This window comes from Actinoplanes italicus, assembly GCF_003001815.1.
Lineage (GTDB): Bacteria > Actinomycetota > Actinomycetes > Mycobacteriales > Micromonosporaceae > Actinoplanes > Actinoplanes italicus.
Genome location: NZ_PVMZ01000008.1, coordinates 288,026 through 401,220, shown reverse-complemented (window position 1 = coordinate 401,220; position 113,195 = coordinate 288,026). Strand labels below are relative to the sequence as shown.

The following is a 113,195-nucleotide window of genomic DNA, read 5'->3' as shown; positions in this document are numbered from 1 at the left end:
CCTTTTGTCCCGTGTCGTCCTGACAGGACATAACTTAGGACTGAGTGGAGGTGTTTTCCAGTGGATCGTGTCGGTATGCGCAGAATGCGATAACAGGATGGCGTCCTGTTACGGACAGTTTCTGAATGGAAACCCAGTGCAATGAGAATCGTTCATTCGCTTACCCGGAATTCTATTTCCGCTATCGCCGAAGCATCCCTGAGCTGTGTGGACGAAGTGTGAAGCCGCTGCGGCGGTGATGAGAACTAAGCTCCCGGTATGTCCCAGGGAACCCAGTTGACCCACGTTGACGAGACCGGTGCCGCGCGCATGGTCGACGTTTCCGCCAAGGCGGTGAGCGACCGCCGGGCCATCGCCGCGGGCAGGGTCCGGACCACCGCCGAGGTGATCGATCTGTTGCTGCGCGACGGCCTGCCCAAGGGCGACGCGCTCGCGGTGGCCCGCCTCGCCGGGATCATGGGGGCCAAGAAGACCCCCGACCTGATCCCGCTGTGCCACCCGATCGGGCTGCACGGGGTCAAGGTGGAGCTGAGCACCACTCGCGACACCGTCGAGATCACCGCCATCACCAAGACCGCCGACCGCACGGGGGTCGAGATGGAAGCCCTCACCGCGGTCGCGACGGCCGGTCTCGCCATGATCGACATGATCAAGGCCGTCGACCCCGCGGCGAGCCTGGAAGCCGTCCGGGTGCTGCGAAAAGAAGGCGGCAAGACCGGAGATTGGGTACGCCCGGAGGACCGGCCGTGACCATCCGGGCCCGAGTGATCGTCGCCTCCAACCGGGCCGCGGCCGGCGTCTACGCCGACACCAGCGGGCCCCGCCTCGTCGCCGGGCTCCGCGAACTCGGATGCGACGTGGACGAGAACCCCGTGGTCGTACCCGATGGGGACCCTGTCGCCGAAGCCCTGCGCACCGCGATCGCCGATGGTGTCGACGTCGTCCTGACCAGCGGCGGAACCGGAGTCACCCCGACCGACCGCACGCCCGAGGCGACTCGCGGCCTGCTCGACTTCGAGATCCCCGGCATCGCCGAGGCGATCCGCGCCCACAGCCGAGATCGGGTGCCCGCAGCGGCCCTCTCCCGCGGGCTCGCCGGAGTGGCCGGGCGCACCCTGATCGTCAACCTGCCCGGATCCACCGGCGGTGCCAAGGACGGGCTGGCCGTACTCGGTCCGCTCCTCGTACACACCGTGGACCAGATCCGGGGTGGCGACCACTGAGCGCTAGGCTTTCCCAGTGACCGAGTCGACCCCTGTGGACTGGGAACTGGCGCGCACGCTCGCCTATGAGGCGGGCCGGGCGGCAGCTCGCGGCGCGGAGACGATCCCGCTGGCCGAGGCCGACGGCCGGACCCTCGCCGAACCCCTGCGCACCCTCACCGACCTGCCCGCCTTCCCGACGTCGAGCATCGACGGCTGGGCGGTGCGCGGCGCCGGTCCGTGGCGTCCGGTCGGCCGGGTTCTGGCCGGAGGCACACCACCGCCGCTCACCGCGGACGGCGACTGTGTCGAGATCGCCACCGGCGCGATGGTTCCGGAGCACGCCACCGCCCTGATCCGGATCGAGGACTCGGTCACCGGTGCCGACGGCCGGGTCTCCGGAGAGCCGCGGACCCTCCCCGACTGGCGGCTTCCCGGTGAGGAGGCGGACCTCGGCGAGGAGCTCTTTCCCGCCGGTACGGCCGTCGACCCGGCGATCATCGGCGTTGCCGCGACCTGCGGCTACGAGACTCTCGCGGTCCGCTCACGCCCGAGTGCCGCCATGCTCGTCTTCGGCGACGAGCTGCTCACCGCCGGGCCGCCCGGCGCCGGCCGGGTCCGGGACTCGCTCGGTCCGCAGGTGCCCGGCTGGCTGCGCCGATACGGCGCCCGGGTGGAATCGGTGACCGGGCCGGTCAAGGACACCCTCACCGCACACCTCGACGCGATCCGGTCCGCGCTCGACACCGCCGACCTGGTCTGCACCACCGGCGGCACCATGCACGGACCGGTCGACCACCTGCATCCGGCGCTGGCCGAGCTCGGTGCGTCGTACCTGGTCAACACCGTCGCCGTACGCCCCGGCTTCCCGATGCTGCTCGCCCGGGTGCCCGGCCCCGACGGACGCGACCGGTTCCTCGCCGGGCTCCCCGGCAACCCGCAGTCCGCGGTGATCGCCCTGGTCACGCTGGTCGCGCCGCTGCTCGCGGGACTGAACGGCCGGGCTCTGCCGCCGCTGCCGTCGGTCACCGCCGGGAGTGACGTCGCGGGGCGTGGCGGCTTCACCCACCTGGCGCTGGCCACTCTCGACGTCGCCGGGCACACCGCGACCCCGGCCGGGCACGTCGGATCCGCCATGCTCCGGGGCCTCGCCAACTCGCACGGTTTCGTCGTCGTCCGTCCCGGCACGCAGGCCGCGGCCGGTGACACGGTTCCCTTCCTGCCCCTTCCGTTGCTGCCCGGAGAGCGCCCATGACCACCACCACCGGTGTGGTGACCCTGACCGCCGTGGTCGACGAGCCGCTCGACCTGGCCGCACACGAGGCCGCGGTCGCCGACCGCCGGGCCGGTGCTGTCGTCTCCTTCCAGGGCGTAGTCCGCGACCACGACCACGGCCGCGGTGTCACCCTGCTGGAGTACGAAGGCCATCCCACCGCCGCGGCGATCCTGCGCGAGGTGGCCGAGGAGATCGCCGCCGACCCGGCCGTCTACGCGGTGGCGATCTCGCACCGCATCGGCACCCTCGGCATCGGTGATGTCGCGCTGGTCGCATCGGTCAGCACGGCGCACCGCGCGGCCGCGTTCGCGGCCTGTGGGCGGCTGGTCGACGAGGCCAAGGCCCGGCTGCCGATCTGGAAGCGTCAGGTCTTCAAGGACGGCACCGAGGAATGGGTCAACTGCCCCTGACCGTCGGCGGTGACATCGGTCCGTCTCGGCAGACAGAACGTTCTGCCCACGGCGGTCACATCGGTCAGCCGCCGCGAGGCAGGGGGATCGCCGCCCGACGGGTCGTTGTGGGTCGCCGGGTCGGCAGGGTCGGTGTGCCGTGCCGCCATGGCAGCGCGTTGACCAGCACGATCAGGGCGAAAGCCGGCACGTTCCAACGCAGCGACCAGACCGGGGTGCTGATCAGGACCAGGTAACCGGCGACGGCCGCGGCCAGATAGCCGGTGCCGGTGAACCGGGCCGAGCGGGGCAGCCGGACACTCGACCGGCTGCGTACGCCGGTGTCGGCCAGGATGAGCACGGCGGGGAGGAGCCAGAGGCTCTCCGCGGCGGTGGTCACCGGGCCGGCGACGGCGGTGGTGAGGCCGATCAGCGTGAACGCGGCCACCTCGTCGCCGTCGGCGTGTGCCGAGCGGGCCCGGATCAGCCCGACGGCCACCAGCAGGACGCCGAACGAGAGCCACACGAGGACGGGCGGCGCCGGGAAGCCGTACAGCCGGGCCATCACACCGGCCAGGGACTGGTTGTCGTGGTCGCTCACCGGGGCCGGACGGTCGAGTTCCCACATCGTCGTCCCGTACCACGCCAGGGTTTCCGCCGGTGCCAGGAGCAGCGCCGTGAGGGTGACCACCGTCGCGGTCGCCAGGGCGGTGACCGCCACGCGGCGCTGCCTGGTGATGAACAGATGGACGATGAACAGGATCGCGGCCGGGCTGAGGGCGGTCGCCAGTCCGGTCCCGACGCCTGCCCAGGTCCCCGCGTACCAGGCCCGGCGCAACGATCCGGGAGCCGTCGGGTCGACCTCCGAGCGTGACTGCCCGGGAACGCGGCGGGCGCCGGACCGGCCGGAGCCGAGCACGGCGGCCAGTGACCGGTGGCGGGTCCGGGACGTGCGGCGCAGCGCGACCAGATCGGCCGCGAGAAGGGCGAAGATCAGCAGCTCCGGGCGGCCGAACCCGATCGCGGCGCGGACCGGTTCGGCCATCAGGGCCAGGGCGGTGGCGGTCACGACGAACGGGCTGTGGCGGCGCCCGTAGCGGCGGGCGACCGGCCCGGTGACGATCCGGATGGTGAGCACCAGGGCGGTCAGACCGGCCAGGGCCAGCAGCCAGCCGGCGGCGCGCAACGGCAGCAGGGTCAGGGGCGCGAGCATCAGCGCCAGGGCGGGGGGCAGGGCGGCGCCCGCTTCGTTGTCCGGGGAGCGGTACGCGTAGAGGCCGTCACCGGCCAGCCAGCCCCGGATCGCCTCATGTTCGACGGCTAACGTGCTCAAGCCGTACCGCTGCAGATAAAGGGTGATGATCGCGACCGTGAGAAGGACGCCGACGGCGACCAACCCGGTCCGCACGCGCGCAGCGCTGTGCTCGTTCTCCTCGTTCGCCGGCATGGCGCGACCCCCGTCTCGTCCCCGGGCACGGCACGTTCTGCCGGTCGACCCGCCCTTTCGCGCGAGGGGCGAAGCGGTCGGAAACGGCGGCAGGTCGTAGCCGAGCGGAAGCGAGCTTAGAAGGCGCAGACCGACCGCGCGGCCCCTCGTCCGCTTTAACGCAAAGGCCGCAAGAAGGTTGTTAGCCGGGCAATCTGCGCGCTGCCACAGCAGACGCGGCGGCGATCTTGGCTTCCCTTCGGGCGGTACGCAACGCGCGCCGAACCGAGCGCTGGCTCCGGTCCACCGCGTGCGTTGTCCGATAGCGAATACCCGGGCGCCCCTCGGTGTCGACGGCCGCCAGAAGCAGCCCGCCGAGCAGCCCGAGATTGCGCAGCATCTGATCCCGGTCGCGGCCGCCGGTCGCCGTGTGCGGGATCAGCCCGGCGGCCAGAACCGCCGCTGCGGGCCGCGTGAACCGGCCGGTGGCCAGCGCCAGCCCGGCCAGCACGTCGGCCGCGGCCTTGACGCGGACCAGGGTGACCGGATCGGTGGGAAGGCGTGGGTCGGTCCGCTCGAGCAGCGGGGTGACCCGGTCGGTGAGCGGGCGGACCGCCTGGACGCGGGACTCCGGCCGCGTCAGGGTCCGGATGCCGTCGACGACGAAGATCGATGCCAGCATGGCGCGCGCGGCGCTGCGAACGGGCCTCATGGATCCGGTTATACCCGCACACGCGGTCTTACACCGGCTGTGTCCTGAGGTAGCGGCCGAAGTGCGGGACGGTGAACGCGACAGTTCCCCGTTCCCCGGAGTAAATGAGACCTTTTTTGATCAGTGCATCGCGGGCCGGGGACAGGCTCGCCGGCTTCCGGCCGAGTGAGATGGCGATCTCCGAGGTCGGCACCGCGGCGTCCATGTCGTTGCCCGGATCGTCGGAGAGCGCCGCCATGGCCCGCATGTACTCCCGCTCGGCGGGGGTGGCACGTTCGAACCGGGAACCGAAGAACCCGACTGCCAGCTCGCCCTCGGCCTCAGGGGCGGCAACCCGGACATCATCGGCGGTGATCGGCGACTGCGGCGCGTGGTCCCAGGTCGCCTTGCCGTACGCCTGCACGAAGTAGGGGTAGCCACCGGACTTCTCGTAGAGCAGGTCGAGCGCTTCCTGGTCGTAGTCCACGTCCTCCCGCTCGGCCGGCACTCCGAGCGCCAGATCGGCGGCGTCCCGGTCCAGGCGGTCGATGCGGGCATAGCGGAAGAGCCGTTCCGAGTACGACTTGGCGGCCGACAGCACGGCCGGCAGATGTGGCAGCCCGGCGCCCACCACGATGAGCGGCGCTCCCAGCTGCGACAGCTCGTGACAGGCCGCGCAGAGCGCCGACACGTCGGTCGCGCTCAGGTCCTGCATCTCGTCGATGAAGAGCGCGATGCCGGTGCCCACGTCGGTGGCGAGCGAGGCGGCGTCGGTGAAGAGCTCGACCAGGTCGATCTCGATGTCGCCCGAGTCGGCCCGGCCACGGGCCGCCGGCACGTCGATGCCCGGTGCCCAGCGGTCGCGCAACTTGGCGTTACCGTCGTTGGCCCGCAGCGCGAACGCCTTGAGCACACCGAGCACCTCGTCCACCCGATCCGGGTCGCGGTGGTGCGGGGCCAGCTCGCGGATCGCCATGTGCAGCGCGCCGGAGACCGGGCGGCGCAGCGACTGATCCGGCCGGGCCTCGATCTTGCCGGTGCCCCACAGCCGGCCGATCGCGGCCGAGCGCAGGGTGTTGAGCAGCACTGTCTTGCCGACACCGCGCAGGCCGGTCAGTACCAGGCTGCGCTCGGGCCGGCCGCGGGCCACCCGCTCCAGGACGATGTCGAAGGCGTCCAGCTCACGGCCGCGTCCGGCGAGCTCGGGTGGACGCTGACCGGCGCCGGGAGCGTACGGGTTCCGCACCGGATCCATGACGTAGCACCGTATCGGGCTATCTAGCGTCAGCGCTAGAGTCGGCTCGATATCATCCTCTAAGTTGGTCTAGCATTCGCGCTAGAAAAGGCTAGACGGGCTGATACTCGCGCAGGCACAAGACGAAATCGACGTCGTCGTACTCAGTGTCGTAGTAGTACCACTTGGTGTACTTCGGAACGGTTCCACACTTTCGCACCGCGTCCCGCTCACCGGTGGTCTTGCCGTCGATGCGCTTCAAGATCTCGTACGTGTTGCCCGTGCACTCCACGATCCGTAGCTTGGGCTCGGTGTTCGTACCCTCGTTGCGGACGCACTGACCCTTCGCTGCGAACCGGGCGTCCGCACTGGTCTGCGGCCGTGGGACTCGAGGCGCCGGAGTGGTGGCGGCCACCGTCGGCGTCGGTTCCTCCTTGTCGCCGAGGGTGAACCAGGCCGCCGTCGCCACGCCGCCGCCGATCAGCACGCTCAGCGCGGCCACCGTGGCACCCATCGCGAACCCACGCCGGGCCGGCTGCTTCTGCCACCCCGCCTCCGGCTCCTGCCGCCCGGCGTCCGGTCTCTTCCACTCGGCCGGCGGCGCGAACGCCTGCTGCTGCGGGATCTCGTGCCCGTGCCAGGGATCGGACGGCTCCGAATACGGCTGCTCGGGGCTTCCGCCCGGCCATGGCTGACCAGGGTACGGCCCGTTCTGCGACATCGGGGGTCCCTCCAGAAGCGGCTTAGGCTGCCTGCCACCGTAGCGTGCGGCGGACAATCGGATACCTTTCACCTTCGTGTCGTCACAACTGGTGATCTTGTCGATGCTCTTCGGCGCGGCGGCCGGAGCGTTCCTGCCCCGGATCGGCCATCGCCTGACTGTCCCATTCGGATCGCCGGCCCGTGCCGAGTGCGGCCGGTGCGGCCGCCCCTTCCCCGCCGGGGTATCCGGATGGATTCACACCGGACCGGCCTGCTGCACCGATGGACATCTGCCGCCGGTGACACTCGCGCTGGTCGCCGGACTGCTGGCCGCGGTGCTCGGCCCCGTGCCGCAACTGCCGGTCCACCTGCTCGCGGCGATCCCCGGACTCCTTCTCGCGATGATCGACCTCGGGTGCCTGCGACTGCCCGACCGGCTGGTCGGTGTCCTCGCTCTGGCCGGAGGCATCCCGCTCGCCCTGCTCGCGCCGGACCGGATCGTTCCGGCCCTGACAGCCGGGCTGCTGGTCGGCACCGCCTATCTGGCGATCGCCCTGCTACCCGGGCGCGGACTCGGCCTCGGCGACGTGAAACTGGGCGCGGCACTGGCGTTCCTGCTCGGGTTCGCGGGCTGGCCGGCGGTGGCCGTGGGTCTCGGCACCGCCCACCTTCTCAACGGCGCGATCGCCACCTGGTTGCTGGTGACTCGCCGGGCACGCCCGATCCCGTTCGGGCCCGCGCTGCTGCTCGGTGCCTGCCTGGGACTCACAGCAGTCTGAGCTGCCTGTCCTTCGGTCGTGCCGGGGTGGCCTCGCCCAGTTTCTCGAACAGTCCGGAATCGATCACATCGAGGAACGGCGTCGGTGTCTGCTCGCGTTCGCTGCCGTGCCGGAACCGCTTCGCCGCATGGCTCACGTAGAGCCGGTCCTGCGCACGCGTCAGCCCCACGAAGAACAGCCGGCGCTCCTCCGCGGTCTCCTCCTCCGACGGCGTCGAACCCGGCCAGCGCAGCGGCAGCAGCCCGTCCTCGCAACCGGCCAGGAACACCACCGGGAACTCCAGGCCCTTCGCGGCATGCAGGGTGAGCAGGTTGACCGCCTCGGCCCGCGGATCCAGCGCGTCCACCTCGGCTCCGGTCGCCAGCTGCTGGAGGAACAACGGCAGGTCGTCGCCGAGCCGGTCGGCCAGGGGCGTCAGCAGGTCGGCGGCGAGCCGGACATCCTCGGGGGCGAGCTGATCGCCGTCGAGGGTCGGCGCCGCGCACCGCTGGACCAGCATCCGGGCAGCGGCCTTCACCCGGGCGGTCAGCGAACCGCCGGTGCCCCCCGCGTGCCGTAGCTCCCGGGCGATCTCGGGTACGCCGGCGCGGTCCCGCAGCCGGTTGTGTGAACGCTTCTGCACGGGGATACCGGCGCGGGACAGCGCGTCGAGGATCGGACCGGACTGCGCGTCGGTGCGGTACAGCACCGCGATGTCCGAGAACGACAGGTTCCCGACGGCGGCGGCGCGGGAGTCGACGCGGCCCGAGTCGAGCGAACGGTGCGACAGACCGCCGACCAGCTCGTCGATCGTGCGGACCACGAAGTCGGCCTCGTCGGCGACACCGCGTGCCGAGTAGCGGCCCACCAGAGACGCCTCCGGGTCCAGCCGTGCCGGGTCCAGCCGACGGCCACTGACCAGCGTCGACGGTGCGATCGCCTGCACGGCGGCGGCCAGGATCGGTGCCGACGACCGGTAGTTGCGGGTCAGCCGTACCAGCCGGGCGTCCACGAAGTCGGAGTTGAAGCGCAGGAAGTACTGCACGTCGGCGCCACGGAACGAGTAGATCGCCTGGTCCGGGTCACCGATCGCGCACAGGTTGCCGTTCGGCGGGCTGAGCTGGCGCAGCAGTTCGTACTGCAACTCGTCGACGTCCTGGTACTCGTCCACGAAGATCCACTGCCAGCGCCTGCGGTACTTCTCCACCAGCGCCGGGTCGTCGCGCAGCAGCGCCACCGGCACGCTGATCAGATCGTCGAGGTCCACCAGGTCCTGCTGGCGCAGCAGTTTCCGGTACGCCGCGTCGTCGTCGCCGGCCTGTTCCCTGGCCTGTGCCTGCTCTTGCTCGTCGGCGATCCGCCAGCCCGAACCGAGCCCGGCGGCCTTCGCGTTCTCCTTCAGCACGGTCAGGCCCAGCGAGTGGAACGTGCCCACCGTGATGTCCTCGGCCACGTCCCCGAGCAGCGCCTCGAGGCGCTCCTTCAGCTCGGCGGCGGCCCGCCGGGTGAAGGTGATCGCCAGACATCGCTCCGGGAAGACACCGAGTTCGGCGCAGAGGTACGCGATCCGGTGCGTCAGTGTCCGGGTCTTGCCGGTGCCCGGGCCCGCCACGATCAGCAGCGGCCCGCCCGGCGCCGACGCGGCCACCCGCTGCATCGCGTCCAGCCGGTCCAGCAGGCCGGTGCCGACCTCCTCCATGCCGGCGAGCATCGGCTCGAACGGCTCATGAGGGCTCGGTGGCGGTGCCAGCGGTGGCGGTGCCGGCTTCTCCTTGGCCGGCTTGGCCTTCGGTTTCGCCGGCGCGGCGGCCGGTTCGGCCTTCGGTTTCGTCGCGGCCGGGAAGTCGAACAGCGTCTCCACCTGCGGGGCGCTGTTGCGGTTACGCAGCTCACCCGGGTCGAAGAGGGTGATCACGCCGTATTCACCGTCGTACCCGGGCACCCGTCGCACGTCACCGCGCCGCAGCCGGGTGATCGCCTCCCGCAGTTCGTCGCCACCCGCCTTGCCGATCTCGTCGACCGGCACCTTACGCAGGATGTCCAGCTCGGCGCCGAGAGTGGCGACCAGGTGGTTGAGCTGCGACTCGACCGTCTTCGACTTCGGCCCGACGCCGTGGATCTCGCCGATGATCTCGTGCAGCTGGATCAGGTGCTCGACGTGGTCGTCCCTGTGGAAGCCGAGCGGGCGGTCGGCGAGGTCCTCGACCCGGCTCAGTACGCCGACGGTCAGCGGGCGCCCGCACTCGGGGCAGCGGCCGTTCGCGGCGCGGGTCTTCGCGGGTTCCCAGTTCACGCCGCAGGCGCGGTGGCCGTCGGCGTGATACTTGCCCTCCTCGGGGAAGAACTCGAGCGTCCCGGCCAGGCCGGCACCGTCCTTCACCGCGAAGTAGTCCGGAACGCCGGTGAACAGCGTCGCCTCGCGGGCCAGGGCGGCCGGGGAGTGCGCGTCCGAGTTCGAGACCAGGCGGTACCGGTCGAGGCTCGAGACCCGCCAGTTCATCTCCGGATCCGAGGAGAGGCCGGTCTCCACCGCGGTCACGTGATCGGCGAGGTCGGCGTAGCAGTCGGCGATCGCGTCGAAGCCCGACTTGGAGCCCAGCGCGGAGAACCACGGCGTCCAGATGTGCGCCGGAACCAGATAGCCGCCGGCCTCCAGGGTGATCTCCAGGAGGTTCCGCGAGTCGAGCCCCAGGATCGGGCGGCCGTCCGCGGTCAGGTTGCCGATCCGGGACAGCGCTGTGTTGATCTTCTCCACGGAGGCGAAGTCGGGGGCGTACAGCAGGTGGTGGACCTTGCGGGTCTTGTCGTCGCGTTTGTAGATCGTCGAGATCTCCACGCTGAGCATGAACCGGGCCGGTGTCGTGCCACGCAGCGAACCCGGCAGGCGCTTGGTGACCGGGCTCTCGTCGGCGAGCCGGAACAGACCGGGCTCGGCCGGCTCGAGGCTCTCCTTGAGGTGCTCGAACCATGCCGGATGAGTGAAGTCACCGGTGCCGAGCAGGGCGATGCCCTTGCGCCGCGCCCACCATGCGAGGTTGGGCAGCGTCAGATCACGGCTGCACGCCCGCGAGTAGCGAGAATGAATGTGCAGGTCCGCGACATATGTATTCGTGCTGACCTCCACACTCCGCATCCTGTCACGGCCGTCGGTCTCGCCAAGCTTCGCCACGCTCAAACACACTTACCGATCTTGATGGGTTATGCCACACGCAATTCGATGACCGTGACCTGCGGGGGCGCGCCCACCCGGACCGGCGGACCCCAGAATCCCGCGCCGTTGGTCACGTAAACCGGCACGCCGTCCACCTCCCCGAAGCCGGAGACTACCGGCTGCTGGAGTTTCACGAGCATGTTGAACGGGGCCATCTGACCGCCGTGCGTGTGACCCGACACCTGAAGGTCCACCCCGTACGGCGCCGCCTCCCGCGCCGCGACCGGCTGGTGGGCCATCAGGACGACCGGACGGTTGGTGTCCCGGTCGCCGAGCGCACGGGCGAAGTCCGGGGCGTCGCCCTGCTGCTCGCCGGTCAGGTCGTTCACCCCGGCCAGGTCGAGTCCGTTGATCTCGACCCGCTCGTTGCGCAGCGGCCGGATCCCCAGCCGGGCCACCTCGTCGATCCACTCCTCGGCACCGGAGTAGTACTCGTGGTTGCCGGTCACGAAGAACGCACCGTGCCGGGACTCGATGCCGGCCAGCGGCGCGGCGAATCGTCCCAGCTCGGCCACGCTGCCGTCGACCAGGTCACCGACGACGCAGACCAGGTCGGCGTTCACCGAGTTGATGACCCGGACGATCCGGCGGGCATGGTCGACCCCGGTCAGCGGCCCGATGTGGATGTCGGACACGACCGCCAGCCGGGTGCCGTCCATCGCCCGTGGCAGCTTGGCGATCGGAATCCGGACCCGGTCGATCTGCGGCGCGCCGGTGGCCGTCTTCACGCCGTAGCCGGTGATGCCGGCGGCGGTCAGGCCCGCGAAGATCGCGGTGCCCCGGGCGATCAGCAGGCGGCGCTCGATGCCGCGCTTCTCCGAGTCTGCGCTCGCACCGTCGGCGCCCCCGTCGGACGCGCCCGGCGTTCCGCCAGCCGCCCCCGTGACCGGTGGGACCGACCCGCCGAGGCCGGTGTCCGCCGCCCTGCTGACGCCACCGGCGGCAGGCTGGGCAAGAGCACCGTCCTTACCTGCGCGGACGATGCTCGCGGGCGCGGCCGCAGCCGTGACGGCCGTGGCGGTGCCCGCTTCACGGACGGCAGGGCTGCCATCGGTCGGGACATCCTTGGCGGTTCCCGGCCCGCGGACGGCAGGGCTGCCATCGGTCGGGACATCCTTGGCGGTTCCCGGCTCGCGGACGGCAGGGCTGCCATCGGTCGGGACATCGTTGGCGGTACGGGAGGAGCCGGCCCACAGGCGCAACGTCAGCAGCCGTGGGATCTCCAGCACCAGGAGCGTGACGAGCAGGTAGAACATCAGGGCGACCCACAGATAGCCCGGCCACGACAGCCACTGGAAGTAGCCGGCGCGAACCCCGATGAGGGTCGCCGGGACCAGAGCGAACAGCACCACGGCCAGCACCGTCCCGGCCCGCCGCCCCAGCCCGGGCCGCAGTGGGTCACGGACCAGCCGCTTCCAGAGGTAGAAGTGGATCAGGCCGATGGTCAGCAGGACCACCGCGAAGAACACCAACAAACGAACCCTCCCCAGCCGTTCACTCCCGTGGGCGAGCCCTCACCCTGCCTGACCAAGTGTCCCCGACCGCCCGAACCCGCCACCGCAGACGGCCCACCTCCTCCTCAGCGCCGTCTCAGCATCCCTGTGCCTCCGCCGCGCCGCCGCACGATCGGACTGCTTCCCGCGCCCTACCAACCTCGCCGCCCCCCAACGCGTGGTGAGTTGCGGTGCTCCGGTGGGCGTACGCCGCCGCGTAGCGGTGCTGGTGCCACGCCTGTGGTGCGTCGGTGGGCGTAGGCCCCGCATAGGGGCATTGGTGGCCAACACGTGTGGTGAGCTGTGGTGCTCGGGTGGGCGTAGGTCGCCGCGTAGCGGTGCTGGTGCCACGCGTGTGGTGAGTTGTGGTGCTCCGGTGGGCGTAGATCACCACACCTTGGTGTTGTTCCGCCCGTGTGGTGATCCGTGGCGTGCCGGTGGGCGCAGGTCACCACGCAGCCAACCAGTGAGGTGGCCGACGCGGCGGTGTGCTGGCTGGTCCGCTGGAATGGCGGTCGGTCGGCGTGGCACCTGCCGGGGTGATTTCCCATCGCGGGGCGGCCGCGTCACCGGGGCGGCAGGCTGACGGGCGATCTGGCAGCCTGGCGGGATGGAGCGGTTTCTGAGCCGGACCGCGGCTTCTGAGGCGGTCGGTGAACAGGGCTGGCGTTTCGTGCTCGGGACGTTGCGGACGTTCGTGGCGGTGGGTTCGCTCGCGGAGGCCGCCGCGGTTGCCGCCTGGGCGGTCGAGGCTTGTGGTGCCGATGCCGACGAGCATCTGCGTCTGGACCTGCGTCCGAAACTGGTCAGCCTCACCCTCAGGCCGCAAGCCTTCGGCGGTGTAACTGCCCGCGATGCAGAACTGGCCCACTCGATCACCGCCGCACTCCAAGCCGTCGGAAGGGAAACGACGCCGGGACCCGGTCTCGGGCGGGCGGCGACGCCGGGACCCGGTCTCGGCCGGGCGGCTACGTCGGGACCCGGTCTTGGCCGGGCGGCGACGTCGGGACCCGATTTCGGCCAGGAGACGACGCCGGGAACCGAGCTGATCGCGCGATCGGTGCAGGAGTGGGAGATCGCGATCGACGCCCTGGATATCGCCTCGGTGCGGCCGTTCTGGAAGGCGGTGCTCGGATACACCGATGAGCCCGGTAAGCACGGACCCGAGGACCGGCTGATCGACCCTCTGCGTCAGGGACCGGCCGTCTGGTTCCAGCGGATGTCGGAGCCTCGGCCGCAGCGTAACCGCGTCCATTTCGACATCAGCGTCCCGCACGACGAGGTGCCGGGGCGTCTGGCCGCGGCGCTCGCCGCCGGCGGCCGGCTTGTCTCCGAAGAACGGGCACCGTCCTTCCGGGTCCTGGCCGACAGTGAGGGCAATGAGGTCTGCATAACGACCTGGCAGGGCCGGGACGCCTGAGATCTCCGGACCCCCACGACGCCGCGTCATGACAGCGACTCAGCGGACCGGCCGCCGAGAAGGTGGCGGGTCACAACAGCCGTTCGGCAGGTCAGTCTGCCGGGCCGCTGGCGGATCACGGCAGCGGCTCGGTGGACCGGCCGCCGAGAAGGTGGCGGGTCACGGCAGCGGCGCGGCGGACCGGCCGCCGAGAACATGGCGGGTCACGACGGGGAGTCGGCGGGCCAGTCACCCCTGAGGTGACGGGCCAGCAGGGCGGCATGCGACAGCGGGCTCGACGTGTCCGCCGGATCGCCGTTGGTCGTGTAGTCGAGCAGGACCACGCCGCGGCCGGCCAGGGCGCGGAGGCGGCCGACCTCGTCGGCCAGCCGGTGCTCCAGCACCCACCGGTAGGCCGGCAGGTAGATCGTGTGCCGGGCGGTCGGATAGTCGAGCAGCGTCTCGCCGTGCAGACCGGCCCGATGACCGCGGACCGGGCCGAGCCGGCGGACCGTGCGTTTGAGCCCGGTCATCGAGGTCACCGCCAGTTTCGCCGGGTCGACGTCGGTCTGCTCGAACACCTTCAGTGCCTGCCAGATCCCCTCGACCGATGCGGCGACGACACCGGGGGTCAACGGCACCGGGATGCCACCGTGCGGAAAGAACGGGCTGAACCGCACCCATGGCTCGGGGCCACGCGAGGTCACGTCGATGACGGTGGCATCCGGAAATGCGGCCCGGACCGACTCCGGTTTCCTGCGGCGACTCGCGACATGAACCTGCATGCCGGAGATGCTGCCGCAGGGGTACGACAAAACCGGCGCTCAGCCCCCGGCGAAGGGCGGCAGGATGTCGACGGTCACACCGTCCGCCAGAGCCGCCGACCGGTCGTGGCAGGTCAGGCCGTCGACCAGGAAGCTGGCCGCTTTCAGGACGACGGCCAGCCGCTCGCCGTGCCGGTCGGTCAGCACCTGGATCAGACCGTCCAGCGTGGCGGCGTCGATCTCCTCGCTGGACGTGCCGCCGGCGGCCGCGCGGGCACCTGCGAAGTAGCGCACCGTGAGCACGGATCAGCCTCCGATCGCGGACATGGGGCGTACGGGCTGAAGGAACTTGGGGTCGTCGATGCCGTGACCTGCCCGCTTGCCCCACATGGCGACCCGCCACGCCTCGGCGATCTCCGCGTCGGATGCGCCACCGCGGAGCAGTTTGCGCAGGTCGCTCTCCTCGGTCGCGAAGAGGCAGTTGCGCACCTGGCCGTCGGCGGTGAGCCGGGTTCGGTCGCAGTCGCCGCAGAACGGTCGGGTCACACTCGCGATGACGCCCACCCGGGCCGGCTCGCCGGCGGCGTCGACATGGCCGGGGACCAGCCAGGTCTCGGCCGGCGCTGTTCCACGTGAAACATTGTCCGGCTCCAGGCCGAACGGCTCCAGCGCGGCCAGGATCTCCTCGGCCGTGACCATCTCGTGGCGATCCCACTGGTGCTGGGCGTCGAGCGGCATCTGCTCGATGAACCGGAGCTGGTAACCGTGCTCCAGCGCGAACCGCAGGAGCGCCGGCGCCTCGTCGTCGTTGACCCCGCGCATCAGGACCGTATTGATCTTCACGGGGGTGAGACCGGCGGCGGCCGCGGCCCGTAGGCCGGCCAGCACGTCGGAATGCCGGTCGCGCAGGGTGAGCGTGTGGAACCGGACCGGGTCGAGCGTGTCGAGCGACACGTTCACACGGTCGAGGCCGGCCTCACGCAGCGGCACCGCGATCCGGTCGAGGCCGATGCCGTTGGTGGTGACCGACAGTTTCGGGCGTGGCTCCAGGCGGGCGGCCTCGGTGATGATGCTCACCAGGCCCCGCCGGATCAGCGGCTCGCCGCCGGTGAACCGCACCTCGGTGACACCGAGGTGCTCCACCGCGAGCCGGACGAGCCGTTTCACCTCGTCATCGGTGAGTTGCTGAGGCTGCGGCATCCACGCCAGGCCCTCGGCCGGCATGCAATACGTGCAGCGCAGATTGCACCGGTCCGTGAGGGAGACACGGAGATCGGTGGCGATGCGACCGAATCGGTCGGCGAGCACGGTCACGCGCGCCGCCTCGGCGGCTCGGCTGATCTCCGGGAGATGCGCACAGATCGAATCTAGCCGCTCGTCACGCTCACTGCCTCTAGGCATATCGACCTGTGGACAACGTGGCGATCGCGTCACGTACCCCGGATCGGTACATCCCGCCGAAGGCAGCGGTGTGGACCAGTAACAGGTGCAGCTTGTGCAGCGGCACTCGCTCCCGCCAGCCGTCGGTCAGGGGCCACTGCTCCTGATAGGCGGCGAGGACCGTGTCCAGGTGCGGCACGCCGCCGAACAGCGCGAGCGTCGCCAGATCGGTCTCCCGATGGCCACCGTGCGCCGCCGGATCGACCAGCCAGGCACGGCCGTCGGCGGCCCACAGCACATTCCCCGGCCACAGGTCGCCGTGGATGCGTGCGGGCGGTTCGCTTCCACCGTACCGATGAATGGTTTGGATGATCTTCTCGATCGATGCGATGTCGGACGCCTCGAGGGCGCCACGATCAACGGAGGTCTTGAGGTACGGAAGAAGGCGCCGTTCCGCGAACCAGGAGTTCCAGGAGTCGCCGGGCGTGTTGTCGAGCGGTAGCGGGCCGATGTGGCCGGGTCGTGTGCCGCCGAAGGAGTCGGCTCCGGTCCGATGCAGCCGAGCCAGGCCGCGCCCGAATTCCTCGGCGGCCCGAGGGGAGGGTTCGCCCGGTTCCACCCACTCCATGGCGAGCAGTTCCGGGAGCGCGACCAGAACCTCGGGCACCGGAACGGCCCCGGCCTCACGCAGCCAGTTCAGTCCGGCCGCTTCGGCGGCGAACATCCCGTCCGGAGCCGGTCCGGAGGGCCAGCTCTTCGCGAAGATCGAGGAGCCGTCGTCGAGGGTCAGCCGGCTCGCCGAACAGACTCCGGAGTGCACCGGAGTCTCGCGAATCCGCTGATGTGTCAGGAATGTCGGGAGATGCTGGGGGTGCGTGCGCAGGTACGCCATGTCCACCCGGTTATCTTGCGCTTCCCGTGACGTACGTCTCCATTCCGAGGCAAGATGGCGATATGACCCCTGTCGTAGTGCGCTCGTACCGGCCGAGTGATCACTCCGCGAGCCGGCGGTTGTGGACGGAACTCACCCGTCAGCACAACGAGATGTACGGCGAGCACAGGGACGACGGCGGCGCGGGCTTCGAGGAGTACCTCACCCGTCTCGACCTGTCCGGACTGTGGGTCGCCGACCATGCCGACGACGGGGTGATCGGGATGGTCGGGCTGATCATGCGCGGGCGGGCCGGAGAGGTCGACCCGGTCGTCGTGACCATCACGCACCGGCACAAGGGCGTCGGGCGCAAGCTGCTTCAGCACGTCGCGGCCGAGGCCAAGCGCCGCAACATGTCCGCGCTGACCATCTCGCCGGAGTCGCGCAACATCGAGGCGATCCGCAGCCTGCACGCCGCCGGGTATGACGTGGTCTCGTCCATCGAGCTCACCATGGATCTGGAGCGGCATACCCATCCCTGGCACCACGGCCTCGAACTGCACGAGTTGCCGTTCCGGTCGTAGAGCTCGTCTACCAGGGGATTCACTTTCCCGTCCTGTGGACGACCCGGCGTGTCGTCCACAGGCTCCGGTCACGGCACGCGGCGAGGATCGCGGGCCGGTCACGCTGCCCGGCATGAAAGCCGAATTCGCCATCCGGAACTTCTCCGAACTCATCGCCGCCGTTCCGTTCCTGCTGGGTTACCACCCGCACTCCGCCGTCACGGTGGTCGGCATGCGTGACCAGGTGATCGACTTCGGTGCCTGCTTCGACCTGCCGCCGCCTGATCTGGGCGAGGCGGCCACGCGGGCAGAGTTCGGCGACGTGGCCGCCACGATCCACCGCCAGGCGCCGGAAACCGTCGTGATCATCGGGTACGGCCCGTCCGGCCTGATCACTCCGGCGGTGTTGCGGACGGCTGAGGCCCTGCTGGCACTCGGCATGCATATCGACGACGTGCTGCGGGTCCACGAGGGGCGATGGTGGTCGTACGCGTGCGACAAGCGCGACTGCTGCCCGCCCGAGGGCACGCCCTGCCTGCCCCCGGACAGCGTGATCGCGACCGAGGCCACCTACCGCGGTGAGGTGGCCCTGCCCAGCCGCGCCGATCTGATCGCCCTGGTGGCGCCGGTGGATGGTGCGGCTCGGCAGGCGATGACGGCGGCCACCGACCGGGCACGCAGCCGATTCGCCGATCTCGTGACCGAGTCGGTGGACTCGAAACGGCTCAGGCGGGAAGGCCGTCTCGCCGTGCGCGAGGCCGAGAAGCGGTATCGCTCCGGCGGCACGCTGACCGACGACGAGACGGCCTGGCTGGGTGTGCTGCTGGCCGACCCGAAGCTGGAGGACTACGCCGTCGACCGGGCAGGCCCGCAGGAGTGGCGGATCCGGCTCTGGACCGAGGTCCTGCGCCGGGTCGAGCCGGTCCACGTGCCCGCGCCGGCCTGCCTGCTCGGGTACACCGCCTGGATGCTGGGCCGCGGCGCGCTGGCCCGGGTGGCCGTTGACCGGGCCCTGGCAGCCGAGCCCGGTCACGAGCTGTCCGACCTGCTGCACCGGGTGATCGGGTTCGCGATCTCACCCGAGCTGGTGCGGCGACTGCGGCGATGACCGGTGGATCAGGGCCGCTCGGTCTCCTGCCGGACGGTCTCCGCACCGAGATCAGCCGGCGCGGCCGACGACCGCAGCGCCGGAGAGGGCGTGGGAGTGTCGGCGACCTGGTGCAGGCCCGGCACCCGGTCCTCGATCACGAACGAGGCCCGGGTGTGCGCCGGCGCCCCGGCGGTCGTCACGTACGGCAGCACCACGAAGTCGGCGGTCAGCGCCTCCCCGGTGATCCGTGTCCGGACGTAACCGCGCTGGTTGTTGTAAAAGCGCAGGTGCGGGTTCCAGGCCGCCCAGCTGTGGTTGCCGCTCGCCACGTCGGCGCCGTCACCACCCGAGGTGATCGACGAGCAGACCAGCTCCGTGCCGACGGTCCGCGAGGCCGGGTCGTTCCAGTCCAGCTTCAGCTCGTCGGCCCAGTGCGCGTGCACGTCGCCGGTGAGCACGACCGGGTTGCGGACCCCGGCGTCCACCCAGCCACGGGTGATCCGGTCCCGCGACCCCTGGTACCCGTCCCACGAGTCCATGCTGAGCACCTTCTGCGGACCGGAGTTGTTGTCCCGCTGCCCGAAGAAGACCTGCTGGCCGAGGATGTCCCAGCGGGCGGTCGAACGGCGGAAACCGTCGAGCAGCCACGCCTCCTGCTCGGCGCCCGTGATGCTGCGGGCCGGGTCGGACGCGGCCGGACAGTCCTTGTAACCGTCGCCGCAACCCTGGTCGTCGCGGTACTGCCGGGTGTCGAGCATGTGGAACGTGGCGAGCCTGCCCCAGTGCAGCCGCCGGTACAGCTGCATGTCGATGCCGCGCGGGATCGAGGTGCGCCGCAACGGCATGTTCTCGTAGTACGCCTGGAACGCGGCGGCACGGCGGACCAGGAAGTTCGGATCGGCCTGCTCGGGCACCTCGTCGGCCCAGTTGTTCTCGGTCTCGTGGTCGTCCCACACCACCGCCCAGGGCGCGGCCGCGTGGGCGGCCTGCAGGTCCGGGTCGGTCTTGTACTGGGCGTGCCGCTGCCGGTAATTCGCCAGCGTCACGGTCTCGGGGCCCTGGTGGTCGCGCGGGTTGCCACCCGGGATGTTGTAGGTGTCCGGCGCGTATTCGTACTGGTAGTCGCCCAGGTGCAGGATCAGGTCCGGTTCGTCCTCGGCCAGCCGGCGGTACGCGGTGAAGTATCCGTGCTCGTACTGGGAGCAGGAGACGAACGACATGGCCAGGGTGAGATCACGGGCCCATCGCGGTGGCGCGGTGCGGGTGCGGCCCACCGGCGAGACGTACCGCTCGGTGCGGAACCGGTAGAAGAACTCCCGGCCCGGTGCCAGGCCGTCGAGTTCGACGTGCACGCTGTGCCCCCGGTCCGGGCGAGCCTGCACGACACCGCGGCGAACGACCTTGCGGAAACGTTCGTCGGCGGCGAGTTCCCAGATCACCGGCACGGTGCGGTACGGCATGCCGCCGAGCCCGTCGTCGGCGAGCGGCGCGACGGCGAGACGGGTCCAGAGCACTACGCCGTCAGGAGACGGGTCACCGGAGGCGACGCCGAGGGTGAACGGGTCGGCTCGCAGCGGGCCGCGGTACGGCGTGGCGGCGGCGGTCAGCGGAATCACGGTGGCGGCACCGGCCGCCGAGGTCAGCAGAATGCGACGCGATATCGGCATGCGTCGAAGCGTTGGAGATGCGGGTGAACAACAGCTGGTCAGACGGTGACGCGATGCGCTCCGGCATAGATGTTCATCTTCGGTTCGCGGAGGAATCCGACAAGCGTCATTCCGGATTCCTCCGCCAGCTCGACAGCGAGCGTGCTGGGTGCGGATACCGCCGCCAGCATCGGCAGCCCGGCCATCCAGGCCTTCTGGGTCAGTTCGAAACTGGCCCGCCCGGAGACCAGCAGCACGTGCCCGGCCAGCGGCAGTCTGCCCTCGCGCAGCGCCCAGCCGAGCACCTTGTCGACCGCGTTGTGCCGGCCCACGTCCTCGCGCAGCACCAGCAGATCACCGTCGGCGGTGAAGAGCCCGGCCGCGTGCAGGCCGCCGGTGCGGTCGAAGGCGCGCTGGGCGGCACGCAGCCGCGCCGGCATCGCGGCCAGCGTGCGGGCCGGGATCTCCAGCGGGTCGGTGGAGACGTCGAAGCGCGACCTGGTCCGTACCGCGTCGATGCTGGCCTTGCCGCAGACCCCGCACGAGCTGGTGGTGTAGAAGTTGCGGGTCGGGTCGGTGACCGGCGGTGGCACGTTCGGGTCGAGGACCACGTCCACCACGTTGTACGTGTTCGGGGTGTCGGTCCCGGCGCACAGCTGGGCCGTCGTCACGTCCGATGCGACTCCGATCACACCTTCGCTGAGCAGGAACCCCATCGCGAGGTCGATGTCGTGACCCGGTGTGCGCATGGTCACGGCGAGCGGCTTCTTCCGGACCCGGATCTCCAGCGGCTCCTCTGCTGCCAGGTGATCCTGACGGCTCCGGATGCCGGGCGACGAGCTCACATCGATGCTGACCACCGTGCGACGCGTCGTGGAGCGACTCATAACGGGAGCTTACGGGGTCCCCCGAAGGCGTCGAACCGAGCGCGTGGTCACACCCGCCACCCACTCGGGATACGGTACTCACGTGGGGGGATTCGCTGCGGTGGTCTTGGCCGGTGGTGCGGCACGGCGGATGGGTGGTGCCGACAAGCCGACCCTTACGGTGGCCGGGCAGTCGATGCTCACCCGGGTGCTGGCGGCGGTGCACGACGCCGACCCGCGCGTCGTGGTCGGGCGGATACCCTCCGACTTCCCGGTTCCGGTGCACGTCACCCGTGAGGAACCCGCTGGTGGCGGGCCTGTCGCGGCCGCTTCGGCGGGGCTCGCCCTGGTGCCCGAGCGGGTCACCTACACCGCGCTGCTGGCCGCCGATCTGCCGCTGCTGACCGGCGAGGCGATCGACGTGCTGCGCCTGACCCTCGAGTCGGCCCCCATGGACGGCGCCGTCTACCGGGACACCGACGGGCACCTGCAGCTGCTCTGCGGGGTGTGGCGCACGGCCGGGCTGCGGACCGCGCTCGCACGCGTCGCCGAGACCCGCGGCGGTCTGCACGGCGCGCCGGTCCGGGCGCTGCTGGAGCATTCCCGGGTGGCCGAGGTCTCCTGGCGCCGGCCGGGGCCGCCGCCGTGGTTCGACTGCGACACCGACGACGATCTGCGCACCGCTGAGGAGTGGGCCCGATGAGCGAGATGGACGACTGGGTCGCCGAGGTCGCCGCCGAGCTCGAGCTCGACGTCACCGACGTGCCGGTCAAGCAGGTCCTCGACGTGGCCCGCGATGTGGCGCACAACGTCCTGCGGCCGGGGGCGCCGGTTTCGGCGTACCTTCTCGGCCTGGCCGTGGCGGCCGGTGCCGATCCCGCCGAGGCGGCCGCGAAGATCAGCGCACTGGCCCTCCGTAAGGCCGCTTAGAGCGTTCCACGCTGGACGGATGAGGCCAGGTGTGGGACGGGCGTTCGCGGCCCGCCGTCGCTCGATAGGGTGACGGGAACGGAGGTGCGATCATGACGGCAGAAGGCGCCGCTAGCGAGACGTTCGAAGGCGGTTTGCTCGACGAGCCGACCACGGCCGATCTACGGGCCAAGGTCACCCAGGCGTGGCGTGAGTTCGCCGGTTCGCTGGGCGGCCTGCTGCCGACCCTGGAGCCGGACTCGCACGTCGACCTCACCCTCGATCCCACCGCCTCCGGCACCGGCACCGCGGTCTACTCGGTCAGCATCCGGGTCCTGCCGGACGGTGTCATCGAGGCACTGGCCGTCGGCAACGCGGCGCTCCCGCAGGAGTTCCGGATGGATCGGACCGCCGTCGCCGACATGGTGGCGCTGGGCTGGTCGCCGCCGGGCGTGTTGCCCGGCTCGGGGGACTCGTTCGGCCTACGCTCCTCGCACGACAAGGCGAGCCAGTTCGCCGCCGTCGTCACCCGCACCCTGCGAGACGTCTACGGCGCACCGCACCCGGCCTTCCTGGTCTACCTGGTGCACGACGAGAACGACGAGCCGATCGAGGCCAGCCCGCTCGGCACCGCCCGCCACGAGCCGAGCATCGAGGTGGCGCTGGACGCCCTCGACGAGGCCGGCGCCCTGGAGGCGGCCCTGGCCGGCATCACCGAGGACGTGGTGCCGCTGGAGGAGCGGGTCCGCACGGTCGTGGCCACCATGTCCAAGACGAGCGTCGACCAGCTGCAGGTCGACGCGGACGGCGACATCGGCATCCGGGCCGGTTCCGCGATGGTCTTCGTTCGGGTGCGTGACAACCCGCCCCTGGTCGACGTCTTCTCCCCGATCCTGACCGAGGTCGAGCCGACCGAGCAGCTTTACGTGAAGCTCTCCGAGCTGACCAACCGGATGCCGATCGGCCGGCTTTACTGCGCTCAGGACACGGTCTGGGCGTCGATCCCGGTCTTCGGCCGCAACTTCCAGGCCGTCCACCTGATGCTCGCGATGCAGGTGATGACGGGTCTCGCCGACGAGCTGGACGATCGGCTGCACGGAGAGTTCGGCGGCAAGCGCTTCTTCGGCGAGGGCGACAAGCCGTCCGCGCCGAAGGCCGAGGAGGACGAGGGCCACCGCCCGGGGATGTACCTCTAGTCCGACGGTGCCGGGATCGCGGTCGGTGTCTCCACCAGCCGCGACAGCACGACCATGCTCCGCGTCGAGGTGACGAACGGCTCCGCCCGGAGCCGTTCCAGCGCCTGTTCCAGATGCCCGATGTCGGCCGCACGCAGGTGCACGAGCGCGTCCGCCTGTCCGGACACCGTGTAGGCGCCGACCACTTCGGGATGCCGCCGGGTGGCCACGGTGATCTGTGCCGGTGTGGTGCGCCCGGTGCAGAAGAGCTCGACGAACGCCTCGGTGGTCCAGCCGATCGCGGACGGCTCGATGACGGCTGTGAATCCCTTGATCACACCACTGGATCGAAGTCGGTCGACACGTCGTTTCACGGCCGGGGCGGACAGCGACACCTTGGCGCCGATCTCGGCATACGAAGCGCGGGCATCAGCGACGAGTAACGCAACGATTCGCTGGTCCACGGCGTCCATGTGCAACGATTCGCCTCCGAGGAGCAAGATTTAGAGCTGTTTGCTGCAACCCACCCTACTTACTCTTGAACCTCGTGAGCTACATGGAGCGGTTGCCGCGTAACAGGACATATCTGATGTGTCCGCCCGAGCATTTCACGGTCGAGTACGCCATCAACCCCTGGATGGACACCACTGTCGCGGTCGACGCCGGCCTCGCCCTGAAGCAGTGGGAGCAGCTCCGTACCACCCTGACCGGTCTCGGTCACGTCGTGCACGTCCTCGACCCCGAGCCGGGCCTGCCAGACATGGTCTACTCCGCGAACGGCGCCTTCTCCGTCGACGGCAAGGTCTACGGCGCCCGGTTCCGCTATCCGCAGCGTGCTGCCGAGGCGGTCGCCCACCAGGCCTTCTACCTGGCGGCGGAGAGCTGGAACTTCATCGCTCCGGAGCAGGTCAACGAGGGTGAGGGCGATTTCGCCTACCTGCCGAACGCCTACGGCGGCATCGTCCTGGCCGGCTACGGCTTCCGCACCGACCCGGCCGCGCACGCCGAGGCGCAGGAGGTGCTGGGCCGCCCGGTGATCTCGCTGCGACTGGTCGACCCGGCCTTCTATCACCTGGACACCGCGCTGGCCGCCCTCGACGACCGGCACGTCACCTACTACCCCGGCGCGTTCTCCGAGGCCTCACAGCGGGTGCTCGCCCAGCTCTTCCCGGACGCGGTGATCGCCGACCGGGAGGACGCCGAAGCCTTCGGCCTGAACCTGGTCAGCGACGGTCGGCACGTGATCCTCAACACTGAGGCCGTGGCCATGGGGCACAAGGTGCGCGATGCCGGATACCTCCCGGTTCACGTCGACCTCTCCGAGCTCAAGCGCGGCGGTGGCAGCGTCAAGTGTGCCGTCGCCGAATTGCGTGCCTGAAGCTCACCGACCACACGAGCATCGCTCGAACCCGTGCGCAAAGATGGATCGCATGACCGACGACACCCGCACCACTGAGCACAAGGAAGACGGCTCCGTCATCGTCGTGGGCCCCGACGGCCGCCCGATGGGCACGGTCGAGTCGGACGGCTCGCTCACCCCGGAGGAGCCGGGCAACCTCATCGAGCAGCCCGCGAAGGTCATGCGCATCGGCAGCATGATCAAGCAGCTGCTCGAGGAGGTGCGGGCCGCCCCGCTCGACGAGGCCAGCCGCGGCCGCCTGCGGGAGATCCACCAGCGTTCGATCACCGAGCTCGAGGACGGCCTCGCCCCCGAGCTCCGCGAGGAGCTGGAGCGCCTGTCGCTGCCGTTCGAGGGCGAGACCCCGCCGAGTGAGTCCGAGCTGCGCATCGCCCAGGCTCAGCTCGTCGGCTGGCTGGAGGGCCTCTTCCACGGCATCCAGGCTGCGCTCGTGGCCCAGCAGATGGCCGCCCGCCTGCAGCTCGAGCAGATGCGTGGCGGCGTGCCGGGCCGGCCGGCCCTGCCGATGGGCGGCATCATCCCGGGTAAGCAGGGCCCTGCCGACGGCCTCGGAAATACAGGTCAATACCTCTGATCTCGTACGGCTACGCAGCTCCGCCGGACTACGCCGTCCCGGAGCTCCGAAGCGACGCGGGCGAAACTCACGGCCCCAGCGCCACCGCCGGGGCTGAGGCGGTCCAAGAAGCTACCCCTCCAGCGTGGTGACCTACGGCGCGAATCAGTCCACAGGTCACCACGCACCCCGCGCACCCGAATCGCGTGGTGATTTGCGGCGCGGATCGGCGCGGATCGGACCGTAGGTCACCACGTTGAAGGGCGCGCGGCGGTGCCGGTGACGGATGGGACGGTACGTCAGCCGTACCGGATCAGAGGTTGAAGAGGGACGCCAGGTAATCGGCGACGCCGTCGGCATCGTTGGTGCCGGTCATGTCGTCGGCGATCGCGCGCAGCGCGGGATGAGCGTTGCCGACCGCGACCCCGCGCCCCGCCCAGGTCAGCAGCGGGATGTCGTTGGGCATGTCGCCGAAGGCCACCACCTGATCGGCGGTGACGCCCTCGCGCTCGCAGAACCACGCCAGCCCGGCAGCCTTGGTCACGCCGGCCGCGGAGATCTCCACCAGGGCGGACGACGACGACCGGGTGGCCTCGGCACGGTCACCGAGGGTGCGGCTGACCAGCTCCAGGAAGTCGTCGGGGTCGGCCGTCGACGAGCGGGCCAGCAGCTTGACGGCCGGCACCAAGGTCAGCTCCTCGGGTGCGGCGATGACCCGGACCCGTCGGTCGTGCTCCCAGCGGATCGTCCACGTGTCCTCGTGCAGGAAGGCCCGCCCGTCCTCGACCTCGACGGCCAGCGACACGTCCGGCACGGCGTCGCGCAGCCGCTTGGTCACCTCGAGCAGCAGATCGACCGGCAGCGGCTGGGCCCGTAGCACCTCGTCGGCGTGCGGGTCGTAGATCACCGCGCCGTTGGCGCAGATCGCCGGGAGGGGAGCCGGCAACTGCTCGAAGAGCTGGTCGAGCCAGCGCAGGGGTCGGCCGGTGACGATCACCACCGGAACCGGAACCCGGGCCAGCACATCGAGGGTGCGTGGACTGAGCCTGCGCTCGCTGTTGATCAGCGTGCCGTCGATGTCGGAGGCGACCAGCCGGAAATCTGCCATCACCTGGACAATAGCCGGTCCAGATAGACCGCCACCCCGTCCTGATCATTGGTGAGCGTCACATCGTCCGCGACCGCCAGCAGCGACGGGTGCGCATTGGCGACGGCGACCCGGCCCCAGCCTGCCCAGGCGAACATCGGCAGGTCGTTGGGCATGTCACCGAAGACCAGGACGTCCGACGGGTCGACGCCGACAGCCTCCGCGACCACCGACAGTCCGGTGCCCTTGTCCACGCCGGCCGGGCAGATCTCCACGTAGTCGAGACCGGCCTGGGTGACGGTCGCCAGGTCGGGTGGCACCACCCGCTGGGCGAAGGCGAGCAGCTCGTCGACGTTCAGCGAGAAGGATCGGGCGAACGCCTTGATCACTTCGCCACCGAGGCACTCGGCCCGGCTGCGAGACTCGACGGTGACCGGGTAGCGCCAGGTGGGGTCGTAGTCGCCCCAGAGCGGGGAGTCGTCGTGCTCCAGCGCCTCGAACATCACCGACAGCGGTCCGGCGACCGACTCCAGCGCGCCGAGCGCCTCGCCCAGGGCCTTGCCGGGAATCCGGGCCTGCCGCAGATAGCCGGTGTTCTCGAGGTCGAGCACCCAGCCGCCCTGCGCCAGCACCAGGAAGTCGGCGACGCGGATGTCGTTGCGGGTGAGTGAGGTGAGACGTGGACCGCGGCCGGTGGCGGCCACGATTCGGATACCGGCGGCGCGGACCCGGTCGAGAACCTCATGGGTGTACGAGGAGACCGTGTCGTCGCTGCGAACCAGAGTGCCGTCCAGATCCGTGGCGATCAGCTTGGGGAGCCCAGGCTTCATCGAAACCTCCGTGGGTCGCAAGACCCCCGTGGAGGACGGAAGGAGAACGGTACACCCGATCGGCTACCAGCATCTATGACAACTGGTAGCCGATCGCTTGCGTCTTGGTCAACGAACGGGTTCGAGGACGTCCCGCCCGCCGAGGAACGGCTGGAGCGCCTTGGGCACCCGCACCGAACCGTCCGGCTGCTGGTGGTTCTCCAGGATCGGGATGAGCCATCGGGTGGTCGCGAGCGTCCCGTTCAGCGTCGCCGCGGTCTGCGGCTTGCCGTTCTCGTCGCGGTAGCGGATGTTGAGCCGCCGCGCCTGGAAGGTGGTCGTGTTCGAGGTCGAGGTGACCTCGCGGTACCGGTTCTGCGACGGCACCCACGCCTCGCAGTCGAACTTGCGGACCGCGCTGGATCCGAGGTCGCCGGCCGCCACGTCGATCACCCGGTACGGGATTTCGACCTTGGCCAGCATCTCCTCCTCCATCGCGAGCAGGCGCCGGTGCTCTTCGGCCGCGTCCTCGGGGCGGCAGAAGGAGAACATCTCGACCTTGTCGAACTGGTGAACGCGCAGGATGCCGCGGACGTCCTTGCCGTGCGAGCCGGCCTCGCGCCGGTAGCACGACGACCAGCCGGCGTAGCGGCGCGGACCGTCGAGGTCGAGGATCTCGTTCGAGTGGTACGCCGCGAGCGCGACCTCCGAGGTGCCGACCAGATACAGGTCGTCGGCCTCGAGCCGGTAGACCTCGCTGGCGTGCGCGCCCAGGTAGCCGGTGCCCTCCATCGACTCGGGCCGGACCAGGGTCGGCGTGATCGACGGGATGAAGCCGTGCTCGACGGCCTGCTGGATGGCGAGCTGGAGCATGCCGAGCTGGAGCAGGGCACCCACACCGGTCAGGAAGTAGAACCGCGACCCGGACACCTTGGCGCCACGCTCGGTGTCGATCGCGCGCAGCGCCTCACCGATCTCCAGGTGGTCCTTCGGGTTGTCGATCCGCGGGATGTCACCGACCTCACGCAGTACGACGAAGTCGTCCTCACCGCCGGGCGGCGCGCCCTCGACCACGTTCGACACGGCCAGGTGGGCGCGCTTGAGCGCCTGCTCGGCCTCGCCGGCGGCGGCCTCGGCGGCCTTGACTTCAACGGCGAGGTCTTTGGTACGCGCGAGCAGCGCGGCCCGCTCGTCGCCGGAAGCTCTCGCGACCTCCTTGCCGATGGACTTCTGCTCCGCCCGGACCGTCTCGAACCGCTGGGTGGCGGCCCGGCGCTCCTCGTCGGCACGCAGCAGGGCGTCCACGAGCTCGGTGGACTCACCGCGCAGCCGCTGGCTCGCGCGGATCAGGTCGGGGTCTTCACGAAGCAGACGCAGGTCAATCACGGTTGTCGAGCCTACCGGCGTCCCGGTCCGATCATCACCCGGATATCCCCCGGTGTCACGATCGGTGTGGCTGGTCCAGCTCGCCGGGGAATCGGGCGAACGGCGCGGCCGGTGTGATGCTCAGATCGAGTGGGTCGTCGTGGTCGTTCTGTACCGTTTCGACAGATTTCTGCGGCGTTCCGGTGGCCCGCGGGCCGAGCCAGAGCGTGATCAGTGCGGCGACCACCGCGGCGAGCGCGCACCACAGGCCACGCCCGTGCGCCATCCGCATCGAGTCCAGCTCGGCCGTGTAGTACTGCGGGATCATGACACTCGTCGTGTTCAGATGCTGAACCAGCGCCATGATCAGGGCAAGTAGGACACCCCCGAGGGCGAAACCGGCCAACCGGGCGTACGGCCTGCCGGGCGCCGGACCGAAAAGGGTCAGCACGATCGTCACCGCCACCAGCGACAGTCCGCCCAGATAGCCGCCGCCGACCCCGCCGAGGTCGAGCAGCCTGGTGAGCAGAATCGTCTCCACGCCCAGGCCGTCGGCGTCGAACATCAGCCCGTCGATGGTGGTCGTCTGCCACTCGGAGATCAGCGACCCGAACGCCGCGACCGCACCCAGCCCTGCGACCAGCACCGGTAGCCGCCGGTCGCGCGCCAGGCCGCGGAGGAACCGCTGGCGGGCCGATTCGGTACCGGCACCGTCGTCGTCACCGAAGGTGATCACCGACTCGGGATGTGGGTCGTCCTGCGCCATGGGAACCATGATGACCCCTCGCCCGGTCTGCGAACCATCGAGCGAGATATCGGATAGCGTTCTGGACATGCCTATTCGTTCTTCTTCTGCCCGCTGGGAAGGGAACCTCACCGAGGGTTCCGGCACTGTCAAGACCGGCAAGGGTGGCCTCCAGGGCGCCTACTCCTTCAAGTCGCGCTTCGAGGAGGGCGAGGGGACCAACCCCGAGGAACTCATCGCGGCCGCGCACGCCGGCTGCTTCTCGATGGCCTTCTCGAAGGGCCTCGCCGACGCGGGCTTCACGCCCACCTCGGTGGAGACGGTCGCGAAGGTGCATCTCGACAAGACCGACGCCGGCTTCGGCGTCAGCCGTATCGACCTGGAGACCGTCGGCGACGTCCCCGGCATCGACGACGCGAAATTCCAGGAGCTCGCCGTCGGCGCCAAGGAGAACTGCCCGATCTCGCGCCTGCTCAGCCCGGGCGCCGAGATCAGCCTGGTCGCCAAGCTCGTCTGATCCGTCACCGATCCCGGCGCGGCCTTCCTCGGGCCGTGCCGGTGATCCGGGCACAATGGGCTGGTGCCGGTCGATATGAGTCCAGAGCGTTTCGAGGAACTGGTGGGCGAGGCCCTCGACGAGGTGCCCGTCGAGCTGCTGTCGCTGATGAACAATGTGGTGTTCCTGGTCGAGGACGCGCCGGCCGACGGCGGTGACGACCTGCTGGGCCTCTATGAGGGCACCGCGCTGACCGACCGGGGCTGGGATTACGCCGGGACGCTGCCCGACCGGATCACCATCTACCGCCTGCCCACGCTCAAGTTCTGCGAGACCGAGGAGGACGTGGTCGAAGAGGTCGCGATCACCGTCGTGCACGAGATCGCCCACCACTTCGGCATCGACGACCAGCGTCTGCACGAGCTGGGCTGGGGCTGACCCCTGCCGGAGCTGCCTACCCCCGGGTCATGCGCGGCATTCCCGGCGATCTGCTCGACGATTGATCAGGCGCCGTCCCGGAGCCGCGAGAGCCAGGCCGCCGAGTCGGCGAAGTCGCCGTCGGACAGCCCGCGCGGCGGCGCCACCGGCGGCTCCGGCTGCAGACGGTGCTTCGGATAGCTGCCCAGGAACCGGACCTCGGCGCAGATCCGGCGCAGGCCCTGCAGCGCCTCTCCGAGACGGGCCTCCGCGACGTGTCCGGTGCAGTCCAGGAAGAAGAAATACGTCCCGAGCTGCTCCCCGGTCGGGCGGGACTCGATCCGGGACAGGTTGATCCCGCGTACGGCCAGCTCGGTGAGCACCGAGAGCAGCGCGCCGACCTGGTCGTGCCGGATCGACACGGCCAGCGAGGTGACGTCGTCGCCGGTCGGCGGGGCCGGCGCTCCCGGACGGGTGAGCAGCGCGAACCGGGTCACCGCCTCGGCCCGGTCGGCCACCTTCTCGGCCAGCACGGTCAGGTTGTTGCGGCCCACCCCGATCGGGGCGCAGAGAGCGGCGTCGTGCTCCCCGGCGGCGGCGCTGATCGCCGCAGCCGCGTTGGAGAGCACGTCCACCACGACCGCGTCCGGAGCGTTCGCCTGGAGCCAGTGCCGGCACTGGGCGGAGGCCTGCGGGTGCGCGGCGATCGAGCGGATCGCGGCCAGCGGGGTCAGCTGCCGGGCCGCCAGCACGAACTCGACCGGCAGGAGCACCTCCCGCGTGATCATCAGCGGGCTGCCGGTGATCAGCTCGTCGAGCGTGACCGGGACCGCGCCACCGACCGAGTTCTCCAGGGGGACGAGGGCGGCGTCGGCCTCACCGGCGCGCACCGCCTCGATCGCTTCGGGCACGCTGCGCGCCGGGGTGCGAACCCCGTGCTCAGCGGCCGGAATCGTGCGCAGGGCCGCTTCGGTGAAGGTGCCCTCGGGGCCGAGGTAGGTGAAGCGTGTGGGCGGCGTACCGGGCATTTCGTGAGTCTAGCCCCGGCCCGGGCGTCACCTGCGACCGGAAGCCCGTCAATAACCGCAGGCCAGCGCGCGGATGCCGGCCGGTGCCTGTGTCTTGACGGTCGGGTTGCACACGTCGGTGCCGACCGTGACGAGCGTGAGCGTGGTTCCGGTGCCGGTGGTGACGACCGACAGCGGCTCCGCCCCGGTCATCCCGATGACGGTGAAGCTCCAGGTGCCCCCGCAGAACGGCCCGTCCAGCACGTTGACGTTCTGGTCCGGGACGGCCGGGCTCTTCTTGGCGAGCGTGACCACCTGGGCGCCGGTCGGTTGTCCGGTGCAGCGTGGCGCGTACGACGGCGCGGGTGTCGGTGAGGTGGTCGTGGTGCTCGTCGCCGTCGGGGTGGCCGGCGTCCGCGTCGGATAGGTGTAGGTCGGCACCCCGGGCGGTGTCGCCGCGGTCGGCGTCATCAGCGGTGGTGTCGTCACCACGACCGGGGGTGGTGCCAGTCCGCTGGCGGGCAGGGTGCCGCCGCTGGCATGCGGGATCGTGGGCCCGGTGGGCAGCGCCTCTGGCGGAGAGCCGCACGCGGCACTCAGCAGCAGGACACCCACGGCCAGTGGGAGGGAGCGTGTGCGGGGGGACACGCGCTCATGGTAGGAGCCGGAGCGTCAGCTGGCGATCCGATGGCCCGCAGCGGTGAGCGTGTTGACCGCCTCGGTCAGCCGGACGGTGGGAACGAGTAGGTAATCAGTGTCGTACGTCGAGAAGGTCACGATGTTGACGCGGGCCTCGGCGAGCGGACCGACCAGCGAGGCGAGCACCCCGGTCATGGCCAGGTTGAGGTCGTCGGCCACGCGCAGACATCGCCAGGCGGTGTCGGCGACCGCGTCCGGGGGCACCCGGTCGTTCGGGCAGATGACCGAGAGCTCGTCGACACCCCAGGTCACCGAGATGACGGTCTTGTCGTCCGGACCTGCGGTCAGCGAGGCGGGGAGAGCGGAACCGGCGGGAAGCCGACACACCGCGTATTCACCCGGTAACAGGTCTAGATCGAGCATGTTCGCAGACTACGTTGCGGTTTTGTGACAACCAATGGTTGCGAAGTGCGGTAAACGACACACCGTAGCGAACAAATGGGACGTCAGTAGCGTACCGGGGACAGGAAGGTCAGAGTCCCGCCGATCCGGTCTCCGGCCATCAACGGTGTCGAGATCGCATCGACCGTGAGCGGTGGTTCACCCTTGCCCGGCACGACCCGGATCAGGCCGCGGGCCAGCCGCTCGCTGCGGAGCGCCAGCAGCGGCGGGATGTTCTCCGCCTCAGGCTCCTCCAAGCGGCCGCCGCCCGCGGTGAAATCGATGAGATGCAGCGCGGTGCTGAGCCGCAGGCCGAGCGCGTCGGCCGGCTTGCCCAGGCCGAGCAGCTCACTGCAGGACGGCGACACCGCGAGTATCGAGCCGTCGACGTCGATCACCAGGCAAGGCTCGTCGGCGGTCGCGACCGTCATCGACCAGCGCTCGACGCTGGTGATGAACTCGGCCTCCGACGGTGTCCGGGCCTGGGGGACGAATGCTCCCGAGAGGGAGAGCTCAACATGCGCCACCGGCTCCTCCTCGCTCCACTCCACACCGACGGCCGACGCTCCCGCGCCGGCCGTCGACGGCGTCGCAAGGAACGTTACCGGCGGCTGAGCCGCTTGTCAGCGGGCGCCTGTCCGCTGCCGTACGAAGAGTAGTCGTGACCCGGCCGATAGGGTGCGTTCGACCAGGTGCCCGGGTGGTGGGCGACGGCGGACAGCTTGTTCGCGGTGGACGGGGAGATCTTCGCCCCACCCGCGATCAGCAGGCGGTCGAGCTCCTTGTCGGTGGAGACGAGACAGTCCTTGGGCAGACCGTGGACGCTGATCACGCCCGAGCCCACGAAGGTCAGCACGGCGGTCACCGGGACGTTGAGCCCGACGACGGCGGTGAGGGCCTTGGCGGCACGACGGGCGTCACGGCGCGCCTCGTTCACGTACTCCGGGCGTTTTCCGTTGATCTGCACCACGTCACCGGCGATCAGAACGCGGGAGCGACCGTGGTCGACGACCGTGACGGCGTAGATGCCGCCGGGGCCGATCGCCAGGAAGCCGGCGCGCTCGTCGGCCGGGTTGGGCTCGTAGAGGGCATGCGAGACATCGGTCCGAGGCCAGTCCACGATGTGCCAGTTCGGTCCGAGGCGGTCGAGGCGGGTGAGTGCGCGTGCTCCGGCGGCCTCGAGGCGACGGGCACCTCGCTCGGCGCGACGGCGGCGCGCCCACTCGGCCGGGGTCGGCATCCGCTGAGTGTCCTCGAGGAGGGACGGATGCCTTCGATCGGCGGGTGTGAGCGTTTGGGACGGCATGGGCAGCGCGGGGCGGGCGGGGAAGACAGTCACTGCGACCTCCGGCAAAAGGTCAGTCGGGCTCTCTTTTCCAACTACCGTACGTGCTCGTGTCCCTACGGAACAGGGCGACGGGCGGGAAAGAAAGAGGAATGAGTATGGATGAATGCCGCATTCACGACAACATCTTCTTTCGGATGGTGCATCTGCACCTTTCCAAGCTATCCCTCGCCCACAGCTGATGCATGGCCGTCCCAAGATCTAGTCACAACGTCACGGCCCGATAGCGCTCGGTACGGACTAACGTCAGGCCTGTGTACGTCGACAGTGAAGTCAGCCGCCTCCGTACCGTACTGCTGCATCGTCCGTCAGCGGAACTCGCACGACTGACCCCTCGCAACAACGACTCCCTGCTCTTCGACGGGATCCCCTGGGTGAGCCGGGCCCAGGAGGAGCACGACGCGTTCGCCGAGGCCCTGCGTGGCCGCGGGGTCGAGGTGCTCTATCTCGGCGACCTGCTCGCCGAGACGCTGACCCTGCCCGAGGCCCGTGCGGAGCTGACCGCCGGCGTCCTGGCCGCCCGGCGGCTCGGCGACTCGCTGCGGGCCACGGTCGCCGGCTACCTGGCCGATCAGGACGCCGAACGCCTGGCCGAGGTGCTCGTGGCGGGCCTGGCCCATGACGAGATCAAGCCGGGAGGCGGCGGTCTGGTCTACGAGATGATGGACCGGCACGACTTCGTCATCGATCCCCTGCCCAACCTGCTGTTCACCCGTGACTCCTCGGTGTGGGTGGGTGATCGGGTGGCGGTCACCAGCCTCGCGATGCCGGCCCGGCGCCGGGAGACCACACTCACCCACGCCGTCTACCGGCATCACCCGCGTTTCGCCGGGACCGAGTTGCTCTTCGACCCCTCGCTCGAGCACGTCGAGGGCGGAGACGTACTGGTGCTGGCACCGCGGGTGCTGGCCATCGGGGTCGGCGAGCGGACCACCCCGGCCGGTGCCGAGCGCCTCGCCCAGCGGGTCATCGCCGCCGGTCTCGCGCACACCGTGCTGGCCGTGCCGATCGCCCAGGAACGCGCCACCATGCACCTGGACACCGTCTGCACCATGGTGGACGTCGACGCCGTGGTGATGTATCCCAACCTGGCGGACAGCCTGCGGGCGTGGACGGTCACCGGCGGTCCCGGCGGCGAGCTGAGGATCGGGTCGCCGCGGCCGTTCCTGGAGGCGGCGGCCGAGGCGATGGGCATCGACCGGCTGCGGGTCATCGACACCGGGCTCGATCCGGTCACCGCCGAACGTGAACAGTGGGACGACGGCAACAACACCCTCGCCATCGCACCCCGGCTCTGCGTCGCCTACGAACGCAACGTCGAGACCAACGCCCAGCTCGAACGAGCCGGCATCGAGGTGGTCCGAATCAGCGGCTCCGAGTTGGGCTCCGGCCGAGGCGGGCCCCGATGCATGAGTTGCCCCATCCAGCGAGACCCGCTTCGCTAAAGATCAAGATCCGGCGTTCGTACGATCAGCGCAGCGTGAGCTGGCGGCCGATCAGGCCCTGCTTCGCGCGCCGAGCGGCGGCGTCGAGTGGCTCGTCGACGGCCAGGATGTCGGTGTAGCGCTTGGCGAAGTCGGCCAGCGGGGCCTCGAACTCGGTGCCCTCCGGCTCGCCCGGCACGTCCCACACGGGGACGAGAAGGCCGTGCGCCCGGAACATGCCGGCGAACTTGGTGCCCTCGCCGAGCAGCAGGTCACCTGAGGCGGAGAGCCGGGCCAGGGCGTCGAGCGCCTTGTCCTCCGGCTCGCTCAGCACCCAGCGGACGTGGCTCTTGTCAGGCGCGACCCGGCACCAGTACGCCGCCTTGGCCGCGGCCAGCCGCACGGTCGGGTAGATCGACGCGTTGGCCCGCTCCAGCGACGCCTTCACGGTGTTGTCCTGCATCTGGTCGGCGTCCAGCCAGAACTCGAAACCCTCGTGCATGGTGATCTCGAGCGGCTGGTCGACCAGGATGTCCTGCAGCCGCAGGCCCTCACCGGGCAACGACGGCACCGACACGGTGGTGCCGGGCTCGGTCTGCAGGGCGCTCAGAGCGGCGGCGGCCAGGTCACGGGAGACGTCACCGGACTGGACGTGCCGCTGCAGACCGATGAAGACCGCCCCGTCGCGGCGGGACATGGCCGGCCACGCCATCGGCAGCACCGTGGAGAGGGTGACCGGGCGGTCGCCGTACTCTTCGATGATCTCCGGCTTCAGGGTCAGCGGCGCCGAGGCGGCCGGCACCAGCTCGCGCAGGGCGACCCACTCCGGTTCGTCGGCCAGGCCCTCGAACGGGCGGGCCACGAAGATGTCACGCACCTTCGTCTTCGGTGCGGTCTCGCGGGACTTGCGACGCTTGCTCACGGGGAACCAGCCTAAGCGGTCACTCCCGCGAACCGGTGACGTGGGCCACCCAAGCGTGTCGCCCGTCCGTGTCTCAGGCGCGAGGCAGGCGGACTTCGGCGACCGTGCCGCCACCCTCCCGGGGGCGCAGCGACACCCAGCCGTTCTGCCGTTCGACCAGCCGCCGGACCAGATAGAGGCCGAGCCCGGCACCGGCCCGGTGGTGTCCGGAATCGGCCTGCCAGTATCGGTCGAAGGCGTGTTCCACATGCTCCGGGGCGATGCCCGCACCCAGGTCGGAGACCCGGAAGCGGAGCGTGTCGTCGTCGGCCCCGGCGCACACCTCGACCGTCGTCTCCGGCTCCGAGTACTTCTCCGCATTGGTGACCAGCTCGGTGAGGATCGTCGCGATCGAATTCCGATTGCCGTACGCCTTCGGCAGATCCGCCGGCAAGTCGGCCAGCAGCAGCCGTCCCCGGAGATCGCCGGGTATCTCCGCAGCCGCCGCACGCAGCGCCTCGACCAGGTCGAACGGCCCGGTCGGGAAGGCTCCGACGGAACCGTCCTCCTCGCTGGCGGCGGAGAGCAGCCGGTCCACGAGGCGGGCCAGCTCCCCGGCCCGGGTGCCGATCACCCGGACCGCCTCGCGGCGGCCGGGCTCGTCGACGCTGTCCCAGTGGTTGGTGAGCGTGTCGGCGTACCCCTTGATCACGGTGACCGGGGTGCGCAGCTCGTGGCTGGTGACCGCCACCCAGAGGTCGCGGTCCGCCTCGCGGCGGGCCTCCTCGGGCGCGGGCTCGCCGTGTGCGGGAAGCCCGGCGCCGGCCGCGTAGAGCCGGCCGACCAGGCGGGCCAGCAGGTCCAGCACGGCGCGGTGCTCGGGGCCGGGCTCACCGGCCGCCGTGTCGAACCAGACGCGCAGGGAACCGGCCGTCCTGCTGCCCTGCGGGCATGGGGCGCCGAGCATGTACGGCAGCTCGCCGTCGTCGAGAAGGCCGGTCAGTTCGTCGTCGGCCGGTTGCTCCACCCGGCGGCCGAGCGCCGGCGTGCACACCCCGGTGACCGCGATGATCCGGGCGTGGTCCTCCGCGAACTCGGCGAAGAGGGCGCCGCGGGCACCGAGCGCCTCCTCGGCGAGCCGGACCAGCTGCTGGAGCACTGACAGCCCGGCGTCGCCGGAGTTGACGCGATGGAGGACCGCGACCTGACCGCGGGTCAGGGCCGCATAATCGGGGCGGTCCGGCATGCCTGCGAGTTTGCCTCGCTCATCGGGATTTGTGCAGATGAACCTAAGCGAATCCTGATGTCGAACGGCACCCAGTGGCGCACGTCACAGCCGACCGAGCCGGTCCAGCACGAAGCGTGGCCGGTCGGTGATCACTCCGTCCACACGATGCTCCAGCACCAGATCCAGGTCCTCGGACTCGTTGACCGTCCAGACGTACACCCGATGTCCTGCCGCCTTGATCGCCGGCAACAGTGCGGGACGTGCCCGGATCAGCTCGACACCCGGCCCGGCGGTGCGGGCGCCGAACGGCAGCCGCCCACGGCCGGCACCGGGCGGCACGAGCTCCATCAGATAGACCGTCGGCAGGCTCGGCGCCTGTGCCCGGACGCGGCGCAACGCGAGCGCGGCGAACGACATCACGGTGATCTGTACGTCGTCGTCCGGTTTCGGATCGGCCAGGCCGAAGTGGCGGAGCATCCGGATCAGTCGTCGCTCCACCTCGGCGCCGTATCGGGACGGGTGTTTCGTCTCGATCAGCAGCCGGACCGGACGCCCGTAGGACCGGACCGCGTCCAGCAGCCGCTCCAGAGTGAGCAGCCGGGACAGGTCGGGGAGTTCGGCGTCGGCCGGGTAACCGGGATGCCACGAGCCGAAGTTCAGCGCGTCCAGCTCGGCCAGCGTCTTCGAGCTGACCCGCCCCCGGCCGTTGCTGGTGCGGTCCAGCTTGCTGTCGTGCACGCAGACGAGATGGCCGTCCCGGGTCAGCCGGATGTCGCACTCCAGCCCGTCCGCGCCCTCTTCGAGCGCGCGGAGGTAGGCGCCGAGCGTGTGCTCGGGCAGTGCGTCGGCGCCTCCGCGGTGCGCGAAGACGAGGGGGCGGTACCCGGAGCTCACAGCACGCGGGCCGGCTGCCCGTTGTCGGTGACGACGTCTTTGCCGGCGGCGGCCCACGACTGCATGCCGCCGTCGAGGTTGCGCACGTTGTCCCACCCGTTGTTCATCAGGTAGGCCACGACCTGGCCGGAGCGGCCGCCGGCGCGGCACACCACGATCACCTCGTCGTCGGTCGGCACCTCCGCCATCCGGGCCGGCACCTCCATCATCGGCAGGTGGTGGGCGCCGGGCGCGTGGCCGGCCTCCCACTCGTCGGGCTCGCGCACGTCGAGCAGGTAGGCGCCGGGGGCGACTTGATCAGCGGTCACGCTGGGAACCTGAGGTCCGAACACACAGACAAGCCTAAAGGGGTCTGCTTGCGGTCCGTTCCAGGGGCGGGGGTCGGGGTGGCCGGAGGGGCTACTTCTCGTTCGCGACCACCTCGGGGTGGTCGAGGACGAACTGGGCCAGCGTGTCCTTCTTCGTCGCCTGGAACATCTGCAGGCTGATCTCGTTGAACTCCTCGCGCCCGCTGCCGTTGCTGGAGAACGTTCCGCTGTTGGTCCGCAGCAGCACCATGTCGTTGGCCGCGACGTCCTTGAGCCCCAGCGCGAAGTCGGCGAGCTCGATGTCGCCGATGTCCAGGGTGAAGGCGCTGCCGGCGGACTTCATCAACGAGCTGAGCTTGAGCGGGTTGGTCATCACCCCGCTGTCCGACGCCTTCTTGGCCATCGACTTGAGCAGCTGCTGCTGGTGGCGCTGCCGGTCGTAGTCACCGTTCTTGAGCCCGTAGCGCTGGCGGGCGTAGTCGAGCGCCTCCCAGCCCTCCATCTGCCGGCAGCCCACCTTGTGCACCACCGGCTTCGAGGGCCGGTTCGTCGCCGAGGGGCCGGTGAGATAGACCGGCTTGCCGTCGATCAGGCCCAGGTGCTTCGAGGTGACCTGCTGGTCGACGCACATGTTCACGCCGCCGAGCTCGTCGATCACGCCCTTGAAGCCGTTGAAGTTGATGATCGCGGCACCGTCGAAGCTGATCCCGGTCATGTTCTTCAGCGTCTTGGCGAGCAGCTGTGCACCGCCGGCCATTCCCGCGCCGTTCTGGGCGCCGTGGAAGAACGCCTCCGTCGCCTTGGCCTTACCACCGCTGTATCGGCTCTTCGGGAAGGCCGGCACCTCGACCTCGGTGTCCCGGGGGACCGAGATGAGGTACGCCTGATCATGGCTCGCCGGGATGTGCAGGATGATGATGGTGTCGGCGTGCAGCTGGTCGTCTTCCCAGCTGGCGCGCTTGTCGACACCCATCAGCAGCAGGTCGATCGGACCCTCGATGGTGGCGCCGCCACCCTCCTCGACGGTCTTCTTGGCGTCGCCGGTGAGGTCTTTGACCTCGATCGTCGCGGTCGTCCGGCTGATCAGCATCTTGCCGCCGACCAGTCCGCCCACGCTCGCGACGAGCAACACCGCTCCGGCCGTGGCGCTCAGCCTGGCCCAGAGCGGTGCGCGTCGTCTGCGGGGCTTCTCGGGTGGTGCCGGTGGCACGACGGGTGGCGACTGCCGGTACGCCGTGGCGGTCATGCAGCACTCCATCGGGAGGGATCGGGGGCTGCATCACCTTACGGACACTTACTACGTCAGCTGAAGATCTTTCTGGTTTCAGAATGAAGTCACAGCCTGCTGACAGGGATCGTTACTTCTTCGACGGGTTGGCTTTCAGCCATTCGTCCATTTTGTCGGCGGCCACCGCCTCGTAGAGAGCGATCGCCTTCTCCCGGTCACTGACCACCACCGACTGGCCGTTGATCGTCTCGCTGCCCTTGTTGGGGCTGGTGATGAAGGTGAGGTTCTCCCCGCGCAGGTTCCGGAACTGCAGGGCCATGTCCTTCATCGAGAACGTCTCGTCGACCGTGACGGCCTCGGTCACCGCGTTCAGGAAGTTGTTGAGCTTCACCGGGTTGGTCAGCGTGCCGCTGCTCGACGCCTTGTTCATCAGTGCCTTCAAGAAGTCCTGCTGGTGCTGCATGCGGGCGAAGTCGCCGCGGGGGAACTGGTAGCGCTGCCGGATCCAGTCGAGGGCCGTCGCACCATCCATGTGCATGGTGCCCTTCTTGAACTGGCGGAACGGCTTGTGGATCGACTTGGCGTCCTGCTCGACCTTGAGGTCGACACCGCCCAGTGCGTCGGTGACCTCCTTGAAGCCGCCGAAGTCGATCGTCATGACGTGGTCGACGCGGACATCGGTCAGGCACTCGACGGTGCGGATCGCCCGCGGGATGCCGCCGAAGGCGAACGCCGCGTTGATCTTCGCCCGGCTGGATGAGCTGCACGGCGCGTTGTCCTCGGTCGGGATGCTCACCCACAGGTCACGCGGGATCGAGATGAGCTGGGCCGACTGGTGGTCCGCCGGCACGTGCATGAGGATCAGGGTGTCGGCGCGCCACTTGCCCGCCTTGTCCTGGACCGCGTCCGGGTCACGGGAGTCGGTGCCGATCAGCAGGATGTTGAAGGCGCCCTCGACGGGCTTGGCCGGCCGGTCCGCCGTGATGCCGGTGAAGGCGTTGGTGCGCTTGAGGTTGTCGTCGAGGCCGGAGAAGTATCCCCACGCCACGACGCCGAGCACCAGGGCGATGACCAGGACGACCGCGCCCGCCACGATCGCGATGCGACCCCAGCGGGGCCGCGGCCCGCGCTTGCCGTTGTAGGCGCGGCCGGTGCCGCCGGGCGGACGGGGGCCACGAGGGCCGGAAGCCTGAGCGTCGTCACCACCGCGCGGGGACCAGTCCCGATCGGGACGTCCCGGCCCGGGCACGGACGCTCGTCCGGAGGAGTTGCCGCTGGGAGAGGTGGTGGCAGACATGACACCAGATTACGTAGTGCCGGGCGTTGATCCGTGGTCTCGACGCGCTTCGGCACGAAGGTAGGAGGAGAGTGACGGCACGGACACGGGCCGACGTCGGCGACTACGCCGGCCCGTGCTCTGCACCGGAAAAGATCAGTGCGCCCCGTGGCCGGTCACGGACCGGACCTCGAGCTCCGCGTACTTCTCCGGGTCGGTCTCCTTGGAGAGGACCGTGCCGAGCCAGCCGAAGAAGAAGCCGAGCGGGATCGAGATGATGCCCGGGTTCGACAGCGGGAAGAAGTGCCAGTCCTGGTCCGGGAACATCGCGGTGGCCGAGCCGGAGACGACCGGCGAGAAGAACACCAGGACCACGGCGGAGATGAGACCGCCGTAGATGGACCAGAGCGCGCCGGAGGTGTTGAACCGGCGCCAGAACAGGCTGTAGAGGATCGCCGGCAGGTTCGCCGAAGCCGCCACCGCGAACGCGAGCGCCACCAGGAAGGCGACGTTCAGGCTCTGCGCGAAGATCGACAGGGCGATCGCGACCGCGCCGATGAGCAGGGCGGAGATCCGGGCGACCCGGACCTCGTCCCGCTCGGACGCGTTGCCTCGCTTGATCACGCTGGCGTAGAAGTCGTGCGCGAGGCTCGACGACGAGGCCAGGGTGAGACCGGCGACCACGGCCAGGATGGTGGCGAAGGCGACGGCCGCGATGACGGCCAGCATGATCGCGCCACCGGTGTCGCCACCCAGGTAGTCGATGCCGAGCTGCTGGGCGAGCTGCGGCGCGGCGGTGTTGCCGGCCTTGTCCTGCGCGGTGATGTTCGCGCCGCCCACCAGGGCCGCCGCGCCGAAGCCCAGAGCCAGGGTGAACAGGTAGAACGTGCCGATGATGGCGATCGCCCAGAGGACGCTCTTACGCGCGATCCGGCTGGTCGGCACGGTGTAGAAGCGGGTCAGGATGTGCGGCAGGCCGGCGGTGCCGAGGACCAGGGCGAGGCCGAGCGAGAGCAGGTCCATCTTGCTGTAGAACGTCTTGGCCGCGTCGCCCGCGGTCTCGACGCCGTAGCGCAGACCCGGTTCCAGGAAGGCGCTCCCCTTGCCGGACTGTTCGGCGGCGTCACCGAGCAGGGCCGACAGGTTGAACTTGTAGTGCGCCAGCACCAGCAGCACCATGATCAGGGCGCCGCCCATCAGCATGAACGCCTTGACGATCTGGACGTACGTGGTGCCCTTCATGCCGCCGACGGTCACATAGGTGATCATCAGGGCGCCGACCAGGATGATCGTGGCGACCTTTGCGGTGTCCCCGTCCATGCCCAGGAACGTGGCGCCCGGCTTGATGCCGAGCAGCAGCGAGACCAGGGCGCCGGCGCCGACCATCTGGGCGATCAGGTAGAAGATCGACACCACGATGGTGGAGACGCTGGCGGCGGTACGGACCGGGCGCTGCCGCATCCGGAACGCCAGCACGTCGGCCATCGTGAACCGGCCGGAGTTGCGCAGGAACTCGGCGACCAGCAGCAGCGCCACCAGCCACGCGACCAGGAAGCCGATCGAGTAGAGGAAGCCGTCGTAGCCGTACAGGGCGATCAGGCCGGCGATGCCGAGGAACGACGCCGCGGACATGTAGTCGCCGCCGATCGCCATGCCGTTCTGGAAACCGGAGAACTGGCGGCCGCCGGCGTAGAAGTCGGTGGCCGTCTTGGTCTGCCGGCTGGCCCAGATCGTGATGCCGAGCGTGATGGCCACGAAGACGAGGAACAGCGTGATGGTCAGCGAGCGGGAGCTGGCGGCCGCCTCGGCCGCGAGGATCTGCGGGGCCATCAGGCCTTGCCCCCGTCGGTCGCGGTGGCGGCGGGCTCGGCGGACGGGCCGTTCTCCAGCTCGTTGTAGATCTCATCGGCCAGCGGGTCGAGCTTCGTCGCGGCGTACCGCGAGTAGTGCCAGGCGATGAAGAACGTCGAGACGAACTGCAGGACACCGAAGATCAGCGCCACGTTGATGTTGCCGACCACCTTGATGGCCATGAAGTCCCGCGCGTACGCGGAGAGCAGCACGTACAGCGAGTACCAGACGATGAACGCGACTGTCGTGGGGAAGATGTATCTGCGCAGCCTGTGGCGCAGTTGAGCGAACTCCTCGGAGCGCTGCACTTCGAGGTATCTCTCGGCGGATGCCGGCACGGGATTCACCACCTTCGTGGGGAGTGACTTTCCGGCACCGTACGAGGCAGTGAGCCGTGTCACTGGCCGCCGGTCGTGGTCTGCGCTGAGTGGCGGTCTGAATGCGCTGAGCGGCAGTCAGGCAAGTTCGGTGTACCTGCCCCGGTAGTGGATCAGAGGCGACCCGGCGGGACCGGTCCGTACGGTCTCGATCACTCCCTCGAGTAGCAGCGCCCACCCGCACGGGCGGCTGCCGTCGAGCCGGCACCCGGCCCACGCGCCGGCCCGGGCGGGCACCGGGCCGTACCCGGTCTCCTCCCAGTCGCCGGTCGCGAACAGTCCGCCCGGCGCCGGGAACAGGCCGGCGAAGCGGTCGGCGAGTTGCCGGTCGGCCGGCGTCAGCGGGGTGACCGCGAACCGGCCGGCGGCCGAGGCGGCGTCCCAGAAGTCGCTCTCCTCGTCGATCAGGCCGAGCACCCGGCCGGGGTCCCCGTCGGCGACCACCGCCGAGGAGACGGTCAGTCCGGCCGGACCGGGAGCGGTCCACAGCGTGACGGTCGCGGCGAGCCGCCCCCGCAAGCGTCGGACCTGGGATTTCTCGGTCTCCGGAATGGCGAACGGATCGGTGGAGTGAATGCGCCCACCCGGCTCTTCGGACTGCATCGGGTCATTCTCCCGTTTACAGATTGCGCACGTGGCTACCCGTTCCAATTGATCAACAACTATTTTCGAGTGATGAGTCAGGAGATGCTGCGCCCGGGCGACGTCGTGCACGTCGGTCCGGCGGCAAGCGTCCAGTTCTCCGGCGACCGGGCTCTGACCTTCCGGATCATCCGGATCGACCCGAGAGCCACCTACGACGGATGGATCTGGATCGACGGTTACGTGCTCGGCCCGGCCGGCAACGCTCTGCAGCGCCGGCGCATCTTCGTCCGCGAGGAGGGCCTGCGGCCCAGCCCGGCGAACCGGATCCCGGCACCCCGCGAGCCTCAGGTGGACCGCTCGGAACGGGACGGCCTGCGCCGGCTGCGTTAACGCGGCGTGACCGCGGCCAGCAGCTCCGGCATCCGGCGGTCCAGCATGCGACCGGCCAGGTGGGCACCGAGCAGGTAGGCGCACGCGCCGTAGGCGAGCCCGGCCGGCAACCCGAACCACGGCCACGTCCACGCCACGATCAGCATCGGCACCCCACCGAGCAACGCCCCGAACAGCGCGCCCAGTCCCGGCAGTGCCTTGCTGAACCCGCCACCCGAGGACAGCGAGAACGGCCCGCTGGTGTCCGGCAGCGCGTAGGCGGCCCGCACCGAGATCGGCAACACCAGCGCCAGCCCCACGCCGTAGGTGGCGAGCAGGGTGCCGAGCTGGGCCGCGACAGCCTCCGGCCGATCCGCCACGAGACCCGTCACCACCGCCACGAGCAGCAGCAACGGCACGGTGAACAGGGCGTGCGCGGCGGCCCGGGAGTGCACCTCGAGCCTCCCCGGCACCCCGGTCGCCAGATTGGTGGCGTACGCGCTCCCCTCGTACCCGAATTGGTTGGCCAGGCCGATCGGAGCGATGGCGCCGACGATGAACGCCAGCCCGGTGGCCTGTCCGCCACCCCCGGCGAAGGCGGTGGAGAGCGGCAGGAACACGCCGGCCATGCCCAGGGTGACCAGCGCGGCCCGCCGTCGTGTCTCGCGCCACCAGTAGCGGATCTCCCGGGCGGTCAGCGCGCCGAACCGGCTCCGCGGTGACCAGCGGAACAGCAGCTGATCCACCGGGCGGCGGCTGTCGGACGTCACGGCCCGTCCACCGGCGCCCGCGGTGCCGGCCATCGCCTGCTCCAGCGTGCGGCTCCACCACCAGACCAGCAGACCGACGGCGGAGAGAACGATCAGGAGCTTCAGCGGTACGGCCCACGCGCGTCCCGCCGCGACGTCGAGGCCCATCGTGTACGGGGCGCCGAACGGCGTCCACCCGGTGACCGCGGCGATCGCCTCGACCGAGTCCCAGTCCGCCCGGTTCAGCACGCCGAGCAGGGTCAGCTCCAGCGGGCCGATCGACGCCGCCACGACCGCGAGCAGGATGGTGGCCAGGTCACGGGCCCGGCGCGAGCGCAGCGCGGTGGCGAAGGCGCTGATCACCGCCCGGCTCATCACCACGCTGAGCAGCAGCCCCGAGACGACGCCGGCCAGTCCCGCGAGCGCCGCGCCGAGGCCGCCCAGGTGGGCGACCGACGTCACCATCCCGAGCGTGGCCGCGAGGGTCGCCAGTGCCGGGAGCCCGACCAGTGCGGCCGTGCCCATCCCGATGATCAGTGTGCGGCGCCGCAGCGGCAGCAGCGCGAACTGTGCCGGGTCGAGCGTGCTGTCCACCCCGAAGAACAGCAGCGGCAGGAACACCCAGCCGAGCATCAGGACGGCGCCGCCGAACGGGAACAGGACCCCGGCCATCACCGGCCGGTCGAGGAGTCCGGGCAGGGCGAAGAGGGCGTGCCCGAGGACGGCCAGGAAACAGGCGGCCACCGCACCGAGGACGAACATCACGATCCTGGTCGTACGGCCACGCAGACTGTTGGCGGTGATCCGCAACTTGAGGCGGACGAACGTGCGGACTCCGACCGCGACCGGCGCGGCGGTGGGGGTCAGAGCCACGCGAGTTCCGACCCGGTGGCCACCCGGCCCCCGACCACCTGCACGAACACGTCCGAAAGGGTGCGGTCGCCGCGGACCTCGTCCAGCGTGCCGGTCATCCGCAGGACCCCGTCGGACATGATCGCCACGTGGGAGCAGAGCCGCTCCACCACCTCCAGCACATGGCTGGAGAAGACGACGGTGCCGCCGCCGGACACGTACCGCTGGAGGATGTCGCGGATCAGCGCCGCCGACACCGGGTCGACCGCCTCGAAGGGCTCGTCGAGGACCAGCAGGCGGGGCGCGTGCAGCAGGGCGCAGGCCAGGCCGATCTTCTTCTTCATGCCGGCCGAGTAGTCGACCACCAGGGTCCGGTTGCCGCTGCCGAGCTCCAGCACGTCGAGCAGATCACGGGAGCGCTGGTCCACGGTCTCGGCGGGCATGCCGCGCAGCAGGCCGTGGTAGGCGAGCAGCTCCGGGCCGCTCAGCCGGTCGAACATGCGCACGCCGTCGGGGAGGACGCCGACCAGTGCCTTCGCCTCGGCCGGCGAGCGCCAGACGTCGTACCCCAGAAGGAAGGCGTCACCATGATCGGGCCGCAACAGACCCACCGCCATGGACAGCGTGGTGGTCTTGCCGGCCCCGTTGGGACCGAGCAGGCCGAAGAACGAACCCGCCGGGACGTCCAGGCTCACCCCGGAGACCGCGAGGCGGGTGTCGAAGTGCTTGACGAGCCCGCGAAGCGCCATCGCCGCCGTGTCGCTCATGAAAAGAACGTATCGGGCTCACGGGCGGTCCGGGAACATCCGGACCGCCCGGATCAAGCTCAGCCGACCCGCTCGATCACAGCACGCCTGATCAGGAACTTCCCGGGCTCACGCACCTCTTCGAAAGCGGCGTTGTTGAGCAGGACACAGCTGCCGGACACGCTCGTCACCTTGACCGTGATGCTCTTGTTGTTGTCCAGGTTCCGGACCCGCAGCGTCGTGCCGATCGGGTGGGTCCCGCTGGACGCGGCGGGGGCGCCGCCCTCACCGGAGAGCGTGACGGTCGAACCGGCGCAGACGACCTGACCGGCGCCGCCCCCGTTGTTGCCGTTGTTTCCGGCGGCGGGCGGCTGCGTGGCCTGCTGCGCCGGAGGCTTGGTGGCGGGCGGCTTGGTGGCCTGCTGGGCCGGGGGAGCCGGCGGAGCCGCAACGGCGCCACCGCATCCGGCCTGCTTCTTCTGCACGTTGATCAGGTCGATCACGGCCTGCCGGTTGGCGATCACGGCCTCGGTCTGCGAGTTCGGGTTGGCCCGTTGGGCGGCGATGAACTGCTGGTTGTTGCGGATCGCCTGGTCCATCCCGTCGCAGGCGGTGGAAGCGCTGCTCAGGCCGGTGCCGACGGCGATACCGCCGCCGACCACGGCAGCCACCACGAGCCCGATCACGATCTTGCGGTTGCTCCCGGTCCGGCCCGGGCGGCGGTAAGTGCGTCTCATGCCGATGAATACGAGAGTGGGTTCACCGGCGGACGGGAAGGGAACCTTAAAGATCCTTAAATCAGCCGCATCGCGTCGCCGCGCGTTCAGCCCCGAAGTGATTCAGGGGCGTGCAGCCGCAGCATCGTGGCGCCCACGTCGGGTGGCACCCGGCGCCCGCTGAGCAGCGAGACCCCGACCATGACCAGGAAAGCCAGCGGCACCGTCCACGCGGCCGGCTGGTTCACGACCTCGGCGACCCAGCCGGTCAGCGGTGGTCCGAGCACGGTCACCAGAACGGCCGCCATCGCCGCGCCCCCACCGGCGACCAGCCCGGCGATCGCACCCACGTCGGTCAGCCGCCGCCACCAGATGCCGAGCACCAGCAGCGGGCAGAAACTCGACGCCGCCACCGCGAACGCCAGCCCCACCACCCGGGAGACGTCCATGTCGGACACATACAGGGCGAGCAGGGTCGGCACCGACGCGGCCAGCAGGGTGGCCACCCGGAAATCCCGGATCGAACCGTTTCGCCCCGGTCGCAGCACGTCTGTGAAGATCACCCCGGCCACACTGGTCAGCAGGCCGGACGAGGTGGAGAGGAAGGCTGCCAGCGCGCCCGCCGTGACCAGGGCGCCGAGCAACCGGCCGAGATGCCCGTCGCCGAGAGCCGCCTCGGGCAGAAGCAGGACCACGGCGTCGCTGCTGCCGGTCATCAGCAGCTGCGGTGTGTAGATGCGGCCGAGCACCCCGTACATCGTCGGCAGCAGATAGAACAGACCCACCATGGCCAGGACGACGAGGGTGGTACGGCGTGCCGAGGCGCCGTCCGGGTTCGTGTAGAACCGGACGAGCACGTGCGGAAGCCCCATCGTGCCCAGGAACGTCGCCAGGATCAGCGAATACGTCGCGAACAGGCTGGTCTCACCGTCCGGCAGCAACCAGTCCGCGCCGAACTCAGCGTCCACAGTGCTCACCTGCGGCACCGGGTCGCCGGCCTCGAAACGCAGGGTCTCCCCGGCCTCGACCCGCCTCGTGCCGTCCAGCACCGCGTCCTGCTCGACGACCACCGTGGTCGCGGCATGGAAGACCGCACCCGCGGGCGGCGTCACCTGAGGGCGGCCGTCGGACTGCCACTGCAGGATCAGGAAGATCATCGGTACGGCCAGCGCTGTCAGCTTCAGCCAGTACTGGAACGCCTGCACGAACGTGATGGCCCGCATCCCGCCGAACGCCACGTTCGCCGTCACCACCACCGCCACGACCAGGGCGCCCCAGGCGTACGAGCCACCGGTCAGCGTGGCGAACGTCAGGCCCGCGCCCTGCAGCTGCGGCAACATGTAGAGACAGCCGATGAACAGCACGAACGCGGTCGCCAGCCGGCGCAGGGCGGTCGAGCGCAGCCGTACCTCACAGAAGTCGGGCAGAGTGAACGCCCCGGACCGGCGCAGCGGGGCCGCCACGAACAGCAGCAACGCGAGATAGCCGGCCGCGAACCCGACCGGGTACCAGAGCACGTCCACGCCGTAGCGCAGGACCAGGCCGGCCACACCCAGGAAGGACGCCGCGGACAGGTACTCGCCGCTGATCGCGGCCGCGTTCCAGGACGGGCTCACCGACCGGGACGCGACCAGGAAGTCCGACGTGGTCCGGGCGAAGCGCAGGCCGTACGCCCCGATCGCCACGGTCAGCAGCACGACCAGGATCAGGCCGGGCGCCAGGTACGGGTTCACTTCTCCGGCCTGCGGATCAGGGCCGCGAAGTCCTGCTCGTTGCGTTCCGCCCAGCGCACGTAGGCCGCGCCGACCAGCACCAGGAACGGGAACGACAGCAGCCCGAGCAGCACCCACGGCAGGTGCATTCCGAAGACCTTCACCTCGCCGACGGCCGGTGCCACGGCGAACAGCAGCGGCAGGGTGCCGAGCCCGGCCGCCACCACCAGGGCCAGCCGCAACGCGAGGGCCAGCTGGGCGCGGACCAGACCCTTGACCAGCGCCTCACCGACCGGGGTCTGTTCGGCCAGGTCGGCGCTGCCATGATCGGCCGCCACCCGCCGGGCCGCGGCGTCGGCCAGCACGACCCGGACGCGCGGGCGCGGGGGCGATTCGTCGACGGCCATGTCCGGCAGTCTGTCCGCCCCCGCACGAATGTCAATACCGGTCGAGCATCTGGGCGCACACGCTCGGGCTGCCCGGCGGGTATTTCGCGATCAGGTCCCGGGCCGTCTGCCGGGCCGAGTTCCAGCCGCGCCAGTCGTCGGCCGGCATGTCGTCACCGATCGCCGCCAGCAGGCAGTTGCGGCGTTCCGGGTCGTCGAGGCCGGCGATCGCGGGCACCGCGTCCGGCGAGAGGTCGGCCAGGTAGAGCACGTCGATCTCGTTGGTGCGCTCGAATCGCTGGACGTGGTTCTCCGCGATCAGTCCGTCCGGGTTCGCGCCGGTCAGGGTCAGCAGCGCCAGGACGCCGGCGCCGATCGCCGCCCGGGGCAGCCAGGCCGCCCGGATCCGGATGCCGGCGATCAGCACCATCACCAGCACCAGACCGAACCAGGCCTCACAGCACGCGACCAACAGCCGTAGCCGGGTCAGGCCGTACGTCTCGGTGTAGACGTTCATCCGGTGCAGCGCCGACGCGACGATCACCAGGGTGAGGGCGGCCAGCGCGCCGAGCACCACCCGCAGCAGGATCCGGTCGGCACGTTCGGTCCGCGGCGCCCACCGGGCCACCCCGGCCAGCACCATCAGGGTCAGCCCGGTGACCGCGCACAGCTGCCAGAAGCCGCTGCGGGCGTATTCGGCGTAGGTCAGGCCGTCGGTCGTGACCACGTGCCGCTCGCCTCCGAAGAGGACGGTCAGCTGGATCGCGACGAACGCGGCGAACAGCAGCACCAGCAGACCGAGCGGGATCGCCCACTCCAGACGGCTGACCTTGCGGCCCTCGGTCAGGTCCAGCTTGCCGGGGCTCGGAGGTGCGGCACGCAGGTACGCGAACGCCGTCAGCAGCGGCGCGGTGACCGCCGAGACGAACACCCAGGTGAAGATGGTGAACCCGTCCAGGTCGGGAATCGCCGCCTCGAAGACCCGGGCGAACGCGGCGTCGGCCGAGACGAACAGCGCGCCGAAGACGACGAGCAGCGCGATCGACACCGCCACGGTGGCCACGATCCGGATCGGGGCACCGGTCCGGCCCCGGCCACGCAGCCGCACGGCGCCGCGCGCCAGCCACGCGCCGCCCCGGCCCGCGGCGATCGGCACCAGGAGGTACGTGAGCAGGATCGAGCGCAGCGACCTGCCCGAGGACAGCGCCAGTGCGGTGGTCAGCGTCGCGGTCAGCAGGCAGAGCACGAACAGCCAGCCGGCCGCCCGGAAGGTGCCGACCGCGAGCAGTGCCACGGTGGCGGCACCCCAGAGGAAGCGGTCCCGGGTGCCGGTGTCGGCACGGCGTTCGACCGCCGCCGACACCGCCTCGGGGGTGCGGATCATCCGCGCCGCCACCAGGGCGGCCGTCCCGGCCAGCGCGGTGACGAACCAGCCGATCCCGGTCCGGTCCAGCGGAACGCTGAGAGCCGCGATCACGGTGGCGGCCAGCACGGCGACGACCGTGGCGGGTGAGGCCGGCCGTCCCGGACCGGGCCAGTGGCGGCTCCACGGGTTGATCGCGGGCCACGGGCCGTTCAGAGGTCCCACCTGCCCGTTGACCGGTTGATTCGTGACGATGGACATGTCGGAGATCCCCTCAAGCCGCTTGGAGCGGAAGTCGTACCTGGATGTGGCATCCACGCCGGTCGTCGGGTTCGACCACCGCGATGGACCCCCGGTGCAGCTGCACCACCCACCGGGCGATCGCCAGGCCCAGCCCGGTTCCGCCGCCGGTGGCGCGCTCGCCCCGGGTGAAGCGTTCGAAGACCCGTTCCCGCTCGGCGGCCGGGATGCCGTCACCCTGGTCCACGACGGCCAGCACCACGTGATCGTCGTGGCGCTCGGCCCGGACCGTGACGAGGCCGCCGCGCGGACTGTGCCGGGCCGCGTTGTCCAGCAGGTTCGCGAAGACCTGATGCAGGCGCTCCCGGTCGCCGGTCACCACCAGCTGCGGTGCAGAGACCTCGAACCGCACGTCATGACCGGTCCCGCCGGCGTTCACTCCCGCCTCCCGGACGACCCGGTCCAGGAAGGCGGGCACGTCGATCGGCTCCCGGCGCATCGGGACCACCCCGGCGTCCAGACGGGACAGATCGAGCAGGTCGGTGACCAGGCGGCTGAGCCGCTCGGTCTGGGCCAGGGCGGTCTCCATCGTCTCCGGTTCGGCCGAGGCCACCCCGTCGACGATGTTCTCCAGCAGCCCCCGCAACGCGGTGATCGGTGTACGCAGCTCGTGCGAGACGTTGGCGATCAGCTCGCGCCGCTGCCGGTCGGAGGCGGCCAGATCGGCCGCCATCTGGTTGAACGCCGTCGCCAGCTCGCCCACCTCGTCCTGCGAGCGGGTCCGGATCCGGCGGGTGTAGTCGCCGCGGGCCATCTCGCGGGCCGCGACCGTCATCTCGCGCAGCGGGACGGTCGCGCCGTGCGCCATCACCTGCAGCGTGACCAGGCCGAGCGCCGCGGCGATCGCGATCCACAGCACGTCGACCCGGTAGAAGTCGATCCGCCACAGGAACACCAGCAGGCCCACTCCACCGGCGAACCCGAGCGCCAGCGACAGCTTCGCCTTGATCGACCGGACCGGGTCGAGCGGCCGCGGCAGCCAGGCGAGAAGCGGCGCCACCAGGTTGTGGATCCGGATCATGATCGTGGTGATCACCGCTCCACCTCGAGCGCGTATCCGACGCCGTGCACGGTCCGGATCAGGCCGGCGCCGAGCTTGCGCCGCAGACCCTTGATGTGGCTGTCCACCGTCCGCGTGCCGGAGGTGTCGGCCCAGCCCCACACGTCGGCCAGCAGCCGCTCCCGGGGCAGTACCGTGCGCGGCCGTGCGGCCAGGTGCACCAGCAGGTCGAACTCGGTCGGGGTCAGGTGCACCTCGACACCGCCGCGCAACACCCGGCGCTCCGCCTGGTTGATCTCCAGGTCACCGATCCGCAGACCGGGCGTGGGCGCCGGGGCCGCAGCCTTGTCGGCGCGCCGCAGGAGGGCGTGCACCCGGGCCGCGAGCACCCGCATGGAGAACGGCTTGACCATGTAGTCGTCCGCTCCGACCGCGAGCCCGATCAGCTGGTCCGTCTCGTCGTCGCGGGCGGTCAGCATGAGCACCGGCACCGGCCGCTCGCCCTGGATCCGCCGGCACACCTCGAGACCGTCGAAGCCGGGCAGCATGATGTCGAGGATCATCAGGTCCGGAGGGCTCTGCCGCACCGCGGCCACCGCGCTCGGGCCGTCACCCACCACCTGCACCAGGAAGCCCTCGGCACGGAGCCGCGCGGCCACCGCGTCGGCGATGGCCCGCTCGTCCTCCACGACGAGGATCCGCCGCTCGATACTCTCCACGCTCCCGGCACCTTTCCGTACGACCCTGGTCGCCGGTCGGTGCGCCCCCGTGGCTCACCGGCCGGTGGCCAGGAGCTTATTGACCGCCTGCGCAGAGCCGGCGGTGGAGATGTGAACAACCTGTGGAGATGATCCTGTGGCCGGGGCCCGGGCGTGGCCAGGGAGGATCCCGGGTTTGGCAGGAACCGGGGATAACCCACACCTGCCTGTGGATAACTCTGTGGAGAAGCCTGTGGGGCTGTGGATAAACGTGTGGATTCAGCGGGTCCAGTCGTGCTTCGCGGCCCGGATCAGGCGATCCTTCAGCTCCCGCGTGTGCCGCCGGCTCACCGGGAGCTCCGCGCCGTCGACCGCCACCACATAGCCCGAGTTGGTCAGCCGCAGCTCGGTGACCAGGCGTAACTGCACCAGATAGGAACGGTGGATGCGTACGAAGCCGGCATTGGCCCACCGCTCGGCCAGGGTCGCGAGCGAAACGCGTACGAGATGGGAATTCTCCCCGGTGTGCAGCCGGGCGTAATCGCCCTGCGCCTCCACCCACCGCACCGACGACCGTGGCAGCATGCGCGTCGTGCCGGCCAGCTCCACCGGAATCGCCGGCTCGTCGGCCGGCAGAGGTGGTGCCGGAGCCGCACGCAGCCCGGACACCCGGCGCAGCGACTCGGCCAGCCGTTCGGCACGCACCGGCTTGCGTACGTAATCGGTCACACCCAGGTCGAAGGCGTCCACCGCGCCGTCGTCGTAGGCGGTCACGAAGACGATCGCGGGCGGCTGCGCGAACCGCCGCAGAATCCGGGCCAGCTCCATGCCGTCCAGGCCGGGCATCCTGATGTCCAGGAAGACCGCGTCCACCTCGGTGTCGCGCAGCACCCGCAACGCCTCGGTCGCGTCGCCGGCCCGGTGCACGTGCGCGACCCGGTCGTCGGCGTTCAGCAGGTAGGCGAGTTCGTCCAGAGCCGGGGGCTCGTCGTCGACGGCCAGCACGACCAGGCTCGTCATGCCCGCACCTGTGGATGGAATTTCGGCACCCGCATGCTCACTTTCGTACCCGAGCCCGGCGACGTCTCCACCACCAGGCCGTTGTGGTCGCCGAAGACCGAACGCAGTCGTTCGTCCACGTTCACCAGTCCGACGTGCTGGCCGTCCTCGGAGTCCGAACCGTCCCGCGTGAACACCGCCGGATCCATGCCGACCCCGTCGTCCTCGACCGTGATGTGGCACTCCGCCCCGGCGTCACGTGCCTCGATGCTCACCATACCGACGCCCGGTTTACGTGACAGGCCGTGCCGGACCGCGTTCTCCACCAGCGGCTGCAGGCACAGGAACGGCAGGCCCACCGGCAGCACCTCGGGCGCTATCCGCAGCTTGACCTGCAGCCGGTCACCGAAGCGGGCCCGTTCGATGGTCAGATAGCGGTCGATCGACCGCAGCTCCTCGGCGAGGGTGGTGAACTCACCGTGCGCCCGGAACGAGTAGCGGGTGAACTCGGCGAACTCCAGGATCAGCTCACGCGCCCGCTCCGGGTCGGTACGTACGAACGAGGCGATCGCGGTCAGCGCGTTGTAGATGAAGTGCGGGCTGATCTGCGCCCGCAACGCCCGGACCTCGGCCCGGGCCAGCCGCTCCCGCGACGAGTCCAGCTCGGCCAGGGCCAGCTGCGACCCGGCCCAGCGCGCCGACTCCAGCGTCGCCTGCACCAGACCCGGCGCCGGTTGTCCGTCGGCCACCGCGACGAGCGCGGCCGTCGCCTGACCCGACGGGCCGGTCAGCGGTGCGACCACGGCACCACGCACCACACAATCGACACGATCACAGGCCAGATCAGATTCATTGAGTACGACCGAACGCCGCGTCCCTGCCGCACGCCGGGCCGCCGCCACCAGCTCGTCCTCGTGGTGGGCGCCGCGTCCGTCGTACGCCAGGCATTTGTCCCCGTCGACGATCGCCAGCCCGACCGCACCGACCAGCACCCGCAGATGCCGGACCGCCTTGCCGGCCGTCGCCGGTGACAGCCCCGCCCGCAGTGGTTCGGCCGCGAGTGCCGCCGTGTGCAGAACGTCGTAGGTGGCCCGCTGCATAGCCGTCGCGATCCCGCGCCGGGCCCGCAACCGCAACACCGCCACCACCGCCGCGGCCAAGGCGGCGAGCACGGCGACCACCGCCACCGCACTGCCGACCTGTCCGTTCATGGCGCGACTCTAATAAGCGCCCTTGCGTTTGAGAACGACCCAGATGGTCCGCCACAGGATGCTCAGGTCGTACGTCAGGGACCAGTTGTCGACGTAGTAGAGGTCGAGCCGGACCGCCTCGTCCCAGGAGAGCTCGGAACGGCCGCTCACCTGCCACAGGCCGGTCATGCCGGGACGCACCAGAAGGCGGCGGCGCACGTCGCCCAGGTAGTCGCCGTCGTCCGCGGGCAGCGGACGCGGGCCCACCAGGGACATCTCGCCCCTCAGCACGTTGATCAGCTGAGGCAGCTCGTCCATCGAGGTGGCCCGCAGCTTCGATCCGAACGAGAAGATCCGCGGATCCTGCTTCATCTTGAAGAGCATGCCGTCGGTCTCGTTGAGCTCCGCCAGAGTGGCCTTGCGCTCCTCGGCGTCCACGTACATCGTCCGGAACTTCCACACCCGGAACGTGCGCCCGTCGTGGCCGACCCGGGTCTGCCGGAAGAACACCGGACCGGGGTCGGACAGCCGGATGCCGAGCGCGATGAACGCCAGGATCGGACTGATCACCAGCAGGCCGAGACCCGCCGCGACTCGGTCCATCAGGTTCTTGACCAGCCAGCCGGGCCCGGAGAGGGTCGGCTCCTCGACGTGCAGCAACGGCAGGCCCTCGATCGGGCGGATGTGCACGCGCGGACCGGCGATGTCGGTGAGCTGCGGCGCGACCACCAGGTCCACGCCCGTGCCCTCCAACTGCCAGGCCAGGCGGCGCAGCTCACCGGGCTCGGCGCTGGCCGAGCCGCAGACCGCGATCGTGTCCGCGCCCACCTCACGGACCAGGGAGAGCACGTCCCGGCCGGCGTAGACCGGGACCGGCGTCTCGATGCCGCGCGCGGCCGAGAAGCCGTCGGTGAGGTGGATGGCGACCGGGATGAGGCCGGCGGCCGGGCTGCGGGTGACAGCGGTGTAGACCTCGAGCGCTTCCGGCAGGGTGCCGACCAGCACCATCCGGTGCGCGCCGTGCCCGGTGCGGCGCCGGGCCACGTGCAGGATCTGCCGGGCGATCACCCGGCCCGTCACGATGAGGAACAGTGCGCTCACCGAGACGGTCGCGACGGTTCCACGGGACAGGTCGGCCTTGGTGGCGAACGCGAGGAGGGAGACCGCGGCGACCACGGTGACCGAGGTGCGGACGACCCGCTTGAACTCCTCGCTGCCCAGACCGAGATAACGGCGGTCGTACGTGCCGTTGGTCCAGAGCAGCACCAGCCAGCCGAGCGGCAGGACGATGTAGGCGAAGAAGTTGAAGAGTTCCGTACCGTCCAGGAACAGCCAGGACTGGTTGAGGCCGGCGCGTGCCTTCTCCAGGGAGCTGGCGATCCAGCTCGCGCCGATCGTGGAGAGCAGGTCGAGCACGACCAGGAGGAACGTGTACGGCCGGTGCCAGCGGGAACGCCTGCGGCTCTGTCGGCCCCACGCGTTGCGCGGCACCCCGTTGCTCGGTGGCTGCTCCTGCCACTCGAAGCTGTCGTACCGCACGGGTCCGCTCCGGCTGCTGTCGGTTGTTGGGCGATGCAGGCTAGTAGTCACTCCGCCTACGTCCTCCCGCATCCGGAAAAAGATTACGCACCGCCACGGCCTCGGGGTGGTCGGCGGGTCCGCCGATACCCGTTCGCGTCATAACGGTTGCCAGGGACCGGGCCACTATACCGATGGATCGGCCGGAGAGAAGGTGACGTCACGGCGACAATCGTGATGTATACGCACCGTCATCACTTGGTAGCGCCTCACCGGACCAGCTTGGACAGCCGGCGATCCGCCAGCGGTTTTCCTCCGGTTTGGCAGGTCGCGCAGTACTGCAGGCTCTTGTCCGCGAACGACACCTCGCGAACCGTGTCACCACACACCGGACACGGCATTCCGGTCCTGGCGTGCACCCGCATCCCGGCGCGTTTCTCGCCCTTGAGCTCGGCCGCCTTCTGTCCGACCGACCGTTCGACCGCGTCGGTCTCGATCGCCCGCATCGCCTCGTAGAGGGTCGCGATCTGTTCGTCGCTCAGTTTTCCGGTTAGCGCGAAAGGGGACAGTTTCGCCGCGTGCAGGATCTCGTCGGAATACGCGTTACCGATCCCGGCGAGCACCTCCTGGTCGACGAGGACCCCTTTGATCTGTCCTTTCCGGCCGCGGATCCGGGTGGCGAACTCCTCCAGCGACACGGCGAGCGCGTCCGGGCCGAGCCGGGCCACGCCGGGCACCTCGGACGGATCGCGCACCAGATAGGCGGCGAGCGACTTCTGCGTACCGGCCTCGGTCAGATCGAATCCGGAACCGTCGTCCAGCCGCACCCGGATCGCGATCGGGCCACTGCCCGGTTTCAGCGGGGCCGGGGACTTGAACGAGTCCCGGTAGTGCAGCCAGCCCGCCCGGGCCAGGTGCACGATCAGATGCAGGTCGTCACCGATGCCGGCGTCGAGGAACTTGCCGTGCCGGCCGGCACTCGTGACAGGCAGGCCGGCCAGCGCCGACGGCTGCGGATCGTAGGTCTTCAACGCGCTGAAGGAGGCGACTTCGAAGCGTTCCACGGTACGGCCGACCGCACGCTCACGCAGATAGGCCGCGAGCGCCTCGACCTCAGGGAGTTCGGGCACCTCCTCACGGTAGCGTTTGGCGACCATTAGGCTCCGCCCCATGAAGGTGGTGGTGGCGCACAATCGGTATCGCGAGGCGATCCCGTCCGGCGAGAACGTGATCGTCGATACGGAGATCGGCCAGCTGCGGGAGGCCGGCGTCGAGGTGGTCCCGTTCCAGCGCAGCTCCGACTCGATCGCATCGATGTCGGCGGGACGGAAGGCGCTGCTGCCGATCTCACCGGTGTACGGGGCCGACGCCCAGCGCGATCTGTCGGCGCTGCTGCGGGCGGAACGCCCCGACGTGCTGCACCTGCACAACCCGTACCCGCTGCTCTCGCCCTGGGTCATCCGCACCGCGCACGCGCACGGTGTCCCGGTGGTGCAGACCGTCCACAACTATCGGCAGGTCTGCTCGTCCGGGCTCTACTTCCGCGACGGCCACAACTGTCACGACTGCCGGGGCAAGCTGCTCGGCTGGCCGGCGATCCGCAACCGCTGCTACCGGGGATCCGCCGCCCAGAGCGCAATCATGGCGACCACGCTCGCGGTGCACCGGCCCACGTGGCGTTCGGTGGACCGCTACATCGCCCTCACCGACAAGATCGCGGCGCATCTCGTCGACTACGGTGTCCCGGCCGACCGCATCGTGATCAAACCGAACGGGTTGCCCGACCCCGGTGCTCCGGCGCCGCTCGGAGACGGATTCCTGTACGGCGCCCGGCTCTCCCCGGAGAAGGGTCTCGGCCTGCTGCTCGATGCCTGGCGCCAGCATCCGGACGGCAGCCTCGGCACGCTGCGCATCGCCGGGGACGGCGAGTTGCGGCCGCTCGCCGAGCAGGCAGCGGCCGAACGATCCGACGTGCTCTACCTCGGGCCGCTGGACCGGGCCGGGATGGTCGCCGCCCGGCAGGCCTCAGCCGTGGTGATCGCCGTCCCGACCTGGGAGGACGTGCTGCCCACAGTGATCCTCGAAGCGATGTCCAGCGGTCGGGCCGTTCTGGGGACCGCGGTCGGCGGCATCCCCTACATGGTCGGCACGGGTGCCGAGGCGGCCGGATGGCTCGCCGCGCCCGATCCGGTCGCGCTGGCCGCCGCGCTGCCCGCCGCCCGGGTCGGCGCCGCCGCTGCGGCGGTCGCTGCCCGAGCCCGCTACCAGCAGCACTTCCATCCGGACGTCCTCACACCCCGCCTTATCTCCATCTACACGGAGATGTCCCGCCAGCCAATCGCCTGACAGCCGCTCCCAGCAGACCTTGCGGGGTTGCGGCTGCCACGGCAGCGCAACCTTCCAAGATCGCCCACCAGCACCCGCCTGCCGGCACCCGCCTGCCGGCACCCGCCTGCCGGCACCCGCCTGCCGGCGCCGACCCACCAGCACCCACCCACCAGCACCCGTCTGCCGGCACCCGTCTGCCGGCGCCGACCCACCAGCACCCGCCTGCCGGCGCCGACCCACCAGCACCCACCCACCAGCACCCGTCTGCCGGTACCCGTCTGCCGGCACCCGCCTGCCAGCACCCGCCTGCCAGCACCCGCCTGCCGGCGGATCTTGTGGGGTTTCGGCTGTTCGAATGGTGCAACGTCCCAAGATCGCCGATTGACGCCCGCTTCGCGGCGACGCCCGCTTCGCGGCGACGCCCGCTTCGCGGCGACGCCTGCGTCCGGCGCCGCCCGCGTTCGGCGGTACTCGCCTGCCGGCCGATCTTGTGAGGTTTGGGCTGCGATGACGGCGCAACCTGACAAGGTTGCCGACCGACGTCCGCCTTCCGGCGGATCTTGTGGGGTTATGGCTGTTCGAATGGAGCAACGTCCCAAGATCGCCGATTGACGCCCGCTTCGCGGCGATGCCTGCCTTCCGGCGATGCCTGCTTCGTGAGGCGCCCGCTTCGTGGAGACGCCCGTGTTCCGGCGATGCCCGTGTTCCGGCGACGTCCGTCTGCTGGCGGCATTCGCCTGCCGGCCGATCTTGTGAGGTTTGGGCTGCGATGACGGCGCAACCTGACAAGGTCGCCGACCGACGCCCGCCTTCCGGCGGATCTTGTGGGGTTTTGGCTGCCCGGATGGCGCGACCTCGCAAGATCTTCGGCTGGGGTGCTGCCTCTGGCAGATCTTGTGAGGTTGCGCCGCCTCGCGGCAGCCGGAACCTCACAAGATCTGTGGAGGGGTGGGTGTTGCGGTAGGCCGATTCTCGCGGGAGCTGACGGCGGGGTGGGTGTTCGGCTGCCTGGGCCTTGTAAGGGGCTGAGGGCAGGGGTGGGTGTTGCGGGTTAGGGGGAACGGAGTGAGGACTGAGGTGGGTGTGGGGGAACGGAGTGAGGGCTGAGGGGAGGGGTGGGTGTGGGGGAACGGAGTGAGGGCTGAGGGGAGGGGTGGGTGTTGCGGGTTAGGGAGAACGGAGTGAGGCTCGGCCGGCGAAGGCGATCGACGCTGCCAGGAAACCGCCGTTGATCAGGGTGAAGAGGCCTACGAACCAGACTGCCCACTGGGGTGCAACGGTCAGGAGCACGCCCGCCACGGCGATCACGGCGCCGTAGTCGCGGACCAGCTTGACGGCGCGGACCGGCAGGGAAGTGTTGGTGACCATGCTCGCCGCCTGGGTGCCGGTCTGCATCACCGAGGTGACCAGGTTGACCATCCAGGTGCCGGCGAAGGCGGCCAGCAGCCACGCGGGGGTCTCCGGTTCCTGCGCCGCGGCGGTCGCGGCCAGGGCGGCCACCAGGGAGCACTGCACCGCCACGTCACAGAGCACGTCGAGGCGACCGCCCGCGGTGCTGCTCTGACCGGTGACCCGGGCGAGCTGGCCGTCGGAGCAGTCGAACGCGTACGCCAGCTGCCAACCGACGAGCGCGAGCAGGCCGATCGGGGCGGCCCACAGGCTGCCCTCGGCGACGGGGCCCGCGGTGGCGATCACGATGAACGAGACCAGGCAGCCGAGCCCCAGGTTGAGGACGCTCAACACGGTCGGGGACAGGCGGCGCTTGTGCGCGCCGACCGCGATTCGTGCTCCGATCCGCTGGCTGATGGCTTCGCTGAACAGGCCACCGCCACGATTGGCCGCGTAGTAATCGGCGGCGGTAGGCGTACCCGAGAAGGGTCTGCCGGAAGGCCCGGCGGCGGTGGGCGTACCGGAGAAGGGTCCGCCGGAAGGCCCGGAAGACCCGGCGGCGGGCGTACCGGAGAAAGGTCCGCCGGAAGGCCCCGAAGACCCGGCGGCGGGCGTACCGGAGAAAGGTCCGCCAGGAGGCCCCGAAGACCCGGCGGCGGTGGGCGTACCGGAGAAAGGTCTGCCAGGAGGCACGGAAGACCCGGCTGCGGCCGTGGGCGTACCCGCGGAAGGTTTGCCGTAAGGCCCGGAAGAGCCGGCGGCGGCCGACGGTGCGGGACCGGGCGGAGGCATCGTGCCGGGGTTGTCGATGCGGGTGGGATTGACCGGGGGGACCGATCCGGAACTCGCGGCGGGCGGGCGGCCGCCCTCGCCGGGAGGGCGGCCGGTTTCAGAGGGACGCGATGACATCGTTGTATTCGGCCAGCTTCTGCCGGGTCTGCTCCGGCGTCATGGCGAGGTGTTCCAGGATGGTGTAGCGGTCCGGCCGGGTCCGCGGCGCGAACTCGATGACCTGCACGAATTGGTCGGCGTCCAGGCCCACGTCGGACGGAGTACGTGGGAGCTGGTGCCGTGCCAGGCAGTCGGACATCTGCTTGAGCCGACGCTCGTCGCCGCGCAGGAACGTGCAGAACAGCGCGCCCATGCCGGCCAGTTCGCCGTGCGAGGCCGTGGCGGGGTAGAGCGAGTCGATGGCGTGCATGATCTCGTGACAGCCGCCGCTGGAGGGCCGGCTGCTGCCGCAGACCGCCATCGCCAGGCCGCTGGAGATCAGCGCCTCGGCGAGGACCGTGACGAACGCGTCGTCGGACATGTCGCCGGGCATCGTCAGCACCGCCTCGGCGCCCATCCGGGCGAGGGAGGCGGCCAGGCCGTCGACGGGTTCGCCGCGCACCTGGCGGGCCAGCTCCCAGTCGGCGAGCGCGCTGATGTTGCTGATCACGTCACCGATGCCGGCGCGGTTGACCAGCTCCGGTCCGTTCTCCACGAAGTCGAGGTCGACGACGACGCCGAACGGGATGTGCACCCCGTACGACCCCTTGATCCCGTCGTTGATCAGGCTGGCCACCGGGGAGGCGATGCCGTCGTTGGCGAGGCTCGTCGCGACCGAGACCATCGGCAGGCCCCAGCGGCTGGCGGCGTACTTGGCGGTGTCGACCGTCTTGCCGCCGCCGATGCCGACGACCGCGTCGAAGTGGCCCGAGCGCAGTTTGTTCGACAGCTCCAGCGCCGCGTCGAGAGTGCCGCCGCCGGTCACGAAGATCTCGGCCGAGGTGAGCGACGGGCGGAGCAGGTCGACGACTTTCTCGCCGAGGCCCGGCCCGACCACCACGGCCACCTCACCACCGGAGGAGATCCGGCCGTCGGCGAGGATCTTGCCGAGGTCGGCGACCGCGCCCCGCCGCACTTCGATGTGCAGCGGGGTCTGGACGCTACGGGCTAGTAGCGGCATGCGATGTCCCGAGCCTTCGCCAGGTCCTCGTGGTTGTCGACCTCGACCCACGGCACGTCGCCGATCTGCGCGGCCCGGACCTCGTTACCGCGGTCTGCGTACAGCTGGAAACCGTCCTCGTAGAACTGGTTCGGGTCCTTCTCGAAGGTCGCCTTGAGCGCGTCGGCCAGCTTGCCGGCCGCGGACGACTCGATGATGTTGGCGCCGATGTACTCGCCGTACGCGGCGGCCGGGTCCATCAGTTTCGTGATTTTGGTCAGCTGGCCATCTTCATTGAAGACGGTCTTCATCTCCTCGTCAGCCAGCTTCTTAACAGTGTCCACGGCGAGGAGAATGCTCGGGCCGCGTGCGGCCAGCAGGGTGTGCTCCACGCTGACCGGGTGGACGGTGTCGCCGTTCACCATGAGCGCGCCCTGGGCGAAGTGGTCCCGGGCGAGCCACAGGGAGTAGGCGTTGTTCCACTCCTCGGCCTTGTCGTTGTGCACCAGGGAGATCTTCACGCCGTACTTCTGCTCGAAGCCCTCGACGCGCTCCTCCACCGCGCCGGCGCAGTAGCCGACGACGATGGTCACCTCGGACAGGCCCGCGGCCGCGAGGTTGCGGAGCGAGATGTCCATGATCGTGGTCTCCCCGTCCACGGGGACCAGCGCCTTCGGGAGCGTGTCCGTGTACGGGCGCAGCCTGCGCCCGGCGCCGGCTGCGAGTACCAATCCGATCATGGGGTGTTTCCTTCCACTTCACGTGAGGGGTGCCCAGCGAGGATAACGGCATGTGTCCCATCCGTAGGACTCGCGAGGGGCACACGGAAAATGGTATAGACCCGGCTTCTAAGCTGTCGGGTATGACCGCTGAGCAGCTGATCTCCTTCGCCCGTGGCGCTCCGTCGCTGGACATCGTCGACGTGGAGGGCCTGAAGGCCGCCGCCGCCCGTGCCTTCGACGCCGACCCGGCGGGCGTGACCGCGTACGGCACCTCCGTCGGCTACCTCCCGCTGCGGAAGTGGATCGCCGACAAGCACAACGTCTCCCCCGACCAGGTCATCGTGACGAACGGCTCGCTGCAGGCGGACGCGTTCCTCTTCGGCCACCTGGTCAAGCCCGGTGACGACGTGGTCGTGGAGAAGCCGACCTACGACCGGACACTGCTCAACCTGCAGAACCTGGGCGCCAAGGTGCACCAGGTCACCGTCCAGCCGGACGGTATCGACGTCGACGAGCTGCGCGCGCTGCTCGAGTCGGGGGTTCGCCCGAAGCTGGCGCACATCATCCCGAACTACCAGAACCCGGCCGGTGTGACGCTCTCCGACGAGAAGCGGCGCGTACTGCTCGCCCTGGCCGAGCAGTACGAGTTCATCATCTTCGAGGACGACCCGTACGTCGACATCCGGTTCCGTGGCGAGCCGCTGCCCTCGATGCTGTCGCTCGACACCAACAGCCTGGTCGTGCACGCCTCCAGCTTCACCAAGACGGTCTGCCCGGGCGTCCGGGTCGGTTACCTGGTCGGTCCGGCCGCGCTGATCGACGCGATCGCGAAGAAGGCCACCAACCTGTACATCTCCCCCGGCATGGTGTCGGAGGCGATCGTGCACCAGTTCTGTGTCTCGGGTGACATCGAGAAGTCGGTCCGGAAGGTCAGCGAGGCGCTGGGCGAGCGGGCCCGCGTGCTGGCCGAGTCGATCCGCAAGCACATCCCGGGCGCCACGTTCACCGAGCCGGACGGCGGCTACTTCCTCTGGGTCGATCTGCCCTCGGACGTCGACGTGGACAAGCTGTTCCTGGCCGCCATGAAGAAGGGTGTCGCGGTCGTCAAGGGCAGCGACTTCCTGCTCGAGGGCGGTAACAGCTCGCTGCGCCTGGCCTACTCGGCGGTCACCGTCGACCAGATCGACGAGGGCGTGCGCAGGCTCGCCGAGGCGATCGAAGAGGTACGCGGCTGAAGTGTTCCGCGCCGGGCGGGCTTTTGTTCGCCCGGCGCGGGTACCCTCGGCTGGTTTGTCGTCCCCGGGGGAGGTTGGCATGACGGAACGTTCGTGGACGCGTGGCCGGCCCCTCGGCAAGATGTGGGCCGACCGGGTGCGCGGCCTGCTCAACAACGGTGACCACCCGAACCAGACGGGCGAAGGCGACATCCCGTCCTCGGTGGTGGACTGCGGTGTCTACGTCGACGGTCGGCGCCTGCCCGGTGAGTTCAGCCCGGACGCCGCCCTCGCCGAGGCGTGCGGGCGCGACGGCGCCTTCGTGTGGCTCGGCTTGCACCAGCCGGGTGCGGCGGAGATGGCCGCGATCGCCCAGCTCTACGGCCTGCACGAGCTGGCCGTCGAGGACGCGGTCAAGGCCGAGCAGCGGCCCAAGCTGGAGCAGTTCAACGACGTGCACTTCCTGGTGCTGCGCACCGCCCGGTACGTGCCGCACCAGGAGCTGACCGAGAGCTCTCAGGTGGTCGAGACCGGCCAGATGATGATCTTCGTGGGCGAGCGGTTCGTCATCACCGTCCGGCACGGCGACGCCTCCGAGATGTCGCCGGTCCGCGCCGACCTGGAGAAACAACGTGCGGCGCTGCTCCAGCAGGGCCCGTGGGCGGTGGCCTACGCGGTGACCGACCGGGTGGTCGACCACTACCTCGAGGTGGCCGACGACTTCGAAGCCGACCTCGACCTCATCGAGGAGGGTGTCTTCTCCCGCGTGCGCATCGCGCCGATACAGCAGGTCTACCAGCTCAAACGAGAGCTTGTGGAGTTCCGCCGCGCGGTGGTCCCGCTGCAGCGTCCACTCGCCGCGATCACGTCGAGCCAGGGCGTGGTGCCCAAGGAGATCCGTCGTTACTTCCGAGACGTTCAAGACCATTTGACGCGTACGGTCGAACAGGTCTCCTCCTACGACGACCTCCTCAACTCGATCCTGCAGGCACGGCTCGCGCAGGTCACCGTCGACCAGAACAACGACATGCGCAAGATCGCGTCCTGGGCGGCCATCGCCACGGTCTGGACCGCGTTCGCCGGTGTCTACGGGATGAACTTCGACTACATGCCGGAGACCGACTGGAAGTACGGCTACCCGGCTCTGGTCGCTCTCCTGTCGCTGATCACCGTGGTGCTCTACCGTGCGTTCCGCCGCAACGGCTGGCTCTAGCCCGCCCCCACGGGATCGAGTGTGACCTCTAGAGTGTCGGGGTGCCGTCGCGTCAGGATGAGCTGCACTCCTACCAGTACTCGGTGCAGCGTGTGGTCGCGGCGCTGGTGTCACACGACCCGGACCCGCATCGATCGCCGCTGCGCCGGGCCGGCGTCACCGCCCTCGTCGGCCTGCTGGTCGCCGCGCTCGTGGTCGGTGGCTTCGCGGTCTACGGGATCTTCACGGGTCACACCATGGCCGAGGCGAACGACGCGACGTCGGTGCTGGTGGAGAAAAAGACCGGAGCGCGGTACGTCTATCTGAAGTCCGACGGCAAGGTGCACCCCGTCCTGAACTACACGTCGGGTCTGCTGCTGGCCGACGGGGACGCGCCCACGCTGAAGACCGTGGCGGGCGAGAAACTGGCCAGGATGCCGCTGGGTGAGCCGCTCGGCATCCCCGACGCGCCGGACTCGCTGCCCGCGGCCGGTGACCTGCTCAACGCGGCCTGGGCGGTGTGCACCGACACCTCCGGCGGCCGGCCGCGCAGCACCCTCGTGATCGGGGCCACCCCGGCCGGTGGCGGCGCGCCGGGCGGTGGCCTGCTCGTGCGGGACGCGATCGGGCGTACACACCTGGTCCTCGACGGCAGACGGCACCTGTTGCCCGCCGCCCGCGTCGACGCCGTGCAGCGCGCCCTCGGGTGGTACGGCACCCGGCCGTGGCTTGTCTCGACCGCCTGGGTCGACTCGGTGCAGGCCGGTCCCGACCTGACCGCGCCGGTCGTTCCCGGCCTGCGGAAGGCGTCGGTGATCCCCGGTCGCAAGGTCGGCCAGGTGCTCACCGGTGACGGCAAGACGTTCGGTGTGGTCCTCGCCGACGGGATCGCCGCGCTCACCGAGGTGCAGGCCAAGCTGCTGGCCGCCACGTCGACGACCGCGACGCCGATCAACATCGGTGCCGAGTTCATCCGGCTGCCCGAGTCCAAGGCGCGGCTCAGCGCCACCGCGGAGGGCCTGCCCGCCACGGTGCCGACACTGGCCGCCGCTCCGACGAGCGCCTGCGTGACCCTGCCGGGCGACACCGTCACGGTGAACGCCACCATCCCGGCCGGGATCGCGCCGACCGGTGCGGCACGGGTCGACCTGGTGCACGTGGACCGTGGCCGGGGCGCGGTGGTGGAGACCGTCGCGTCACCGGACGCGCCGGCCGGCAGCGGCACGGTGACGCTGGTCACCGACGCCGGGCGGTATTACCCGCTGGCGAGCCGCGACCTGCTGAGCCGGTTCGGGTACGGCAAGGTGCGCCCCACCCGCGTCCCGGCTCAGCTGATCGCGTATCTGCCCGCCGGACCGGCCCTGGATCCGATCCGGGCCGGGCGGCGGTAGTGATTACCGGGGTTCCTGCTTGCTCTGCTCGGTGACGATGCCGTTCGACGTGGTGTAGGCGGTCGGCTCCGTCGGCTCGAAGGCCGCGTCGTCGGCGCCGGTCCGCGTGGTGGGCTCGTACTCGTCCCACTGCGCTTCACGACGACGGCGGGCCACGTAGGCGGCGCCCACCCCGACAGCGGTACCGAGCAGCGCGTACCCGAACAGCCGGCCGGTCCGGCTCTTCTTGCGCCCGACCGCCTTCTCGGCCTTCTTCTGCAGCTTGCGGGCCTGCTTCTGCTCGGCCTTGAGCTGCCGCTTGCTCACCTTCTTGGTGGTCTTGCCGGCGTGCCGGACGGTCTCCGACGCGGCGGTCAGCGCGGCGAGCGCGCTGTCCCAGCTCTGCGAAGCGGCGTCCTTGGCCGCAGTCGCTGCCGGCTGGACCCGATCCTTAGCGGCGTTGATCTTGGGTGCGACGGTCGCGCTGGTCTCGTTTGCCGCGATCGAGGCCGCGCGCTTGAAGTGGTCGACGCTCTGCCCGAGCTCATTGCGCATCTGCGCTTTCCGGCTCCGTCGGCGAATCGTTGCGAACACCAGTGCCCACCTCCTGTGGTTTCTCCCAGGCCATGTTGCCTTCTCGGGTACCCCCGCGCGGCCGGATCCCCGACATGGGGGAGGATCCGAATTGCACGAGAACAGCCCATCACCATGACGGGAGTACCCGTGGCCGAGAATCTTTACGCCACCCTGCACACCAACCATGGCATCATCCGGCTCCAGCTTTTCCCGGATCACGCCCCGCAGACGGTCCGCAACTTCGTGGAACTCGCCGAGGGCACCAAGGAGTACAAGGACCCGCGGACCGGCCAGACCGGCAAGGGTCCGTACTACGACGGCACCATCTCGCACCGGGTCATCGCCGGCTTCATGGTCCAGCTGGGTGACCCGACCGGCACCGGTCGCGGTGGCCCGGGCTACCAGTTCGGTGACGAGTTCCACCCGGAGCTCTTCTTCGACCGGCCGTACCTGCTGGCGATGGCGAACGCCGGACCGGGCACCAACGGCTCGCAGTTCTTCATCACGGTCGCGCCGACCCCGCACCTGAACCGCCGGCACACGATCTTCGGCCAGGTCGCCGACGAGCAGTCGGCCAAGATCGTCGACTCGATCGCGAACACCCCCACCGGCCCGGGCGACCGGCCGCGTGAGGACGTCGTCATCGAGCGAGTGGTGATCGAGCGCTCCTGAGCCTCGCGGTACCTTTGGTGCCATGAGTGAGGCCCCGTCGACGACACCGGTGTGCTACCGGCATCCGAAGCGGGAGACGCAGCTGGCCTGCAACCGCTGTGATCGTCCGATCTGCATCGACTGCAAGGTCGACGCGTCGGTCGGTTTCCAGTGCAAGGAGTGCGTCAAGAAGGGCAACAAGGGCGTACGGCCGGCGCGCACCGCTTTCGGCGGGAGCCGCGTCGGCCAGCTCGGTTACGCGTGTCAGGCGATCATCGCGGTCAACGTCCTGTTCCTGATCGCTTCGACGATCCTCGGCGGTGTGGGTGCCCTTTTCGGTGCCCCCGGTGGCTGGTTCGGCCTGCTCGGCTCGGAGACCCCGGTCACCGAGTGGGGCGAGGTGTTCGGTTACGCGTATTACCAGAACGGCGAGCTGCACGGCATCGCGCACGGCGAGTGGTATCGCCTCGTCACCGCCATGTTCATCAACTACGGCGCCGTCCACATGCTGCTGAACATGTCGCTGGTGACCACCCTCGGCCGCTATCTGGAGCGGCAGCTCGGGCCGGTTCGTTTCCTCGCGCTCTACCTGCTGTCCGGGCTCGGCGGCAACGTCGCGGCGTACGTGATCCAGCCGCAGAACCAGGGCTCGGCGGGCGCCTCCACGGCGACGTACGGCCTCGTCATCGCGGCCATCGTGATCAACAAACGGCTCTCGCTGGACGCCGGGCCGATCATCCCGTTGCTGATCACGAACGTGATCTTCACCCTGAGCGTGCCGCAGGTCTCCGTCCCCGGTCACTTCGGCGGCTTGGCGGCGGGCGCGGCCGCGGCGGCGGTTCTGGCCTATGCGAGGGTTCCGCATCGAACGGTGAAACAGGCGGTCGGCTGTTCGGTGGTGCTGGCCGTGATCCTGGCCGCGGCGATCATGCGGACCGTGGTACTGCTCAGCTGACCTCGCGTAGGGCGGCCAGTTCCGTGGCCACCTCCTCCGGCATCGCGCTGACCTGCGGCTCGGTGAAGGTGTAGATGGAGTCGCCCGCGTCGATCTCGAGCACCCCGCTGCGCCGGCCGCGGCGGGGGGCCGACTCCACCCGTACCCGCTCGATCTGTTGCCAGGGGACATGCCGGCGCCGGGCGAATCCGGTGACCACCGTGATGCCCGCCGTGTCCGCCGCCAGGCGCACCGGAACCACCAGGTCGCGGACCGCCCAGAGGACGATGCCGGCGGCGGCGATGCCGGCTATCAGCCAGCGGGACAGGTCGTCCGGCGCGAAGACCGCGACCAGGGCCGGGAGGGCGGCCGCTCCGATCAGCTTCGCGACGGGCAGGGCCGGCTTGACTCGCCATTGCATCTCGTCACTATCGCAGAATGGCCGGCACCACCATCGCGGCGCTGCTGTAATTCGATATTCAGCGAGTTCGGCCGACTCTTCCTCGATTCATACTCCGTTAACACTGCATGGACGTGTTCTTGAGTACGTTCGCAGCCGCGGCCCCGCCGGCGGCGAACCGGCACCTGCCGATCTTCCGGAGTTGTGTGGACTCCGACGACCCTGTGACCCTGGTGGCACGCTGCGTACGCCCGGGCGCCCCACTCTCCGGTGACTGGTTCCTTCTGCTTACCCGCCGCCGTCTGGTCGTCACGCAGGACACCCGCCCGCTGCACCGGCTACGCCTGCACCTCAACGCGAACCTGCGCCATCTCAGCAATGTGACCTGGCGTCTCGACCTGTCCAAGCCGGGCATCGAGCTGGGGTTCACCGCGATGGACGGGGTGCGCGAGCGGTTCCGGATGCGCCTGGGCGACTCGGAGACCGTCTGGCGGGTCGAGCAGCTACTACGGGACAACCTGATCCCCAAGCCGGTCACCGTCTAGCTTCTTGTCCAGCTCACGAAGCCGCTGATCGAGCGGCGCAGCCCGGCGGGATCCAGACCGTGCGCGCGTGCGTGGTCATACCGGGTGCCGTATCGCCGGACCTCGGCACGGCCGACGCCCAGATGCAACGCACGGTGCGGTATCCCGATCAGCGCCTCGCTGACCAGATGGGCCGAGGTGCCTTTGGCGTACGGCTCCACGAGCACGACCTCTCCGGTGGTGACCAGGGCACGCAGCCCGTCACTGTCGAACGGCCGCGGCGTGTTCGTCCAGGCGACCGTGACGTCCAGGCCGGTGGTCGCCTCCAGCACCGGGTCGAGCATCGGCCCCACCGCCACGACCAGCGGGCCCGTGCCGCCGCGCAACACCCGCAACCGGCTGCCGTCCGGGTGTGCCAGGCTGTTCTCCTGCGCGGAGAGGCGCACGTACACCCGGTCGTCGTGGCGTGCCGCGTCGCGCAGCATGGCCGGAACCTCGTCCCGGTGGCCGGGCACGTGCACGGTCCAGCCGTCGAGGGTGTCCAGCAGGGCGACGTCGCCGGGTGACTGGTGCGTGTAGCCCTCGGCCGCCGCGTCGTAAGAGCCGCCGATGCTCACCAGCACCGCGCCGGTGTCCTGGTGCCCGAAGTCGAGCTTGATCTGTTCGTACGCCCGGTCGATCAGGAACGGCGCGTACGAGTGCAGGATGGGTCGCATCCCGGTGAGCGCCAGCCCGCCACCCACCCCGGCCATCAGCTGCTCCCGGATTCCGACGTTGAGCACCCGATCCGGATGCCGCCGGTGCGCCTCGGCGAACGAGGCGGCCGAGATGTCCGCGAGCACCAGGGCGGTACGCGGGTCCTCGTCCAGCAGAGCGGTCGTCGTCGCGATGAAGGTCTCTCTCATACCTCTGCCACCACCAGGCTCGGCCGGCCCGCCACGGGGCGCAGCGCCTTCTCGATCTCGTCGTGATCGCGCCCGTTCACCACGGACACGCTCCAGTTCGGGAACCGTGCGGGTATGCCGACGGACAGTCCGGCGCGCGTTCGATCACTCATTGCGGCGACCTCGCCGTCCTCGCTGATCCAGGTGGGCGCGCCGGACCATCCGCCCGGCCAGCCATGGGTGGCGGAGCGGTTGTCGATGACGATCGCGGTGATCGGCAGCCGGATCGCGGCCGCGTAGGCGATCGCCTCGTGGTTCGACCCCTCGTCCAGCTCCGCGTCGCCGAGCAGCACGAACGTCCTGGTGTCGAGGAAGCCCTGGGCGCGCAGCCCGAGCGCCGTACCGACGGCGAGCCCGAGTCCGTGCCCCAGCGACCCGGTGCCGACCTCGACGCCCGGCAGCAGCACCCGGTCCGGGTGGTGCCCGAGCGGGCTGTCCCAGCTGCCGAGATCGTCGAGCCATTCCTCGGGGATGAACCCCTTGGCGGCGAGCACCGCGTAGTAGGCGGCCGGCCCGTGCCCCTTGGAGAGCAGGAACCGATCCCGGTCCGGCGCTTCGGTCGTCTCCGGTGTGATCCGTAACACCCTGTCGTAGAGAACCCACAGGACGTCCAGTGTGGAATGTGCGCTCGGCGCATGCTTTGCATCGCCCGTCACCCGGCTGAGCAGCGTGTGCACCGGGTGTCGGGGTGTTGTCATCACGGTCATGTGCATAGGCTGCAAGTTGAAGTTCACTTCAACTCAAGGAGTTCCATGGAGACGCTCACCATCGGCGAACTCTCCGCACGTAGCGGGGTGGCGCCGTCCGCCCTCCGCTTCTACGAGCGAGAGGGGCTCATCCATGCGTCCCGCACCAGCGGCAACCAGCGCCGATACGATCGGGCTGAACTGCGCCGGGTGTCCTTCATCAAGATCGCCCAGCAGGTCGGGGTCTCGCTCGACGAAATCCGTGAGGCGCTCGCCTCCCTGCCGGAGAACCGCACCCCTACCAAGGCCGACTGGTCCCGGCTGTCCGCAAGCTGGCGTTACCGCCTCCAGGAGCGCATCGCCGTGCTCGAGCGGCTCCGCGACGAACTCAGTGGCTGCATCGGCTGCGGTTGTCTCTCCCTACAGAGGTGCAAGCTCGCCAACCCGGGCGACCGCCTTGCCGCCGGCGGAACCGGCCCCCAGCGAATCCTCAACCCGGTCCCCGAATAGCCGCGGCCTCAGCCGCGCACGTTCGCCCGGCCGGTGGCGGCGCGTGCGTGTTGTCCGTTCAGCGGCGGCGCGTGCGCGTTCCTCTGCCAGCGGCGGCGCGTGCGTGTTGTCGGTCCAGCGGCGGCGCGTGGGCGTTCTTCTGGCGGCGCGTGCGTGTTGTCGGTCCGGCGGCGGCGCGTGCGCGTTCTTCTGGCGGCGCGTGCGCGTTGTCGGTCCAGCGGCGGCGCATGCGTTACCCGGCCAGCCGAGCCCCGCTTGTCTCTCACATCCGCCCGCCCGGCGATCCACAGAGACAGAACGTTCTCCCTCGTGGGAGGAAGCGAGGAGGCATGCGCGTTGATGGATCGGCGGCGGCGCAGGCACCCTTTCCGGCCCGGGAGCCAGCCGTAACCCACAGCCCGCTCCCCAAAAGCGGCCTTGTGGATCATCCAGCACAGGGATACTGCGGTCACACCGGAACCGGGCACCGGCGCAGGTGCCCAGCAAGGTCAATACGAAGTGCATTGACGGGCAGGACGAAGTGACCCGCCGCAGGATCGATGATGCCCTAGGAGCGGACGCTGACCAGGGCGAACGCGCAGATTCCGTTGCCGCGTAGTTGCCGTGACGGGTGAGATCCCACGGCATGCGGCGAGACTGAGCGAGACCGGCTGGTGATCTACGGAAGCCGCCGCTGGCCTGAATCTTCCCAGGCCAGCGGCGATTCTCGCTGCTCATTGCTGTGCGGAGGGCGTGGGATTCGAACCCACGAAGAGTTTCCCCTTACCGGTTTTCAAGACCGGCGCCATCGGCCACTAGGCGAGCCCTCCCGTAGTGCCGCTCCAGTCTGCCATTCGCGCTTGGTTCTTGTCGTACCGGTGGGGCAGAGTCGGGTTCATGCACGCGATCGTGATCGAGGACAAGCAGCTGGTGTGGGCCGAAGCCCCCGATCCGGAGCCCGCGGAGGGTGAGGTCGTGGTCGACGTCACGGCTTCGGCGGTCAACCGGGCCGATGTGCTGCAGCGGCAGGGGTTCTATCCACCGCCACCCGGTGCGTCCGCGTACCCGGGGCTGGAGTGCTCGGGGGTGATCAGCGCGGTCGGGGCGGGGGTCACCGGGCACCACGTGGGTGAGCGGGTCTGTGCGCTGCTGTCCGGCGGCGGCTACGCCGAGCGGGTGGCGGTCCCGGCGGGGCAACTGCTTCCGGTTCCGGCGGGGTTGTCGCTGGTCGAGGCGGCGGCACTGCCCGAGGTGGCCTGCACGGTGTGGTCCAACGTGGTGGATCGTGATCGGCTGCGTCCGGGCGAGACGCTGCTGGTGCACGGCGGCGGCAGCGGGATCGGCACGTTCGCGGTGCAGCTGGGTTCGGCTCTCGGAGCGAAGGTGCTGGTCACGGCACGGGCGAGCAAGCATGAGCGACTTCGTGCGCTCGGTGCCGAGCTGACGATCGACTATCAGAGCGAGGATTTCGTACGGTCGGTGCTGGATCACACCGGCGGCCGGGGAGCCGACGTCGTGCTGGACATCATGGGCGCGAAGTACCTGTGCCGGAACATCGAGGTGCTGGCGCCGGACGGTCGGATCACGGTGATCGGGATGCAGGGCGGCCGGGCGGCCGAGCTGGATCTGGGCAAGCTGATGGCGAAGCGGGGCCGGGTGTCGGCCACCTCGTTGCGGGCGCGGCCGACGGCGGACAAGGCGCGGATCGTGGCCGGCGTCCGTGACCAGGTGTGGCCGCTGGTGGCGGCGGGTCTGGTGCGGCCGGTCATTCACAGTACCTTCGCGCTGGCGGAGGCGTCGGCCGCGCACGAGCTGATGGAGTCGAGTGACCACTTCGGGAAGATTCTGCTGCAACGCTGATCGTCCCGGATGGTCACGTCACTCTTTCGGGGGGACCGCGACGAAGTTATATGCCCGATAAGACCAGATATGCGGCGAGTCGCGGCCCTGTTCGGCCGTGTCGATCCCAGCATGGACGGACAACGCGTCCGATCTCCGGACGCGAACCGCATCCGACCGCTGGGGGACACCGTGACGTACGCACCACACCGTTCCGCGCCCACCCGCGAAGTCCCGTCGTACGAGGACGGGACGGACGTCCACCGGTGGCGCACCCGACTCTGGGTCGCCGGTGGAGTCGCCATCTCCACCGCTCTCGTCGCCTTCGGGGTGTGGGCGGTCGTGACCACCCCGGAGACGGTCATGGTCACCGCCGCCGAACCGGACGATTCACCGGTCGGGATTTTCGATTTCGACGTGACCGCGCTGAGGTGCGGGACGACGTCGGTCGGCCCGGAAGGTCTCGAACAGAAGGCCGCCGGGCAATTCTGTCTGCTGGACCTGAGGGTGACGAACAACAGCGGCGAACCGGAGGTGTTCGTCAGTGGTGAGCAGCGTGTCCAGGACACCAACGGCGTAGCCTACGCCGTCGCCGAGGAGGCTGCGGTATTTCTCAACGATCAGAGTCCCTCGTTGCTCGGCGAGCTGGATCCGGGTGAGACGGTCACCGGTGTACTGCCCTTCGACGTGCCGTCCGACGTGCACCTGAGCGAGGCCGTGCTCACCGGTGGGATGTCCACTCCGGGCGTACGGGTGAAGTTGCCGGATCCCCGCTGATCGCAGCGTTTATCGGTTCGTGATCGGGGATCAATTATGTGAATCACGCCCCGGCGGATTCGATGTTGTGTTGGCATGGTCCACGGAATAAGCACGGTTGTCCGGGTTCCCATTGCCCACCTTCGACGGCGGCATAAACGTGGCAGGCACCATCGGCCGCGTTCGGATGGGATTCGCGTGAGTGCCCCGGGCCTATTTCGGAGGCAACACTGCACGGTACGTCCACCCGTCGGGTGCTGACCGCCGGCGCGCTCGCGCTGGCCGTCATCACGCCGACGCTAGACCAGGCCGAGCACGGTACGGACGCGGTCAGCACACCGCTCCAGACCCTGCCGGTCACGCCGGATCTCGCGGAGCACGCACTGGGCGCCGGGATCCAGACACGACAGCTCGACGAACAGGAGCCGCTTCGGAACCGGCTACGCGAGCTCCGATTCGACGCCGGGTTGGAACCGGCGCCGGTACGCGACGGGCTGGAGAACCGGGTGGCGAGCGCGCAGCGCGTCTCCCGTGCCATGCCGCGCCGGGCCGTGGCTACCCGCCCGGCCACCCGGGTACGCCCCATCGTTCCCGTCCTGCGTCGCCCCGCGGCCGGGTTCGCGCGGCAGGCGGCCCGCCCGCTCGAGCGGCCGGCGGTCCGCACGGTGGTTCGCACGGCGGAGCGGCCGGCGGTCCGCGAACCGCGTGCAGTGCGCGCCACCCGTACCCAGGCCGCCCGTCCTGCCCGTAAGCGGGTCGTCGTCCAGCGCAAACGTGTCTCGGTCTCGAACCGCGGCGTGGTGCGTTCGAGCACGCGCAGCACCTCGGTGCGGCGCCTGCGGGCGTCCGGCGGATCCGGGGACATGCGTGCGGTCATCGCGTACGCCAGATCGCAGCTCGGCAAGCGGTACGTGCCCGGCGGCGACGGGCCGGGTGGTTTCGACTGCTCGGGGTTCACGAAGCGGGCCTACGCCAAGGCGGGTCTGAGCCTGCCGCACTCGTCCGGAGCACAGGCGCGCCGGGCGAAGTCGGTCTCGCGTTCCAAGGCGCGTCCCGGTGACCTGGTGGTCGGCCGTGGCCATGTGGGCATCTACATGGGCGACGGGATGATGATCGACGCCGGGAACAGGCGTACCGGAGTGGTCTACCGCAAGCTGTACCGGGGATTGTCGGTGTCGCGCCTGAAGTGAGCCGATCCTTGAAACGGGCCCGAACAGCAGTCAGCACCCGCCGGTCCGACGGGTGCCGACTCGCTGATCGTCGTGGCTCTCGTACGACGACCGATCGCAACCAGGCGCGGGGATCTCTGCCGCACGCACCCGGTCGGATGTCTGACAGAAGCATCACCGATGAGGACCGGAGGTATGCGCACCACCTGTGCGTTTACCCGTTCGTGTGACGGGGCCCGGCAATGGGGACGAAAGGCGCCGGACACGTCGAACGGTTAGTCTCTGCCCATCGTGGGAAAACCTGATCAGTTACTCACCACGCCGCCGGAGGCCCACCATGAGTCTTGACCGCGCCTTGGCGCCCGACCCGTACGACGTTCTGCCACCGGTGCCGGAGTTCACGGTGACCAGCACGGACGTGACGGACGGGCAGCCGCTCGACGAGATGTTCGTGCACACCAGCGTCGGTGGGAAGAACCTCTCGCCGCAGCTCTCCTGGTCCGGGTTCCCTGCCGAGACGCGCGGCTTCGTGGTCACCTGCTTCGACCCGGACGCGCCCACGGGCAGTGGCTTCTGGCACTGGGTGCTGGTGAACCTGCCGGTCTCGGTCACGTCGCTGGAACGCGGTGTGGACCCGCTGCCGGACGGCGCGTTCTGCGTGCGCAACGACTACGGCGAGCGCAACTACGGCGGTTCGGCGCCGCCGCCGGGCGACCGCGTGCACCGGTACGTGTTCGCCGTACACGCGATCGATGTGGACCGCCTCGAGGTGACCCCGGACGCCTCGCCGGCGTACGTCGGTTTCAACCTGGCCTTCCACACCCTGGCCCGGGCCACGATCCGCCCGACCTTCCAGGTGCGCGGCTGACATGAGTAAAGGCCGCCGGCGCGACGCCGGCGGCCTTTGAACGCGTGGATCAGCGCGGAGAGCGGGCCACGCAGAAGACCGACTGGCCGAACGGCGGCCGGACGACGCGCTCGGCGGCCTTGGTCACAGGCAGCACCAGCGAGTCGTAGATCTTCACCATCGGCCCCTCTTTCGGGGCGAGCTTGAAGATGCTGGTGGCGGTGTAGTAACCGAGCAGACCCAGCGCATTCGCGTAGTGGATCTTCTCGATCTCCAGGCCGGCCTCGGTGAACGCGGCGCCCAGCGTCTTCTTGGTGTACCGGCGGATGTGCCCGGTGGCGACGTCCACCTGGCTCATCGCGAACATGAACGCGGGCACGATGATGATCACCTTGCCGCCCGGCCGGACCAGTTCCTTCATGCTGCGCAGCGCGCCGACGTGGTCCTCGATGTGCTCGAGAACGTTGTAGGAGACGGCGGCGCTGTACTCACCCGCGGGGTTCTCGACGGGGAGCAGCATCTGCTTCACGTCGATGTTCGGGAACTCCGCCATCCGCTCCTTGAGCAGGACGAGGCGATCGGGGTCGGCCTCGGTGGCGGTGAACTTCGGCAGGTGCTCGGCCCACTCGATGGCGTAGTCACCGAGGCCGCTGCCGATCTCGATGGGGTTGTCCCCGAGGTGCGGGAGAGCGAGCTCGACGAACCAGCGTCGGTGGTTCACAGCCGTGGCGAGGCCTTCGAGCACTTCGGACTGGATCCGCTGGTCTCCGGTGATGTCTGCCATAGGTGAGGTTCCCTCATCTTGCCGATCTGAGTGACAGCGGGACCGCTGAAGTTAACCATCTGACGCGCCTATCCGAAAGTTGAGCGCTGGTCACCCCCGATTTTTTGGCCTGATTGAGACATAGGCGGGTGGAGTACTCGGATGGGTTACCTCGCAGGAAGTCCACAGGTTGGGTGACCGCTTGGACACGCGGAAAACACGCGTACATATCGGCTCTATCACGCCTGGGGCGCACACCGCTGGCTTCTCGGAAACCTCGGTTAGGCTCGCCGATGCTATGACGATTACGGGTTTTGACTCGACAGGCCAGTCGACCGGCGAGAACCTTCTGCCGCCGCGCCAAGTGACCGCCGACGACGACCTGGACGCCGAGCTGATAGCCCTCGGGTCAAGTGTCGCGGTGGCCGCGCCGGCCGTTGTGGCGCCCATCATCGAAACCGTCGAAGAGCAGGTCGGACGCCCCTTCTGGCGCCGCTGGCTCACCTGGCGGGATGTCGCCGCGCTCGTCAGCATGCTGGCCGTCGCGCTCTACCTGACCGCACCGTTGTGGCTCAATCTTGATCATGAACTGCGCGATGATCCGCAGGATCAAGCTTTCTTCGAGTGGATGCTGGCGCACGGTGCACGCGTGCTCACCGATGGCGTCTATCCGTTCTTCTCGGACCGCATGAATTACCCCGACGGGGTGAACATGATGGCCAACACCTCAGTGTTGGCCGTTTCCTTGCCACTGACGCCCATCACTCTTCTGTTCGGTCCTCATGTGGCGTTCAACGTATTTCTCACCGGCGCATTGGCATTTACCGGCGCGTCGTGGTATCTGGTGCTCTCGCGTCGGTTCGTCACATCTCGCGCGGCCGCCTGGGTGGGTGCGCTCTTCTGCACCTTCGCGCCGAGCATGGTCTCGCACGCCGGCGGGCACCCCAACATCGTCTCGCAGTTCCTCGTCCCGCTGATCATCTGGCGCACGCTCGAACTGCGCGTTCCGGGCAAGGCGGTCCGCAACGGGCTGATCCTGGCCGTCCTGCTCGTCTGGCAGGCGTTCATCAACCTCGAGATCCTGTTCATGACCGCGGTCGGCCTCGGCTTCTTCTGCGCCGTCATGGCGGTGGTCCGGCGCAAGAGCCACCCGGGTGACGTCCTGCCGTTCCTGCGAGCGCTCGGCATCACCGCGCTCGCCACTCTGGCGGCCCTGGCCTACCCGCTCAGCGTTCAGTTCATCGGCCCGCAGAGCTATCAGGGTCTTCATGAATCGGTACGGGCTTTCGGCGCCGACCTCGGTTCGTACGCCGCCTACTCCCGGCATTCGGTCGCCGGTGACGCGGCCGTCGCCGCTCGCCTCGCGCAGAACCCGGCGGAAGAGAACGCGTTCTTCGGCTGGGGTCTGCTCGTGCTCTTCGCCGGCCTGCTCCTCTGGCTGCGCCGCTCTGCGGCGGTGCTCACCATCGGCGGCATCGCGGTCCTCTTCGCTGCCATGTCGCTCGGCCCCAGCGTCGTGCTCAACGGGGAGGACACCGGTGTCCCCGGCATCTGGGCGGTGCTGCACAGCATCCCGGTGCTGGACTCGGCGGTGCCCACCCGCTGGGCCATGGCGATCGCCCCGATCATCGGCATCGTGCTCGCGCTCGGCTGTCAGCGCGCGGCCGACATGATCCGTACCCAGCCGGCCTCCCGCGGCCCGGTCCGGGTCGCGATGATCACCGCGGTGGCGATGGCGCTGGTGCCGCTCATCCCCAAGCCGCTGGCCACGGTTCCGATGGACCCGGTGCCGGCGTTCGTGAGTTCGGGCACGTGGAAGACCTACGTCGACGACCGGCACACCATGGTCACCCTGCCGCTGCCGGACGGCGCCTACCCCGACCCGCTGCGCTGGACCGCGGAGACCGGTCACGAGCTGCGCCTCGCCGGTGCGTACGCGCTGTTGCCCGCCCAGAACCCGCAGGACCCGAACGACCGGACCGCGGCGTTCGCGCCGCCGTGGCGTCCGACCAGCGGCCTGATGGCGTCGATCAAGCAGGGCAACCCGATCCCGGAGATCACCGACACTCGCCGTGAGATGACCCTCGCCGACCTCCGCTTCTGGAAAGCGGGCGTGGTGGTGCTGACCCCGCAGACCCGGGACATCGAGATGCTCCGCACGATGTCCGACCTGCTGGGCTTCCGCCCGAGCTGGGTCGGCGGCGCCTGGGTCTGGGACGTCCGTCACCTGGTCGACGACCAGGACGCCGTCCTGACCGGTGGCGAACCTTACTGACGGTCGAAACCGCACGGCGGTTCTGCCGGTCGTGACCGGACCGCCGTGCGGCCGCTCGGGCTCCGCGAGTCTTCCGCGTCGCCGAAGCGCTCCGTGAGGACATCACTCCGCGACACCGCTGATGATGATCTATGTCACGCCGCGTTCATATTTGCCGACCTTGGCGCCGGCCGTAATGTCACAGCCGCGAAAACGAGCCGATCGGTCCTGTGCGGCATGAAGGACCACGGGCTCGAACAGTCCTCTCGTGTCCACATAGGACCGTCTGCTGCCCATGTTGAAAGGACTGCCTCCCATGAAGACGATTCCACGGCGCCGCCGATCGTTCTCCCTCTTCGCGTTCCTGTCCGTGCTGCTCACCGCCGCCACCCTGCTGGTCGGATCGCCCGCCAACGCCGCCTGCGGCTCGGCATGCAACAACAAGGACCCGCAGGTGTACCCGTCCTCGAAGCCGTGTGGCGGCGACGCCATCACCGCGAAGACGTTCACCAGCATGGGCCGCACCCTGCAGCTGCGGTACAGCCCGTCGTGCCGCACCGTCTGGGCGCGCATCTACGGCGGCCAGTCGCAGGACAAGGTCATCCTGGAACGCTGGGAGGGTCAGGGCACCATCTACACCCCGGTCCTGATGTGGGAGTACTTCGGCAGTCGTGAGTGGTCGCTGATGTACAACGACGCCGGTACGCAGATCCGCGCGTGTCTGCAGCTGGAGTGGGCCACCACGCCGGGCAGCCGCCTCGGGTGCACCGGTCACTACTGAGGTTCACCGAACGAGCCCCGCACCGTCGTGAGACCTGTGCGGGGCTCGTTCGCCGTGGGGCCGACGTGTGACCGGAGTGTCACGGCACCGCGCCGTACGTACAGCTAAGAGGTTTTGATGCAGCACCCCGGGCAGACCTTGGGCCGCGGCAGGGTGAAGGCCAGGCAGCAGGTCTTGCGGCGGATGTCGAGCTTTCCCTGCTCGGTGGGGTGCAGTTCGATCAGGTCGCGCACGCCGAGGGCGCCGAGCAGCCGGTCGATGGTCTCGGCGGACGAGCCGGGGACCGCGTCGGCGGAACGCAGGACGCCGTAGGCGACGCCGGACGCGAGCGAGCCGAGCAGGGTGCGTTTGCCCAGGCGGACGCGGCCGTGGATGGCGTCGAGCAGCGGGTCGAGGTGCTGGTCGAGGATGCTGCGGCGGAACTCCGCGAGCAGTGCCTCCTCGTCCGGCACGACCTTGACCTGCGGCAGACGCGAGAGGGCGAGCGGGTCGTGGGGCAGGACCGCGACCGGGACGTCCGGCCGCATGCCGAGCGTGATCAGCGCCCGCGGATCGTCGAAGTGCATCAGCGTGTCGGTGGAGGTGATCAGCGGTACGCGTCGCGCCGACGCCCAGCCGAGCACGGCGGGCAGGGCGAGCCAGTACGTGTACGCCTTCCAGGCGAGCGCGGCGGCCGCGTGCGGCTGAGCGTTCCAGCGATGACGGGCCGCGTCGAGGAGGGTGTCCAGGTGCACGTCGGCCAGACGGGCCGTCGGCGTCCAGCCGGCCAGGTCGCGGACCACCAGGTCGGGGGCCAGCCCGGGAACCTCGGTGCTGGTGCCGAACATGGCACGCAGGCTCGCGGTGACCGGCGCCAGCGGCCGGGGGCGGATCTGCGTCAGCTCCATGGTGGGGCTGGTCACGGGCGTCCGCCTGCCCGCGGCACTCGTCGCTGAGTCACCGCATGTCTCCTTGCGGATGATCTTGCCAAGTCTTGAGGAGCCGAGCCTGCTCTTGTGGAGCGGCGACACTACGGTACCCGGTTAAGGGTAGCCTAACCACACCGGTCTAAGCGGATCTTTCGGGCGAATGCCCAAGGTGATGATTACTTTACGTAGCGTCGCGGCGCTGTCGGATTCGTCAAGGTATTTGTCGGCAAAACGCTAGTAGCTCCTTACGGACACGTACCCCGGCGACACTGAACATGCCGTCGCGAAGGGGACATCCGTGATGACCACCTCGCCCATTGAGAGGGCCGCAGATCAGTTCGTCACGGCGCTCGCGCAATGGCGGGTCGAGCGCGGGATGACGAAGAAGCAGCTCGCCGCGCGCATGGGCTTCGATCCCTCCTACGTCAGCCACGTCGAGGGACGGCGGCACAAACCGACCGAGGACTTCGCCCGCCGGGCCGAAGCGGTCCTCGGTGCGGGCGGGGCGATCTGGCAGAAATTCCAGGAGTACGACGAACTCCGGCACACCCGCAACAACGGACCGCACCGTGACCCTCCGGTGCCGGTCCAGTGGCTGCCGCCCGGCACCGGCCTGATCGTCGAGCGTGAGGTCGCCGAGCTCGCCTACACCGACGGCGCCTACCGCTGCACCGTCCAGCGATGGCTGTACAACGCCGGTGTGGAACCGGTCACCCGCTACCTCGCCAAGATCTCCGTGGACCGTTACCCGCACGACCCGGCCGGCTCCAACCGGCACCACCGGGAGAACCCTCTCAGCTTCGACGAGATGGACGTGCGGGCTTTCGCCGGCGAGGGTGTCGCGGCCGAGCCCATGCAGTGGCGGGTCAAGCTCGACCGGGACGCGTCCAAAGAGGTCTGGCTCATGTTCGCCAACGACCGCGGCCAGTTCCCGCTCTATCCCGGCGAACGGACCACCATCGTGTACGCCTACTCGGTCGGCGAAGAGAAGTGGGGCCAGTGGTTCCAGCGCGCCGTCCGTCTGCCGACCCGGTCGCTGACCGTGCGGCTGAAACTCCCGGAGAGCTTCGAACCCCAGGTCTGGGGTGTGGAGGCGTCCCTCGCCGCCGAGGTGCCCGTCCGTACCCCGTTGGAACGCCGCACCGAGGGAGGTCGTGCCATTTTCGAGTGGTCTACAGACGCGCCCCTGCTCAACGCGCGGTATCGCCTGGAGTGGCGGTATCGCGGCGCCGACGCGCCGGTCTACGAGGAGACCGGACCGCCGGAGCCGGCCCTGCCCCGGGCCTCGCACCGGATGCGCGGTATCGGCATCATCCAGCGCGGATCCGACCTGCTCCGGCAGCGGGCCCGTCACTTCCAGCTCCCCCGTGAGGGAGACGCGGCCCGCAATGCGGTCACCCGGCTGCTCACCTCCCTCGGCCGCTTGGAGGACCTGCACGAGTTCAGCAAGGGGGTGGGTCTCGCCGCACCACAGATCGGGGTGCCGGTCGCGGCCGCCGTCGTCCGCCCGCCGGAACGTGACACCGAACCGGTCGTCCTGCTCAACCCGAGGGTGGTCGGTGAATCCCCGGATTACGACGAGCAGTATGAGGGCTGTCTGTCGTTCTTCGACTACCGCGGACTAGTGCCGCGGCCGCTGCGGATCGACGTGGAGCACGCCCGGTTCGACGGGACCCGGGTGGTCACCACGTTCGAGCGGGCGCTGGCCCGGCTGATCAGCCACGAGATCGACCACCTGGAAGGGCGGCTCTACGTGGACCGGATGGCTGTCGACGCCAAGCTGGTGCCGGTAGCCCAGTACCAGCAGACCGGACGGCCCTGGGACTACTGACCGGCTCAATCGGTTCGCCTTATTCGGAGAAGCTGTCGTACTTTATCCGGACACTCGGCACCTGTAGCTCGGCGAGGCGCTTCAGGGTGGCCTTCACCATCCGGCCCGATCCGGATACGAAGAAGTCGTGCTCCTTCCACGGGCCGTACTTCGCCACCACGTCCGAGATGTCACCCTGCTCGCCCGGGAAGGTGGGGTCCTCACTGCAAGCGGTCACCACCGACAGCCACGGGTAGCGGGCCGCCAGCCGGTTCAGGTCGGCCAGGTCGTACAGGTCCTCACGGTTGCGCGCGCCGAAGAAGACATGCACCCAGCGGGTCCGGTTGTACCGGGTCAGCTCCTCGAGCAAGGATTTGATCGGGGCCAGCCCGGTACCACCGGCCACGAAGACGGCGTCCCGGGTCGATCTTCGATCAAGCGTCATCGAGCCCATCGGCGCGGCCAGCTTGATCATGTCGCCCACCTGCAGGCGCCGGACCAGGGCGCTCGACACCCAGCCGGCGCCGACAGCACGTACATGGAACTCCAGGGTGTTGTCCCGCCGGGGTGCGTTCGCCGGCGAGTAGGTGCGCCACAGCCGCGGCTGGTAGCGCGGGGCCTCTATGCTCAGGTACTGCCCGGCCCGGTAGTCGAGCGGCTGCAAGGGCAGGACCGTGAACACCGCGATGTCCCGGGAACGGCGCTCGTGCGCGACCACCTCGCCGTACCAGTACGGCGGGTTCGGGTCCGCCTCCGCACCGGCGAGCATCTTCGAGGCGATCACGGCGTACGCGTCGGCCCACGCCTGGTCGTACTCGACGCCCCACTCCTCGCCGGCGAACGCCCGCATCGACTCGATCAGGGCACCGCCGACCACCTCGTAGTGCTCCGGTTCCACGTGGAACTTGCGGTGGTCGCGGCCGAGCGCCCGCAGGTACTCGTCGAACCGCTCCGGGTCCTCCAGCGTCTGTACGGCCTGCACGATCGCACCCAGCAGACGGGCTCGCTGCACATCCATCTGCACCGGGAACAGGTCGCGCAGATCCGGGTACGACAGGAAGATGCGCGCGTAGAAATACCCTGCAACCTTGTCCTGATGCTCCTCGACGAGACTCCAGCTCTCCTTGAGCAAGCGTGCGAGGTCTCCCATGCCATTCAGGGTGGTCAGCACAGTCAGGAACACGACGCACCGGGCGTGCGACTCACCACGTTGCGCGGCGCGTCGTACGGCGATATGGCCGTTTTTGTGTATTCCCCGAACCGGTTCTGAAAAGGGTCTCGGAACACGACCTAAAGTGGGCGCGTGACTCTCGACGAGCAGCAGCAGACCAGCCGCCGTTCCTACGGCCCCGAGATCGCCATCGTGCTGCTGCTGTCGCTCGGCCAGTCAGCCGTCTACTCCGTCGTGTCGATCACCGCGAAACTCACCGCGGACAAGCCACTCGCGCAGCAGACCACCACCCTGAACCCGACCATCTCGCCGCGCCCCTACCTCGACCTCACCTACCAGGTGCTCGGCATCTTCTTCGCGCTGATCCCGGTCGTCCTCGCGCTGTACCTGCTGGCCCGCGACCGCATCCGGCCACGCGACCTCGGCATCGACTATCGGCGGCCCGCCTACGACCTGGGCTGGGGCGCCGGACTCGCGGCCGGCATCGGACTCCCCGGCCTGCTCCTCGTCTGGGCGGCCCTGCAACTCGGCATCAACGCGCAGATCGCTCCTTCCGGCCTCAACCCGTACTGGTGGACCGTGCCGGTGCTGATCATCTCGGCCGTGCAGAACTCGGTGCTCGAAGAGGTGATCGTCGTCGGGTATCTCGTCACCCGGCTGCGCACCATGGAGATCTCGCCGGTCTGGATCATCGCGGCGTCCGCCGTCCTGCGCGGCTCATACCACCTATACCAGGGCTTCGGCGGCTTCATCGGCAACGCGATCATGGGCGTGGTCTTCGCCCTGTTCTACCTGAGGACCAAGCGGGTGATGCCGCTGATCGTCGCGCACAGCCTGCTCGACATCGTCGCCTTCGTCGGCTATCAGCTGCTGCCCGACGAGTGGCTGTCCTGGCTCTCCCTGTAAAACCTGCTTGCCCGTACCGCCACCGCCTCCGCCGTCGCCCGCGCCCCCAGCACCGCGGCAATCAGGCCCACACCCGGCAGGCTCCGGCTGATCAGGCTCAGCGCGGCCCACACCACGATCGGGCCCGCACCCGGACTCGCCAGCTTCAACAGGTCGTCGGCCCGCTGCGGGTCGGTGGGATCCAGGCCGTAGACGGCGGCCAGGTGCAACACCAGCTCGGCGTGCGTGATCACGGTGGCGGTCGCAAGAGCTATCGGGGTGTACGGGCCCGCGAGCGCCCCGAACCCACCACGGACTCCCGCCGAGCGGACGAAGTGCTGCACGGCCAGCCTACCTAGCGCCTCCGTCGAGGCGGTGGGGTAGGTGGCTCTCGCGCCTTTCGCCCAGTCGCGGGCCTTGGGGCCCAGGGTGCGGACTGCGGTTCCGGCGAGGATCTCCGGGCTGCGGGTGGGGTCCGCGAGCAGCTGCTCGATGAGCGAGCCGGGGTGCCCGGGTGCGGGTTCCTCAGGCACCATGCGCAGCCGCACCACCGGCTCGCCGGCCGTCGTCGCGGTCTCAACCGCCGCTGTCTCAACCGCCGCTGTCTCAACCATCGCGGTCTCAACCGTCGTCGCCGGTTCAGCCGTCTCTGCGGTTCCGGCGGTTGTGCCCGGCTCCACTGACTCCGCTGATCCGGATGGGATCGCCGGGTCGGCCGCCTTCACCGGTGCCGCCGGGCCGGCCGTTTCGGTGAGGGCGGCAGGCTCCGGCTGGCTACCGGACGATGCTGCGGCGGCGGACATCTTTGCCGGGGCGCGTTTGGCGGAGGCCTTCTTCACCGGTGCGGCCGCGATTTCCGGCGTCGCCTTCCTCGCCGAAGCCGCCTTCTTGACCGGCGTGGCTTTCTTCACCGGGGTGGTCTTCTTGGCGGGGGTTGCCTTCCTGGCCGGTTTGGGCGAGGCGGCGGGCGTCACGGCCGCGGCTTGGTCGCCGCCCGGATGTCCGGCGTTGCCGCCGCTGCCGCTGTCACTCTTGTCCCCGGCGTTGCCGCTGCCGCTGTCGCTCTTGTCCCCGGCGCTGTCGCCGGCGACTTTGTTCTTGGCGGCGGACGGCCGGTGGTCCGTGCTTCGTTTCGGCTGGGACGGCACAGTGGCGGCGGGCGAAGCGTCGGCAGGTTCGGACGGGCGCGCGACAGGCCTGCGCTGGGTTCGGCGCGGGGCCGGCTCACCCGTACCGGAAGAGGGGGTTGATGTGTGACCTTCGGCACCGGAAGCCGGAGCCGGCGGCTGGAACGTGACCGCCGGAGGAGAACTGCGGCGAGCCGGCTTGGCCGCGGGCTCCTCGGCGGGAGGCGTCTGCTCGGGCGTGCTGAACGGGCTTCGCGGATCCCGAGCCCGCGGAGCTTCCCGGCGCGTGTTGTCCTCCATCGCTGGCAGCCTAGCCGCTGCCGCGACGTTTCGCCTGTTCGCGCCCTCTCGGGAAGATCTTCGGTGTGCCGGATGGCGACCCCTTTGTGTGGGCGTCAGGAGGTCCGGTATTGTCAGGTCTCGGTAGTCCTCGGGCTGCCAGGGAGACTTCGCCTAGTCCGGTCTATGGCGCCGCACTGCTAATGCGGTTGGGGTTTTACCGCCCCTCCCGGGTTCGAATCCCGGAGTCTCCGCGCGAAAGTCGGTGTTGTAGGCTGGCTCAGCACCAAGCAAGCGCCCGTAGCTCAATGGATAGAGCATCTGACTACGGATCAGAAGGTTAGGGGTTCGAGTCCCTTCGGGCGCACAAATAATCAAGGCCGTGACCAGCAAAAACAGGGGTCACGGTCTTTTTGTTTCCTATTTTCGGCCGCGGGAATCCCACTTTGTGGGACCGTGGTGATCCGATGGTGATCGTGTGTCCGTCAGCCGTGCTGTCCAATATGGATCTAGCTACTGAGCTGGGCTTTTCTAGTCGCGAGCGGTGCCACCGACGTCGTCGCTTTCAACTACGGTGAGTTACCAATGTGCTGGCCAATGTTGCCATCCACTGGCAGTCCACGGATGTCCGCCGCCCCCCGATTCACGGCGACGCTCACGATGGAACGGCACTCGGCAGGCTACGAACCACGGAGTCACCGGTCGAGAGGCTATTGAGCGCGGCCGCGGTGCACGGCCGATGACGCGCGGGCTCATGCCGTAGGCGGTGCGGAACCCTTTGCTGAAGTGTGCGGCGTCGGTGAAGCCCCAGCGGGTGTGAAGCGCGGCGCTTGGGATCGTTCGGTGGCTCTCGTGCCACGCCTAACGAACGTGTTCGTTGCGAACGCGTTCATCATGCTGTACGTTTCCAACGAACGCGTTCGTTGTTTTGCAGGCGTGGGGCAAGGCCCACGGCCTGATGCCGCGGCGGCGCCCGGGCAGGGCCGGGAACGGCAGAGCGGCCGTTACGTCCGGTTGACCTTGCGGAAGCGCTAGGCCACGCGAACCAACCCCACCAGCATTCGAGTCCACCGGCCATCGGCGACCAGCGCCATTCCGCGCATGACGAAAGGTGCAGCACCATGACAACCGCCATCATCAACGCACGAATCTTTGACGGGTCCGCTGTTCTCGATGCAACGACCGTGCTGCTGGACGGCGACCTGATCACTGCGGTGGGCAGTGAGCCGCCTGTGGGCGCGGTGATCGTCGACGCGAAGGGCGCGACACTGCTGCCCGGCCTGATCGATGCGCACGTGCACACCAACCCGGCGAACCTGGCGCTGGCACTTCGGTTCGGAGTGACGACCGAGCTGGAGATGCAGGGCACCAACACCCGGCACAACCGGGCGCACCTCAGTAAGAACGACACGGTCGCCGACGTGCGCTCGTCCGGGTTCGGGATCACCCCGCCCGGCGGGCATCCCAGCGAGCTGTTCCCCAAGGACTTCCGCCCCGGCCCGCCTCCCGGCGCGACCCCGCCGCCGGGAGCACGCCCGGCCGGCCGGCCGCCGGTGATGCCGTTCTCCACCACCCCGGAACAGGCGGTGGCGTTCATCCCGCAGCTGGTCGAGACCGGGTCGGACTACATCAAGTTCATGGTTGACGACGGCAGCGTCGAGGGCCATCCCGGACTGCCCATGCTGGACCAGGCGACCCTTGACGCGGGCGTCGCGGAGGCCAGGCGGCACGGCATGCTCACAGTTGCGCACGCGCTGACCATCGACGCCACCCGGATGGCGATCGAGGCCGGAATCGGGGGGTTGGCGCACCTGTTCATGGACCGGCCGCACACCGACGAGATCATCGCCCTGGTCGCCGGTTCCGGCGCGTTCGTCGTGCCGTGCGTGGTCCTCAACGCCTCGATGATCGGTATCACCGGCGGCGAGCTCGCCGCCGACCCCCGGGTGGCATCCCGGCTGCCCGACGACTGGATGACGACCCTGCGTTCCAGCTTCGGCCACTACCCGCAGGGCAACCTCGCCGACGTGCTCGCCTCCGTGAAGGCCCTGCACGATGCCGGAGTCGACATCCTGGTCGGCACCGACGCGTCGGTAGCCCTGCCCTTCCTCGGCGGTCTGGCCCACGGCGCCAGCGTCCACCACGAACTGCAATACCTCGTGCGGGCCGGGCTCACCCCCGTCGAGGCTTTGCGCGCGGCCACCAGCACCCCGGCACGCCGGTTCGGCCTCGACGACCGCGGCCGCGTCGCCCCCGGCCTGCGCGCAGACCTGCTGCTCGTCGACGGCGACCCGACCATCACCATCAGCGACACACTTAACACCCGCGCCATCTGGCGCCGCGGCACCCGCGTCGTCCTTGACGGCGTCACCAGCCGGCGCTGATTCGGCGCAGAGCGGGCGACAAGTTTGACGCACGAACGTGTTCGCTACGATCGCGTTATGAGTCCCCGTCGAATCCCCGTCAGCCGACGTGACCGGCCGGCCAAGCCGCCGCTGAGCCGAGCGGGCGCCGTCAGTGTGGCATTGCGCATCATGAAGGAGGAGGGCTTGGAGCGGGTGACGATGCGGCGGCTGGCCGCCGAACTCGACACTGGCCCGGCCTCCCTCTACGTCTACGTGCAGAACATGGCCGAGTTGCACGGCGCGATCCTCGACGAACTGCTCGCCGGCCTCACTCTGCCCCATCCGGGTCGGACAGGCGAGCGTTGGCGCGAGGAACTGATCGAGTTGCTCACCGGCTATACGGAGCTGCTGATCGGCCAGCCCAGCCTGGCACGATCGATCCTGGCGCTGCGCCCGTCGGGCTCGCATTACGTGCGTCTGGTCGACACCCTGCTCGGGTTGCTGTACGTCGGCGGAGTGCCGGTGGCTCAGGCGGCGTGGGGTGTCGACCTGCTGCTGCAGCACGGCACCGCCACCGCCGCGGAGCAGGGCGTGCGCAGCGAGGCGAAGGGGGCACAGGCGGAGCAGGACGTATTCGTCGAGGCGTTGAACGACGCCGCCGACGGCGACTGCCCAAATATCGCCCGGGCCCGGCACGAGTTGTTCTCCGGCACCGGAGGGCAGCGCCTGTCCTGGATGTTCGAGGCGATGATCGCCGGCATTTCCGCCGTCGCGGTGCCCGGGCTGGAGCCGTCAGCGGACTGATGGCTAACCGACCTTGCCGCTTGCGGCGGGAGGAGGAACCACGACCACCAAGGTCGCAACGCATCGTTTTCGCCGTTCCAGTCCGGGCTGAATCTTCCGCAGTCGGTACGTCAAGGATTGACGGTCCCTGGTTCGGTACTGCTCCATATGTGATCGTTCGACGTCCGTGGCCAGAGGCTGGCCTTCGCCGCAACGGAAGTCGAATGGAGAAACTCATGCGACGTCGGACCCCAGGGTGCTGCGACCGCACGGGTGAGGGGAAGCCCGGCCCGGCAGCCGACGTGAGATCTCGGACGCGGCGAGGGATCCGGATTCTTGCTGGTGACCATATTTCTGAGCGCGGTGTTCGGTGCGGTGGTGGCCGTGTTGGCCGGCACGGTCGTGGTCATCATCCGCAGGCCCGCAGCGTGCAACGCATCGTTCCCGTCGCGATGCAACCGCCGCCACGGGCAGAGGGCCTGATCGGCGCGCGTTGGCTGGGCCGCCGCTGACCATGACGGTTCTCGGGGATTCCTTCGCCGCCGGCTACGGGGCCGGCAGACGTCGGGAGACATCTTTCTGCCACCGTTGCTGGCCGCGCTACGTGCCGAAGGTGTCATCCCACGAGGGTGCCCGGCCGTCCGGAGATGACCAGGTTGCGCAGGTCCTTGCCATTGTGGGCGGTGAAAACGAGCATGCGCTGCAGGCGGTCGGGGCTGAAGACGACCTCACAGTCGAAGTCGACCCGGCCGGCCGTCGGGTGCAGCAACGATGTGGTCTCCTGACGGCAGAGCCGTACCTCGTGGTTGTCCCAGAGCTCCCGGAACTCGGCGCTTTCGACCAACAGCGTCGCGATCATGCGTTCGGCTTCGGCGGGATCAGGTTCCTGGTCCGCCGCTGCGCGGACCGCGGCGGCATAGGTCGCGCTCTGAGCGGCGTAGATGTCCGCGGGATAGATGCTGCGTTCCTGCGGCGTCATGAACCACCGGAAGTAGCCGCTTCGCTCCAGACCCGTGTAATGCGTCTGGTCGCCGAACAGTTCCAGGGCCAGCGGGTTCTGCATCAGGGTGTGGGCCAGGTTCGACATGATCATCGCCGGGTTTCCGTCGAGCGCGTGCAGCACCCGGCGGAGCCCCGGATCGACCTGGTCAAGGTCCGTGGTCCGCTGGGGTGGGTTGTGGCCGATCAGGTGGAACAGGTGGTCGCGTTCGTCAACGGTCAGGTCCAGCGCCTGGGAGAGCGCCGAGGCCACCTCGGGTGACGGTCGCGGGCCGCGCCGTTGCTCGAGCCGGGTGTAGTAGTCGATCGAGATGTAGGCACGCTCGGCGACCTCCTCACGCCGGAGACCGCGGGTTCGGCGGGCTGTGCGGTGAACAGGAGTGAGGGCGGCCCGGCGCTGTCGCAGAAAGTCTGCCAACTCTTCGCGATTCACCTACTGATCTTACGACGTGGCCTCTGACCTCCCGTTGTGCCCGCATACCAGGGACTGCCCATCCCTGGTACGGCCCTGTGCACCGTGCCACCGTTCGGTGTCTACGAATGAGGAGAGATCACGTTGGTGCTCAAGGTTCCCGTGCCGCCAGCCATGGTGCACGGTGATGTGGCGGAGGGCTACGGCCCGGTGGCCGATGCCTTTCGGCGCAACTTCGAGCAGGGGCGGGAGATCGGCGCCGCGTGCGCGGTGTATCGCGACGGCCGGAAGGTGGTCGACCTGTGGGGCGGCTACCGCGACGGCAGGACGTACGAGCCGTGGCAGCGCGACACGATCGTGCCGGTCTTCTCGACCAGCAAGGGCGTGGCGTCGATGGCGGTCGCGGTGCTGCACGCCCGCGGTCTGCTGGACTATGACGAGCGGGTGGCCACTTACTGGCCTGAGTTCGCCGCTGCGGGCAAGGCCGATGTCACGGTGCGTCAGCTGCTGTCCCACCAGGCCGGTCTGCCGGTGATCGACCAGCCGCTCGATCTGCCGGATCTGTTCGGTTCGGCGGTCCTGGCCGCGGCGCTGGCGGAGCAGCGGCCGGCCTGGACTCCGGGGGAGCGGCACGGCTATCACGGCCAGACGCTGGGCTGGTACGAGAGCGAGCTCGTCAGCCGCGTCGACCCGCAGGGCCGCCACCTGGGCCGGTTCTTCGCCGAGGAGGTGGCCGCGCCCCTCGACCTCGGCTTCCATATCGGCCTGCCGGAGAACACCGACCGCCGCCGCATCGCCCGGATCCACGGCTTCCGCACCTGGGAGATGATGCTGCACATCACCGCGATGCCACCGGCTTTCGCTTGGGCGTTCGCGAACCCCCGGAGCCTGACCGCCCGGGCCTTCCAGAACCCGCGGGTGCTCGGCATCCCCGAGAACATCAACCGGCCGGACGTGCAGGCCGCCGAGATCCCGGCCGTCAACGGCATCGGCCAGGTGCGGTCGATCGCGCGGCTCTACGGCGACGCTGCGGCCGGTGGCGCCGGACTCGGGCTCACCGCGTCGACACTGGACGCGCTGAAAAGCCCGGCCCAAACTCCGACGTACGGTTGCGCTGATCAGGTGCTCCGGCTGCCCACCCAGTACTCGTTGGGATACATCAAGCCGTTCCCCGCGTTCCGTTTCGGCTCGGCCTCCGGTACGGCGTTCGGCACGATGGGGCTGGGCGGATCCTTCGGGTTCGCCGATCCGGACACGGGCATCGGATTCGCGTACGCAATGAATCGGCTCGGTTTTCGCCTGTGGGACGACCCGCGCGAAGTGGCGTTGCGCGAGGCGCTGTTCGTCAGGGTGCTCGGCGAGATGCCACAGCGCCCCGATACCGCGAGGGCTCGGGCGCGCACCGTGCGCTGAGTGCCGTTTCACCGGCCTCCGCGCCGGTAGTGGTCGGGTGTATGCCAGCCGGCGCGACTACCAGGGACTGTCCATCCCTGGTAGGAGGCCGCACCCCATGCCAGCGTTCGACGGTATGGGGACGAGAGATGCGACGTGTGTGAGCCTGCCCGGCGACGAACGGCCGGCCTGATCGATGAGTGACACGTTCGGCCGCCAGTTGCGAGAGCACCGGCACACGGCAGGGCTGACAATGGAGCAGCTGGCGGAGCGGTCGGGCGTCAGCGCCCGCGCGATCAGCGACATGGAACGCGAGCGCAGCGTCGCGCCGCAGCGGCGTACGGTCCAGGCCCTGGCCGAGGCGCTGGCGTTACCCGAGGCCGATCAGCCCGCCTTCCTCGCCGCAGCCCGGGCGGGCCGCCCGAAGGTCACGGCTGCCGTGCCGGCCGGCTGCTGCGCTTTGCCGCGCCCGGTGCCTGATTTCACCGGCCGTGCCCGGGAGCTGGCGCAGCTGAGCCGGATGGCCTCCTCGGCCCAGCCGGCTCCGGCGCTCGCGCCGGTGATGACGGTGTCCGGAACAGCCGGGGCCGGTAAGACCACCCTGGCGGTCCAGGCGGCCCACCTGATCGGAACGGACTTCACCGGCGGGACCCTCTTCGTCGACCTCCGCGGAATGGACACCCGCCCGGCAGGTGCCGCGGAGACACTCGCCCGTCTACTCAGTGCGTTCGGCCTCCGCGACGACGAGATCCCGGTGGACGAGACGGACCGGGCCGGTATGTACCGGGAACTGCTGCAGCACCGGCGGGTCCTGATGGTGCTCGACAACGTCGCGGACGAGTCACAGGTCCGGCCTCTGCTCCCTGGCCCCGGACCGTCTCTGACGGTCATCACCAGCCGCCGGCTGCTCGCCGGCCTCGAAGGCGTCCACCGGCTCAACCTCACCCAGATGCCGGCCGGGGACGCGGCGACACTGCTGCGGCGCATCATCGGCGACCGGGAACGCGAGGCGATCGGCGAGGTAGCCGAGCTGTGCGGCCGGCTGCCGCTGGCACTGCGCATCGCCGGCAACCGGCTGATGAGCCGGCCGCAATGGACGGTGCGGCATCTGGCCGACCGGCTGTCCGACGAACACCGTCGCCTCGACCAGCTCATCGCCGGGGACCTGCGGATCGCCGCTGCCTTCAGCCTCTCGTACACCCAGCTGTCCCCGCAGGCCCGGCGGCTGTTCCACCGCTTGTCACTGGCGCCCGGCGCGGACTTCGACGCGCGGTGTGCAGGGGCCTTTGACCCGGCGGACCCGGAGAGCATCGAGGACGCCCTCGACGAACTCGTCGAATTGAGTCTCCTACAGGCCCACGTGGACGGCCGGTACCGCTTCCACAACCTGATCCGTCTGTTCGCCCGCGAACGGCTCGCCGAGGAAGAGGCCGCCGAGCCGCGTTGACCGCATATGAAGAAGTGCTTCTGCGTGCGGTCCTGCGTGTTCCCCGGCGCCCTGCCCGGGTGAGATCACTACGGGCGCAGCAGAGCGGCCCGCCCGCGACACGAGAGGCGCACACCATGGGGACCTGGAACGACCGGCTCACCGAGCTCGGCATCACACTGCCGCATGTCGCCACGCCGGTCGGCGGCTACACGCCGGCGATCCGTTCCGGCATGTACGTCTACACCTCCGGCCAGCTGCCGTTCGTCGGCGGGATCCTGCCGATCACCGGCAAGGTCGGCGACACCGTCGACGTCGCCCAGGCAGCCGACCTGGCACGTACCGCCGCACTGAACGCCCTCGCGGCGGTGGACGCCCTCGTCGGCGTCGACGCGGTGATCCGCGTCATCAAGGTGACGGGCTTCGTCGCCTCGCTGCCGTCCTTCACCGGACAGGCCCAGGTCCTCAACGGCGCCTCCACCTTCCTGCACGACGTGTTCGGCCCGGCCGGCATCCATGTCCGCTCCGCCGTAGGCCTGGCGGCCCTGCCTCTGGACAGCCCGGTCGAGGTGGAACTGCAGGTAGAGATCGCCGCCCTCTGACCACACCGCAACGAACCGGAGCATCACCATGAACAACAAGCCCGTACTGGAACCGGCCGCGCAGGCCTTCGTCAAGGCGACCGCCGACCCGCCATACCTGTTCCAGATCCCGCCCGCCGAGGGCCGCAAGGCCGTCGACGGCGTGCAGAGCCCCACGGTCGATGTGCCAGGCACCGAGAAGGAGACACTCACCATCCCCGGTGGTCCCACCGGGTCGGTGCCGGTGACCGTCTTCCGGCCCACCGGCGTGACCGGCCCGCTGCCGGTGGTGTTCTACATCCACGGCGCGGGATGGGTGTTCGGTAACGACCACACCCACGACCGCCTCGCCCGAGAACTCGCCGTCCGTGTCGGCGCCGCCGTCGTGTTCCCCAACTACAGCCTCTCGCCGGAGGCCGCGTACCCGACCGCCATCCAGGAGAACTACGCCGCCGTTCAGTGGGTCGTCGCCCACGGCGCCACCCACGGGCTCGACCCGGCCCGCATCGCCGTCGCCGGTGACTCCGTCGGCGGCAACATGGCCATCGCGCTGACCCTGACCGCCAAGCAACACGGTGACGTGTCGCTCGCCGGACAGGTGCTGTTCTACCCGGTCACCGACGCGAACTTCGACACCGGCTCGTACGAGCAGTACGCCGAGGGCTACTTCCTGCGCCGCGACGCCATGCAGTGGTTCTGGGACCAGTACACCACCGACCCCGCCCAGCGGGCCGAGGTCACCGCCTCGCCGCTGCGCGCCACCGCCGAGCAGCTGACCGGGCTGCCGCCGGCCCTGATCATCGTCGCCGAAGCCGACGTCCTGCGCGACGAGGGCGAGGCGTACGCCGCCAAGCTGCGCCACGCCGGCGTGCCCGTCACCGCAGTGCGCTACCAGGGCGTCATCCACGACTTCGTGATGCTCAACGCCCTGCGCGGCACCCACGGGGCCGAAGGCGCGATCCGCCAGGCCGCCGACTTCCTGTCCACCGTCCTGTCGACCCACTGAAGGGCCTGCCATGAAACCCACCATCGTCCTCGTCCACGGCGCGTTCGCCGAGTCCGCCAGCTGGAACGAGGTGACCCGGCGGCTGCTCACCGACGGCTACCCGGTGATCGCCGCACCGAACCCGTTGCGCAGCCTGTCCGGCGACGCCGCCGTCGTCTCCAGCGTCCTCGGCACCATCGACGGGCCGGTCGTGCTCGTCGGTCACTCCTACGGCGGTGCGGTCATGTCGAACGCCGCTGTCGGGCACGACCACGTCAAGGCGCTCGTGTTCGTCGCCGCCTTCGCGCCGGAAGCCGGCGAGAGTATCGGCGAACTGTCCGGCAAGTTCCCCGGCGGAACCCTCGGCGACACCCTCACGCAGGTGCCGCTCCCGGACGGCACCGTCGACCTGTACATCCGGCAGGACAAGTACCACCAGCAGTTCATCGCCGACGTCCCGGCCGAGCAGGCCGCCCTCGACGCCGTTGCCCAGCGCCCGCTGAACACCACGGCACTCAATGAGGGATCCGGCGAACCGGCCTGGAAGTCCGTGCCGTCCTGGTTCGTGTACCCCGAGTCCGACTACAACATCCCGCTCGAAGCCCACCGGTTCATGGCCGCGCGTGCCGGTGCCCGCAAATCCGTGGAACTGCCCGGCGCCTCGCACGCCATCCCCACCTCCGAACCCGCCGCGGTCGCCGGACTCATCCTCCAAGCCGCCGCCGCGATCGCCTGACGTCGCCGCACCAGCCCATCTTTCGTAACTGATCGGATTGAGATTCATGCGAGTCCGCATCTCCAAAGTGGTGGCTCTCGCCGCTGCCTTCGTCCTCACGGGCACCGCGTCGTTCTCCGGCGCCACCGCCGCCGTCGCCGGCGCGCACGTCCAGCCCAAACCGACGATCGTGCTGGTGCACGGCGCCTTCGCCGACTCCGCGAGCTGGTCGGGCGTCATCGAGCGGCTCCAGCAGCGCGGTTATCCGGTCGTCGCCGCCGCGAACCCACTGCGGGGCCTCAGCTCCGACGCCGCCTATGTGCGAACCGTCATCGACTCCGTGAAAGGCCCGATCGTGCTCGCCGGCCACTCCTATGGTGGTGCTGTGATGACCAACGCCGCCGCCGGCGACCCTGACGTCAAGGCGCTCGTCTACATCGCGGCGTTCGCACCCGACAAAGGCGAGAGCGCCCTCGAACTGTCCAACAAGTTCCCCGGCAGCACCCTCGGCGGCACTCTCGCACCGGTGGCGCTCGGTGACGGCACCAACGACCTCCACATCCGGCAAGACCTGTTCCGCAAGCAGTTCGCCGCCGACGTGCCCAAGCAGCAGGCCTCGCTGATGGCCGTCACACAGCGGCCGATCCGGGACGCGGCACTCAGCGAGGGTTCCGGGGAACCGGCGTGGAAGATGATCCCCTCCTGGTTCCTCGTCGCCGGCGCCGACCTCAACATCCCAGTCGAGGCGCAGCGCTGGATGGCCGAGCGTGCGGGTTCGCGGGGGACGGTCGAGATCCGCAAGGCGTCGCACGCCGTCGGGGTGTCCCAGCCGCGTCCCGTCGCGGACCTGATCGTCCGCGCCGCGATTGCACGCTGAGCTGCACCGAGGCCGTGACTCCTGACACCAGAGGTCACGGCCTTCGTCGTGCCGCCGATTCGGTTCAGTCCGCGGAACAGACGTCGTTGCGCCACGCCCAGGCGGCGATCTCGACCTTCGGATCAGAAGGTTAGGGGTTCGAGTCCCATCGGGCGCACAAATGATCAAGGCCGTGACCTTCGGAAACAAAGGTCACGGCTTCTTGTTTCCCATTTTCGGCCTCCATAATCCCACCTGGTGGAAACGTGGTGATCGGATGGTGATCGCGTGTCGAAAAGGCGTTCCGTCCATAGTGGAATTCAATGTTTAGCAGGGCTTTCACCACGCACATCGAGGGCGGACCCTTATCCCCTCCCAGTTATGGTGCGTGACTGTTGCGGGTGTGCGTCGTCCCGGTCGGAACCGTCACGGGTCTGCGATGCGTAACCGCCCGCAGCCTTGGCCGGTGGCGTACGTCAGGCGGCTGCGGTCTGTCCCCCGTTACCTTTTTGATTGTCCCCACCGGGGGACTGCTCGGTCGCTCGGTCCGGTATGACTTACCGCCCCTGTCGTACGCATGATCCGGGGGGTGTTGTCGCCGGGCCGGGTGGCGTCGGGAGACCGCTGATAGGGACCCGGCCACCCGATGCTGGACCCCACGCCGCCGCCTCCCGGCACGCCGAGGGAGCTCTACCTCGCCTTCGACACTCTGTGGTCCGGCTCGCCGGCCAAGCCGCTGACCGTGAGCGGCCGCGTCAAGGACGCTGCGGACGCCGCTCCGCCCGCTGGCACCGAGCTGACCGTGACACGAACCGAAAAATATTCAGGCGCGACCAAGGCGCTGGGCACCGTGAAGACCGCTGCCGACGGCCGGGTCTCCCTCACCGACACACCCCCGACCACGGGGGCGTACCACTACGCGTTCAAGTACGCGGGCAGCGCCGAGTACAACGGCTTCACCGAAACGAAAATCGTCAATGTCGACAAGTCTCGCGCCACGCTGACGCTGGACCGGAATAACGCCGTCGCCGCGTACGGTGCGACGGTCAACGTCACGGCCACGCTGGGCAAGACCCTGACGAACCGGGTCGTGGAGATCTGGGCCGACCCAGCCGGCAGCCAGCCCAACCGCCTGATCAAGAAGGGCGCCGTCTCCAGCACCGGCAAGATCAGTGCCTCGATCAAGCTGACCCGCAACACGGCGGTGACCGCCAAGTTCGCCGGCGACGGCGGGTTCTACGACGCCTCGCGCACCGTCAACCTGTGGACGAAAGTCGCCGCGAGCACGACCTTGAAGCGGCACTACAAGACGGCGAAGATCGGCACGGTGCGGTACCAGTACTTCCGCAAGTCGACCCAGCCGCTGATCACCCACACCGTAACCCCGTATCCGGGCCGGAAGGTGCGCACCACCATTCAGTACTGGTCCGGCGGCAATTGGAAGCTCTGGAGCGCCCGCAACACCAAACTGACGTCGACCGGCAAGGCGTCCTTCTCGTTCCTCTCCGCGGCCAAGGCAGGCACCAGGTTCAGGGTCCAGGTCTCCTACCTTCCCGGCACCACCGCCACCACCGCGGGCGACCGGCTGAACTACAACACCAACGGCCCCTGGAAATACTTCGTCCTCACCAAGTAAACACCGGCGCACCTGACATGTGAAACAGCGGGCCTCCCTGGCAGAGGGAGGCCCGCTGTCATTGCCGGCCGTTTGTCACCAGGGCTGGAACGTCTCGCAGGAGATCAGAGTGACGGTCTGGTATCGGCCGTTGCACACGTCGTTGTCCGCGCCGCCGTCGAGCAGACCGACACCGTAGTAGACGAAGAGAACGTCGTCGCCTGCTTCCCCGTAGAGCTTGTTGTCGCCGTCGCCGCCGCGCAGGTCGTCGTTACCGCTGCCCCCGAAGATGGTGTCGTTGCCGCCGAAGCCGTCGATCTCATTGGCCGCCGCGTTGCCTACCAGGCGGTCGTTGCCCGCTCCGCCGGTGAGGCGTTCGACGTCGGCGCCGACGGTGTCGTGCTCACCGGCCACGCCGTCGTCACGGGACACGCCGTTGAGGGAGACGGTGAGGGGCTTGCGGTAAAGCTGGTAGTCGACGATGTCGCGGCCGGTGCCGCCGAGCAGCACGTCGGCGGAGACCCTGCGGTCGTCGGGGTCGCCGTCCAACTGGTCATCGCCGGCGCCACCCTCGATGCGGTCCGCGCCGTACCAGCCCCTGAGGAAGTCGTTGCCGTTGTTGCCGTACAGCTTGTCGTTACCGTTGTCGCCGAAGAGGTCGTCGTCGCCGTTGCCGCCGAGGATCACGTCGTTGCCGGCGCGGTCGGGCGCGGTGACGCAGTCGCTGTCGCCGAGGACCTGGTCGTTGCCGTCACCGGCAGAGACGTAGTCGGATCCGTCGCCGGCGTAGATGAGGTCGTTGCCGCCCCGGCCGTAGATCTTGTCGCCGCCGGCTGACTCGGCGCAGAGGTCGTCGCCGTGCAGGACATCGGACTTCGGGCCACCGGCGAGGGTGTCGTTGCCCCGGCCGCCGTAGGCCTCCATCCTGAGGTCGCTGTTGTTGATCACCGAGTCGTTCCGCTCGTAGAGCCGCACGATGACCTTGGCGGGTGTCTTCGTGGTCCGGCAGCGGACGCGGGTCTTGTCGCCTTTGACCTGCTTGCAGTTCTTGCCGGGCCTTACCGCCACCCGATCGTCGATCGTGACGGTCCGCCCGGAGCGGGTGATCACGATCTTGTTCGTGGCTTGGTAGTCGGCCGAGAACGAGACCGTCACGGCGCCTGCGGACACCCGTCCGTAGCTCGATGCCGCAGCAGGGCCGGGCACGGCCGTGGCGGCAATGGTGGTGGCGACCGTGAGAAGAAGCGTCGGCCAGACGTTGCGCGACATCGAAAGACTCCCCTATTGAAGTACCGGCTGCATCATAGGGCGACACCGCCCGCGCGGCGGCCCCGCAGACCGGATGCAGGCGCCGTGACCAGAAAGCGTCGATGGATTCGGCGCTGTTGCATTGTCCGACCGGGAGACGTGTTCGGCCTGGCCAGGCGGCTGGAGTCAGATCGCGGTGGCGAGTTCGGTGAACGCGGTGGCCACGCGTTGCCGGGCTGGGGTTTCAGGTGCGATCTCGTAGTGTCCGCGGCGCAGGTTCTGGACGAAGGAGTGTCCGGCGATCACGGTCTGGGCGCTGCGGTCGGTGCGTAACCCGCGCATCGGTCGAAGTCGGTGCTTGAGTCGGCTGTGGTCAGCTTCGACCGGGTTGTTCGCATATTGTTGGAAGTGATGCCAGGCGGCCGGGACCAGGTCGGCGAGGACCGCCGGGTAGACGGCTGCGGCGTCGGTCACCACCTCGGCCGGCGCGAGCTTCAACACCTTCAAGGCGCGGGTGAAGAACCGGCGAGCCGCCGCCGCGTCGCGGCGGGTTGATACCAGCACGTCGATGACCTGCCCGTGCTGATCTATCGCCCGGTACACCTACCGCCACACGCCGTTGACCTTGACATACGTTTCATCAACGAACCAGCGGTCACCCGGCGCACGCCGGGCGAACCGTGCCGCATCGGCCAGCAGCGGCGTGAATCGCTGCACCCACCGGTAGACGGTGACGTGATCGGCTTCGATACCGCGTTCGGCGAGTAGTTCCTCGACGTCGCGGTAGGACAGGTTGTAGCGCGGGTACCAGCGCACCGCCACCCCGATCACCTCCGGCGGAAACCGGAACCCCGTGAACGCCGACGACGGAGCAGACCGCGAACGCGACCCGGCTGAAGACCTCACCGATCAACTCTGCCTGAACGCCTCGCCACGTGACACCACGACAGCCGATCGCTCAACGCAACAGCGCCTGTGGACGGTGCCGCTCGCGTTCACGGTGATGGTGGCGGGCTCGCTGCTGACCCGCGGCCGGGTACCCGCGGACGTGGGCGCGACGATGCTGGCGGCTGCACACCCCGGAAGTCACGTTAAAGAAACTTTAAGGAACGCTTGCTCAGCGTCATGAACTGCTGCCACATCATTGCTCGTATATCTCGGCACAAGCAGTACCGAGATGAAGAGGAGCCGTGCATGTATCGACGCGGAGTCAGCAGCCGGACGCGCAAGCTGGTGATTGCAGGTGCCGCCGCGGCGCTGCTGGGCTCGGCGCTCGCGGTCAGCACGGGGATGAGTCAGGCCGCCGAGTCCGGAGCCAGCTCCGGTAACATTAACGCTTTGGTGCCGGCGCTGGGTTTCAGTCCGGGCAATCCGAATGCGACGGCCGACCGCGTGGGCCCTACCGGTGTAAACGTTCCCGGTCGCTGCCCGCCCACTCAAGCCCAAGTGAACGCGCAGGTAGCGCTCAAGAATGCGAACCTTCCGAGTGGAACGGACCTGGAAAGTCGCATCCAACGTTTTGAAAGAACCTTGTCGGCGATTCAAGACTTGAAATGCCCCGCATCTTCCACGACTTTGCTGGGCCGTTTGAAGTCCTTGACCGAGCTGCGCGGAAACGCGAACCGCGATAACATCCTGCGTGGTTTGGGTTTGAACGAGACGCCAGCGGATAAAGCCGCCGCCACAGGATCCGGTGACACGGGCGCGAGTGGAGCGACGGGGAACGCCGGAGCCGGCTCCGGTAACATTAACGCTTTGGTGCCGGCGCTGGGTTTCAGTCCGGGCAATCCGAATGCGACGGCCGACCGCGTGGGCCCTACTGGTGTAAACGTTCCCGGTCGCTGCCCGCCCACTCAAGCCCAAGTGAACGCGCAGGTAGCGCTCAAGAATGCGAACCTTCCGAGTGGAACGGACCTGGAAAGTCGCATCCAACGTTTTGAAAGAACCTTGTCGGCGATTCAAGACTTGAAATGCCCCGCATCTTCCACGACTTTGCTGGGCCGTTTGAAGTCCTTGACCGAGCTGCGCGGAAACGCGAACCGCGATAACATCCTGCGTGGTTTGGGTTTGAACGAGACGCCAGCGGGATAAAGCCGCAGGAAATGCGGCGCCGCAACGCGCGCCAGCGAAATAAGCGGCTCGCAGAGCGGCGCCGCGGACAACGGCAACCTGATCCTTCGCGGATCCTCGGCGGGGTTTCCGTGCCGGCTCGGATCGCGATGACGACACGGTTGCCGGCGTGCGGGTCGACGGCACAGTGCAGGCCGAGATCGGTCATCCGACCGTCGCGGGCGTTCCACTGCCCGGCGAGACGTCAGCCGGTGCAGGTGCGCCGGTACGGAACCTCGGGAATGTAGCGGGCCCATTCCTCGGCACCGAGACCGCGGCCGGTGATGGCACAGGCGTATGCGGCCGGATCAGCGCGGAGCTTGTTCAGCTTCGCGTAGTTCCACAGCGTGACGGTCGCGCGTTGGCTGTCGGACTGGGCGGCGACGGCCAGGGTGCGCCCGTCGTCCTTGAACAGCACCGCCTGCGCCTTGCCACCGAGGCCACGCATCGAGGCGAGCCGGATCGGTCCGGCCGGGTTGGCGGTGTCCCACAGGAACACTTCGAAGTCCCGGTCCCCGGTTACCAGGGTGCGCCCGTCGGGGCTGAAGGCCATCGTGGTCACCGCGCCGTTGTGGCCGGTCAGCGTGGCGAGCCGGAGCGGACGGGCTCGGTCGGTGATGTCCCACAGCATCGCCAGGGTGTCGGCGCCGCCGCTCACCACGGTGTGCCCGTCGGGGCTGAAGGCTACCGTGGCCACCGCCCCGTTGTGGCCGGTCAGCGTGCCGAGCCGCACGGGGGTGGTGCGGTCGGTCATGTCCCACAGCGTCAGGCCGCGCTCGCCGCCGCCGGTGGCCAGCGTGTGCCCGTCCGGGCTGAAGGCCACCGCCGTCCCGAAGGTGACGCCGCTCAGCGTGGCCAGCAGGACGGGGCGGGTCCGGTCGGCCACGTTCCACAGCAGCAGTCTGGTGGGGCCGGCGACGACGGCGAGGGTGCGCCCGTCCGGGCTGAACACCATCGCGTTGGTCCCCGCCACGGCCTCGATCCGGCCCGGGAGGGCGACCGGCTGGTCCGGGCGGGCCGTATCCGTCAGCATCAACTGCCCGTCCTGGCGCCCGACGGTCGCCGCCGTACGGCCGTCGGGGCTGAACGCCACCGCCCGCACCGCTGCGCCGCGGATGGACAGGACGGCACCCTGGACCGGCCGGGCGGGGTCGGTCACGTCCCAGGAATTCGCCGTGCCGTCGGGGCCGGCGGCGACCAGGGAGCGTCCGTCCGGCCGGAACGCCGCCGCCTGAATGCGCCCGCCCTGGACGGTGAGCGCGGCGAGCGGGTCCGGAGTCCCGATGGGCCTGACGTTCCAGAGGGTCGCCGTCCCCGAGCTGTCGGCGGTGACCAGTGTTTCGGCATCCGGGTCGAAGGAGACGGTATTGATCGCGCCATTGGCCCGCACGGTGATGACCGGCCTGGGGCCTTCCACGTACGTCATGTCCCACACCATCGCTGTGCCCTGCCCGCCACCGGCGGCGAGATAGTGCCCGTCCGCGCTGTAGGAGATCGCGTTGACGGCACCGGCAAGGTCGGTCATGCGGTGGTACGGATCGGTGTCCGGCTCCTCGGGCGGCATGGTCGGCGGCGTAACCCGGTTTTGCGTGACCTGGGAGGTGGCCGTACGCGCCATGTCGTACAGATCCACCTCGCCGGCGAAGCCTCCGGCGGCCAGCGTCGATCCGGCCGGATCGAACACCATCGACGCCATGCTGAAGCTGGCCATATCGCGGAGGTGGACGGGGTCGGTCGGGTCGCTCAGGTCGAAGGCCGAGACGAATCGGGTCTTGTTCACGATCAGGGTGGCGCCGTCCGGGCTGAACGCGAGACCGACCACCGGATAAGGGGCCCATGCGTCCATCGTGGCGAGTTGCTGGGGCCGGGATCGGTCGGCCATGTCCCACAGGGTCGTGATCCCGCGTCCGTCGCCCGTGGCGAGGGTCGTCCCGTCCCCGCTGACCGCGACCGCTTGCACGTAACCGTCGGGCGCCACCGTGGCGAGCCGGACCGGATGGGGCCGGTCGGTCACATCCCACAGGACCGCGGCGCCCTCCCGGTCGACGACGACCAGGGTCCGCCCGTCCGCGCTGAACGTCAGGGGGGTGTCGGCCGCGACCGGGTCGCTGAGTGTGGTGATCCGGGCCGGATTCGTCCGGTCGGTCGCGTTCCACAGTGACACCTTGCCGTCGGTGCCGACGGCCGCCAAGACGCCGTCCGGCCCGTATACGGCCGATGTCACGTCGCTGATCGTGCCGGCGTAACTCGTCATTTTGACGACACCGGTGACTTCGCTGCGCGTCGCGGCGTCGGGCAGCAGTTCCTGGGCTGCGGCCCCCAGCATCAGGGCCGTCTTCGGATCGCTGCCGATCGTCGCCTTGGCCTGAGTCGTCAGCCGTCGACTGATCGCGATCCGCTGCTGGTGGTCCGCTTTGGCCTGTTGCCTGGCGGCCTCCGCGGTCGCCTCTTTGGCCTCCTGCTGCTTCTCCTCGGCGATTTTCGTCAACCGCCGCGCCTCCGCCTCCAGCTGCTGCGCCTCCTGCTCCAGCTGCTGCGTCCGCTCGCCGGCCCGCTCCGACAGCCGCTGCAGTTCCCGGGTCCGCTTCGCCGCCTGATCGGCGATCCGCTGCTGCCGCTGGGCCTCGGCGGTCGCCCGATCCGCCAGCCATTGCTGTTCTTGCGCCGACTGCTCCGACCGCTGCGCGTCAGTCGCCGCGGATGCCGCCAGGGCCTGCTGCTCCTTCGCCACCTCCTGCTGCCGGGTCGCCTCCTGCGCGAACCGCTCGGCGCTGCCGCGTTGCACCTCCGCCACCTGCTGCTGATGCAACGCCTCGGCTGCCGCGGCCGTCGCCCGGTCCGCGTTACGCACCGACGACACGCTGGTCAGCACCGCCCAGAAGCTGAGCACCACCAGCGTCGCCAACGCCCCGGACCCGAGCCGACGCGCCCGGCGATGGTGCCGGACGTCCTCACCCTCCAGTTCGTCCTTGCTCACCCCGTGCATCGGGGCAGCCAGCTGGGCGATCGCGTCCCGGAAGCGGGAATGCTGCAGGCTGAGATGCTCGCTGCCCCGCGCCCACCGCAGATCCAGGAACAGCGGCTCCTCGGCGAACACCCCCCGCAGTGCCGCGGGCACCGCCGTCGAGTCCTCGGTGAAGTCGTGATGCTCCTGGTCCCACGCCCACTCCCCGTCGGTCACCACGGGCAGGATCCGATTCGCCGACTTGGTGGCGATCCAGTGCTCGATCTCCCGGTTCACCCAACGCGATTGCGCGGCCTCGGGCGAGGCGAGCAGCACGAAGTACTCCGAGCCGTCCAACGCGGTCTGAATGGAAGACCACAGCCCCGGGGTCACCGCCAGTCCGGTCTGATCCCGGAAAATCCACAGGGCGCGCCGGCGATGCCAGGGTTTGGCCAGGCGGTGCAGGCCCCGTTGGACGGCGGGAGCCAGCCGGCCGTCCGCGGCATGACTGTACGAAATAAACCCGTTGAAGGTCACTGCGGGTCTCCCGGCGATGAAGGGCGTTCGGCGACCCCAGATTGTCGCCTGTCTTTGCCCGATCAGGAAGGCTGAAGATCATAGGGTCTTCCTGCGGCCGGGCGTGGAGAACTCACCTGTTGCCGGTCCGCCTTGGGGCTCGCGGACGTCGGCGCGGGTAACGCCCGGCTGGGGTTCACGAGCAACCCGAAAAAGTACGGCAAGAAGTTCACTGCCCAGCTTCGCGTCCGCGACCGGCGGGCAGCAGCAAGCTGACGACCAGGCGGACCTACCGCCGTAGCCCTCGGCGTGACGCGCCGTGGCCGGTGTGGATATCGGTCACGGCCCCGTCTGTTCGCCCGCCCTCTGGACAGAAACTTTTCCAAAAACCCCGCAGGTGTCTGTGAGCTGCGAAAACAACCTGAATCCGAGACGCACAGGCTGGTGTGCTATGCGGAGCGGGCCATCGATTGACATGATCGGGAAGCGGGTTTTAGGTGGAGAGAGCGCTCCACAGCATGACGGAGCGTCACGGCCGGGCGCATCCCCCTTCCCTGTCCGCCCCCGAAGCGCCCCGGCCGGCGCGGCATCCCCCGGCACGCCGGGCCCGTGCCACCGGGGGCCGGACGAGGGAGCGCCTATGCGTCTGACCCGTAAATCCTTGCTCGGAACCGTCGTTGCGGCGGTCGCCGCCGCCGGCGTCGTGGCGGTGGTGCCGACCGCGAACGCCGCCGGGCCCGAATTGCTGCCACTCACCGTCACGAACGACTCCGGGCGGGGTGAAACCGTCCACCTGTACGTGCTGGGCGAGTCCGGTGGGCGGCTCGGCTACGTCACCGAGGCAGGCACCTTCACGCCGTGGCCGACCGGGGCCAACCCGCCCGTGGCCGCCCCCGACGTGTCGATCGCCGGCCCCGCCGACGGCGCCAGCAAGACCATCCAGGTGCCCAAGGGCCTGTCCGGGCGCATGTACATGGCGTTCGGCGACAAACTCGACTTCAGGCTCGCCCAGGACGGCGGCCTCGTGCAGCCCGCACCATGGGCCGGCGGCGACGCCAACCGCGACATCCTGTTCGACTGGAGCGAGTTCACCTACAACGACGCCGGTGTTTTCCTGAACAGTTCGCAGGTCGACATGTTCGCCGTGCCGCACTCGGTCAGCGTGACCGGCTCGAACGGCGGGACGCTGGTGACCGGCGAACTCAAGCCGGGCGGGCGTGACGCCGTCATCGACGGGCTTGCCGCGGACGCCGACTTCGCCAAACTGATCCAGACCCGCGCCGACGGTACGGTGCTGCGGGTGCTCGCACCCGGCAAGGGCGCCGACGCCGGTGGCTTCGACCCGAACTATCTGGCCGGGTACATCGACCAGGCCTGGGCGGCGTACGCCGGCACCGACCTGACCGTCAGGCCGTTCCTCGACCAGCCCGGCAAGGTGTTCACCGGGCGGACCTCCGGTGACGTCCTCGCCTTCACCGACACCACCGGCGCGCAGGTCGCCCGGTTCACCAAGCCGACCACCGCACACGTGTGGGGCTGCGACGGCAACCTCGGCGCACCCAACGACCTGGTTGTCGGGCCGATCGCGCGCAGCCTGTGCGCGGCCCTGACCCGCGGCACCCTCGGCACGCAGGCGGTCGAGCCCAGCACCGACCCGGCGACGTTCTACCGCAACGAGCCGACCAACGAGTACGCCAAGTTGATCCACGCCAACATGGTCGACGGCAAGGCGTACGCGTTCGCCTTCGACGACGTCGCCAACCAGGAGTCGCTGGTGCACAGCGGCGACCCGGCCTCGATCGGCATCCGGCTCTCGCCCTTCAACTGAGCGCCCTTCAACTGAGCTCGCGTCCCTCGCCGCATTCAGAACGAAGGAGTCCCCCTTGAACCGCACACTCGCACTCCCGGCGCTGACCATCGGCGCCACCGTGGCCGCCCTCACCGTCGGTGTCTCTCCGGCCTCGGCGCACGGCTACATCTCCTCACCGCCCAGCCGTCAGGCCAACTGCGCCGCCGGCGCGGTCACCGGCTGCGGCGACGTGCAGTACGAACCGCAGAGCGTCGAGTCCGCGAAGGGCTCCACCCAGTGCAGCGGCGGCAACACCCGGTTCGCCCCGCTCGACGACGACGGCAAGGGCTGGCCCGCCGCGTCGGTCGGCGGTTCGGCGACCTTCAACTGGGTGCTCACCGCCAGGCACTCGACCGCCACCTGGGAGTACTTCATCGGCGACACCCTGCTCGCCTCGTTCGACGACGGCGGCGCACAACCCGGCGCCACCGTGTCGCACACCGTGGACCTGGGCAGCTTCACCGGCCCGCAGACCGTGCTGGCCCGGTGGAACGTGGCCGACACCGCGATGGCGTTCTACTCCTGTGTCGACGTGACGATCGGAGGCTGACGATGCGAAAGACGATCCTGGCCGTGGTGGCGGCCGTCGCCGCCCTGATCCCCGCGGCGCTCTTCTCGGCGACCGCCTCCGCTGCGACGCTGCCGGTCAGCGAGGCTCAGTTCCAGCAGATGTTCCCGAACCGGATCCCGTTCTACTCGTACGCCGGTCTCGTCGACGCCATGCAGAAGTTTCCCGCGTTCACCGGCACCGGCGGCGAGGACGTGCAGAAACGCGAAGCCGCCGCGTTCCTCGCGAACATCAACCACGAATCGGGCGGTCTGGTGTACGTCGAGGAGTTGAACCAGGCCAACTGGCCGCACTACTGCGACGCGTCCCAGTCGTACGGGTGCCCGGCCGGGCAGTCCGCCTATCACGGGCGTGGCCCGATTCAGTTGAGCTGGAACTTCAACTACAAGGCGGCCGGGGACGCGCTCGGCGTCGACCTGCTGAACAACCCGGACCTGGTCAAGAACGACGCCTCGGTGGCCTGGCAGACCGGGCTCTGGTACTGGATGACCCAGACCGGGCCGGGGTCGATGACCCCGCACGCCGCGATCACCGGCGGCACCGGGTTCGGCGAGACGATCCGCAGCATCAACGGGGCGCTGGAGTGCAACGGCGGGAATCCGGCGCAGGTGCAGAGCCGGATCGACGCGTACCAGCGTTTCACCCAGATCCTGGGTGTCGATCCCGGCGGCAACCTCTCCTGCTGATCACTGCTCGCCCGGTGCTGCTTTCGCGGCGCCGGGCGAGCGTCACCATCGGATCGGTTCGATCCGCGTCGGTGCCCGAGCCCGACCCGGTCCAGGGCCTCGGCAGCCAGCCGGAGGCGTTCGCCGGGACGCTCTGGGCGGACGGGTGTACAACGGCCTGGCCCCACCCGCGCGCCTGAGGATGCTGCTACTGGGTGGCGGTGTCGTTGCCGGGTCCGCCTACCAGCTTGTCCTTGCCGGAGCCACCGGACAGGTTGTCATTGCCGGTGTTGCCGTACAGGGTGTCGTTGCCGTAGCCGCCGAGCAGGAAGTCGTTGCCCGCCCCGCCGTAGATGGTGTCGCCGCTGTCGGGCAGTTCACCGTCGAGGTCGCCGCCGATCAGGTCGTCGTGGCCGGTCTCGCCGTAGATCCTGTCCCGGCCCGACCCGCCCTCGACATGGTCGTTGCCACGGCCGCCGCGCAGGACGTCGTTGCCGGACGAGCCCTGCACGTCGTCGACGCCGTCGCCGCCGGTGAGGGTGTCGTTCCCGGTTCCGCCGAAGACGGTGTCGTTGCCGGCGCCACCGTTGGCGGTCAGGGGAACCGCGGAGTCGTTGTCGACGAAGTCGTTCTTGTCACCGAGTGTGACGTTGAGTCCGGTCGGCTTCTTCGCGGTGGTGCACTTGACCTTGGTCTTGTCGCCCTTGACCGCTTTGCAGCCCTTGCCGGCCTTGATGGCGACCGTGTCGTTCAACGTGATCGTCCGGCCGGAGACGGTGATGACCAGCGAGTTGGACTGACCGGCTGCCGCGGTGAATCGGACGACGGTGCTGTTCTTCCCCACGACTTCGGCCTTGGCAGCCGAGGCAGCCTGCGCCGGCGAGGCGAAGAGCGCTGTCGTGGCGGCGGCCGCGATGCCGATCGCGGCGAGCCTCTTGCGGTGGAGACTGAACATGTGAACCCCGTCTCTAGCTGCGGATACGAAGATCCTAAGAGGATTCGTAGGTGGGGCATCTCCCGTTTTCGTGTCACACCCAGAGCCCTGAACCCCCGAGCGGAGGGGCGCCGCGAAGCCGGCATCCGGCTGTCCGGTGCGCTGGCAACGTTGTGCGGGTACTGTCGCTGATGCGGCCATCTCATCGGCCGCCACCCCAGACCCCGGTGCGCTCACGCACTTAAGGGGTCGGCCATGAGAAGGTACCCACCCTCGACGGCACCGTCACAGTTCTTGTTGCGCCGCTGAATCGGCATGTCAAAGTCTGTGTTGCCGGGGACATCGATGCCGATGCGGCGCCGGCGCTGAGTGACGTCGTCGCCCGGGTTGTGGCTCTGTCACCTGAACACGTCTTCGTGGACGTCGCCGAAGTGGATTTTGCGGGCTCCGTTCTCCCCAACTTTCTTGCCCACCTTGCCGGTGTCCTCCCTCGCGCGATGTCGGTGACGGTGTGCCGGCCTCGGCCCCGGCACCGGTGGATACTGGAGGTGACCGGGATGACGCAGATCCTGTTGATCAGTGCCGCAGCGGCCGGCCAGGTGCCACCTGTCGAGGACGGCAGCCATGGCCACTGACGTGTCACGTGACGTGAACGCGGGTCACTCCCGGCAGACGGGAGCCGGCGACGGTCCGGACGCAGGGCTGGAATACCTGGAGGACCGGGTCGAGAAGGGCCTGGACCACCTCGGCACGATGATCGAGCCGAGGCTACGGGGATGGCTGCATGCCGGTGCCTTTCCCCTTGCAGTCGGGGTCGGCGGAGTATTGACCATAGTGTCCCCGGACGCCCGCTCCCGACTGGCTCTGGCCCTGTTCACTCTGTCGGCGGCGTTGTTGTTCGGCATCAGCGCGGTGTACCACCGCGGCCACTGGGAGGGACGTGCGGAGGGTGTGCTGCGACGGTTCGACCACGCCAACATCTTCCTGATCATCGCGGGTACGTACACGCCGTTCTGTGTGCTTGCGCTGCCGCCTGGGCAGGCCCGCGTCCTGCTCTGGATCGTGTGGTGCGGCGCGCTGGCCGGCGTCGCGTTCCGGATCCTGTGGGTCGGCGCGCCGCGTTGGCTGTACGTGCCGGTGTACATCGCACTGGGCTGGGTCGCCGTGATCTACCTGCCCGCTTTCCGGCGGTCCGGTGGCGCACCGGTCGTCACGTTTCTGTTCCTCGGTGGTGCGCTGTACACCCTCGGCGCCGTGGTCTACGGCTTCAGGCGTCCCAACCCCGACCCGCGCTGGTTCGGCTTCCACGAGGTCTTCCACGCCCTGACCATCGCGGCCTTCTCCGCCCATTGCGTCGGCATCGCCATCGCCCTGCGGGACGACTGACCTCAACCGGATTCGCCTTCGCCCGCGATCAGCGATCAGCGGGTCGACACGTACCTCTCGCCGTGGGCGTTAGTTCCCGCCGGAGCGGGGTACGCGTTTCCCGCCTGGCTCGTGGCGCCCGGCCGACATGGGCGAGGGAGCCGTGGTGCCGTCTGACCCCGAAGAACATGTCGTGTCCGAGCGACTGCCGCCCATCATGGGAGCCCAGCGGAGGGCCCGCGACGTGGTCGCCGATGCCTGCCTCCGATGGAATCTCGCCCACCTCGTCGCTCCGGCCGCCCTCATCGTCAGCGAGCTGGTCGCCAATGCGGCGGAACACGCTCATACGTTCATGACGCTCGAGGTGGCGCACCGGGGCTCACATCTGTACCTCGCTGTCCGGGACGGGACGAGCACCCCACCGGTACAACGCGAGCCGCCCCCGGACATGGTCGTCCCTGGTGGCCGGGGTCTGCTGTTGGTGGAGACCACCGCCACCACGTGGGGATGGGACCTGCAGAGCGGCGGAAAGATCGTCTGGGCGACGCTGGTGCTGGACTCGTGAACCGGCGGCTGCAGGCCTTGGGGGGCACAGCCTGCCCGGTCCAGCTACGCCGGTACGGCGGGCCTGTTGCTCTCGGCCGAGGGGGTGTCCCGCGCCTCGGGGGCGTGGTGGCCCAAGCGCATCATCAGGTATGGACGGCCGAGGTCAGGTATCGCATCCCGCAGGATGTCCCGGGCGCGGTCCTGCTCGAGGGGTGCGCTGAAGGGCAGAGTCGACACTTCGAGTTCAGTGGCGACCAGCGAGCCGGCGGAGAGGGCTTCGCCGGCGTGGAGCCAGTCCAGGGTCTGATCACCCGGACCGTGCAGCACTGCGAACGTCGCGGCCCGGTCGTGCCCGTCGAGGGCGAGGGGAAGGCGCACGCGGTGCAGCGCTCCGACGATGCGGTCGCCACCGGCCCACAGGGCCAGTTCCGCCTGCCACTGCCGGCCGGCGGGTTCGAGGTCGTCGGCGTGGGCGGTTGCCACGGCCAGATCGAGGATCTGGTCCGGTCGTAACACGGCGAGCCGGGTGTGCTGAGACTCGAAGGCGGCGCGGATCACGCTCAGGTGGTCGGCCGTGATCGGACGGCCGGTGACCGGGCGGCGGTCGGTGTGACGCAGCCTGATGGTGCGGGCCAGGCGCGCGGTGTCGGGGCTGACCGGTGCGGTGCCGTCGATGCGCAGTCGCGCGAGATGGGTCGGTTCGGTGGGGTCGGGCAGCCGGGTCGTGGTCACCCGCCAGCCCCGCGCGGCCAGAGTCAGACGGGCATGGTGAAGGGCCGCGCCGCAGCCGATCGTGGCGAGCCGCTCGTCGAGGCCGGGAGACTCGGTCGAGGTTCCGGTGCGCAGGAACAGGTCCAGAACACCGTCGGCAACCTGCCATCGCCACGGCTGGGTGTCGTAGGCCGACGGCGCTTGCCGGGCAGCGACGGAGGCCCGGTAGAAGGCCTCGTTCGTGTCGCGCCGGCCGGCCTGTCGTGCCGGTGTCATCGGACTTCCCGGTCTGCTTGCGAACCGGGACGGCCGCCTTCGGTCTCCCAGCTTGACGATACGAGAGGTACAGCCGGTGATCTCATGGGTGTTCCCGTCGTCCGGGACCAAAGAAGGCGCGGGTCCGGCCCGGTGATGACGCGGGCGAGACGAGGTCCACCGAGGCCGGTGAGAGATGCGGCCTTCGGCAGTCGCCGGGCCGCGTACGCCGACCGTGGCCGGCGCCCGATGGCGAGGCCACCGGTCGTTTCCAGTGTACGCCCAGGTCGCGGTGATGCTGGTGGTCACCGCCGGCTCGAGCTCCGGTACCCGGCACCCCGTCTTCGGTGCCGCCTGGGGTGTGCGCCGGCTGGTTTATCGATCATGGACTACGGGGTATTCCCGCGAACTCACCCGCTTCTCGGCACACCTGGACGGCGTCCGTTGACTAGAGTTGTGGGGATCCATGTTTTTCCGCTGCTGCCCCGGACCCCGGCAGTACCCAGGGGAGGTGCGGCGGCTGTGTGTATTCGCCAAAGTCGTGACGGGCTGTCACGGCATGTGCCGCGAGCCGGCACCCAGCGGTCCGGCTGAGACGTGGACGAGGTCGCGGGTGATGCGCAGGTCCCGGAAGTTCCATTCTCATCTGCAGGCGAGGGTGCTCTGCGACGACTCCAGAAGGTGTGCGCGGACGCGACCGTCGCACTGTCGGCCACCGGGGTCGGGGTGAGCGTGATGTCCGGCGGTGACGGCCATCGGATGTGTACCGCATCTGATCCGGCCATCGAGCGCATCGAAGAGTTGCAGTTCACCTTCGGTGAGGGCCCGTGTATCGACGCCTTCGCCAGCAGCCGACCGGTCCTCGTCTCTGACTTCGACGAAACCGTCATGCGGCGGTGGCCGGTCTACGGTCCGGCCGTTCAAGAGTCGGGGATCCGGGCAGTGTTCGCCTTTCCGCTTCAGGTCGGGGCCGTCCGCCTCGGTGTTCTGGACGTGTTCCGTACCCGACCGGGGCAGTTGTCCCGCGATCAGATCGGGTGGGCTGTCACATTCGCCGACCGTGCGGTGGCGACTCTGCTCGACGGCAAGGACGACAATGACCTCGACGGGGTCGTCGAGCACTATGCGCATCTGTACCAGGCTCAAGGCATGGTCATGGTGCAGTTGGGGGTCTCCCTCGCCGAGGCGATGGTGCGGTTGCGGGCTTATGCCTACGCCGAGGACCGCCCGTTGTCCGAGGTCGCGACCGATGTCGTGACCCGCCGCCTGCGCTTCGACTCATCACAGCAGCCGTGAACCGCGCAACGTTTGACCGCCAGGCCGGGAGGCAGCCATGACGACCGTATCCGCCGACAGCCTCGCCAAGGTCTTCGTCGAGGTCGCCGACACCCTCGTCGCC

The 113,195-nt window shown here is 69.4% G+C and carries 109 protein-coding genes, 3 tRNA genes and 3 pseudogenes (1 of these 115 cut by a window edge); 54 read left to right on the top strand and 61 right to left on the bottom strand.

Features of this window, described 5'->3' with window-relative positions; translation table 11 throughout:
- The first annotated feature begins 258 nt into the window (after positions 1–258).
- Genes moaC through CLV67_RS21955 form a run of 4 tightly spaced genes read left to right on the top strand, consistent with a single transcriptional unit; the run spans position 259 to position 2,888 of the window.
- Positions 259–750: a cyclic pyranopterin monophosphate synthase MoaC gene (moaC, locus tag CLV67_RS21970; protein WP_106321250.1), complete on the top strand. Its 492-nt coding sequence runs from the start codon at positions 259–261 to the stop codon at positions 748–750.
- Complete coding sequence (locus tag CLV67_RS21965) at positions 723–1,223, top strand: MogA/MoaB family molybdenum cofactor biosynthesis protein (protein WP_106321248.1); 501 nt, start codon at positions 723–725, stop codon at positions 1,221–1,223. Before moaC ends, CLV67_RS21965 begins: the two co-directional genes overlap by 28 nt.
- A gap of 16 nt (positions 1,224–1,239) precedes the next feature.
- Positions 1,240–2,457 (top strand): molybdopterin molybdotransferase MoeA, encoded by a 1,218-nt coding sequence (locus tag CLV67_RS21960; RefSeq protein WP_106321246.1) that lies wholly within the window; start codon positions 1,240–1,242, stop codon positions 2,455–2,457.
- Positions 2,454–2,888, top strand: coding sequence for a molybdenum cofactor biosynthesis protein MoaE (locus CLV67_RS21955; protein ID WP_106321244.1), 435 nt, complete (start codon positions 2,454–2,456; stop codon positions 2,886–2,888). Before CLV67_RS21960 ends, CLV67_RS21955 begins: the two co-directional genes overlap by 4 nt.
- A 64-nt stretch (positions 2,889–2,952) precedes the next feature.
- Here the strand turns inward: CLV67_RS21955 and CLV67_RS21950 are convergent, their stop codons facing one another.
- From CLV67_RS21950 to CLV67_RS21935, 4 genes are all read right to left on the bottom strand, one after another.
- On the bottom strand, positions 2,953–4,314 hold the full coding sequence (locus tag CLV67_RS21950; RefSeq protein ID WP_106321242.1) for a glycosyltransferase family 87 protein: 1,362 nt from the start codon (positions 4,312–4,314) through the stop codon (positions 2,953–2,955).
- 181 nt (positions 4,315–4,495) lie between these two features.
- The gene (locus tag CLV67_RS21945) at positions 4,496–5,005 is read right to left on the bottom strand and encodes a DoxX family protein (protein ID WP_106321240.1); all 510 of its coding nucleotides are present in this window, start codon (positions 5,003–5,005) and stop codon (positions 4,496–4,498) included.
- A gap of 28 nt (positions 5,006–5,033) precedes the next feature.
- Complete coding sequence (locus CLV67_RS21940) at positions 5,034–6,239, bottom strand: ATP-binding protein (RefSeq protein ID WP_106321238.1); 1,206 nt, start codon at positions 6,237–6,239, stop codon at positions 5,034–5,036.
- 91 nt (positions 6,240–6,330) lie between these two features.
- Positions 6,331–6,939: an LppU/SCO3897 family protein gene (locus tag CLV67_RS21935; protein WP_106321237.1), complete on the bottom strand. Its 609-nt coding sequence runs from the start codon at positions 6,937–6,939 to the stop codon at positions 6,331–6,333.
- 280 nt (positions 6,940–7,219) lie between these two features.
- Between CLV67_RS21935 and CLV67_RS21930 the strand changes: the two genes are divergently transcribed.
- Positions 7,220–7,699 carry a prepilin peptidase gene (locus CLV67_RS21930; RefSeq protein WP_239166481.1) on the top strand — a complete coding sequence of 160 codons (480 nt, stop codon included), beginning with the start codon at positions 7,220–7,222 and terminating at the stop codon, positions 7,697–7,699.
- Here the strand turns inward: CLV67_RS21930 and CLV67_RS21925 are convergent.
- Positions 7,686–10,811, bottom strand: a complete 3,126-nt coding sequence (locus CLV67_RS21925) for a UvrD-helicase domain-containing protein (protein WP_106321386.1) — start codon at positions 10,809–10,811, stop codon at positions 7,686–7,688. The genes CLV67_RS21930 and CLV67_RS21925 overlap by 14 nt on opposite strands.
- Positions 10,812–10,876: 65 nt before the next feature.
- Positions 10,877–12,145 (bottom strand): metallophosphoesterase, encoded by a 1,269-nt coding sequence (locus CLV67_RS21920; protein WP_428839485.1) that lies wholly within the window; start codon positions 12,143–12,145, stop codon positions 10,877–10,879.
- Positions 12,146–12,992: 847 nt separating this feature from the next.
- Between CLV67_RS21920 and CLV67_RS21915 the strand changes: the two genes are divergently transcribed.
- The gene (locus CLV67_RS21915) at positions 12,993–13,802 is read left to right on the top strand and encodes a VOC family protein (RefSeq protein ID WP_106321233.1); all 810 of its coding nucleotides are present in this window, start codon (positions 12,993–12,995) and stop codon (positions 13,800–13,802) included.
- A gap of 203 nt (positions 13,803–14,005) precedes the next feature.
- On the opposite strand, the gene CLV67_RS21910 is transcribed toward CLV67_RS21915, so the two are convergent.
- The 4 genes from CLV67_RS21910 to CLV67_RS21895 all read right to left on the bottom strand — a co-directional run bounded on the left by CLV67_RS21910 (position 14,006) and on the right by CLV67_RS21895 (position 16,823).
- Positions 14,006–14,566 carry a DUF6939 family protein gene (locus CLV67_RS21910; protein WP_106321231.1) on the bottom strand — a complete coding sequence of 187 codons (561 nt, stop codon included), beginning with the start codon at positions 14,564–14,566 and terminating at the stop codon, positions 14,006–14,008.
- Between the two features lie 39 nt (positions 14,567–14,605).
- Positions 14,606–14,848: a MoaD/ThiS family protein gene (locus CLV67_RS21905; protein WP_106321229.1), complete on the bottom strand. Its 243-nt coding sequence runs from the start codon at positions 14,846–14,848 to the stop codon at positions 14,606–14,608.
- A 3-nt stretch (positions 14,849–14,851) separates the two neighbouring features.
- On the bottom strand, positions 14,852–15,859 hold the full coding sequence (moaA, locus tag CLV67_RS21900; RefSeq protein ID WP_239166479.1) for a GTP 3',8-cyclase MoaA: 1,008 nt from the start codon (positions 15,857–15,859) through the stop codon (positions 14,852–14,854).
- A gap of 79 nt (positions 15,860–15,938) precedes the next feature.
- Positions 15,939–16,823: a fructosamine kinase family protein gene (locus tag CLV67_RS21895; RefSeq protein WP_106321225.1), complete on the bottom strand. Its 885-nt coding sequence runs from the start codon at positions 16,821–16,823 to the stop codon at positions 15,939–15,941.
- A gap of 56 nt (positions 16,824–16,879) precedes the next feature.
- Between CLV67_RS21895 and CLV67_RS21890 the strand changes: the two genes are divergently transcribed.
- Positions 16,880–17,380 (top strand): GNAT family N-acetyltransferase, encoded by a 501-nt coding sequence (locus CLV67_RS21890; RefSeq protein ID WP_106321223.1) that lies wholly within the window; start codon positions 16,880–16,882, stop codon positions 17,378–17,380.
- A 112-nt stretch (positions 17,381–17,492) separates the two neighbouring features.
- On the top strand, positions 17,493–18,467 hold the full coding sequence (locus tag CLV67_RS21885) for a DUF4192 domain-containing protein (protein ID WP_106321221.1): 975 nt from the start codon (positions 17,493–17,495) through the stop codon (positions 18,465–18,467).
- 8 nt (positions 18,468–18,475) lie between these two features.
- Here the strand turns inward: CLV67_RS21885 and CLV67_RS21880 are convergent, their stop codons facing one another.
- Together CLV67_RS21880 and fdhD are read right to left on the bottom strand one after the other, a co-directional pair.
- Positions 18,476–20,116 (bottom strand): alkaline phosphatase D family protein, encoded by a 1,641-nt coding sequence (locus tag CLV67_RS21880; protein ID WP_106321219.1) that lies wholly within the window; start codon positions 20,114–20,116, stop codon positions 18,476–18,478.
- A 38-nt stretch (positions 20,117–20,154) separates the two neighbouring features.
- Positions 20,155–20,982 carry a formate dehydrogenase accessory sulfurtransferase FdhD gene (gene fdhD / locus CLV67_RS21875; protein WP_106321217.1) on the bottom strand — a complete coding sequence of 276 codons (828 nt, stop codon included), beginning with the start codon at positions 20,980–20,982 and terminating at the stop codon, positions 20,155–20,157.
- 82 nt (positions 20,983–21,064) lie between these two features.
- Between fdhD and mobA the strand changes: the two genes are divergently transcribed.
- From mobA to CLV67_RS21860, 3 genes are all read left to right on the top strand, one after another.
- On the top strand, positions 21,065–21,664 hold the full coding sequence (mobA, locus tag CLV67_RS21870) for a molybdenum cofactor guanylyltransferase (RefSeq protein ID WP_275414918.1): 600 nt from the start codon (positions 21,065–21,067) through the stop codon (positions 21,662–21,664).
- Positions 21,661–21,891, top strand: coding sequence for a DUF6457 domain-containing protein (locus tag CLV67_RS21865; RefSeq protein WP_106321384.1), 231 nt, complete (start codon positions 21,661–21,663; stop codon positions 21,889–21,891). Before mobA ends, CLV67_RS21865 begins: the two co-directional genes overlap by 4 nt.
- 92 nt (positions 21,892–21,983) lie before the next feature.
- Positions 21,984–23,066, top strand: coding sequence for a T3SS (YopN, CesT) and YbjN peptide-binding chaperone 1 (locus tag CLV67_RS21860; protein WP_106321215.1), 1,083 nt, complete (start codon positions 21,984–21,986; stop codon positions 23,064–23,066).
- Here the strand turns inward: CLV67_RS21860 and CLV67_RS21855 are convergent.
- On the bottom strand, positions 23,063–23,524 hold the full coding sequence (locus tag CLV67_RS21855) for an Lrp/AsnC family transcriptional regulator (RefSeq protein ID WP_106321213.1): 462 nt from the start codon (positions 23,522–23,524) through the stop codon (positions 23,063–23,065). The genes CLV67_RS21860 and CLV67_RS21855 overlap by 4 nt on opposite strands.
- Before the next feature lie 77 nt (positions 23,525–23,601).
- On the opposite strand from CLV67_RS21855, the gene ddaH reads away from it, so the two are divergent.
- A complete protein-coding gene (ddaH, locus tag CLV67_RS21850) occupies positions 23,602–24,423 on the top strand; it encodes a dimethylargininase (RefSeq protein ID WP_239166486.1) in 822 nt (273 codons plus the stop codon).
- A gap of 52 nt (positions 24,424–24,475) precedes the next feature.
- Positions 24,476–25,039, top strand: coding sequence for a bacterial proteasome activator family protein (locus CLV67_RS21845; RefSeq protein ID WP_106321209.1), 564 nt, complete (start codon positions 24,476–24,478; stop codon positions 25,037–25,039).
- Between the two features lie 292 nt (positions 25,040–25,331).
- Here the strand turns inward: CLV67_RS21845 and CLV67_RS21840 are convergent, their stop codons facing one another.
- The 4 genes from CLV67_RS21840 to CLV67_RS21825 form a co-directional block, all read right to left on the bottom strand.
- A complete protein-coding gene (locus CLV67_RS21840; RefSeq protein WP_106321207.1) occupies positions 25,332–26,126 on the bottom strand; it encodes an HAD family hydrolase in 795 nt (264 codons plus the stop codon).
- Positions 26,126–26,935: an HAD family hydrolase gene (locus CLV67_RS21835; protein WP_106321205.1), complete on the bottom strand. Its 810-nt coding sequence runs from the start codon at positions 26,933–26,935 to the stop codon at positions 26,126–26,128. Before CLV67_RS21835 ends, CLV67_RS21840 begins: the two co-directional genes overlap by 1 nt.
- A 108-nt stretch (positions 26,936–27,043) precedes the next feature.
- The gene (gene serS / locus CLV67_RS21830) at positions 27,044–28,300 is read right to left on the bottom strand and encodes a serine--tRNA ligase (protein ID WP_106321203.1); all 1,257 of its coding nucleotides are present in this window, start codon (positions 28,298–28,300) and stop codon (positions 27,044–27,046) included.
- A gap of 55 nt (positions 28,301–28,355) precedes the next feature.
- Positions 28,356–29,045 (bottom strand): hypothetical protein, encoded by a 690-nt coding sequence (locus CLV67_RS21825; RefSeq protein WP_106321201.1) that lies wholly within the window; start codon positions 29,043–29,045, stop codon positions 28,356–28,358.
- A gap of 67 nt (positions 29,046–29,112) precedes the next feature.
- On the opposite strand from CLV67_RS21825, the gene CLV67_RS21820 reads away from it, so the two are divergent.
- Complete coding sequence (locus CLV67_RS21820; protein WP_106321199.1) at positions 29,113–29,541, top strand: OsmC family protein; 429 nt, start codon at positions 29,113–29,115, stop codon at positions 29,539–29,541.
- Between the two features lie 75 nt (positions 29,542–29,616).
- Positions 29,617–29,958: a metallopeptidase family protein gene (locus CLV67_RS21815; protein ID WP_203737235.1), complete on the top strand. Its 342-nt coding sequence runs from the start codon at positions 29,617–29,619 to the stop codon at positions 29,956–29,958.
- Positions 29,959–30,023: 65 nt separating this feature from the next.
- Here the strand turns inward: CLV67_RS21815 and pheA are convergent, their stop codons facing one another.
- The 5 genes from pheA to CLV67_RS21790 all read right to left on the bottom strand — a co-directional run bounded on the left by pheA (position 30,024) and on the right by CLV67_RS21790 (position 33,363).
- Entirely contained in the window at positions 30,024–30,965 is a 942-nt protein-coding gene (gene pheA, locus CLV67_RS21810) for a prephenate dehydratase (RefSeq protein ID WP_106321195.1), read from the bottom strand.
- Positions 30,966–31,013: 48 nt separating this feature from the next.
- The gene (locus CLV67_RS21805) at positions 31,014–31,592 is read right to left on the bottom strand and encodes a hypothetical protein (protein WP_146169255.1); all 579 of its coding nucleotides are present in this window, start codon (positions 31,590–31,592) and stop codon (positions 31,014–31,016) included.
- Positions 31,593–31,616: 24 nt separating this feature from the next.
- A complete protein-coding gene (locus CLV67_RS21800; protein WP_106321191.1) occupies positions 31,617–32,006 on the bottom strand; it encodes an ACT domain-containing protein in 390 nt (129 codons plus the stop codon).
- Between the two features lie 83 nt (positions 32,007–32,089).
- Positions 32,090–32,551: a PAS domain-containing protein gene (locus tag CLV67_RS21795; RefSeq protein ID WP_106321381.1), complete on the bottom strand. Its 462-nt coding sequence runs from the start codon at positions 32,549–32,551 to the stop codon at positions 32,090–32,092.
- Between the two features lie 74 nt (positions 32,552–32,625).
- Positions 32,626–33,363, bottom strand: a complete 738-nt coding sequence (locus CLV67_RS21790) for a hypothetical protein (RefSeq protein ID WP_106321189.1) — start codon at positions 33,361–33,363, stop codon at positions 32,626–32,628.
- Between the two features lie 260 nt (positions 33,364–33,623).
- On the opposite strand from CLV67_RS21790, the gene CLV67_RS21785 reads away from it, so the two are divergent.
- A complete protein-coding gene (locus CLV67_RS21785; protein WP_106321187.1) occupies positions 33,624–34,814 on the top strand; it encodes an arginine deiminase in 1,191 nt (396 codons plus the stop codon).
- A 25-nt stretch (positions 34,815–34,839) separates the two neighbouring features.
- Here CLV67_RS21785 and CLV67_RS21780 read toward each other — a convergent pair whose 3' ends face one another.
- The 9 genes from CLV67_RS21780 to CLV67_RS21740 form a co-directional block, all read right to left on the bottom strand.
- The gene (locus tag CLV67_RS21780) at positions 34,840–35,715 is read right to left on the bottom strand and encodes a DUF5926 family protein (protein WP_106321185.1); all 876 of its coding nucleotides are present in this window, start codon (positions 35,713–35,715) and stop codon (positions 34,840–34,842) included.
- Between the two features lie 73 nt (positions 35,716–35,788).
- Entirely contained in the window at positions 35,789–36,940 is a 1,152-nt protein-coding gene (locus CLV67_RS21775; protein WP_106321183.1) for a sensor histidine kinase, read from the bottom strand.
- Between the two features lie 84 nt (positions 36,941–37,024).
- Positions 37,025–37,816, bottom strand: coding sequence for a glycerophosphodiester phosphodiesterase (locus CLV67_RS21770; protein ID WP_106321181.1), 792 nt, complete (start codon positions 37,814–37,816; stop codon positions 37,025–37,027).
- On the bottom strand, positions 37,813–38,148 hold the full coding sequence (locus tag CLV67_RS21765) for a rhodanese-like domain-containing protein (RefSeq protein WP_106321179.1): 336 nt from the start codon (positions 38,146–38,148) through the stop codon (positions 37,813–37,815). The genes CLV67_RS21770 and CLV67_RS21765 overlap by 4 nt, the downstream gene beginning before the upstream one ends.
- Positions 38,149–38,215: 67 nt before the next feature.
- Positions 38,216–39,370 carry an LCP family protein gene (locus CLV67_RS21760; protein ID WP_239166477.1) on the bottom strand — a complete coding sequence of 385 codons (1,155 nt, stop codon included), beginning with the start codon at positions 39,368–39,370 and terminating at the stop codon, positions 38,216–38,218.
- A 112-nt stretch (positions 39,371–39,482) separates the two neighbouring features.
- Positions 39,483–40,649: an LCP family protein gene (locus CLV67_RS21755; RefSeq protein WP_106321175.1), complete on the bottom strand. Its 1,167-nt coding sequence runs from the start codon at positions 40,647–40,649 to the stop codon at positions 39,483–39,485.
- A 135-nt stretch (positions 40,650–40,784) separates the two neighbouring features.
- A complete protein-coding gene (locus tag CLV67_RS21750) occupies positions 40,785–42,458 on the bottom strand; it encodes a solute symporter family protein (protein WP_106321173.1) in 1,674 nt (557 codons plus the stop codon).
- Positions 42,458–42,817: a DUF485 domain-containing protein gene (locus CLV67_RS21745; RefSeq protein ID WP_106321171.1), complete on the bottom strand. Its 360-nt coding sequence runs from the start codon at positions 42,815–42,817 to the stop codon at positions 42,458–42,460. Before CLV67_RS21745 ends, CLV67_RS21750 begins: the two co-directional genes overlap by 1 nt.
- Positions 42,818–42,934: 117 nt before the next feature.
- Positions 42,935–43,459: a flavin reductase family protein gene (locus CLV67_RS21740; protein ID WP_106321169.1), complete on the bottom strand. Its 525-nt coding sequence runs from the start codon at positions 43,457–43,459 to the stop codon at positions 42,935–42,937.
- Between the two features lie 72 nt (positions 43,460–43,531).
- Between CLV67_RS21740 and CLV67_RS21735 the strand changes: the two genes are divergently transcribed.
- A complete protein-coding gene (locus CLV67_RS21735; RefSeq protein WP_203737234.1) occupies positions 43,532–43,831 on the top strand; it encodes a hypothetical protein in 300 nt (99 codons plus the stop codon).
- Here CLV67_RS21735 and CLV67_RS21730 read toward each other — a convergent pair.
- From CLV67_RS21730 to CLV67_RS21675, 12 genes are all read right to left on the bottom strand, one after another.
- Entirely contained in the window at positions 43,828–45,432 is a 1,605-nt protein-coding gene (locus tag CLV67_RS21730; protein ID WP_106321167.1) for an ABC transporter permease, read from the bottom strand. The genes CLV67_RS21735 and CLV67_RS21730 overlap by 4 nt on opposite strands.
- Positions 45,423–46,178 (bottom strand): ABC transporter ATP-binding protein, encoded by a 756-nt coding sequence (locus CLV67_RS21725; RefSeq protein WP_106321165.1) that lies wholly within the window; start codon positions 46,176–46,178, stop codon positions 45,423–45,425. Before CLV67_RS21725 ends, CLV67_RS21730 begins: the two co-directional genes overlap by 10 nt.
- 59 nt (positions 46,179–46,237) lie before the next feature.
- Positions 46,238–46,894: a hypothetical protein gene (locus CLV67_RS21720; protein WP_106321163.1), complete on the bottom strand. Its 657-nt coding sequence runs from the start codon at positions 46,892–46,894 to the stop codon at positions 46,238–46,240.
- 86 nt (positions 46,895–46,980) lie between these two features.
- Positions 46,981–48,606: a sodium/solute symporter gene (locus tag CLV67_RS21715; RefSeq protein WP_106321161.1), complete on the bottom strand. Its 1,626-nt coding sequence runs from the start codon at positions 48,604–48,606 to the stop codon at positions 46,981–46,983.
- Complete coding sequence (locus CLV67_RS21710) at positions 48,603–48,992, bottom strand: DUF485 domain-containing protein (RefSeq protein ID WP_106321159.1); 390 nt, start codon at positions 48,990–48,992, stop codon at positions 48,603–48,605. Before CLV67_RS21710 ends, CLV67_RS21715 begins: the two co-directional genes overlap by 4 nt.
- A 31-nt stretch (positions 48,993–49,023) precedes the next feature.
- On the bottom strand, positions 49,024–50,595 hold the full coding sequence (locus tag CLV67_RS21705; RefSeq protein WP_106321156.1) for a DUF4153 domain-containing protein: 1,572 nt from the start codon (positions 50,593–50,595) through the stop codon (positions 49,024–49,026).
- 13 nt (positions 50,596–50,608) lie between these two features.
- Positions 50,609–51,655 carry a HAMP domain-containing sensor histidine kinase gene (locus tag CLV67_RS21700; protein WP_106321377.1) on the bottom strand — a complete coding sequence of 349 codons (1,047 nt, stop codon included), beginning with the start codon at positions 51,653–51,655 and terminating at the stop codon, positions 50,609–50,611.
- Positions 51,656–51,666: 11 nt separating this feature from the next.
- Positions 51,667–52,353 (bottom strand): response regulator transcription factor, encoded by a 687-nt coding sequence (locus CLV67_RS21695; protein ID WP_106321154.1) that lies wholly within the window; start codon positions 52,351–52,353, stop codon positions 51,667–51,669.
- A gap of 258 nt (positions 52,354–52,611) precedes the next feature.
- Positions 52,612–53,352, bottom strand: coding sequence for a LytR/AlgR family response regulator transcription factor (locus tag CLV67_RS21690; protein ID WP_106321152.1), 741 nt, complete (start codon positions 53,350–53,352; stop codon positions 52,612–52,614).
- Positions 53,349–54,542, bottom strand: a complete 1,194-nt coding sequence (locus tag CLV67_RS21685; RefSeq protein ID WP_106321150.1) for a sensor histidine kinase — start codon at positions 54,540–54,542, stop codon at positions 53,349–53,351. The genes CLV67_RS21690 and CLV67_RS21685 overlap by 4 nt, the downstream gene beginning before the upstream one ends.
- A 9-nt stretch (positions 54,543–54,551) precedes the next feature.
- Positions 54,552–56,132: a sugar transferase gene (locus CLV67_RS21680; RefSeq protein WP_106321148.1), complete on the bottom strand. Its 1,581-nt coding sequence runs from the start codon at positions 56,130–56,132 to the stop codon at positions 54,552–54,554.
- Between the two features lie 176 nt (positions 56,133–56,308).
- A complete protein-coding gene (locus CLV67_RS21675) occupies positions 56,309–57,169 on the bottom strand; it encodes an Fpg/Nei family DNA glycosylase (protein ID WP_106321375.1) in 861 nt (286 codons plus the stop codon).
- 40 nt (positions 57,170–57,209) lie between these two features.
- Here CLV67_RS21675 and CLV67_RS21670 point away from each other — a divergent pair, with 40 nt between their 5' ends.
- Complete coding sequence (locus CLV67_RS21670) at positions 57,210–58,385, top strand: glycosyltransferase family 4 protein (protein WP_106321146.1); 1,176 nt, start codon at positions 57,210–57,212, stop codon at positions 58,383–58,385.
- Positions 58,386–59,534: 1,149 nt separating this feature from the next.
- Here CLV67_RS21670 and CLV67_RS21665 read toward each other — a convergent pair.
- The 3 genes from CLV67_RS21665 to CLV67_RS21655 form a co-directional block, all read right to left on the bottom strand.
- A complete protein-coding gene (locus CLV67_RS21665; RefSeq protein WP_106321373.1) occupies positions 59,535–60,188 on the bottom strand; it encodes a CDP-alcohol phosphatidyltransferase family protein in 654 nt (217 codons plus the stop codon).
- Between the two features lie 457 nt (positions 60,189–60,645).
- Positions 60,646–61,707 carry an iron-containing alcohol dehydrogenase family protein gene (locus CLV67_RS21660; RefSeq protein WP_106321144.1) on the bottom strand — a complete coding sequence of 354 codons (1,062 nt, stop codon included), beginning with the start codon at positions 61,705–61,707 and terminating at the stop codon, positions 60,646–60,648.
- The gene (locus tag CLV67_RS21655) at positions 61,695–62,426 is read right to left on the bottom strand and encodes a phosphocholine cytidylyltransferase family protein (protein ID WP_106321142.1); all 732 of its coding nucleotides are present in this window, start codon (positions 62,424–62,426) and stop codon (positions 61,695–61,697) included. Before CLV67_RS21655 ends, CLV67_RS21660 begins: the two co-directional genes overlap by 13 nt.
- A 122-nt stretch (positions 62,427–62,548) precedes the next feature.
- Here CLV67_RS21655 and CLV67_RS21650 point away from each other — a divergent pair, with 122 nt between their 5' ends.
- The 3 genes from CLV67_RS21650 (at position 62,549) to eccB (ending at position 66,205) form a co-directional block, all read left to right on the top strand.
- The gene (locus CLV67_RS21650; protein ID WP_106321140.1) at positions 62,549–63,643 is read left to right on the top strand and encodes an aminotransferase-like domain-containing protein; all 1,095 of its coding nucleotides are present in this window, start codon (positions 62,549–62,551) and stop codon (positions 63,641–63,643) included.
- 79 nt (positions 63,644–63,722) lie between these two features.
- A complete protein-coding gene (locus tag CLV67_RS21645) occupies positions 63,723–64,835 on the top strand; it encodes a magnesium and cobalt transport protein CorA (RefSeq protein ID WP_106321137.1) in 1,113 nt (370 codons plus the stop codon).
- 41 nt (positions 64,836–64,876) lie between these two features.
- The gene (gene eccB / locus CLV67_RS21640; RefSeq protein ID WP_106321135.1) at positions 64,877–66,205 is read left to right on the top strand and encodes a type VII secretion protein EccB; all 1,329 of its coding nucleotides are present in this window, start codon (positions 64,877–64,879) and stop codon (positions 66,203–66,205) included.
- Positions 66,206–66,208: 3 nt separating this feature from the next.
- Here eccB and CLV67_RS21635 read toward each other — a convergent pair whose 3' ends face one another.
- Positions 66,209–66,739 (bottom strand): hypothetical protein, encoded by a 531-nt coding sequence (locus tag CLV67_RS21635; protein ID WP_106321133.1) that lies wholly within the window; start codon positions 66,737–66,739, stop codon positions 66,209–66,211.
- Between the two features lie 168 nt (positions 66,740–66,907).
- On the opposite strand from CLV67_RS21635, the gene CLV67_RS21630 reads away from it, so the two are divergent.
- Positions 66,908–67,432 carry a peptidylprolyl isomerase gene (locus tag CLV67_RS21630; protein WP_106321131.1) on the top strand — a complete coding sequence of 175 codons (525 nt, stop codon included), beginning with the start codon at positions 66,908–66,910 and terminating at the stop codon, positions 67,430–67,432.
- A 22-nt stretch (positions 67,433–67,454) separates the two neighbouring features.
- Positions 67,455–68,366 carry a rhomboid family intramembrane serine protease gene (locus CLV67_RS21625; protein WP_106321129.1) on the top strand — a complete coding sequence of 304 codons (912 nt, stop codon included), beginning with the start codon at positions 67,455–67,457 and terminating at the stop codon, positions 68,364–68,366.
- On the opposite strand, the gene CLV67_RS54280 is transcribed toward CLV67_RS21625, so the two are convergent.
- Complete coding sequence (locus tag CLV67_RS54280; RefSeq protein ID WP_106321127.1) at positions 68,359–68,766, bottom strand: PH domain-containing protein; 408 nt, start codon at positions 68,764–68,766, stop codon at positions 68,359–68,361. The two genes, CLV67_RS21625 and CLV67_RS54280, sit on opposite strands and share 8 nt — an antisense overlap.
- Positions 68,767–68,879: 113 nt before the next feature.
- Between CLV67_RS54280 and CLV67_RS21615 the strand changes: the two genes are divergently transcribed.
- Positions 68,880–69,290 (top strand): hypothetical protein, encoded by a 411-nt coding sequence (locus CLV67_RS21615; RefSeq protein WP_239166484.1) that lies wholly within the window; start codon positions 68,880–68,882, stop codon positions 69,288–69,290.
- Here the strand turns inward: CLV67_RS21615 and CLV67_RS21610 are convergent.
- Together CLV67_RS21610 and CLV67_RS21605 are read right to left on the bottom strand one after the other, a co-directional pair.
- Positions 69,287–70,174, bottom strand: a complete 888-nt coding sequence (locus CLV67_RS21610; protein WP_106321123.1) for a transketolase family protein — start codon at positions 70,172–70,174, stop codon at positions 69,287–69,289. The two genes, CLV67_RS21615 and CLV67_RS21610, sit on opposite strands and share 4 nt — an antisense overlap.
- Positions 70,171–70,920, bottom strand: a complete 750-nt coding sequence (locus CLV67_RS21605; RefSeq protein WP_106321371.1) for a thiamine pyrophosphate-dependent enzyme — start codon at positions 70,918–70,920, stop codon at positions 70,171–70,173. The genes CLV67_RS21610 and CLV67_RS21605 overlap by 4 nt, the downstream gene beginning before the upstream one ends.
- A gap of 45 nt (positions 70,921–70,965) precedes the next feature.
- Here CLV67_RS21605 and soxR point away from each other — a divergent pair, with 45 nt between their 5' ends.
- Positions 70,966–71,409: a redox-sensitive transcriptional activator SoxR gene (gene soxR / locus CLV67_RS21600; protein WP_106321121.1), complete on the top strand. Its 444-nt coding sequence runs from the start codon at positions 70,966–70,968 to the stop codon at positions 71,407–71,409.
- A gap of 724 nt (positions 71,410–72,133) precedes the next feature.
- On the opposite strand, the gene CLV67_RS21595 is transcribed toward soxR, so the two are convergent.
- Positions 72,134–72,218 (bottom strand) — tRNA-Ser (locus CLV67_RS21595).
- Positions 72,219–72,285: 67 nt separating this feature from the next.
- Here CLV67_RS21595 and CLV67_RS21590 point away from each other — a divergent pair.
- The 4 genes from CLV67_RS21590 to CLV67_RS21575 all read left to right on the top strand — a co-directional run bounded on the left by CLV67_RS21590 (position 72,286) and on the right by CLV67_RS21575 (position 76,020).
- Positions 72,286–73,248 (top strand): NAD(P)H-quinone oxidoreductase, encoded by a 963-nt coding sequence (locus tag CLV67_RS21590; protein ID WP_106321119.1) that lies wholly within the window; start codon positions 72,286–72,288, stop codon positions 73,246–73,248.
- 171 nt (positions 73,249–73,419) lie between these two features.
- A complete protein-coding gene (locus tag CLV67_RS21585) occupies positions 73,420–74,004 on the top strand; it encodes a DUF4352 domain-containing protein (protein ID WP_106321369.1) in 585 nt (194 codons plus the stop codon).
- A 233-nt stretch (positions 74,005–74,237) separates the two neighbouring features.
- Positions 74,238–75,173 (top strand): C40 family peptidase, encoded by a 936-nt coding sequence (locus tag CLV67_RS53475; protein WP_239166476.1) that lies wholly within the window; start codon positions 74,238–74,240, stop codon positions 75,171–75,173.
- Between the two features lie 316 nt (positions 75,174–75,489).
- On the top strand, positions 75,490–76,020 hold the full coding sequence (locus CLV67_RS21575) for a YbhB/YbcL family Raf kinase inhibitor-like protein (RefSeq protein ID WP_106321117.1): 531 nt from the start codon (positions 75,490–75,492) through the stop codon (positions 76,018–76,020).
- Positions 76,021–76,069: 49 nt separating this feature from the next.
- On the opposite strand, the gene CLV67_RS21570 is transcribed toward CLV67_RS21575, so the two are convergent.
- Positions 76,070–76,783, bottom strand: coding sequence for a class I SAM-dependent methyltransferase (locus CLV67_RS21570; protein ID WP_106321115.1), 714 nt, complete (start codon positions 76,781–76,783; stop codon positions 76,070–76,072).
- A 277-nt stretch (positions 76,784–77,060) separates the two neighbouring features.
- Here CLV67_RS21570 and CLV67_RS21565 point away from each other — a divergent pair, with 277 nt between their 5' ends.
- Both CLV67_RS21565 and CLV67_RS21560 read left to right on the top strand, forming a co-directional pair.
- Positions 77,061–79,037, top strand: coding sequence for a DUF6311 domain-containing protein (locus CLV67_RS21565; RefSeq protein ID WP_106321113.1), 1,977 nt, complete (start codon positions 77,061–77,063; stop codon positions 79,035–79,037).
- A 295-nt stretch (positions 79,038–79,332) separates the two neighbouring features.
- Positions 79,333–79,797, top strand: a complete 465-nt coding sequence (locus CLV67_RS21560; RefSeq protein WP_170153951.1) for a DUF2690 domain-containing protein — start codon at positions 79,333–79,335, stop codon at positions 79,795–79,797.
- A 104-nt stretch (positions 79,798–79,901) separates the two neighbouring features.
- Here CLV67_RS21560 and CLV67_RS21555 read toward each other — a convergent pair whose 3' ends face one another.
- Positions 79,902–80,684: a hypothetical protein gene (locus tag CLV67_RS21555; protein WP_106321109.1), complete on the bottom strand. Its 783-nt coding sequence runs from the start codon at positions 80,682–80,684 to the stop codon at positions 79,902–79,904.
- A 322-nt stretch (positions 80,685–81,006) separates the two neighbouring features.
- Between CLV67_RS21555 and CLV67_RS21545 the strand changes: the two genes are divergently transcribed.
- Entirely contained in the window at positions 81,007–82,536 is a 1,530-nt protein-coding gene (locus tag CLV67_RS21545; protein WP_106321105.1) for a peptide deformylase, read from the top strand.
- Positions 82,537–82,555: 19 nt separating this feature from the next.
- Here CLV67_RS21545 and CLV67_RS21540 read toward each other — a convergent pair whose 3' ends face one another.
- On the bottom strand, positions 82,556–83,665 hold the full coding sequence (locus tag CLV67_RS21540) for a globin domain-containing protein (protein WP_106321365.1): 1,110 nt from the start codon (positions 83,663–83,665) through the stop codon (positions 82,556–82,558).
- A gap of 153 nt (positions 83,666–83,818) precedes the next feature.
- On the opposite strand from CLV67_RS21540, the gene CLV67_RS21535 reads away from it, so the two are divergent.
- Positions 83,819–84,592, top strand: a complete 774-nt coding sequence (locus CLV67_RS21535; protein WP_106321103.1) for a CPBP family intramembrane glutamic endopeptidase — start codon at positions 83,819–83,821, stop codon at positions 84,590–84,592.
- Here CLV67_RS21535 and CLV67_RS21530 read toward each other — a convergent pair.
- Entirely contained in the window at positions 84,550–85,107 is a 558-nt protein-coding gene (locus CLV67_RS21530; RefSeq protein WP_146169254.1) for a hypothetical protein, read from the bottom strand. The two genes, CLV67_RS21535 and CLV67_RS21530, sit on opposite strands and share 43 nt — an antisense overlap.
- Between CLV67_RS21530 and CLV67_RS54275 the strand changes: the two genes are divergently transcribed.
- From CLV67_RS54275 to CLV67_RS21505, 5 genes are all read left to right on the top strand, one after another.
- Positions 85,106–85,828 carry a hypothetical protein gene (locus CLV67_RS54275; RefSeq protein ID WP_146169253.1) on the top strand — a complete coding sequence of 241 codons (723 nt, stop codon included), beginning with the start codon at positions 85,106–85,108 and terminating at the stop codon, positions 85,826–85,828. The two genes, CLV67_RS21530 and CLV67_RS54275, sit on opposite strands and share 2 nt — an antisense overlap.
- A gap of 312 nt (positions 85,829–86,140) precedes the next feature.
- Positions 86,141–86,231, top strand: a tRNA-Ser gene (locus CLV67_RS21520).
- Positions 86,232–86,271: 40 nt separating this feature from the next.
- Positions 86,272–86,344, top strand: a tRNA-Arg gene (locus CLV67_RS21515).
- Between the two features lie 754 nt (positions 86,345–87,098).
- Entirely contained in the window at positions 87,099–88,361 is a 1,263-nt protein-coding gene (locus CLV67_RS21510) for an amidohydrolase family protein (RefSeq protein WP_106321097.1), read from the top strand.
- Positions 88,362–88,418: 57 nt separating this feature from the next.
- Entirely contained in the window at positions 88,419–89,126 is a 708-nt protein-coding gene (locus CLV67_RS21505) for a TetR/AcrR family transcriptional regulator (protein WP_106321095.1), read from the top strand.
- A 595-nt stretch (positions 89,127–89,721) separates the two neighbouring features.
- On the opposite strand, the gene CLV67_RS21500 is transcribed toward CLV67_RS21505, so the two are convergent.
- A complete protein-coding gene (locus tag CLV67_RS21500) occupies positions 89,722–90,537 on the bottom strand; it encodes a helix-turn-helix transcriptional regulator (protein WP_106321093.1) in 816 nt (271 codons plus the stop codon).
- 126 nt (positions 90,538–90,663) lie between these two features.
- Between CLV67_RS21500 and CLV67_RS21495 the strand changes: the two genes are divergently transcribed.
- The 7 genes from CLV67_RS21495 (at position 90,664) to CLV67_RS21465 (ending at position 98,107) form a co-directional block, all read left to right on the top strand.
- Positions 90,664–91,929 (top strand): serine hydrolase domain-containing protein, encoded by a 1,266-nt coding sequence (locus CLV67_RS21495; protein ID WP_203737232.1) that lies wholly within the window; start codon positions 90,664–90,666, stop codon positions 91,927–91,929.
- Positions 91,930–92,104: 175 nt separating this feature from the next.
- On the top strand, positions 92,105–93,355 hold the full coding sequence (locus CLV67_RS21490; protein WP_106321089.1) for a helix-turn-helix domain-containing protein: 1,251 nt from the start codon (positions 92,105–92,107) through the stop codon (positions 93,353–93,355).
- A 116-nt stretch (positions 93,356–93,471) separates the two neighbouring features.
- Positions 93,472–93,936, top strand: a complete 465-nt coding sequence (locus tag CLV67_RS21485; RefSeq protein ID WP_106321087.1) for a RidA family protein — start codon at positions 93,472–93,474, stop codon at positions 93,934–93,936.
- Between the two features lie 28 nt (positions 93,937–93,964).
- Positions 93,965–94,921 (top strand): alpha/beta hydrolase, encoded by a 957-nt coding sequence (locus CLV67_RS21480; RefSeq protein ID WP_106321085.1) that lies wholly within the window; start codon positions 93,965–93,967, stop codon positions 94,919–94,921.
- Between the two features lie 10 nt (positions 94,922–94,931).
- A complete protein-coding gene (locus CLV67_RS21475) occupies positions 94,932–95,636 on the top strand; it encodes an alpha/beta fold hydrolase (RefSeq protein ID WP_106321083.1) in 705 nt (234 codons plus the stop codon).
- 46 nt (positions 95,637–95,682) lie between these two features.
- Positions 95,683–96,492: an alpha/beta fold hydrolase gene (locus CLV67_RS21470; protein ID WP_106321081.1), complete on the top strand. Its 810-nt coding sequence runs from the start codon at positions 95,683–95,685 to the stop codon at positions 96,490–96,492.
- 625 nt (positions 96,493–97,117) lie between these two features.
- Positions 97,118–98,107, top strand: coding sequence for a hypothetical protein (locus tag CLV67_RS21465; protein ID WP_106321079.1), 990 nt, complete (start codon positions 97,118–97,120; stop codon positions 98,105–98,107).
- Positions 98,108–98,182: 75 nt separating this feature from the next.
- On the opposite strand, the gene CLV67_RS21460 is transcribed toward CLV67_RS21465, so the two are convergent.
- Positions 98,183–99,355, bottom strand: coding sequence for a calcium-binding protein (locus CLV67_RS21460; protein WP_239166475.1), 1,173 nt, complete (start codon positions 99,353–99,355; stop codon positions 98,183–98,185).
- Positions 99,356–99,520: 165 nt separating this feature from the next.
- Positions 99,521–100,240: pseudogene (locus tag CLV67_RS21455) on the bottom strand (IS6 family transposase).
- Between the two features lie 288 nt (positions 100,241–100,528).
- On the opposite strand from CLV67_RS21455, the gene CLV67_RS21450 reads away from it, so the two are divergent.
- Positions 100,529–101,425 carry a hypothetical protein gene (locus CLV67_RS21450; protein WP_249037957.1) on the top strand — a complete coding sequence of 299 codons (897 nt, stop codon included), beginning with the start codon at positions 100,529–100,531 and terminating at the stop codon, positions 101,423–101,425.
- 223 nt (positions 101,426–101,648) lie between these two features.
- Here the strand turns inward: CLV67_RS21450 and CLV67_RS21445 are convergent, their stop codons facing one another.
- Positions 101,649–104,924: a TIR domain-containing protein gene (locus CLV67_RS21445; protein WP_106321077.1), complete on the bottom strand. Its 3,276-nt coding sequence runs from the start codon at positions 104,922–104,924 to the stop codon at positions 101,649–101,651.
- Positions 104,925–105,543: 619 nt separating this feature from the next.
- On the opposite strand from CLV67_RS21445, the gene CLV67_RS21440 reads away from it, so the two are divergent.
- The 3 genes and pseudogenes from CLV67_RS21440 to CLV67_RS21430 all read left to right on the top strand — a co-directional run.
- On the top strand, positions 105,544–106,731 hold the full coding sequence (locus CLV67_RS21440; protein ID WP_106321075.1) for a beta-1,3-glucanase family protein: 1,188 nt from the start codon (positions 105,544–105,546) through the stop codon (positions 106,729–106,731).
- A 55-nt stretch (positions 106,732–106,786) separates the two neighbouring features.
- A pseudogene (locus CLV67_RS21435) lies at positions 106,787–107,299 on the top strand (lytic polysaccharide monooxygenase auxiliary activity family 9 protein); the annotation flags it as partial.
- A gap of 98 nt (positions 107,300–107,397) precedes the next feature.
- Positions 107,398–108,006 (top strand): annotated as a pseudogene (locus CLV67_RS21430) (chitinase); the annotation flags it as partial.
- A gap of 187 nt (positions 108,007–108,193) precedes the next feature.
- Here CLV67_RS21430 and CLV67_RS21425 read toward each other — a convergent pair.
- Positions 108,194–108,940: a calcium-binding protein gene (locus tag CLV67_RS21425; RefSeq protein ID WP_170153950.1), complete on the bottom strand. Its 747-nt coding sequence runs from the start codon at positions 108,938–108,940 to the stop codon at positions 108,194–108,196.
- A 284-nt stretch (positions 108,941–109,224) separates the two neighbouring features.
- On the opposite strand from CLV67_RS21425, the gene CLV67_RS54770 reads away from it, so the two are divergent.
- The 3 genes from CLV67_RS54770 (at position 109,225) to CLV67_RS21410 (ending at position 110,849) form a co-directional block, all read left to right on the top strand.
- Complete coding sequence (locus CLV67_RS54770; RefSeq protein ID WP_106321068.1) at positions 109,225–109,554, top strand: STAS domain-containing protein; 330 nt, start codon at positions 109,225–109,227, stop codon at positions 109,552–109,554.
- Entirely contained in the window at positions 109,544–110,305 is a 762-nt protein-coding gene (gene trhA / locus CLV67_RS21415; protein WP_239166957.1) for a PAQR family membrane homeostasis protein TrhA, read from the top strand. The genes CLV67_RS54770 and trhA overlap by 11 nt, the downstream gene beginning before the upstream one ends.
- A gap of 172 nt (positions 110,306–110,477) precedes the next feature.
- Positions 110,478–110,849: an ATP-binding protein gene (locus CLV67_RS21410; protein WP_146169249.1), complete on the top strand. Its 372-nt coding sequence runs from the start codon at positions 110,478–110,480 to the stop codon at positions 110,847–110,849.
- A gap of 44 nt (positions 110,850–110,893) precedes the next feature.
- Here CLV67_RS21410 and CLV67_RS21405 read toward each other — a convergent pair whose 3' ends face one another.
- Complete coding sequence (locus CLV67_RS21405) at positions 110,894–111,817, bottom strand: nitroreductase family protein (protein ID WP_106321064.1); 924 nt, start codon at positions 111,815–111,817, stop codon at positions 110,894–110,896.
- Positions 111,818–112,393: 576 nt separating this feature from the next.
- Here CLV67_RS21405 and CLV67_RS21400 point away from each other — a divergent pair.
- On the top strand, positions 112,394–113,092 hold the full coding sequence (locus CLV67_RS21400) for a GAF and ANTAR domain-containing protein (RefSeq protein ID WP_239166956.1): 699 nt from the start codon (positions 112,394–112,396) through the stop codon (positions 113,090–113,092).
- 37 nt (positions 113,093–113,129) lie between these two features.
- Positions 113,130–113,195 carry the 5' portion of a GAF and ANTAR domain-containing protein gene (locus CLV67_RS21395; RefSeq protein ID WP_106321062.1) on the top strand. The gene runs 675 nt beyond the window's last position, so only the first 66 of its 741 coding nucleotides appear in the window; the start codon lies at positions 113,130–113,132; its stop codon lies off the right edge, out of view.

Bases quoted from the DNA above. Each gene is read 5' to 3' on its own strand.
- moaC (WP_106321250.1), top strand. From the start codon at position 259: ATGTCCCAGGGAACCCAGTTGACCCACGTTGACGAGACCGGTGCCGCG.
- CLV67_RS21955 (WP_106321244.1), top strand. From the start codon at position 2,454: ATGACCACCACCACCGGTGTGGTGACCCTGACCGCCGTGGTCGACGAG.
- CLV67_RS21950 (WP_106321242.1), bottom strand. From the start codon at position 4,314: ATGCCGGCGAACGAGGAGAACGAGCACAGCGCTGCGCGCGTGCGGACC.
- CLV67_RS21945 (WP_106321240.1), bottom strand. From the start codon at position 5,005: ATGAGGCCCGTTCGCAGCGCCGCGCGCGCCATGCTGGCATCGATCTTC.
- CLV67_RS21940 (WP_106321238.1), bottom strand. From the start codon at position 6,239: ATGGATCCGGTGCGGAACCCGTACGCTCCCGGCGCCGGTCAGCGTCCA.
- CLV67_RS21935 (WP_106321237.1), bottom strand. From the start codon at position 6,939: ATGTCGCAGAACGGGCCGTACCCTGGTCAGCCATGGCCGGGCGGAAGC.
- CLV67_RS21925 (WP_106321386.1), bottom strand. From the start codon at position 10,811: ATGCGGAGTGTGGAGGTCAGCACGAATACATATGTCGCGGACCTGCAC.
- CLV67_RS21920 (WP_428839485.1), bottom strand. From the start codon at position 12,145: ATGTTCTACCTGCTCGTCACGCTCCTGGTGCTGGAGATCCCACGGCTG.
- CLV67_RS21915 (WP_106321233.1), top strand. From the start codon at position 12,993: ATGGAGCGGTTTCTGAGCCGGACCGCGGCTTCTGAGGCGGTCGGTGAA.
- CLV67_RS21910 (WP_106321231.1), bottom strand. From the start codon at position 14,566: ATGCAGGTTCATGTCGCGAGTCGCCGCAGGAAACCGGAGTCGGTCCGG.
- CLV67_RS21890 (WP_106321223.1), top strand. From the start codon at position 16,880: ATGACCCCTGTCGTAGTGCGCTCGTACCGGCCGAGTGATCACTCCGCG.
- CLV67_RS21885 (WP_106321221.1), top strand. From the start codon at position 17,493: ATGAAAGCCGAATTCGCCATCCGGAACTTCTCCGAACTCATCGCCGCC.
- CLV67_RS21880 (WP_106321219.1), bottom strand. From the start codon at position 20,116: ATGCCGATATCGCGTCGCATTCTGCTGACCTCGGCGGCCGGTGCCGCC.
- fdhD (WP_106321217.1), bottom strand. From the start codon at position 20,982: ATGAGTCGCTCCACGACGCGTCGCACGGTGGTCAGCATCGATGTGAGC.
- CLV67_RS21865 (WP_106321384.1), top strand. From the start codon at position 21,661: ATGAGCGAGATGGACGACTGGGTCGCCGAGGTCGCCGCCGAGCTCGAG.
- CLV67_RS21860 (WP_106321215.1), top strand. From the start codon at position 21,984: ATGACGGCAGAAGGCGCCGCTAGCGAGACGTTCGAAGGCGGTTTGCTC.
- ddaH (WP_239166486.1), top strand. From the start codon at position 23,602: ATGGAGCGGTTGCCGCGTAACAGGACATATCTGATGTGTCCGCCCGAG.
- CLV67_RS21845 (WP_106321209.1), top strand. From the start codon at position 24,476: ATGACCGACGACACCCGCACCACTGAGCACAAGGAAGACGGCTCCGTC.
- CLV67_RS21840 (WP_106321207.1), bottom strand. From the start codon at position 26,126: ATGGCAGATTTCCGGCTGGTCGCCTCCGACATCGACGGCACGCTGATC.
- CLV67_RS21835 (WP_106321205.1), bottom strand. From the start codon at position 26,935: ATGAAGCCTGGGCTCCCCAAGCTGATCGCCACGGATCTGGACGGCACT.
- CLV67_RS21825 (WP_106321201.1), bottom strand. From the start codon at position 29,045: ATGGCGCAGGACGACCCACATCCCGAGTCGGTGATCACCTTCGGTGAC.
- CLV67_RS21820 (WP_106321199.1), top strand. From the start codon at position 29,113: ATGCCTATTCGTTCTTCTTCTGCCCGCTGGGAAGGGAACCTCACCGAG.
- CLV67_RS21815 (WP_203737235.1), top strand. From the start codon at position 29,617: ATGAGTCCAGAGCGTTTCGAGGAACTGGTGGGCGAGGCCCTCGACGAG.
- pheA (WP_106321195.1), bottom strand. From the start codon at position 30,965: ATGCCCGGTACGCCGCCCACACGCTTCACCTACCTCGGCCCCGAGGGC.
- CLV67_RS21800 (WP_106321191.1), bottom strand. From the start codon at position 32,006: ATGCTCGATCTAGACCTGTTACCGGGTGAATACGCGGTGTGTCGGCTT.
- CLV67_RS21775 (WP_106321183.1), bottom strand. From the start codon at position 36,940: ATGCCGGACCGCCCCGATTATGCGGCCCTGACCCGCGGTCAGGTCGCG.
- CLV67_RS21760 (WP_239166477.1), bottom strand. From the start codon at position 39,370: ATGACCGCCACGGCGTACCGGCAGTCGCCACCCGTCGTGCCACCGGCA.
- CLV67_RS21755 (WP_106321175.1), bottom strand. From the start codon at position 40,649: ATGTCTGCCACCACCTCTCCCAGCGGCAACTCCTCCGGACGAGCGTCC.
- CLV67_RS21750 (WP_106321173.1), bottom strand. From the start codon at position 42,458: ATGGCCCCGCAGATCCTCGCGGCCGAGGCGGCCGCCAGCTCCCGCTCG.
- CLV67_RS21740 (WP_106321169.1), bottom strand. From the start codon at position 43,459: ATGCAGTCCGAAGAGCCGGGTGGGCGCATTCACTCCACCGATCCGTTC.
- CLV67_RS21735 (WP_203737234.1), top strand. From the start codon at position 43,532: ATGAGTCAGGAGATGCTGCGCCCGGGCGACGTCGTGCACGTCGGTCCG.
- CLV67_RS21725 (WP_106321165.1), bottom strand. From the start codon at position 46,178: ATGAGCGACACGGCGGCGATGGCGCTTCGCGGGCTCGTCAAGCACTTC.
- CLV67_RS21720 (WP_106321163.1), bottom strand. From the start codon at position 46,894: ATGAGACGCACTTACCGCCGCCCGGGCCGGACCGGGAGCAACCGCAAG.
- CLV67_RS21710 (WP_106321159.1), bottom strand. From the start codon at position 48,992: ATGGCCGTCGACGAATCGCCCCCGCGCCCGCGCGTCCGGGTCGTGCTG.
- CLV67_RS21705 (WP_106321156.1), bottom strand. From the start codon at position 50,595: ATGTCCATCGTCACGAATCAACCGGTCAACGGGCAGGTGGGACCTCTG.
- CLV67_RS21700 (WP_106321377.1), bottom strand. From the start codon at position 51,655: ATGATCCGGATCCACAACCTGGTGGCGCCGCTTCTCGCCTGGCTGCCG.
- CLV67_RS21690 (WP_106321152.1), bottom strand. From the start codon at position 53,352: ATGACGAGCCTGGTCGTGCTGGCCGTCGACGACGAGCCCCCGGCTCTG.
- CLV67_RS21685 (WP_106321150.1), bottom strand. From the start codon at position 54,542: ATGAACGGACAGGTCGGCAGTGCGGTGGCGGTGGTCGCCGTGCTCGCC.
- CLV67_RS21680 (WP_106321148.1), bottom strand. From the start codon at position 56,132: ATGCGGGAGGACGTAGGCGGAGTGACTACTAGCCTGCATCGCCCAACA.
- CLV67_RS21670 (WP_106321146.1), top strand. From the start codon at position 57,210: ATGAAGGTGGTGGTGGCGCACAATCGGTATCGCGAGGCGATCCCGTCC.
- CLV67_RS21660 (WP_106321144.1), bottom strand. From the start codon at position 61,707: ATGCCGCTACTAGCCCGTAGCGTCCAGACCCCGCTGCACATCGAAGTG.
- CLV67_RS21655 (WP_106321142.1), bottom strand. From the start codon at position 62,426: ATGATCGGATTGGTACTCGCAGCCGGCGCCGGGCGCAGGCTGCGCCCG.
- CLV67_RS21650 (WP_106321140.1), top strand. From the start codon at position 62,549: ATGACCGCTGAGCAGCTGATCTCCTTCGCCCGTGGCGCTCCGTCGCTG.
- CLV67_RS21645 (WP_106321137.1), top strand. From the start codon at position 63,723: ATGACGGAACGTTCGTGGACGCGTGGCCGGCCCCTCGGCAAGATGTGG.
- CLV67_RS21635 (WP_106321133.1), bottom strand. From the start codon at position 66,739: ATGCGCAATGAGCTCGGGCAGAGCGTCGACCACTTCAAGCGCGCGGCC.
- CLV67_RS21625 (WP_106321129.1), top strand. From the start codon at position 67,455: ATGAGTGAGGCCCCGTCGACGACACCGGTGTGCTACCGGCATCCGAAG.
- CLV67_RS54280 (WP_106321127.1), bottom strand. From the start codon at position 68,766: ATGCAATGGCGAGTCAAGCCGGCCCTGCCCGTCGCGAAGCTGATCGGA.
- CLV67_RS21610 (WP_106321123.1), bottom strand. From the start codon at position 70,174: ATGAGAGAGACCTTCATCGCGACGACGACCGCTCTGCTGGACGAGGAC.
- CLV67_RS21605 (WP_106321371.1), bottom strand. From the start codon at position 70,920: ATGACCGTGATGACAACACCCCGACACCCGGTGCACACGCTGCTCAGC.
- soxR (WP_106321121.1), top strand. From the start codon at position 70,966: ATGGAGACGCTCACCATCGGCGAACTCTCCGCACGTAGCGGGGTGGCG.
- CLV67_RS21590 (WP_106321119.1), top strand. From the start codon at position 72,286: ATGCACGCGATCGTGATCGAGGACAAGCAGCTGGTGTGGGCCGAAGCC.
- CLV67_RS21575 (WP_106321117.1), top strand. From the start codon at position 75,490: ATGAGTCTTGACCGCGCCTTGGCGCCCGACCCGTACGACGTTCTGCCA.
- CLV67_RS21570 (WP_106321115.1), bottom strand. From the start codon at position 76,783: ATGGCAGACATCACCGGAGACCAGCGGATCCAGTCCGAAGTGCTCGAA.
- CLV67_RS21565 (WP_106321113.1), top strand. From the start codon at position 77,061: ATGACGATTACGGGTTTTGACTCGACAGGCCAGTCGACCGGCGAGAAC.
- CLV67_RS21560 (WP_170153951.1), top strand. From the start codon at position 79,333: ATGAAGACGATTCCACGGCGCCGCCGATCGTTCTCCCTCTTCGCGTTC.
- CLV67_RS21555 (WP_106321109.1), bottom strand. From the start codon at position 80,684: ATGGAGCTGACGCAGATCCGCCCCCGGCCGCTGGCGCCGGTCACCGCG.
- CLV67_RS21545 (WP_106321105.1), top strand. From the start codon at position 81,007: ATGACCACCTCGCCCATTGAGAGGGCCGCAGATCAGTTCGTCACGGCG.
- CLV67_RS21540 (WP_106321365.1), bottom strand. From the start codon at position 83,665: ATGGGAGACCTCGCACGCTTGCTCAAGGAGAGCTGGAGTCTCGTCGAG.
- CLV67_RS54275 (WP_146169253.1), top strand. From the start codon at position 85,106: ATGCGCAGCCGCACCACCGGCTCGCCGGCCGTCGTCGCGGTCTCAACC.
- CLV67_RS21530 (WP_146169254.1), bottom strand. From the start codon at position 85,107: ATGGTGCCTGAGGAACCCGCACCCGGGCACCCCGGCTCGCTCATCGAG.
- CLV67_RS21510 (WP_106321097.1), top strand. From the start codon at position 87,099: ATGACAACCGCCATCATCAACGCACGAATCTTTGACGGGTCCGCTGTT.
- CLV67_RS21505 (WP_106321095.1), top strand. From the start codon at position 88,419: ATGAGTCCCCGTCGAATCCCCGTCAGCCGACGTGACCGGCCGGCCAAG.
- CLV67_RS21490 (WP_106321089.1), top strand. From the start codon at position 92,105: ATGAGTGACACGTTCGGCCGCCAGTTGCGAGAGCACCGGCACACGGCA.
- CLV67_RS21485 (WP_106321087.1), top strand. From the start codon at position 93,472: ATGGGGACCTGGAACGACCGGCTCACCGAGCTCGGCATCACACTGCCG.
- CLV67_RS21480 (WP_106321085.1), top strand. From the start codon at position 93,965: ATGAACAACAAGCCCGTACTGGAACCGGCCGCGCAGGCCTTCGTCAAG.
- CLV67_RS21475 (WP_106321083.1), top strand. From the start codon at position 94,932: ATGAAACCCACCATCGTCCTCGTCCACGGCGCGTTCGCCGAGTCCGCC.
- CLV67_RS21470 (WP_106321081.1), top strand. From the start codon at position 95,683: ATGCGAGTCCGCATCTCCAAAGTGGTGGCTCTCGCCGCTGCCTTCGTC.
- CLV67_RS21465 (WP_106321079.1), top strand. From the start codon at position 97,118: ATGCTGGACCCCACGCCGCCGCCTCCCGGCACGCCGAGGGAGCTCTAC.
- CLV67_RS21460 (WP_239166475.1), bottom strand. From the start codon at position 99,355: ATGTCGCGCAACGTCTGGCCGACGCTTCTTCTCACGGTCGCCACCACC.
- CLV67_RS21450 (WP_249037957.1), top strand. From the start codon at position 100,529: ATGTATCGACGCGGAGTCAGCAGCCGGACGCGCAAGCTGGTGATTGCA.
- CLV67_RS21440 (WP_106321075.1), top strand. From the start codon at position 105,544: ATGCGTCTGACCCGTAAATCCTTGCTCGGAACCGTCGTTGCGGCGGTC.
- CLV67_RS21425 (WP_170153950.1), bottom strand. From the start codon at position 108,940: ATGTTCAGTCTCCACCGCAAGAGGCTCGCCGCGATCGGCATCGCGGCC.
- trhA (WP_239166957.1), top strand. From the start codon at position 109,544: ATGGCCACTGACGTGTCACGTGACGTGAACGCGGGTCACTCCCGGCAG.
- CLV67_RS21405 (WP_106321064.1), bottom strand. From the start codon at position 111,817: ATGACACCGGCACGACAGGCCGGCCGGCGCGACACGAACGAGGCCTTC.